Origin of the sequence: Pseudomonas sp. UBA6699, assembly GCF_002454615.1 — a bacterium.
Lineage (GTDB): Bacteria > Pseudomonadota > Gammaproteobacteria > Pseudomonadales > Pseudomonadaceae > Aquipseudomonas > Aquipseudomonas juntendi.
In genome coordinates, this window is the sequence record NZ_DKJF01000023.1 from 109,943 (window position 1) to 220,178 (window position 110,236).

General features: G+C 63.6%; 100 protein-coding genes and 7 pseudogenes (2 of these 107 cut by a window edge). 47 read left to right on the top strand and 60 right to left on the bottom strand.

Features of this window, described 5'->3' with window-relative positions:
• A protein-coding gene (locus B3361_RS05155; RefSeq protein WP_054903953.1) for a xanthine dehydrogenase family protein molybdopterin-binding subunit crosses the window boundary here: on the bottom strand, positions 1-642 show its 5' end (the start). The gene continues 1,608 nt to the left of window position 1, outside the view; the window shows 642 of its 2,250 coding nt (coding positions 1-642); the start codon lies at positions 640-642; its stop codon lies beyond the left edge, outside the window.
• A complete protein-coding gene (locus B3361_RS05160; RefSeq protein ID WP_009686563.1) occupies positions 642-1,097 on the bottom strand; it encodes a (2Fe-2S)-binding protein in 456 nt (151 codons plus the stop codon). The genes B3361_RS05155 and B3361_RS05160 overlap by 1 nt, the downstream gene beginning before the upstream one ends.
• A 244-nt stretch (positions 1,098-1,341) precedes the next feature.
• Here B3361_RS05160 and B3361_RS05165 point away from each other — a divergent pair, with 244 nt between their 5' ends.
• Positions 1,342-3,528 carry an OsmC domain/YcaO domain-containing protein gene (locus B3361_RS05165; protein WP_054903954.1) on the top strand — a complete coding sequence of 729 codons (2,187 nt, stop codon included), beginning with the start codon at positions 1,342-1,344 and terminating at the stop codon, positions 3,526-3,528.
• An 8-nt stretch (positions 3,529-3,536) separates the two neighbouring features.
• On the opposite strand, the gene B3361_RS05170 is transcribed toward B3361_RS05165, so the two are convergent.
• Entirely contained in the window at positions 3,537-5,258 is a 1,722-nt protein-coding gene (locus tag B3361_RS05170; protein WP_054904035.1) for an FAD-dependent oxidoreductase, read from the bottom strand.
• On the opposite strand from B3361_RS05170, the gene B3361_RS05175 reads away from it, so the two are divergent.
• Positions 5,167-5,931 (top strand): IclR family transcriptional regulator domain-containing protein, encoded by a 765-nt coding sequence (locus tag B3361_RS05175; RefSeq protein WP_054904036.1) that lies wholly within the window; start codon positions 5,167-5,169, stop codon positions 5,929-5,931. The genes B3361_RS05170 and B3361_RS05175 overlap by 92 nt on opposite strands.
• Positions 5,932-5,955: 24 nt before the next feature.
• On the opposite strand, the gene B3361_RS05180 is transcribed toward B3361_RS05175, so the two are convergent.
• Positions 5,956-7,806 carry an ABC transporter ATP-binding protein gene (locus B3361_RS05180; RefSeq protein ID WP_054903955.1) on the bottom strand — a complete coding sequence of 617 codons (1,851 nt, stop codon included), beginning with the start codon at positions 7,804-7,806 and terminating at the stop codon, positions 5,956-5,958.
• Between the two features lie 392 nt (positions 7,807-8,198).
• On the opposite strand from B3361_RS05180, the gene dapA reads away from it, so the two are divergent.
• Both dapA and B3361_RS05190 read left to right on the top strand, forming a co-directional pair.
• Positions 8,199-9,065, top strand: coding sequence for a 4-hydroxy-tetrahydrodipicolinate synthase (gene dapA / locus B3361_RS05185; RefSeq protein WP_054903956.1), 867 nt, complete (start codon positions 8,199-8,201; stop codon positions 9,063-9,065).
• Between the two features lie 129 nt (positions 9,066-9,194).
• Positions 9,195-10,088 carry a LysR substrate-binding domain-containing protein gene (locus B3361_RS05190; RefSeq protein ID WP_054903957.1) on the top strand — a complete coding sequence of 298 codons (894 nt, stop codon included), beginning with the start codon at positions 9,195-9,197 and terminating at the stop codon, positions 10,086-10,088.
• A gap of 10 nt (positions 10,089-10,098) precedes the next feature.
• Here the strand turns inward: B3361_RS05190 and B3361_RS05195 are convergent, their stop codons facing one another.
• Entirely contained in the window at positions 10,099-10,968 is an 870-nt protein-coding gene (locus B3361_RS05195; RefSeq protein WP_054904037.1) for a DMT family transporter, read from the bottom strand.
• A gap of 122 nt (positions 10,969-11,090) precedes the next feature.
• On the opposite strand from B3361_RS05195, the gene B3361_RS05200 reads away from it, so the two are divergent.
• From B3361_RS05200 to B3361_RS05215, 4 genes are all read left to right on the top strand, one after another.
• Positions 11,091-12,473, top strand: coding sequence for a PLP-dependent aminotransferase family protein (locus B3361_RS05200; RefSeq protein WP_054903958.1), 1,383 nt, complete (start codon positions 11,091-11,093; stop codon positions 12,471-12,473).
• Between the two features lie 159 nt (positions 12,474-12,632).
• On the top strand, positions 12,633-13,844 hold the full coding sequence (gene chrA / locus B3361_RS05205) for a chromate efflux transporter (protein ID WP_054903959.1): 1,212 nt from the start codon (positions 12,633-12,635) through the stop codon (positions 13,842-13,844).
• A gap of 122 nt (positions 13,845-13,966) precedes the next feature.
• Positions 13,967-14,536 (top strand): TetR/AcrR family transcriptional regulator, encoded by a 570-nt coding sequence (locus B3361_RS05210; RefSeq protein ID WP_054903960.1) that lies wholly within the window; start codon positions 13,967-13,969, stop codon positions 14,534-14,536.
• Between the two features lie 60 nt (positions 14,537-14,596).
• Entirely contained in the window at positions 14,597-15,073 is a 477-nt protein-coding gene (locus B3361_RS05215) for a DUF1348 family protein (protein ID WP_054904038.1), read from the top strand.
• Between the two features lie 55 nt (positions 15,074-15,128).
• On the opposite strand, the gene B3361_RS05220 is transcribed toward B3361_RS05215, so the two are convergent.
• Positions 15,129-16,619 carry a PLP-dependent aminotransferase family protein gene (locus tag B3361_RS05220; RefSeq protein ID WP_054903961.1) on the bottom strand — a complete coding sequence of 497 codons (1,491 nt, stop codon included), beginning with the start codon at positions 16,617-16,619 and terminating at the stop codon, positions 15,129-15,131.
• A gap of 91 nt (positions 16,620-16,710) precedes the next feature.
• Here B3361_RS05220 and B3361_RS05225 point away from each other — a divergent pair, with 91 nt between their 5' ends.
• The 3 genes and pseudogenes from B3361_RS05225 to B3361_RS05235 all read left to right on the top strand — a co-directional run.
• Positions 16,711-17,193, top strand: coding sequence for a GNAT family N-acetyltransferase (locus B3361_RS05225; RefSeq protein ID WP_054903962.1), 483 nt, complete (start codon positions 16,711-16,713; stop codon positions 17,191-17,193).
• Between the two features lie 31 nt (positions 17,194-17,224).
• Positions 17,225-17,899: an FMN-dependent NADH-azoreductase gene (locus B3361_RS05230; protein WP_154211011.1), complete on the top strand. Its 675-nt coding sequence runs from the start codon at positions 17,225-17,227 to the stop codon at positions 17,897-17,899.
• Positions 17,900-18,070, top strand: a pseudogene (locus B3361_RS05235) (carboxymuconolactone decarboxylase family protein); the annotation flags it as partial.
• A 52-nt stretch (positions 18,071-18,122) separates the two neighbouring features.
• On the opposite strand, the gene B3361_RS05240 reads toward B3361_RS05235, so the two are convergent.
• From B3361_RS05240 to B3361_RS05250, 3 genes are read right to left on the bottom strand one after another with little or no spacing between them, the layout of a single operon-like run.
• Positions 18,123-18,593, bottom strand: a complete 471-nt coding sequence (locus B3361_RS05240) for an arsenate reductase ArsC (protein ID WP_054903963.1) — start codon at positions 18,591-18,593, stop codon at positions 18,123-18,125.
• A 28-nt stretch (positions 18,594-18,621) separates the two neighbouring features.
• Complete coding sequence (locus B3361_RS05245) at positions 18,622-19,905, bottom strand: arsenic transporter (RefSeq protein ID WP_029885760.1); 1,284 nt, start codon at positions 19,903-19,905, stop codon at positions 18,622-18,624.
• Between the two features lie 21 nt (positions 19,906-19,926).
• Positions 19,927-20,274 carry a metalloregulator ArsR/SmtB family transcription factor gene (locus B3361_RS05250; RefSeq protein WP_154211013.1) on the bottom strand — a complete coding sequence of 116 codons (348 nt, stop codon included), beginning with the start codon at positions 20,272-20,274 and terminating at the stop codon, positions 19,927-19,929.
• A 154-nt stretch (positions 20,275-20,428) separates the two neighbouring features.
• Between B3361_RS05250 and B3361_RS05255 the strand changes: the two genes are divergently transcribed.
• Positions 20,429-21,562: an aminotransferase class V-fold PLP-dependent enzyme gene (locus B3361_RS05255; RefSeq protein WP_029885762.1), complete on the top strand. Its 1,134-nt coding sequence runs from the start codon at positions 20,429-20,431 to the stop codon at positions 21,560-21,562.
• A 35-nt stretch (positions 21,563-21,597) separates the two neighbouring features.
• Here B3361_RS05255 and B3361_RS05260 read toward each other — a convergent pair whose 3' ends face one another.
• Complete coding sequence (locus B3361_RS05260) at positions 21,598-22,842, bottom strand: DUF1835 domain-containing protein (RefSeq protein ID WP_054903965.1); 1,245 nt, start codon at positions 22,840-22,842, stop codon at positions 21,598-21,600.
• Positions 22,843-23,201: 359 nt separating this feature from the next.
• On the opposite strand from B3361_RS05260, the gene B3361_RS05265 reads away from it, so the two are divergent.
• The 5 genes from B3361_RS05265 (at position 23,202) to B3361_RS05285 (ending at position 29,294) form a co-directional block, all read left to right on the top strand.
• Positions 23,202-24,827: a methyl-accepting chemotaxis protein gene (locus B3361_RS05265; RefSeq protein WP_286920127.1), complete on the top strand. Its 1,626-nt coding sequence runs from the start codon at positions 23,202-23,204 to the stop codon at positions 24,825-24,827.
• 323 nt (positions 24,828-25,150) lie between these two features.
• Positions 25,151-27,223 carry a type VI secretion system Vgr family protein gene (locus B3361_RS05270; RefSeq protein WP_154211014.1) on the top strand — a complete coding sequence of 691 codons (2,073 nt, stop codon included), beginning with the start codon at positions 25,151-25,153 and terminating at the stop codon, positions 27,221-27,223.
• Entirely contained in the window at positions 27,223-28,047 is an 825-nt protein-coding gene (locus B3361_RS05275; protein WP_177331321.1) for a hypothetical protein, read from the top strand. Before B3361_RS05270 ends, B3361_RS05275 begins: the two co-directional genes overlap by 1 nt.
• 603 nt (positions 28,048-28,650) lie before the next feature.
• Complete coding sequence (locus B3361_RS05280; protein ID WP_312158186.1) at positions 28,651-29,040, top strand: DUF6708 domain-containing protein; 390 nt, start codon at positions 28,651-28,653, stop codon at positions 29,038-29,040.
• Positions 29,037-29,294 (top strand): PAAR domain-containing protein, encoded by a 258-nt coding sequence (locus tag B3361_RS05285; RefSeq protein ID WP_009686597.1) that lies wholly within the window; start codon positions 29,037-29,039, stop codon positions 29,292-29,294. The genes B3361_RS05280 and B3361_RS05285 overlap by 4 nt, the downstream gene beginning before the upstream one ends.
• Positions 29,295-29,327: 33 nt before the next feature.
• Here B3361_RS05285 and B3361_RS05290 read toward each other — a convergent pair whose 3' ends face one another.
• The 3 genes and pseudogenes from B3361_RS05290 to B3361_RS05300 form a co-directional block, all read right to left on the bottom strand.
• Positions 29,328-30,170: a TIGR03915 family putative DNA repair protein gene (locus B3361_RS05290; protein ID WP_054903970.1), complete on the bottom strand. Its 843-nt coding sequence runs from the start codon at positions 30,168-30,170 to the stop codon at positions 29,328-29,330.
• Positions 30,161-31,380 (bottom strand): annotated as a pseudogene (locus tag B3361_RS05295) (putative DNA modification/repair radical SAM protein). Before B3361_RS05295 ends, B3361_RS05290 begins: the two are co-directional and overlap by 10 nt.
• Positions 31,381-31,480: 100 nt before the next feature.
• Positions 31,481-32,401, bottom strand: coding sequence for a LysR family transcriptional regulator (locus B3361_RS05300; RefSeq protein ID WP_054903972.1), 921 nt, complete (start codon positions 32,399-32,401; stop codon positions 31,481-31,483).
• A 152-nt stretch (positions 32,402-32,553) separates the two neighbouring features.
• Here B3361_RS05300 and B3361_RS05305 point away from each other — a divergent pair, with 152 nt between their 5' ends.
• Positions 32,554-33,417: a type 1 glutamine amidotransferase domain-containing protein gene (locus B3361_RS05305; protein ID WP_054903973.1), complete on the top strand. Its 864-nt coding sequence runs from the start codon at positions 32,554-32,556 to the stop codon at positions 33,415-33,417.
• A gap of 61 nt (positions 33,418-33,478) precedes the next feature.
• Here the strand turns inward: B3361_RS05305 and B3361_RS05310 are convergent, their stop codons facing one another.
• The 6 genes from B3361_RS05310 to yghU form a co-directional block, all read right to left on the bottom strand.
• Positions 33,479-34,723, bottom strand: coding sequence for a saccharopine dehydrogenase family protein (locus B3361_RS05310; RefSeq protein WP_054903974.1), 1,245 nt, complete (start codon positions 34,721-34,723; stop codon positions 33,479-33,481).
• Positions 34,724-34,756: 33 nt separating this feature from the next.
• Positions 34,757-35,854 carry a carboxynorspermidine decarboxylase gene (locus B3361_RS05315; RefSeq protein WP_009686603.1) on the bottom strand — a complete coding sequence of 366 codons (1,098 nt, stop codon included), beginning with the start codon at positions 35,852-35,854 and terminating at the stop codon, positions 34,757-34,759.
• 177 nt (positions 35,855-36,031) lie between these two features.
• Positions 36,032-36,949, bottom strand: coding sequence for a pyridoxal-phosphate dependent enzyme (locus tag B3361_RS05320; protein WP_054903975.1), 918 nt, complete (start codon positions 36,947-36,949; stop codon positions 36,032-36,034).
• On the bottom strand, positions 36,946-37,614 hold the full coding sequence (locus tag B3361_RS05325; protein ID WP_050492191.1) for a helix-turn-helix transcriptional regulator: 669 nt from the start codon (positions 37,612-37,614) through the stop codon (positions 36,946-36,948). The genes B3361_RS05320 and B3361_RS05325 overlap by 4 nt, the downstream gene beginning before the upstream one ends.
• A gap of 93 nt (positions 37,615-37,707) precedes the next feature.
• Positions 37,708-39,411, bottom strand: coding sequence for an amidase (locus B3361_RS05330; protein WP_047149638.1), 1,704 nt, complete (start codon positions 39,409-39,411; stop codon positions 37,708-37,710).
• A 185-nt stretch (positions 39,412-39,596) separates the two neighbouring features.
• Positions 39,597-40,439, bottom strand: coding sequence for a glutathione-dependent disulfide-bond oxidoreductase (gene yghU, locus B3361_RS05335; RefSeq protein ID WP_054903976.1), 843 nt, complete (start codon positions 40,437-40,439; stop codon positions 39,597-39,599).
• Positions 40,440-40,640: 201 nt separating this feature from the next.
• Here yghU and B3361_RS05340 point away from each other — a divergent pair, with 201 nt between their 5' ends.
• Positions 40,641-41,678 carry an alpha/beta hydrolase family protein gene (locus B3361_RS05340; protein WP_054903977.1) on the top strand — a complete coding sequence of 346 codons (1,038 nt, stop codon included), beginning with the start codon at positions 40,641-40,643 and terminating at the stop codon, positions 41,676-41,678.
• On the opposite strand, the gene B3361_RS05345 is transcribed toward B3361_RS05340, so the two are convergent.
• The 3 genes and pseudogenes from B3361_RS05345 to B3361_RS05355 form a co-directional block, all read right to left on the bottom strand.
• Positions 41,649-42,842, bottom strand: coding sequence for an MFS transporter (locus B3361_RS05345; protein ID WP_054903978.1), 1,194 nt, complete (start codon positions 42,840-42,842; stop codon positions 41,649-41,651). The genes B3361_RS05340 and B3361_RS05345 overlap by 30 nt on opposite strands.
• A 148-nt stretch (positions 42,843-42,990) precedes the next feature.
• A complete protein-coding gene (locus tag B3361_RS05350; RefSeq protein WP_054903979.1) occupies positions 42,991-44,577 on the bottom strand; it encodes an ABC-F family ATPase in 1,587 nt (528 codons plus the stop codon).
• A 20-nt stretch (positions 44,578-44,597) separates the two neighbouring features.
• Positions 44,598-44,863: pseudogene (locus B3361_RS05355) on the bottom strand (site-specific integrase); the annotation flags it as partial.
• 28 nt (positions 44,864-44,891) lie between these two features.
• Here B3361_RS05355 and B3361_RS05360 point away from each other — a divergent pair.
• Positions 44,892-45,350 carry a VOC family protein gene (locus B3361_RS05360; protein WP_054904479.1) on the top strand — a complete coding sequence of 153 codons (459 nt, stop codon included), beginning with the start codon at positions 44,892-44,894 and terminating at the stop codon, positions 45,348-45,350.
• Positions 45,351-45,528: 178 nt separating this feature from the next.
• Here B3361_RS05360 and B3361_RS05365 read toward each other — a convergent pair whose 3' ends face one another.
• Positions 45,529-46,041, bottom strand: a complete 513-nt coding sequence (locus tag B3361_RS05365) for a GrpB family protein (protein ID WP_054904478.1) — start codon at positions 46,039-46,041, stop codon at positions 45,529-45,531.
• A 303-nt stretch (positions 46,042-46,344) separates the two neighbouring features.
• Positions 46,345-46,671 (bottom strand): annotated as a pseudogene (locus B3361_RS05370) (GNAT family N-acetyltransferase); the annotation flags it as partial.
• 132 nt (positions 46,672-46,803) lie between these two features.
• Between B3361_RS05370 and B3361_RS05375 the strand changes: the two are divergent.
• Positions 46,804-47,119, top strand: a pseudogene (locus B3361_RS05375) (AMP-binding protein); the annotation flags it as partial.
• Between the two features lie 71 nt (positions 47,120-47,190).
• Here B3361_RS05375 and B3361_RS05380 read toward each other — a convergent pair.
• The gene (locus B3361_RS05380) at positions 47,191-47,868 is read right to left on the bottom strand and encodes a DsbA family protein (protein WP_054904477.1); all 678 of its coding nucleotides are present in this window, start codon (positions 47,866-47,868) and stop codon (positions 47,191-47,193) included.
• A gap of 583 nt (positions 47,869-48,451) precedes the next feature.
• Here B3361_RS05380 and B3361_RS05385 point away from each other — a divergent pair.
• From B3361_RS05385 to B3361_RS05400, 4 genes are all read left to right on the top strand, one after another.
• Entirely contained in the window at positions 48,452-49,264 is an 813-nt protein-coding gene (locus B3361_RS05385; RefSeq protein WP_054904476.1) for an alpha/beta fold hydrolase, read from the top strand.
• A 10-nt stretch (positions 49,265-49,274) separates the two neighbouring features.
• Positions 49,275-50,438: a PAS domain-containing sensor histidine kinase gene (locus B3361_RS05390; RefSeq protein ID WP_054904475.1), complete on the top strand. Its 1,164-nt coding sequence runs from the start codon at positions 49,275-49,277 to the stop codon at positions 50,436-50,438.
• Between the two features lie 125 nt (positions 50,439-50,563).
• Positions 50,564-50,932, top strand: coding sequence for a hypothetical protein (locus B3361_RS05395; RefSeq protein WP_054904474.1), 369 nt, complete (start codon positions 50,564-50,566; stop codon positions 50,930-50,932).
• 168 nt (positions 50,933-51,100) lie between these two features.
• Positions 51,101-51,409, top strand: a complete 309-nt coding sequence (locus B3361_RS05400; protein ID WP_054904473.1) for a hypothetical protein — start codon at positions 51,101-51,103, stop codon at positions 51,407-51,409.
• Here B3361_RS05400 and B3361_RS05405 read toward each other — a convergent pair.
• Both B3361_RS05405 and B3361_RS05410 read right to left on the bottom strand, forming a co-directional pair.
• Entirely contained in the window at positions 51,396-51,647 is a 252-nt protein-coding gene (locus tag B3361_RS05405) for a hypothetical protein (protein ID WP_054904472.1), read from the bottom strand. The genes B3361_RS05400 and B3361_RS05405 overlap by 14 nt on opposite strands.
• Positions 51,648-51,709: 62 nt before the next feature.
• Positions 51,710-52,024: a hypothetical protein gene (locus tag B3361_RS05410; RefSeq protein WP_054904471.1), complete on the bottom strand. Its 315-nt coding sequence runs from the start codon at positions 52,022-52,024 to the stop codon at positions 51,710-51,712.
• Between the two features lie 211 nt (positions 52,025-52,235).
• On the opposite strand from B3361_RS05410, the gene B3361_RS05415 reads away from it, so the two are divergent.
• Positions 52,236-52,595 (top strand): hypothetical protein, encoded by a 360-nt coding sequence (locus B3361_RS05415; protein WP_054904470.1) that lies wholly within the window; start codon positions 52,236-52,238, stop codon positions 52,593-52,595.
• A 54-nt stretch (positions 52,596-52,649) separates the two neighbouring features.
• Here the strand turns inward: B3361_RS05415 and B3361_RS05420 are convergent, their stop codons facing one another.
• Positions 52,650-52,820, bottom strand: a complete 171-nt coding sequence (locus tag B3361_RS05420; protein WP_009686627.1) for a hypothetical protein — start codon at positions 52,818-52,820, stop codon at positions 52,650-52,652.
• Positions 52,821-53,042: 222 nt separating this feature from the next.
• Between B3361_RS05420 and B3361_RS05425 the strand changes: the two genes are divergently transcribed.
• The gene (locus B3361_RS05425) at positions 53,043-53,543 is read left to right on the top strand and encodes a methylated-DNA--[protein]-cysteine S-methyltransferase (protein WP_054904469.1); all 501 of its coding nucleotides are present in this window, start codon (positions 53,043-53,045) and stop codon (positions 53,541-53,543) included.
• A 4-nt stretch (positions 53,544-53,547) separates the two neighbouring features.
• On the opposite strand, the gene B3361_RS05430 is transcribed toward B3361_RS05425, so the two are convergent.
• Together B3361_RS05430 and B3361_RS05435 are read right to left on the bottom strand one after the other, a co-directional pair.
• Entirely contained in the window at positions 53,548-53,790 is a 243-nt protein-coding gene (locus B3361_RS05430) for a hypothetical protein (RefSeq protein ID WP_009686629.1), read from the bottom strand.
• A gap of 8 nt (positions 53,791-53,798) precedes the next feature.
• A pseudogene (locus tag B3361_RS05435) lies at positions 53,799-54,047 on the bottom strand (nitrilase-related carbon-nitrogen hydrolase); the annotation flags it as partial.
• 228 nt (positions 54,048-54,275) lie between these two features.
• On the opposite strand from B3361_RS05435, the gene B3361_RS05440 reads away from it, so the two are divergent.
• Positions 54,276-55,001, top strand: a complete 726-nt coding sequence (locus B3361_RS05440; RefSeq protein WP_054904467.1) for a metallophosphoesterase — start codon at positions 54,276-54,278, stop codon at positions 54,999-55,001.
• On the opposite strand, the gene B3361_RS05445 is transcribed toward B3361_RS05440, so the two are convergent.
• Positions 54,949-55,563, bottom strand: coding sequence for a LysE family translocator (locus B3361_RS05445; protein WP_054904466.1), 615 nt, complete (start codon positions 55,561-55,563; stop codon positions 54,949-54,951). The genes B3361_RS05440 and B3361_RS05445 overlap by 53 nt on opposite strands.
• 106 nt (positions 55,564-55,669) lie before the next feature.
• Positions 55,670-56,479 (bottom strand): helix-turn-helix transcriptional regulator, encoded by an 810-nt coding sequence (locus B3361_RS05450; protein WP_154211015.1) that lies wholly within the window; start codon positions 56,477-56,479, stop codon positions 55,670-55,672.
• Positions 56,480-56,610: 131 nt separating this feature from the next.
• On the opposite strand from B3361_RS05450, the gene B3361_RS05455 reads away from it, so the two are divergent.
• Positions 56,611-57,234, top strand: coding sequence for a LysE family translocator (locus B3361_RS05455; RefSeq protein WP_054904464.1), 624 nt, complete (start codon positions 56,611-56,613; stop codon positions 57,232-57,234).
• Positions 57,235-57,286: 52 nt separating this feature from the next.
• Here the strand turns inward: B3361_RS05455 and B3361_RS05460 are convergent, their stop codons facing one another.
• From B3361_RS05460 to mobA, 11 genes are all read right to left on the bottom strand, one after another.
• Complete coding sequence (locus B3361_RS05460) at positions 57,287-57,562, bottom strand: peptidylprolyl isomerase (protein WP_009686637.1); 276 nt, start codon at positions 57,560-57,562, stop codon at positions 57,287-57,289.
• Between the two features lie 178 nt (positions 57,563-57,740).
• On the bottom strand, positions 57,741-58,511 hold the full coding sequence (hbdH, locus tag B3361_RS05465) for a 3-hydroxybutyrate dehydrogenase (RefSeq protein WP_054904463.1): 771 nt from the start codon (positions 58,509-58,511) through the stop codon (positions 57,741-57,743).
• A 10-nt stretch (positions 58,512-58,521) separates the two neighbouring features.
• Complete coding sequence (locus B3361_RS05470) at positions 58,522-59,913, bottom strand: GntP family permease (RefSeq protein WP_054904462.1); 1,392 nt, start codon at positions 59,911-59,913, stop codon at positions 58,522-58,524.
• A gap of 232 nt (positions 59,914-60,145) precedes the next feature.
• Positions 60,146-61,528 carry a sigma-54 interaction domain-containing protein gene (locus B3361_RS05475; protein WP_054904461.1) on the bottom strand — a complete coding sequence of 461 codons (1,383 nt, stop codon included), beginning with the start codon at positions 61,526-61,528 and terminating at the stop codon, positions 60,146-60,148.
• A 52-nt stretch (positions 61,529-61,580) separates the two neighbouring features.
• On the bottom strand, positions 61,581-62,597 hold the full coding sequence (locus B3361_RS05480) for an ABC transporter permease (RefSeq protein ID WP_054904460.1): 1,017 nt from the start codon (positions 62,595-62,597) through the stop codon (positions 61,581-61,583).
• The gene (locus B3361_RS05485; RefSeq protein ID WP_054904459.1) at positions 62,597-63,655 is read right to left on the bottom strand and encodes a microcin C ABC transporter permease YejB; all 1,059 of its coding nucleotides are present in this window, start codon (positions 63,653-63,655) and stop codon (positions 62,597-62,599) included. The genes B3361_RS05480 and B3361_RS05485 overlap by 1 nt, the downstream gene beginning before the upstream one ends.
• Positions 63,652-65,580: an extracellular solute-binding protein gene (locus B3361_RS05490; RefSeq protein ID WP_414708838.1), complete on the bottom strand. Its 1,929-nt coding sequence runs from the start codon at positions 65,578-65,580 to the stop codon at positions 63,652-63,654. Before B3361_RS05490 ends, B3361_RS05485 begins: the two co-directional genes overlap by 4 nt.
• An 11-nt stretch (positions 65,581-65,591) precedes the next feature.
• Positions 65,592-65,873 (bottom strand): peptidylprolyl isomerase, encoded by a 282-nt coding sequence (locus B3361_RS05495; protein ID WP_009686645.1) that lies wholly within the window; start codon positions 65,871-65,873, stop codon positions 65,592-65,594.
• Between the two features lie 80 nt (positions 65,874-65,953).
• Positions 65,954-67,015, bottom strand: coding sequence for a 3-deoxy-7-phosphoheptulonate synthase (locus tag B3361_RS05500; protein WP_054904457.1), 1,062 nt, complete (start codon positions 67,013-67,015; stop codon positions 65,954-65,956).
• A gap of 568 nt (positions 67,016-67,583) precedes the next feature.
• On the bottom strand, positions 67,584-67,892 hold the full coding sequence (locus tag B3361_RS05505) for a hypothetical protein (RefSeq protein ID WP_029884859.1): 309 nt from the start codon (positions 67,890-67,892) through the stop codon (positions 67,584-67,586).
• Between the two features lie 122 nt (positions 67,893-68,014).
• Positions 68,015-68,605 (bottom strand): molybdenum cofactor guanylyltransferase MobA, encoded by a 591-nt coding sequence (gene mobA / locus B3361_RS05510; protein ID WP_054904455.1) that lies wholly within the window; start codon positions 68,603-68,605, stop codon positions 68,015-68,017.
• A 186-nt stretch (positions 68,606-68,791) separates the two neighbouring features.
• On the opposite strand from mobA, the gene B3361_RS05515 reads away from it, so the two are divergent.
• A complete protein-coding gene (locus B3361_RS05515) occupies positions 68,792-69,103 on the top strand; it encodes an HU family DNA-binding protein (protein WP_054904454.1) in 312 nt (103 codons plus the stop codon).
• A gap of 27 nt (positions 69,104-69,130) precedes the next feature.
• Here B3361_RS05515 and B3361_RS05520 read toward each other — a convergent pair whose 3' ends face one another.
• Both B3361_RS05520 and B3361_RS05525 read right to left on the bottom strand, forming a co-directional pair.
• Positions 69,131-72,256: an efflux RND transporter permease subunit gene (locus B3361_RS05520; protein WP_286920129.1), complete on the bottom strand. Its 3,126-nt coding sequence runs from the start codon at positions 72,254-72,256 to the stop codon at positions 69,131-69,133.
• An 11-nt stretch (positions 72,257-72,267) separates the two neighbouring features.
• Positions 72,268-73,443 carry an efflux RND transporter periplasmic adaptor subunit gene (locus tag B3361_RS05525; protein ID WP_054904452.1) on the bottom strand — a complete coding sequence of 392 codons (1,176 nt, stop codon included), beginning with the start codon at positions 73,441-73,443 and terminating at the stop codon, positions 72,268-72,270.
• A 271-nt stretch (positions 73,444-73,714) separates the two neighbouring features.
• Between B3361_RS05525 and B3361_RS05530 the strand changes: the two genes are divergently transcribed.
• From B3361_RS05530 to ilvA, 4 genes are all read left to right on the top strand, one after another.
• Complete coding sequence (locus B3361_RS05530) at positions 73,715-74,416, top strand: response regulator transcription factor (protein WP_009686653.1); 702 nt, start codon at positions 73,715-73,717, stop codon at positions 74,414-74,416.
• A 6-nt stretch (positions 74,417-74,422) separates the two neighbouring features.
• Positions 74,423-75,721: an ATP-binding protein gene (locus B3361_RS05535; RefSeq protein ID WP_029884853.1), complete on the top strand. Its 1,299-nt coding sequence runs from the start codon at positions 74,423-74,425 to the stop codon at positions 75,719-75,721.
• A gap of 79 nt (positions 75,722-75,800) precedes the next feature.
• Complete coding sequence (locus B3361_RS05540; RefSeq protein ID WP_054904450.1) at positions 75,801-76,232, top strand: PACE efflux transporter; 432 nt, start codon at positions 75,801-75,803, stop codon at positions 76,230-76,232.
• 180 nt (positions 76,233-76,412) lie between these two features.
• Positions 76,413-77,972 carry a threonine ammonia-lyase, biosynthetic gene (gene ilvA / locus B3361_RS05545; RefSeq protein ID WP_286920130.1) on the top strand — a complete coding sequence of 520 codons (1,560 nt, stop codon included), beginning with the start codon at positions 76,413-76,415 and terminating at the stop codon, positions 77,970-77,972.
• A gap of 44 nt (positions 77,973-78,016) precedes the next feature.
• On the opposite strand, the gene B3361_RS05550 is transcribed toward ilvA, so the two are convergent.
• From B3361_RS05550 to B3361_RS24000, 4 genes and pseudogenes are all read right to left on the bottom strand, one after another.
• On the bottom strand, positions 78,017-78,865 hold the full coding sequence (locus B3361_RS05550; protein ID WP_054904449.1) for an ABC transporter permease: 849 nt from the start codon (positions 78,863-78,865) through the stop codon (positions 78,017-78,019).
• On the bottom strand, positions 78,862-79,878 hold the full coding sequence (locus B3361_RS05555) for an ABC transporter substrate-binding protein (RefSeq protein WP_054904448.1): 1,017 nt from the start codon (positions 79,876-79,878) through the stop codon (positions 78,862-78,864). The genes B3361_RS05550 and B3361_RS05555 overlap by 4 nt, the downstream gene beginning before the upstream one ends.
• Positions 79,879-79,953: 75 nt before the next feature.
• Complete coding sequence (locus tag B3361_RS23995; RefSeq protein WP_370593759.1) at positions 79,954-80,709, bottom strand: methyl-accepting chemotaxis protein; 756 nt, start codon at positions 80,707-80,709, stop codon at positions 79,954-79,956.
• Positions 80,710-80,811: 102 nt separating this feature from the next.
• Positions 80,812-82,098 (bottom strand): annotated as a pseudogene (locus B3361_RS24000) (HAMP domain-containing protein); the annotation flags it as partial.
• A 237-nt stretch (positions 82,099-82,335) separates the two neighbouring features.
• On the opposite strand from B3361_RS24000, the gene B3361_RS05565 reads away from it, so the two are divergent.
• On the top strand, positions 82,336-83,655 hold the full coding sequence (locus B3361_RS05565; protein ID WP_054904446.1) for a Na+/H+ antiporter family protein: 1,320 nt from the start codon (positions 82,336-82,338) through the stop codon (positions 83,653-83,655).
• A 13-nt stretch (positions 83,656-83,668) separates the two neighbouring features.
• Here B3361_RS05565 and B3361_RS05570 read toward each other — a convergent pair whose 3' ends face one another.
• The 3 genes from B3361_RS05570 to B3361_RS05580 form a co-directional block, all read right to left on the bottom strand.
• Positions 83,669-84,676: a FecR family protein gene (locus B3361_RS05570; protein WP_054904445.1), complete on the bottom strand. Its 1,008-nt coding sequence runs from the start codon at positions 84,674-84,676 to the stop codon at positions 83,669-83,671.
• A 140-nt stretch (positions 84,677-84,816) separates the two neighbouring features.
• Positions 84,817-86,586 (bottom strand): acyl-CoA dehydrogenase C-terminal domain-containing protein, encoded by a 1,770-nt coding sequence (locus tag B3361_RS05575; RefSeq protein WP_054904444.1) that lies wholly within the window; start codon positions 86,584-86,586, stop codon positions 84,817-84,819.
• Positions 86,587-86,691: 105 nt separating this feature from the next.
• Complete coding sequence (locus B3361_RS05580; protein ID WP_009686666.1) at positions 86,692-88,314, bottom strand: acyl-CoA synthetase; 1,623 nt, start codon at positions 88,312-88,314, stop codon at positions 86,692-86,694.
• Between the two features lie 225 nt (positions 88,315-88,539).
• Between B3361_RS05580 and B3361_RS05585 the strand changes: the two genes are divergently transcribed.
• The 5 genes from B3361_RS05585 to B3361_RS05605 all read left to right on the top strand — a co-directional run bounded on the left by B3361_RS05585 (position 88,540) and on the right by B3361_RS05605 (position 93,951).
• Entirely contained in the window at positions 88,540-89,916 is a 1,377-nt protein-coding gene (locus B3361_RS05585) for a sensor histidine kinase (protein WP_154211045.1), read from the top strand.
• Between the two features lie 12 nt (positions 89,917-89,928).
• Complete coding sequence (locus B3361_RS05590) at positions 89,929-90,561, top strand: response regulator transcription factor (RefSeq protein ID WP_286920131.1); 633 nt, start codon at positions 89,929-89,931, stop codon at positions 90,559-90,561.
• Positions 90,562-90,722: 161 nt separating this feature from the next.
• Positions 90,723-91,196: a MarR family winged helix-turn-helix transcriptional regulator gene (locus tag B3361_RS05595; RefSeq protein WP_009686669.1), complete on the top strand. Its 474-nt coding sequence runs from the start codon at positions 90,723-90,725 to the stop codon at positions 91,194-91,196.
• Between the two features lie 29 nt (positions 91,197-91,225).
• Entirely contained in the window at positions 91,226-92,419 is a 1,194-nt protein-coding gene (locus tag B3361_RS05600; RefSeq protein WP_009686670.1) for an HlyD family efflux transporter periplasmic adaptor subunit, read from the top strand.
• Positions 92,416-93,951, top strand: coding sequence for a DHA2 family efflux MFS transporter permease subunit (locus B3361_RS05605; protein ID WP_009686671.1), 1,536 nt, complete (start codon positions 92,416-92,418; stop codon positions 93,949-93,951). The genes B3361_RS05600 and B3361_RS05605 overlap by 4 nt, the downstream gene beginning before the upstream one ends.
• Before the next feature lie 103 nt (positions 93,952-94,054).
• On the opposite strand, the gene B3361_RS05610 is transcribed toward B3361_RS05605, so the two are convergent.
• The 4 genes from B3361_RS05610 to B3361_RS05625 all read right to left on the bottom strand — a co-directional run bounded on the left by B3361_RS05610 (position 94,055) and on the right by B3361_RS05625 (position 99,388).
• Positions 94,055-95,677, bottom strand: coding sequence for a PAS domain-containing sensor histidine kinase (locus B3361_RS05610; protein WP_054904481.1), 1,623 nt, complete (start codon positions 95,675-95,677; stop codon positions 94,055-94,057).
• 487 nt (positions 95,678-96,164) lie between these two features.
• Positions 96,165-97,574, bottom strand: coding sequence for a GntR family transcriptional regulator MpaR (gene mapR / locus B3361_RS05615; protein WP_054904442.1), 1,410 nt, complete (start codon positions 97,572-97,574; stop codon positions 96,165-96,167).
• A gap of 50 nt (positions 97,575-97,624) precedes the next feature.
• Positions 97,625-99,028 (bottom strand): cytochrome c oxidase accessory protein CcoG, encoded by a 1,404-nt coding sequence (gene ccoG, locus B3361_RS05620; RefSeq protein WP_054904441.1) that lies wholly within the window; start codon positions 99,026-99,028, stop codon positions 97,625-97,627.
• Between the two features lie 120 nt (positions 99,029-99,148).
• Positions 99,149-99,388, bottom strand: coding sequence for a DUF3203 family protein (locus tag B3361_RS05625; RefSeq protein ID WP_054904440.1), 240 nt, complete (start codon positions 99,386-99,388; stop codon positions 99,149-99,151).
• 187 nt (positions 99,389-99,575) lie between these two features.
• Between B3361_RS05625 and B3361_RS05630 the strand changes: the two genes are divergently transcribed.
• The gene (locus B3361_RS05630) at positions 99,576-100,094 is read left to right on the top strand and encodes an MgtC/SapB family protein (protein WP_054904439.1); all 519 of its coding nucleotides are present in this window, start codon (positions 99,576-99,578) and stop codon (positions 100,092-100,094) included.
• Positions 100,095-100,630: 536 nt separating this feature from the next.
• On the opposite strand, the gene B3361_RS05635 is transcribed toward B3361_RS05630, so the two are convergent.
• The 3 genes from B3361_RS05635 to B3361_RS05645 form a co-directional block, all read right to left on the bottom strand.
• Positions 100,631-101,530 (bottom strand): hydroxymethylglutaryl-CoA lyase, encoded by a 900-nt coding sequence (locus B3361_RS05635; protein ID WP_029886492.1) that lies wholly within the window; start codon positions 101,528-101,530, stop codon positions 100,631-100,633.
• A gap of 19 nt (positions 101,531-101,549) precedes the next feature.
• Positions 101,550-101,948: a MerR family transcriptional regulator gene (locus B3361_RS05640; RefSeq protein ID WP_009686680.1), complete on the bottom strand. Its 399-nt coding sequence runs from the start codon at positions 101,946-101,948 to the stop codon at positions 101,550-101,552.
• A gap of 108 nt (positions 101,949-102,056) precedes the next feature.
• Positions 102,057-102,935, bottom strand: a complete 879-nt coding sequence (locus B3361_RS05645; protein WP_009686681.1) for a helix-turn-helix domain-containing protein — start codon at positions 102,933-102,935, stop codon at positions 102,057-102,059.
• A 172-nt stretch (positions 102,936-103,107) separates the two neighbouring features.
• On the opposite strand from B3361_RS05645, the gene pobA reads away from it, so the two are divergent.
• From pobA to sodC, 4 genes are all read left to right on the top strand, one after another.
• Positions 103,108-104,295, top strand: a complete 1,188-nt coding sequence (pobA, locus tag B3361_RS05650) for a 4-hydroxybenzoate 3-monooxygenase (RefSeq protein ID WP_054904438.1) — start codon at positions 103,108-103,110, stop codon at positions 104,293-104,295.
• 115 nt (positions 104,296-104,410) lie between these two features.
• Positions 104,411-106,201 carry a gamma-glutamyltransferase gene (ggt, locus tag B3361_RS05655; protein WP_054904437.1) on the top strand — a complete coding sequence of 597 codons (1,791 nt, stop codon included), beginning with the start codon at positions 104,411-104,413 and terminating at the stop codon, positions 106,199-106,201.
• 69 nt (positions 106,202-106,270) lie between these two features.
• Positions 106,271-107,152 carry a LysR substrate-binding domain-containing protein gene (locus B3361_RS05660; protein WP_009686685.1) on the top strand — a complete coding sequence of 294 codons (882 nt, stop codon included), beginning with the start codon at positions 106,271-106,273 and terminating at the stop codon, positions 107,150-107,152.
• A 113-nt stretch (positions 107,153-107,265) separates the two neighbouring features.
• Positions 107,266-107,781, top strand: coding sequence for a superoxide dismutase family protein (sodC, locus tag B3361_RS05665; RefSeq protein WP_054904436.1), 516 nt, complete (start codon positions 107,266-107,268; stop codon positions 107,779-107,781).
• 101 nt (positions 107,782-107,882) lie between these two features.
• On the opposite strand, the gene B3361_RS05670 is transcribed toward sodC, so the two are convergent.
• Positions 107,883-108,719: a bifunctional allantoicase/(S)-ureidoglycine aminohydrolase gene (locus B3361_RS05670; RefSeq protein WP_029886486.1), complete on the bottom strand. Its 837-nt coding sequence runs from the start codon at positions 108,717-108,719 to the stop codon at positions 107,883-107,885.
• Positions 108,720-108,957: 238 nt separating this feature from the next.
• On the opposite strand from B3361_RS05670, the gene B3361_RS05675 reads away from it, so the two are divergent.
• Together B3361_RS05675 and B3361_RS05680 are read left to right on the top strand one after the other, a co-directional pair.
• Positions 108,958-109,836, top strand: coding sequence for a hypothetical protein (locus B3361_RS05675; RefSeq protein ID WP_182336469.1), 879 nt, complete (start codon positions 108,958-108,960; stop codon positions 109,834-109,836).
• 77 nt (positions 109,837-109,913) lie between these two features.
• On the top strand, positions 109,914-110,236 hold the start of the coding sequence (locus tag B3361_RS05680) for a TetR/AcrR family transcriptional regulator (protein ID WP_054904434.1). It continues 361 nt past the right edge of the window; 323 of the gene's 684 nt are visible here — the first part of the coding sequence; the start codon lies at positions 109,914-109,916; the stop codon falls past the right edge of the window.

A 110,236-nucleotide genomic window follows, 5' to 3' on the forward strand; every position in this document is an offset into this window, starting at 1 on the left:
GATCCAGCGGAACTGGCCAGGGTCGCGCAGCTTGACGCTGGCCGGATCGGGTACCGGCAGGTCCATGGCCCGCCCGGCCAGTTCGCCGTAAGGCACCGAGCGGCCGCTCATGGTATGTACCACGTTACCCGGGGTGCTCGACAGTTCGGCCACCGGCACCCCCAGTTTTTCGGCGCCAGCCTGCAGCAACATGGCCCGGGCGAGGGCGCCCAGGCGGCGCATGGTGGGGTAGCTCATGCGTACCGACATGCTGCCGCCGGTAATCCGCATGCCGTTTTCCATCACCACATAGGCTTCGCCGGGTGGCGCGCTTTCGACCACGAAGTGCGCGGGGTCCACGTCCAGCTCTTCACCGACGATCTGGGCCATGGCGGTGAACGGGCCCTGGCCGCCTTCAATGAACGGGCTGAGCAGGCGCACCGTACCGTCTGGGCGAATTTCCAGAAACGCCGGCACTTGGGTGCCGCGTTCTGCTGTGGCCACGGCGGCGGCTTGCACCCGCGGCACGCCCACCGGCAGGCCGAAGCCCAGCACCAGTGCGCCCACGGCAGTGCCGGCGAGGAAGCGACGGCGTGACAGGTTGACCGTTTCGCCGTGCTGCAGGGCGAGCAGTTCGGCAGGGGTATCGACGGGTGTGTTCATCAGGCCTGCTCCCCTTGGGCCAAGTCGTGCATGGCGGCATGGATGGCGTTGTAGGTGCCGCAGCGACACAGGTTGACCATGGCTGCGTCGATCTGCTCGGCGCTGGGTTTGGGCGTGTGCTTGAGCAGCGCGGTGGCCGCCATCACCTGGCCGGACTGGCAGTAGCCGCACTGAGCCACCTGGTGGTCGACCCACGCCGTGACCACCCGTTGGCCGACCGGGTCGGCTTCGATCGCTTCGATGGTGGTGACCTCGCGGCCGACCACGCCGGCCACCGGGGTGACGCAGGCACGGACCACGTTGCCGTCGACCAGTACCGAACACGCGCCGCACTGGGCCAGGCCGCAGCCATACTTGGTGCCGGTCAGCCCCAGGTCATCGCGGATCACCCACAAGAGGGGCGTGTCGGCGTCCGCCTCGACCTGGTAGGTCTTCTGGTTGATGCGTAGTTCCATGGTTCACCTGCCAGTCATCGGTTGTTGTCGCGGGGTCATGTCGGGTGGGGAATACATTGTTCCCCGGTGGGGAAACGCTAGCACAGGCCAGCGGCCACCGGTTTGAACCGGGTGGCAGGTTCAGAGAATCAGGCAAGTAATCCGTTGGAATGCGCAACTGGGCAGCCAGGCAGGACGTGCGCGGTAAAAACCCGGATAATGCCGGCCAATTTCGTCTTGCACGCTTAAATCACGGTAATCCCGCATGGAAATCAAGGTTAACTTTCTCGACAATCTGCGCCTCGAAGCGAAGTTCGACGACTTCACGGTGATCGCCGACCAGCCGATCCGCTACAAAGGCGATGGTTCGGCCCCGGGCCCGTTCGACTACTTCCTGGCGTCTTCGGCCTTGTGTGCGGCTTACTTCGTCAAGCTTTACTGCCAGACCCGCGACATACCGACAGAAAACATCCGCCTGTCGCAGAACAACATTGTCGACCCGGAAAACCGCTACAACCAGATCTTCAAGATCCAGGTGGAACTGCCCGAGGACATTTCCGAAAAGGACCGCCAGGGTATCCTGCGTTCCATCGACCGCTGCACGGTGAAGAAAGTGGTGCAGACCGGCCCGGAGTTCGTCATCGAGGTGGTCGACAACCTCGACGCCGATGCGCAGGGCCTGCTGATGCCGGTGTCCGATACCAGCACCTGCATCCCCGGCAAGGACCTGCCGCTGGAGCAGACCATCGCCAACATGTCGGGCATTCTCGCCGGGCTGGGGATGAAGATCGAGATCGCCTCATGGCGCAATATCGTCCCCAATGTGTGGTCGCTGCACGTTCGCGACGCGCAGTCGCCCATGTGCTTCACCAACGGCAAGGGCGCTACCAAGGAGGCCGCACTGGCCTCGGCGCTGGGCGAGTTCATCGAACGGCTGAACTGCAACTTCTTCTACAACGACCAGTTCTGGGGCGAAGACCTGGCCAATGCCGCGTTCGTGCATTACCCCGACGAGCAGTGGTTCAAACCCGGCCCGCGCGACGCGCTGCCGGCCGAGATTCTCGATGCGCATTGCCTGGAAATCTACAACCCCGATGGCGAACTGCGCGGCTCTCACCTGTACGACACCAACTCGGGCAACACGGCGCGCGGGATCTGCTCGCTGCCGTTCGTGCGCCAGTCTGACCAGCAAGTGGTGTACTTCCCGTCCAACCTGATCGAAAACCTGTTCCTCAGCAACGGCATGAGCGCTGGCAACACCCTGGCCGAGGCGCAGGTGCAGTGCCTGTCGGAAATCTTCGAGCGGGCGGTGAAGCGTGAAATCCTCGAAGGCGAATTGTGCCTGCCGGATGTGCCGCACGAAGTCCTGGCCAAGTATCCGGCCATCCTTGCGGGTATCCAGGGTCTGGAAGCGCAGGGCTTCCCGGTACTGGTCAAGGATGCCTCGCTGGGGGGTGAGTTCCCGGTCATGTGCGTGACCCTGATGAACCCGCGCACCGGTGGCGTTTTCGCCTCGTTCGGTGCCCACCCAAGCCTGGAAGTGGCGCTGGAACGCAGCCTTACCGAACTGCTGCAGGGGCGCAGCTTCGAGGGCCTGAACGACCTGCCGCAACCGACCTTCGAAAGCCATGCGCTGACCGAACCGAACAACTTCGTCGAACACTTCATCGATTCCAGCGGGGTGGTGTCGTGGCGTTTCTTCAGCGCCAAGGCCGACTTCGAGTTCGTCGAGTGGGACTTCTCTGGCCACGGCGCAGACTCCAACCAGCAGGAGGCGGCCACGCTGTTCGGCATTCTGGAAGACATGGGCAAGGAAGTGTACATGGCGGTGTACGACAACCTGGGCGCCACAGCCTGCCGTATCCTGGTGCCGGGTTATTCCGAGATCTACCCGGTCGAAGACCTGATCTGGGACAACACCAACCGCGCCCTGGCGTTCCGTGCCGACATCCTCAACCTGCACAGCCTCGACAGCCGCTCGCTGAAACTGCTGCTCAAGCGCCTGGACAACTGCGATGTCGATGACTACACCACCATCACCACGCTGATCGGTGTGGAGTTCGACGAAAACACCGCCTGGGGCCAGCTGACCATTCTTGAACTCAAGCTGCTGATCTGCCTGGCCGTGCAACGTTTCGAGGAGGCCAAGGAACTGGTCGAGGCGTTCTTGCAGTTCAACGACAACACCGTCGAACGCGGCCTGTTCTACCAGGCGCTGAATGTGGTGCTGGAGGTGCAACTGGATGACGAACTGGAGCTGGGCGACTACGAGGCCAACTTCCGCCGCATGTTCGGCAATGCGCGCATGGACGCGGTGCTGGGCTCGGTTGACGGCAGCGTCCGCTTCCATGGCCTGACCCCGACCAGCATGAAGCTCGAAGGCCTCGACCGGCACCTGCGGTTGATCGAGAGCTACAAGAAGCTGCATGCGGCGCGGGCCCGCTTCGCCTGATAGCGGCTTTAGACAGCGCTGAATGGCGCTGGCAAGGCATGCAGCATGTCGGGCAAACCCGCCCCGGAACTGCTCAACGCCTTGCCAGCGATATAGCCAAAGGTCATGCCCGGCCCCAGGGTAATACCGCCGCTCGGGTAGTGCCCGCCCATCACGCTGTGCATATCGTTGCCCACCGCATACAGCCCGGGAATAGGCTGCGCCTGCTCGTTCAGCACCCGGGCCGCCGCGTCTGTTGCCAGGCCGGCAAACGTTCCAAGGCTGCCGGGCAACAGCTTGACCGCGTAGAACGGCCCGTTCAGCAGGGGCCGTAGCGAGGGGTTGGGCCCGTGCAACGGTTCCCCTTGGGCGCGGTTATAGGCTGACGCGCCTCGGCCGTAAACGGGGTCCAGGCCTTGGGCCGCATGCTGGTTGAACGCCGCCACCGTGCACTGCAACTGCGCCGCATCGATGCCACAGCGCTGCGCCAGTTGGGCCAGGCTGTCGCCCTTGTGCAAGTAGCCACAGCGTTGGTAGATGCGGGTGGAGAACGGAAAGGGTTTGGCCCAGCCAATGCCATAGCGCCGTTGCGCGGCATGGTCGCAGATCAGCCAGGCCTGCGCCGGCTCGCCCTGCGGCGTGGCGGCGAACAATGCATTCATGAAGTCGTGGTAGCAGTCGGCCTCGTTGGCGAAGCGCCGGCCATCGCTGCGTACCGCAATGAAACCGGGTTTGGCGCGGTCGACCAGGTGTGGAAAGTGGCCATGACTGCCATCGCGGCGTGGCACCTGCGACACGGGTGCCCAAGCCCCGGCATGGGCACCGCAGCTATGTACCTGGCCACCGGCCTGTTCGCCCAGGCGCAGGCCGTCCCCGGTGTTTTCCCGGGGCGCGGCAGAATAATGCTGGTGACCTTGCGGCGCATGCGGCACCAGTTGCGCAATACGCTGACGATCATGCGGGAAGCCCCCGCAAGCCAGCACCACGCCACGGCGCGCATGAATCACCTCGCCGTCGGCAAACTGTGCGCCGCCGACCCGGCCTGAGCCCAGCAGGCGCGTGGCCGCCTTGCCGGTCAGCACGGTCACGCCCAGATCGAGCGCACTGCGCAGCAGGCGTGCCACCAGCGCGTTGCCATTGACCAGCTGCTGGCCGCGACGGTGCAGCAGCAGATCGCGGCCATGGCGCAGCAGCCGCCTGCCGACATGCATGGCCGCCTTGGGCGAGCGGGTGGCGTTGAAGAAGGCGGCCATGTCGGCGCCCCCGGCAATGCCCATGCCGGCCAGGCTGAGAATGTCCAGCGGCGGGCGCAGCTTGCGCAGCCAAGGCCCCAGCCGGCGCCCGTCGTAGGGCAGTGCGCACAGCGAGCGGCCGCCGTGCGCACTGCCGTCACCTGCGTGCATGTCGGGCATGCGGCTGCCGCTTTGAAACTGCACGGCAGTGTGCCGCTGGAAAAACGCCACCATTTCCGGGCCGTGGTGCAGAAACGCCCGTTGGCGTGCATCCAGTTCACTGACATGGGTTTGCGCGCGCAGGTAGCGCTCCGGGGCGTCGCCCGTCTCGACGATGCCCTCGGCAACGGCCAGCGGGTTGCGGGGTATCCACAGCCAGCCGCCCGACCAGGCGCTGGTGCCACCCAGGTGGGTGGCCTTTTCGGCGATGATTACCTGCTGGCCATGGTGTGCCGCAGTCACGGCGGCCGCCAGGCCTGCCCTGATGCAGGTGTTCAGTGCCGAGCAGCCGCGCCTCAGTGTGCCGCAAGCCGCCCGCCTGTCAGGTCTCACCCCCAGCGCTGCGCGGCGTTTTCTGCTGACCTTGGTGCATGAGGGTTTCGCCCAGACCGACAGCCGTGAGTACTGGCTTACGCCCAAGGCCTTGCGCCTTGGGCAGGCCTATGTGGACTCGGCGCAATTGCCGCGCATGCTGCGGCCGATCATCGAGCAGGTGGCGCGGCATACCCAGGAGCATGTGTCGGTAGGCACCCGCGATGGGGACGAAATCATTCACCTGGTGCGCAGCCGCTACAGCCATGTGGCGTCGTTATCGATCCAGCCAGGTTCGCGGGTGCCGATGTATTGCACGGCCGGGGGGCGGGTGTGGCTGGCCTGGCTGGGGGAGGGCGCGCAGGCCGAATACTTTGCGCGTAACGCGCTGCAGGCGTTGACGCCGTATACGCAGACTGACCCTGTGCTGCTGCAGGCCGAGTTGCAGCGGGTGAAGGCGCAAGGGTTCTGCATCGTCGACCAGGAATATGAAATCGGCATGCGCGTGCTGGGTGTGCCGTTGCTGGACCGCGCCGGCCAGTTGCAGGCGACCCTGACCATTACCACCCATGCCTCACGCTTGAGCATGGATGAAATCCGCTTGCGCTATCTACCGGCACTGTACGAGGCCCAGGCATTGTTGCGGCCGGTGCTGGGTTGAGCCCAGCACCGCAGGCCGCCGGGTCTACAGGGCGTCGGCCATAACTTGGTCTTCGCCCAGGAAGCCGCCACTCTGGTGCTGCCACAGCCGGGCGTAGGTCCCTTGCTTGGCCAGCAGTTCGGCATGGGTGCCTTGCTCGATGATGCGGCCCTCATCCATCACGATCAGCCGGTCCATGGCCGCGATCGTCGACAAGCGGTGGGCAATGGCGATGACCGTCTTGCCCTGCATCATTTCATCCAGGCTCTCCTGAATCGCCACTTCCACTTCCGAGTCCAGCGCACTGGTGGCTTCGTCCAGCAGCAGGATCGGCGCGTTCTTCAACATCACCCGGGCAATGGCAATGCGCTGGCGCTGCCCCCCAGACAGCTTGATGCCGCGCTCGCCCACCAACGTGTCGTAACCACTGTTGCCCTGGCGGTCGCTGAGCTGGTCGATGAACCCATCGGCCTGGGCATTGGCGGCGGCGGCGCGGATCTGCGCGTCGGTCGCATCCGGGCGGCCATAGGCAATGTTGTCGCGAATCGAGCGGTGCAGCAGTGAGGTGTCCTGGGTGACCATGCCGATCGCACTGCGCAGGCTGTCCTGGGTGACCTTGGCAATGTTCTGCCCGTCGATGCGGATTTCACCTTGGTCCACGTCATAGAAGCGCAGCAACAGGTTGATCAAGGTGGACTTACCGGCACCCGAGCGCCCCACCAGGCCGACTTTCTCGCCGGGGCGTATGTGCAGGGTCAAGTCGTTGAGCACCTGGCGCTCGCCGTTGTAGTTGAAACTGACCTGGTCAAAACTGACCGCGCCACCTTTGCTCACCAGCGTGGTCGCATCCGCTGCATCCTGCACCTTGGGGCCGCGGGTCAGGGTGCCCATGCCGTCCTGTACGGTACCGATGTTCTCGAACAGCGAAGTGATCTCCCACATGATCCAGTGCGACATGCCGTTGATCCGCAGGGCCATGGCAGTGATCGCGGCTACCGCACCGGCGCCGACCTGGCCCTGGTGCCACAGCCACAGTGCATAACCGCCGGCGCCCATGATCAAGGCCACGACCAGCGCCTGGTTGACGATTTCGAACAGGCTGACCAGGCGCATCTGGCGAAAGCCGGTCTGCTTGAAATCCTCCATGGCGGCACGCGCGAAATGCGCTTCACGGTTTGAATGTGAGAACAGTTTCACCGTGGTGATGTTGGTGTAGGCGTCGGAAACCCGCCCGGTCATCGACGAGCGGGCGTTGGCCTGTTCCTGCCCGACCTTGCCCAGGCGGGGGACGAAATAGAGCATGGCCAGGCCGAACAACAGCACCCAGGCAATGAAGGGCAGCATCAGTTTCAGGGCAAAACCACCGGCCAGGGCGATGATCGCGATGAAGTACACGCCGATCCCGGGCAGGATCTCGATAAGGGTGAACAACACGTCGCGTACTGCCAGTGCTGTCTGCATCACCTTGGTGGTGACCCGGCCAGAAAATTCGTCGGAGAAGAACGACAAGCTCTGGCGCAGCATCAGCCGATGGAAGTCCCAGCGCAACCGTAGCGGCAAATTGATTGCCAGCACCTGGTGCTGCACCATGGTGCGCAAGGCCACAAGCCCGACGCTGACCACCAGCACGATACCGATGCCCCACAGCACGCGGCTTTCCTCGGGGCTGACGGTGCTGCCCGCCTGCCAGGCGGCCAGCAGGTCCACTACCTGGCCAAGGAAGGCGAACAGCCAGGCCTCATAGACCGATACCCCGGCACTGAGCAATGCCAGCACCAGGATGTAACCACGGGCGCCGCGCGTACAGGCCCACATGAAGCGCAACAGCCCCATGGGCGGCGGCGGCACCTCGTCGGGCGGGAAGGGGTCGAGCCTGCGCTCAAAAATACGAAGCATGCTTGTCTCCGGGCATCTGCTTTGGCGTAACCGATAACCATACAGCACTGGGCGCAATCCGCCTGCCAATAGACACCTGCGGCGCACATTCGATCAAGCCGGCGGGCTTGACAGGTGTCTGCTTCCCCTACCATTATCCAGCCATCTCCACGCAACGGGCTTGCCAGCATGTCCATGACCAACCACGCCATCTTCGCTTCGGGCTTCAATGCCCAGGCTGGTGCGTGCGTTGCCGTTGCCAAGAAATCCAAGAAACAGCCGCTCATCTGACCGAGGCGCGCTGTCTCGTCAGGTGGGCTGACGAGACAGAAGGCGCAAGGCAACCCCGCCCCGACTCCCTCCACTCTTCGCCCTGCTGACGCTGACTTTCGGTCAACATCAGGAGTTTTTGCATGTCGAATTTCCGTGGTATCTGGATCGCCCTCGTCACGCCCATGCGCGCGAATGAAATCGACTTCGCCGGGCTGGAAAAGCTGGTGAAGCATTTGCTCGAAGAGGGCGTGGCCGGTTTTGTGGTGTGCGGTACTACGGGTGAGGCTGCGGCGCTGTCCAAGGCCGAGCAACTGGCGGTGCTGGATGCCGTGCTGGGCTGGGTGGAGCCGGGCAGGGTGGTGATGGGGTTGTCGGGTTACAACCTGGATGAACTGCTGGCCTTCCAGGCGCAGGTCCAGCAGCGGCCGCTGGGCGGGCTGCTGGTTCCCGCACCGTGCTATATCCGCCCTTCGCAAGCGGGTATCGAAGCCTTCTTCCGCACCGTCGCCGATGCCGCCCGCGTGCCGGTGATCGTCTACGACATACCTTACCGTACCGGCGTACGCATCGAGCAGGAAACCCTGCTGCGTATCGTGCGCCACCCGCGCATTGCTGCGGTCAAGGACTGCAGTGGCGACCTGGAAACCACCCTGGCGCTGATCCAGGACGGTAACGCCCAGGTGCTGGCCGGTGAAGACCTGCAGATCTTCAACAACCTGTGCCTGGGGGGCGCGGGGGCCATTTCGGCTTCGGCGCATGTGCGGGCGGACCTTTACGTGCGCATGCTGCGCCAGGTGGACGCAGGTGACTGGGCGGCGGCACGCGGTACTTTCTACCAACTGCTGCCATGGCTGAAAATGGCCTTTGCCGAGCCCAACCCGGCTGTGGTCAAGGCGGCATTGATGCTGCAGAACCTGATTGGCGATGAGGTGCGCGCCCCTATGCAGGCGTGCACGGCGGCGACCCGGGGCAAGCTGCAAGAGGTGCTGGCCGCATTCGGCGCCTGAGCCAGGGTATCTTCACGGGGGCACGGGGAGTAGCATCGGCCCCATCCGCCTTCACCGCGTCCAGGTTTTCGACCTGGAGCTGTGTCAGAAGGCATCACGCCCCCTCGACCCGGTAGCCTTGCCACAGCCATGCCAGACGGTTTCCCAGCGTTGCCCTCGCTTAACGCGCTACGTGTTTTTGAAGTGGTCGCCCGCCACCTGAACTTTCGGCTGGCGGCCGAGGAGCTGGGCGTGACCCAGGCCGCTGTTGCGCAACAGGTACGCGGGCTGGAGGCGAGCCTTGGCCTGCGCCTGTTCGAGCGCCTGCCCCGCGGCCTGGCGCTGACCGATGCGGGCCTGGGCTACAGCGCCAGCATCCGCAACGCCCTGGCCATGATCGATGAGGCGACGCGCCTGCTCCGGCCACAGGCTGCCCACCTGACGGTCAGCGTGACCCCGACCTTTGCCTCGAAATGGCTGATACCCCGGCTCGGCGCGTTTGCCCAGCTCCACCCAGACATCGATTTGCGGGTGTTGGCGACCGATCGGTTGTCGCACTTCGGCACTGACAGCGTGGATGTTGCCGTGCGCTATGGCAACCCGGACGTCGGCGCGGGGCTGAACAGTGAACGGTTGATGGAGCAGCGGATTGTCGCGGTAGCCAGCCCGGCCCTGTTCAAGGGGGCCCACGCGCCCACTAGCTTCGCGCAATTGCAAGCGTTCGTCATGCTGCACGACGCCCACGATTTCTGGCCCAGGTTCCTGGCCGAGTTGTTCCCCCAGCACGGTCAACCCAGCGCCCGGAATCTGCGCTTCAACCAGACCTCGCTGGCTATCGACGCCGCCCTCAGCGGGCAGGGCATTGCCTTGGCCAGCCTGGCCTTCGTCAACGAGGACATCGCCGCTGGCAGGTTGAGGCAGGTGTTCGACCATGAATTGCGGCTCGACAAGTCGTTCTACCTGGTATGGCCACGCAAGCTGCAGCAACCCAAGGCGCTTGGTACCGTGCTGCAATGGCTCAAGGACCAGGCCGGCCCTCGCTGAGCCGGTTCGGCTAGTGTGCGTACTTCCTTGCCCCGGCCACACACATCACCGCCCCCAGCGTGACCACCAGCATCATCCAGCTGACGTGTTCGTGCAGCAACAAGGCTGCCAGGCCAAGCCCCATGAAGGGTTGCAGCAGTTGCAGTTGGCCCACGGCCGCAATGCCACCCTGCACCAGCCCCCGGTACCAGAACACGAAGCCGATCAGCATGCTGAACAGGGACACGTAGCCAAAGCTGAACCATGCAGGGGCGCCTGCCCTGGCCAACACATCCGCGGTCGGCAGGTTGGCGATGGTCAGCAGCAGCATCAGCGGCAGCGCCACGATCAAGGCCCAGCTGATCACCTGCCAGCCCCCCAGCCTTCTGGAAAGGCGCGCGCCCTCGGCGTAACCCAACCCGCAAACCAGCACCGCCGCCAACATCAGCAGGTCACCGCTTGCCGACGCTTCGGCGCCATTGAGCAATGCGTAGCCTGCGACCAGCCCGGCACCTGCAAACGAGAACAGCCAGAACAACGGCCGCGGCCGCTCCCCGCCACGCAGTACGGCAAACCCGGCGGTGCACAGGGGTAAAAGCCCCACGAACACGATGGAGTGGGCAGAACTGATGTGCTGCAGGGCCAATGCCGTGAGTAGCGGAAACCCGATCACCACGCCCAGTGCGGTCACGGCCAACGGCAGCAAGTCAGCACGTTGCGGGCGAGGCTGCCTCAGCAAGATCAGTACGAGCGCACCCAGCAGGCCGGCGATGGACGCCCTGGCGCAGGTCAGGAAGGTGGGCTCGAAAGCTGCCACAGCCACCCGCGTTGCCGGTAACGAGCCAGCAAAGATGGCGACGCCGATAAACCCGTTGATCCACCCGCTTGTTGTTTTTTCCATGGCCATACCCTTCGTTCATTCAGGCCCCAGTACAGCACCGACAACACGAGGAAGGCCATGTACAATCCAGTACAGTTGAACCGAACTGTTATGCCTATGAAACCAGTACAGTCGAGGGTGTGATGAGCCGGAACGGAACGCGGATTGATGCGGTGATGGGCGAAATCAAATCGCGGATAGCCTCGCGAACCTATACCCCTGGTGCCAGAATACCCTCGGTGCGGGCCATGGCGCGGGCCCTGCAGGTGTCGGTGTCTACCGTGCTGGAAGCCTATGAACGCTTGATGGCCGAGGGGCTGCTCAATTCCCGCCCGGGCTCTGGCTTTTACGTCGCCGGGCCGGTCGCGCCATTGGTGCTGACCGAACTGGCGCCCAGGCTCGACCGGGAAGTGGACCCGTTGTGGATCTCGCGCCAGTCCTTGGAAACTGCCAGCGACGCGATGAAACCGGGGTGTGGCTGGCTGCCTGCCGCCTGGATGTACGAGGCGGGCATGCGCAAAGCGTTGCGCACCCTGGCGCGTTCCGACACCGTGAAGCTGACCGACTACGCCTCACCGCTTGGGCATCCGCCGCTCAGGCAGTTCTTGTCGCGGCGTTTGGCGGGGACCGGGATCGAAGCCCTGGCAGACCACATCATGCTCACCGAGTCCGGCACCCATGCCATTGACCTGATTTGCCGCTTTCTGCTGCAGCCGGGTGACACGGTGCTGGTCGACGACCCGTGCTATTTCAATTTCCACGCCCTGCTCAAGGCACACAGGGTGAACATCGTCAGTGTGCCCTACACGCCGGCAGGCCCGGACATCGAGGCGTTCGGTGCTGCCTTGCGTGAGCATGCGCCACGGTTGTACATAACCAATGCCGGGATTCACAACCCGACCGGCGCCAGCCTGTCGCCGGTCACGGCACACCGGCTGCTGAAGTTGGCCGACAGCTCCAGCCTGGTGATCGTGGAAGACGAGATTTTCGCGGATTTCGAGGCCACACCGGCGCCTCGCCTGGCGGCCTTCGACGGGCTTTCGCGGGTCATCCAGATCGGCAGCTTTTCCAAGACCATCTCCGCCTCCATTCGCTGCGGCTACATTGCTGCGCGTGGTGAATGGATCGAGAGCCTGGTCGATCTGAAGATTGCCACCACCTTCGGCGGTGGCCGCCTCGGTGCAGACATCATTTACCAGGCCATTACCGACAGTGGCTACCGCAAACACATGGAGGGTGTTCGCCAACGCCTGGCCCAGGCAATGACCACAACGGTCGCCAGGCTGCGCGCCCTGGGCATCGAGCCTTGGATAACGCCCCAGGCAGGCATGTACGTGTGGTGCCAGTTGCCCCACGGTAAAGATGCCGCCACGCTGGCCAAGGCCTGCTTGAGCGAAGGCGTGGTGCTGGCCCCTGGCAATGCATTCAGCCAAGCCGGTACTGCCGGTGATTTCCTGCGTTTCAACGTGGCCCAATGTGCAGATGACAGAATCTGGGACGTGTTGGCGCGGGCGTTGCGCGGTTGAGAGGTCTAGGGCCCGGCGCCATCCCCGTTGCCCGGCCGGGCGGTGACCCGTAAGGTTCAGTGGCATCTGCTTCATCAGGTCGCAATGCCAGGTTCATGCTGTGGCGTTCGGATTTTGGATTATCGTTTGGCGCAATCGCCAGTCATGGATCAAACGAATATGAGCGATACCCTTCAGGCCGACCGTAGCCACTGGGCTGTTTTCCTGATTTTTTTGCGATTGGGCCTGACTTCGTTTGGCGGCCCCGTCGCACACTTGGCTTATTTCCGGGATGAATTCGTTGTGCGTCGACAATGGCTAAGCGAGCGCAGTTATGCGGATTTGGTCGCCCTTTGCCAGTTTCTGCCCGGGCCTGCAAGCAGTCAGGTCGGCATCGCGCTTGGGCTGAGCCGCTTGGGCTATGGCGGTGCACTGGTTGCCTGGATGGGCTTCACCCTACCGTCGGCGATTGCCTTGATCCTCTTCGCTCAGGGCCTGGCCAGCTATGGCGATGCGGTGCCCACTGGCGTGTTGCACGGTTTGAAGGTGGTGGCGGTGGCGGTAGTCGCACAGGCGGTATGGGGTATGGCGCGTAATGCGTGCACCGATGCACCGCGTATGGCCATCATGGCGGCAGCCACTTGTTTCGTGCTGCTGCTGCCGTCCGCTTTAGGGCAAGTGGGCGTCATTGGCGTTGCCGCACTCATCGGTCTATTGCTGTTCAAGCCCCAGCCAGGGGCATGCCATGATTCACTGCCCATCAGCATTCGCCGTCGCGCAGGCTTATGCTGGCTCGCCTTGTTCTTGACCTTGCTGCTGGGCCTGCCGCTCCTGGCAACGTTGTTCCCCGGTCAGATGCTGTCGATGCTGGACGCTTTCTACCGTTCGGGCTCGCTGGTCTTCGGTGGCGGGCATGTGGTGCTACCGCTATTGGAGGCGCAAGTCGTGCCATCTGGGTGGGTCGACAAAGACGCATTCCTGGCTGGCTATGGCGTGGCTCAAGCCGTCCCAGGGCCGCTTTTCACCTTCGCAGCCTACCTTGGCGCCTCGATGAACCAGGCGCCCAGCGGCTGGGTGGGGGGCCTGAGCTGCCTGGTGGCGATTTTCGCGCCTGCGTTCCTGCTCGTTGTGGGTGTCTTGCCGTTCTGGCAGCGGCTGTTGCGCAACAGCGGCACCCAAGCGGCACTGCTGGGCATCAATGCGGCAGTGGTAGGGCTATTGCTTGCCGCCTTGTATCAGCCCGTATGGACGAGCGCGATTCGCGCCCCACATGACGTTGGCCTGGCCCTTGTGGCGCTGGTTGCCTTGATGTTCTGGAAATTGCCGCCGTGGCTGGTTGTACTCGGCAGCGGTGGCCTGGGCTGGCTGTTGGATATCGCCCTGACAGGCTGATTGCTGATGTCTGCAATCGCGGGGGGATTGCCCGGAGCGTTGCGTCACTGCCCCGCTGGCCTGAAAACATAAATCACCGAAAGGTGCTTGACCGTAGAGAACGATCGTTCTACATTGGCCCCATGAGCAGACCAACGATAGATCACAGAGACCAGATCTTGGCGACCGCCGAGAAACTCATCTACGAAAACGGGATTCATGCAACGGGCATGGATTTACTGGTGAAAACTTCGGGCGTGTCGAGAAAGGGCATCTACAACCACTTCGCCACCAAAGATGATATTGCCGCTGCGGCCTTGGGTGCCCGCGACGTACGCTGGATGCAGTGGTTCAGGACTGAATGCGATAAAGCAGCCACGCCATACGCTCGCATACTGAACATGTTCACTGTGTTGAAAGGCTGGTTCGAGTCGGATGGTTTTCGCGGTTGTGCATTCATCAACACGGCAGGCGAGGTCGGGGACCCTGAAGACCCCATCCGCCAGATCGCTAAGTTGCACAAGCAGAAACTCCTGGACTACACGCTTGAACTGGCTGAGCAATTGAATGTTCGGCAACCGTTGGTCTTGGCCCGGCAGTTGTTTGTCCTGATCGAGGGCGCGATCACCACGGCGCGTGTCATGGGGGATTATCACGCTGCTGATGATGCCATGGAAGTTGCGCAACTTTTGCTGAAAGAGTTTGCGCCCTGACGTTTGAATGCCTGAAGTTGTAATCACACTTTGCTGCCCAACTCGACTGGAGACATGATCATGTCCAATGCCCAAGCTCGCCCGCCACTTCCACCTTTTACCCGTGAAACAGCCATCGAGAAAGTTCGACTCGCTGAAGATGGCTGGAACAGCCGTGACGCGGAGAAAGTCTCGCAGGCCTATACGCTGGATACCCAATGGCGTAACCGCGTTGAGTTCGCCACCAACCGCGAAGAAGCGAAAGGTTTCCTGACCCGCAAGTGGAAAAAAGAGCTGGATTACCGCCTGATCAAAGAGCTCTGGGCGTTTACCGATAACCGCATCGCCGTGCGTTACGCCTACGAGTGGCATGATGATTCCGGTAACTGGTTCCGCTCCTACGGTAACGAGAACTGGGAATTCGAAGCGGATGGCCTGATGCACCGTCGCTTCGCCTGCGTTAACGATATGCCTATCAAGGAAAGCGAGCGCAAGTTCCACTGGCCATTGGGCCGCCGCCCGGATGACCACCCTGGGCTGAGCGAGCTCGGGCTGTAAGTGATCTTCCGCCTGAGCGTCTTCGTTGGCGAGCTAGCCCTGCCCACAGAACGCATCAGGGCTCACGGTTGTTTGCCAGAAGATTTGCAGCCGGTGCGAGGGGCCGCGGCGAGTGGCTTAGCTTCTCGCTGATCAATGCGCCGAGCTGCTCAGCCTGGGCAGCGCTGGCGCAATTGGTGAAGCTCAGCAGCAGCCCTGAACGGCGGGGAAGCGCCAGATGCCAGCGCGACAGGGCCTGTACCGCGATCCCCTTGGCGAGCAATTGCTCCGCCAGGAGGGTGTCACTTACCCCCTGCGGCAGGCGCAGCAGCAAATGCATGCCGCCTGGAGACCGCTCGACATGCCAACCTTTGGGCAAGCTCCGCTCCAGTGCGCCGACGGTCAAGGCCCGGCGTTCGTTGTAGAGCCGGCGCATACGTTGGATATGACGGGTGAAGTGGCCCTCGGCAATGAACTGCGCCACCAGGGCCTGGGTCATCGAGGGTGAACCGCCGGAAAACAGTGCGTGGGCGACCCGCTCGAACGCTGCAACCTGAGCCAGGGGCACCACCAGGTAGGCCAGGCGGATACCGGGGAACAGCACTTTGCTGAAGGTGCCCGCATACAGCACCCGCCCATTGCGATCCAGGCTGGCAAGCGGCGGGAGCGGGCGGCTGACATAGCGGTACTCGCTGTCGTAGTCGTCCTCCACGATCCAGGCCCCGGTGCTGGCGGCCCAGTCCAGCAGCAGTTGCCGTCGCGGCAGCGACAAGGCCATGGACAGGGGGCTCTGATGGCCCGGTGTGACCATGGCGACCTGCGCCGCCCTGGCGTTGGCGATAGCCTGCTCGACATTCATGCCCTCGGCATCCACTGCCACCCCCTCCAGTTCAAGCCCGAATTGGTGCAGTACCTGGCGCGTGACGGGATAACCCGGGTCTTCAACCCAGGCACGCTCGCCGTTGCGCAACAACGTCTGCGCTACCAGCGACAGGCTGCTGCGCCAACCGCTGGTGATGAACACCTGCTGGGCCGTGCAAGCGATGCCCCGTGACATCTGCAGGTACGAGGCAATCGCGCTGCGCAGTGCTGGCAGCCCAAGGGGCGGCGGGTAGTCCAGGTCACCCGGCTGCACCCCGCGCAGGTAGCGAGCACCCAGGCGCGCCCAGATCTTGCGCGGGAAGGCATCCATCGCCGGCAAACCCATTTGAAATGGCAAAAGCTGTGGCGGGCGCCGCAGGGCGTCCGGGTCCTCGGGACCGTCACTGGCCGGGGGCTGCCCTGTCGCCGCGGCTGCGGGCGGGCGCAGCTCAGGGTTGACCACGGTGCCTTTCTGCTTCAGGCCCAGCAGGTAGCCCTCACTGGTGAGCAACGAATAGGCAAGCTCGACGGTGCCACGTGCCACCCCCAGCTCCTTGGCCATGGCCCGCGCAGACGGCAAGCGGTCACCCGGCGCCAAGGTGCCTGCTGCTATCGCGGCGAGCACACGGTTGTAGAGTTGCCGGTAGAGCGGCGCGGCGGAGCGCTCATCGAGCGGTGCGAAGGATGGAGAAGAAAACGTCATCATGGCCTAGTTCATATACCCTTTCTTGGCTCATTCAAATGGGTTGAACGTGGTTCATCATAGCCCCGTCACCCATCGAGCGAGCTTTGCCACCATGACGTTCACCCCGGCCCCCTCAGTACCGCGTGAGCCTGACCTGGCTGATTCGGACCTGCGCTATCTGGACGGCGAGAATGACCTGCATCTCGCGTTCCCGGTCATGCAGCAACTGCGCCCGCACCTGGCTGGCGAGGCCGACTTCATCGGCCGCGTCCAGCGTATGCGCGCTGAAGGCTATCGGCTGCTCGGGGGCTTCGACTCAGGCCAACTCGTGGCGCTGGCAGGTTACCGCCTTCAGGAAAACCTGGTCTACGGGCGGTTCCTGTATGTGGACGACCTGGTCACCGCCGAAACGCAGCGTGGCCAGCAGTGGGGCGCACGATTGCTGGCTGCCTTGCAGCGGTTGGCCCAGGCCACGGGGTGTGCGCGCCTCGTGCTCGATACCGGGTTGGCCAATACCCGCGCCCAACACTTCTATTCCCGTCAAGGCCTGCACAACAGTGCCACGCGCTTCCAAAAACAGTTCGCTGCGCCTTGAGCGGCAGCACGTCTCTCAACGAGGTAACTTCATGACGTCGTCAGAGCAGCCCAGGGCGCCTTTGCGCATTCTTCGCCTGATCGCCAGCCCGAACGGTCAGGCATCAGAAAGCTTCAAACTGTCCCAGCACATTCTGCTCGGCTTGGCCGTGCAGGCTGGCAGACGCGGTATCCAGGTCACCGATTTCGACCTCAATGACCTGGCGCCCGTCGACGCCGGGTATGCCCAGGCCCTGGCCAACCCAGGAGGGCCTGAAGCCGTAGCGCAAGACGGCACATTGAACCGTTCCGACGAACTGATTGGCCAGTTGCAGGCCTGCGACCTGCTGCTGATTGCCACGCCAATGCATAACTACAGTGTGCCAGCACCGCTCAAGGCCTGGATCGATCACGTGGTACGGGTCGGCATCACGTTCCTGAGCACTGCGGCAGGCAAGGTGGGCACGGTGGTGGATCGGCCGGTTTATGTGGCTGTAGCCTCCGGGGGCTACATCAGCGGGCCGAATGCCCGCCAACCCGACTTTCTCCGGCCATACCTGTCCGCCGTACTTGCCACGATTGGCCTAAAGCAGGTCAATTACTTCACCCTCGAGGGCACCGCCAGAGGGGCGGAGTTTCTGCAAGCGGCCAGGGCTGCTGCACAGGCTGAAGTGCAAGGGTTCTTCGCCGCGTCTTCCAAGCCGCTACCGCAGGGGCAACACGCATGAGAGGAAGTGACCCGGGTCAGTGAGACGCACGTATCGGACGATGCCTACGCCGCCGCGTCGGCCGCGTTCACAGAAAAAGATTTGGTCGAGCTCACCGCGGCCATTGCCGCGATAAACGCGTTCAACCGCATGGGTGTCAGCTTCCGCTTGCGACCGGCCGCAAAAGCGTGAGGGTTGGTGGCAGGGGTTCAGGCCTGTAGCGGCGACCTCCTGCCCGTGATGCTTAAAGCGTACCGATGCGAGCCAGCGCTTGCTGCAGCTGATCGCGTTGCAGCGTGTCGAAGGGCAGGGCGAAGAATGCTTCGCAACGGGCTGTTATCCGCGCCAACGTGGCGTGGAAAGCCGCGTCGACGGTCGCTGCATCGCCCTCTACATCGGACGGGTCCTCCAGGCCCCAGTGCGCCTTCAGTGCCGTGCCGAAGTACACCGGGCAGGCTTCGCCGGCGGCCTTGTCGCACACGGTGACCACGATGTCGGGCGGGCACCCCTCGAATGCCTCGTTACCCTTGCTGCTCAGGCCCTGGGTCGAAATGCCGGCCTGCTGCAGGGTGGTCAGGCTGCGAGGCAACACCTGGCCCTTGGGAAAACTGCCGGCACTGACGGCTTCAAAGCCGTCAGGCGCCAGGTGATTGAACACGGCCTCGGAAAGGATGCTGCGGCAGCTGTTGGCCGTGCACATGAACAGAACTCGCATAGGGGCTCCTCCGCTTGCTGGCGGACTATCAGAGGCTAAGGCGCAGTGCCAAAGCCGAAAGGGTGATCAACAGCACGGGCAGGGTCAGCAAAATGCCGACCTTGAAGTAGTAACCCCAGGTTATCCGCACGCCTTTGCGCGCCAGCACATGCAGCCAGAGCAGTGTTGCCAGGCTGCCGATAGGGGTAATTTTCGGGCCCAGGTCGCAGCCAATCACATTGGCGTAGATCATCGCCTCGCGCACCAGGCCTTGCGCTTCGCTGGCCTGGATCGACAACGCGCCGACCAGCACGCTGGGCATGTTGTTCATGACCGAAGACAGCAACGCTGCGATCAACCCGGTGCCCAGGGTGGCACTCCACAGCCCTTGTTGAGCCAGGCGGTCGAGCAGTTGGGTGAGCATGTCGGTCAGGCCGGCATTTTTCAGCCCGTAGACCACCAGGTACATGCCGAGCGAGAAAATCACCACCTGCCAGGGGGCCTCGCGCAGCACGCGGCGGGTCGCAATGCGCTGCCCGCGCGCGGCGACCGCGAACAGTAGGGCGGCACACACGGCTGCCACTGCACTGATCGGGATACCCAGTGGCTCAAGTGCGAACAGGCCCACCAGCAACGCCAGCAACACCCAACCCCCGACCGTGAAGGTGGCACGGTCGTGGATCGCTTCGCCGGGCGTTTTGAGGGCTGCAACGGTGTAGTGCTGCGGTATGTCACGGCGAAAGTACAGCGACAGTACCACCAGCGTCGCGGCGACGCTGGCCAGGTTCACCGGCACCATCACCGAAGCGTACTCGGCGAAGCCCAACCCGAAGTAATCGGCCGAAACGATGTTCACCAGGTTGGAGACAACCAGCGGCAGGCTGGCGGTATCGGCGATAAAGCCGGCGGCCATGACGAAAGCCAGCGTCGCAGCCGGCGAGAAACGCAGTGCCAGCAGCATCGACATTACGATGGGGGTGAGGATCAGCGCCGCACCGTCGTTGGCGAACAATGCCGACACGGCAGCACCGAGGAGTACGCAAAAGGCGAACAGGCGGTAGCCGCTGCCATTTGCCCAGCGCGCCACATGCAGGGCTGCCCATTCGAAAAACCCGGCTTCGTCGAGCAGCAGGCTGATGATGATGACGGCGATGAACGTGAACGTGGCGTTCCAGACGATGCCCCAGACCGCCGGGATGTCGTGCAGCGAAACGGCACCTGTGGCAAGGGCGATGACCGCGCCGAGCGCGGCGCTCCAGCCAACGCCAAGCCCTTTGGGCTGCCAGATGACCAGGGTAAGGGTGAAAACGAAGACTGCAATGGCGACCAGCATAGGGTTCTTTCTCGTTGTTGATCAGCAGCAGGCAGAGCCCCGGACAGGGCGGCCATCCATGTTCTGCAGGCGTTGGGTGTTGTGTGCCAACCATTGCTCGTTGGCCTGTAGCGTCGCCTGCAGAACCGCATTGACCCAAGTGGGCAGGTCCGGGTTGAGGCGGTAATACACCCATTGCCCCTGGCGTCGGTCCAGCAACAGGCCACTGCTGCGTAGCTGGGCCAGGTGGCGGCTTATCTTCGGCTGGCTGTCGTTCAGCGCGCACATCAACTCGCAGACGCAAAGTTCACCCAGCCTGGCGATCAGCAGGGTGACGCGGGCACGGGTTTCGTCGGCCAGGCATTTGAACACTTCAGGTGGGGTAATCATGGCAGGGTCTTTACATATGGAAATCCGAATATACGTATTTCCATATGTATTGTCCAAGCGGATTTGTGAGCTGCCGCCGCGGCCGCGCCTTGTCATTTGCCGGGGCTTGAGGCAGGGTCGAGGGCAATGACGTCTCTGCCAAAGGAGCCAGCCCATGTCAAAGCTTTATCCCAGTGTCGACCCCGAGGGTTTGATCGAGTACTCGGTGGTGTACACCGACCGCTCCCTCAACCATATGTCACAGGCATTTCAGGGCGTGATGAAGAACATCTCCGGCACCTTGAAACAGGTGTACAACGCCCAGGGCGTGGCCGTGGTGCCGGGCAGTGGCACGTTTGGCATGGAAGCAGTGGCGCGGCAGTTCGCCACTGGCCAGCAGTGCCTGGTGATCCGCAACGGCTGGTTCAGTTATCGCTGGAGCCAGATTCTCGAGATGGGCAACATTCCGGCGGCTACCACGGTGCTGAAAGCCAGGCCGGTGGAAACCGGGCGCCAGGCAGCCTATGCGCCACCGCCGCTGGATGAAGTGCTGGCGGCGATTGCGGCACACAAACCGCAGGTGGTCTTTGCCCCGCATGTCGAAACGTCATCCGGGATCATGCTGCCCGACGACTACCTGCGCGCGGTGGGTGAGGCCGTGCATGCAGTGGGCGGCTTGTTCGTGCTGGACTGCATCGCCTCCGGCGCGGTGTGGGTCGATATGCACACATGCGCCGTCGACCTGCTGCTCAGCGCCCCGCAGAAGGGCTGGAGTGCTTCCCCATGCTGCGCCTTGGTGATGTTCAGTGCCCTGGCCCTGCAACGCATCGAGCAGACACAGAGCAGCAGTTTTGCCTGCGACCTGAAAAAGTGGCTGCAGATCATGCAGGCTTATGAGCAGGGCGGGCATGCCTACCACGCGACCATGCCTAGCGATGCACTGGCAAGGTTCAACGGCGTGATGAACGAGATGCGCGCCTACGGCTTCGACGCACTGCGGGCCGAGCAACAGGCCCTCGGCAAGCGGGTGCGCGCCCTGTTGACCGGCAAAGGCATCAAGAGCGTGGCCGCCAGCGGTTTCCAGGCCCCGGGTGTAGTGGTGAGCTACACCGATGATGCCGCCATCAAGAACGGCAGCAAATTTGCCGACCACGGGCTGCAGATCGCCGCTGGGGTGCCGCTGCAGTGCGATGAGCCGGCAGATTTCCAGACTTTCCGCATTGGCCTGTTCGGGCTGGAAAAACTGCAGCATATCGAGCGCACCGTCAGCACGCTGGAGCAGGCGCTGGAGGAGGTGCTGGCGGAATAAGGCTTCCCGCCAACCCTTGCAGCCAAGCCGCGTCGCTATTGTCGTCGCCAGACCTCGCCTTGCTCGCTAACCACCCAAGGCTTGTCAGCCGGGTCGATGCATACCCCGCCTACCCAACGCTGAGCAGGGCGCTGGTCGAGCCAGTGGCGCTGGCCGGCCAGCACCTGTTCGGCGAGTGCGGTCAGCCGTAATGGCCGATGGGCCCAGGCGTCGCCCGGGCCTTCGCGCAGCAGCGGGTGGGGTGTATGGAGCAACGGCTGCAGGAGGGCATGGAACATCATGTCGCCCAGGTAAGGGAGCGGCTCATCCTGCTGCATCAGTTGGGTAAACACGCGTCCGGCTGGCAGCTCCCCATGCGATGCCAGAACGCGCAGCAGCAGGCGTTCGGTCAGGCTCAAGCCGTCGCTGGGGCCAGGCAGCTCTTGCAGCTGGCGCGCCAGTGCCCGGCCCAACAGCGGCAAAGGCCGGTGCTGGCGGCCAGCGAGGGCGGCCCAGGCTTGGGGTTCAGCGGCGGTGTAGGCAGCCCAAGCCTGGCGCGCCAAGGTCAGTGCATCCTCACCCAGCGCGCGACGTTGTGGCCATAGCCAGGCCAGCAGATCCGGGGCCAGTTGGCCGATACCGATGAAGCGCTCTACGCCAGGGACCTGGTCGATTTCGATCAGCTCCAGGCGTCGCGGCAAACAGGGCAGGCTGGCGAGCACGCGGATCAGGAACAACTGGTCGTAAGCGTCGGCTTCGCACCACAGCACCAGCTGACTGTCGCCGTTCAAACCGGCCAATGCGGCTTGCTGTGCAGCCTGGCGCGGGGCGACAGCCTCGGCGCTGAGGTTGAACGCTTGCTGTATGAACGCGCCGCGCACCGGCCAGTACCGATCTTCTGGCAGGGCCGGCACCGGCCCCATCACCATGGGGTCGTCGAACATCTGGAAAGCGCCGGCAAACCCCGCAACCCGCAAGCTGTGGGCAATATCGTTACCGCAGCGCCAATGCTGCACGGCGGCTTCGTCATCGGCAGCGAAGCCAGGCTGGCGTGCGGCGAACGCTACGGCATCGGCATGCGCCTTGAGCTTGGGCCAGCTGGCGAAGCCGGCTTCGCGGGCCACCAGCCATTGGGTATCGGCAAGGCGATAATGGGGGCCAGGCAGGCCAAGGGTGCGCAACTGTTCCCGGGCGTCGTCGGCCTGGTGGTGCTTCAGGGCGTTGAGCAAACGCTTGGCGCGTTTGCGCAAAGCGGCAAGATCGAGCAGGCCATGGTGGCGGGATGCATGGATGGTGGGCATGCCAACTCCTTTGAGGCTCGGTCCGCCGACAAGCCTGGAGCTGGTATGGAAACAGGTTATCGCATGGCTCGGGTAACCCCTTTGCGCGGACCGCAGGCGCAGCCAGCGCCAGGGCTCGACTTTAACCGCATCGCGGCTTGGCTGGCAAACCCAGGCTTTCCCTGCCAAGCCCGCCAACGCATGCGCTGCCAGGCACCGCGCGAGTTGCTTGGCGAGGCCCCGCATGCAGGCAACATCTGTGCGGTTACCGCCCACAAGCATGCCTGAGCCCCTCAAGCCGGCGCCGCGCCGCTCCGATAGCAGCACACCCACCGTCGAATCACCGATCAGAAGTGGTGCCAACCAGGAGTACTGCCCGCATGCTTGCCAACTTGAAGATCCGCACCGGAATGTTCTGGGTATTGTCGCTGTTCAGCCTGACCCTGCTGTTTTCCACCCTCAGTGCCTGGCGAGCGGCGGTTGGCAGTGACCAGCAGATCACCGAACTGGACCAGACTGCGCACCAGTCGGACCGCTTGAACAATGCCTTGCTGATGGCCATCCGTTCCAGCGCCAACGTGTCGTCGGGCTTCATCGAGCAACTCGGCGGCCACGACGACAGTGCTGCCAAGCGCATGGCACTGTCGCTCGAGTTGAACGAAAAAAGCCAGAAGCTGGTCGACGAATTCGTCGAAAACAGCCGCGAGCCGGCCCTGCGCACTTTGGCGACCGAGTTGCAGGCGACCTTCGCCGAATACGCCGCCGCGGTGGCCGGGCAGCGTGAGGCCACCCGCCAGCGCTCGCTGGAGCAATACTTCAAGGTCAACGTCGACGCCGGTAACGCCATGGGCCGGTTGCAGGCGCTACGTCAGCAACTGGTTGGCGAATTGGGCCAGCGTGGCCAGCAGATCATGCTCGAATCCGATCGCCGCCTGGCCCGTGCGCAGTTGCTCAGCCTCGGCCTGCTGGCGCTGACCTTGGCCCTGGCAGCCCTGTGCTGGGGCTTCATCGCCCAGCGCGTGCTGCACCCCCTGCGTGAGGCCGGCCAGCACTTTCAGCGTATTGCCGGGGGCGACCTGAGCATGCCAGTGCAGGCACAAGGCAGTAACGAGATCGGCCAGCTGTTCCACGAGTTGCAGCGTATGCAGCAAAGCCAGCGCGACACCCTGGGCCAGATCGGCCGCTGTGCCCGGCAACTGGACGAAGCCGCCACTGCGCTGGACGCGGTAACCGAGCAAAGCGCCAAAAACCTGCGCCAACAAGGCTTGGAGCTGGAACAGGCAGCCACTGCCGTGACCGAAATGACCACCGCCGTGGAGGAGGTTGCACGCAATGCGATCAGCACCTCGCAGACCACCAGCGAGTCCAACCAGCTAGCCACGCAAAGCCGCCACCAGGTCAGCGACAATATCGACGGCACCGAGGCCATGACCCGCGAGATCCAGACCAGCAGTACCCACCTGGAGCAGTTGGTGGGGCAGGTGCGCGATATCGGCAAGGTGCTGGAAGTGATCCGCTCGGTCTCCGAGCAAACCAACCTGCTGGCGCTGAACGCCGCCATCGAAGCGGCGCGTGCCGGGGAGGCGGGCCGCGGCTTTGCCGTGGTGGCCGATGAAGTGCGTACGCTGGCCTACCGCACGCAACAGTCGACCCAGGAAATCGAGCAGATGATCGGCCGAGTACAGGCCGGCACCGAAGCGGCAGTGGCGTCGATGCAGGCCAGCACCCACCGTGCGCAGTCGACCCTGGACGTCACCCTGGCCTCGGGGCAGGTGCTGGAGGGTATCTACAGTGCGATTGGCGAAATCAACGAACGCAACCTGGTCATCGCCAGCGCCGCCGAAGAGCAGGCGCAGGTTGCGCGCGAAGTGGATCGCAACCTGCTGAACATCCGTGAACTGTCCAACCATTCGGCGGCCGGGGCGCATCAGACCAGCGCTGCGAGCAAGGCACTGTCGGGCCTGGTGGGGGAGATGACGACCTTGGTCGGGCAGTTCAAGCTTTGAACGCCTTCGGCCCTGAACATTTACGAGCCTCGCAGAGATCGAGCGGCCCTCGCGCAGCGCTCGGTCTCTCGGCGCGCGCCTGTCATCGAAAACTCAGCCGACATTTCCTACGTTACGCCGGGAAGTGCTGGACTTCTCGCAGAATCGGTTCCCCGCTAGCGTTCATGTCTTCAGTTTGCCGGAAGACAAGGACCTCTTCATGCACCACCCACCTCAAGGCCGCGGGGCCTTCTGTTGCTACCGATTTCGCCTGAGCGCTGAGCAGCGCCGGAGTGCTGCAGTCGCTCGACAGCCTTGTCTCAAGGTGGTAGCCGGGAGTCCGCATGCCTAGCCAGTCCGATCTGCGGTTCAGCTTCGAGGCCTTGGCCGGCCGGGTTGAGTTCGAAGTGGTTTCATTCGAACTCGAAGAGGCCATCAGCGCGCCGTTCCAACTGCACCTGGAACTGATCAGTTTCGACGCGGATGTCGACTTCGGCCTGCTGCTCGACAAGCCTGGGCTGTTCACGGTCTGGCGTGGCGAGCAGCCGCTGCGCCATGTGCACGGCCTGGTCAGCAGTTTCAGCCAAGGCGAGACCGGCATGTTTCGTACCTACTACCACGCGTTGATCGAGCCGCAACTGGCCCGCGCCAGGCTGCGTTCGAACTGGCGCATCTTCCAGCACAAGACTGTGCCGCAGATTATTGAACTGATGTTGCAGCGCCAGGGCATCAACCGCTTCGAAATCAAGAGCCTCGGCGAGCATCAGGTTCGCGAGTTCTGCGTCCAGGCCGGTGAAACCGACCTCGACTTCATCGCCCGGCTGGCAGCCGAAGAAGGCTTTGTCTACCGCTTCGAGCACACGCCACAACAGCACCGCCTGGTCATTACCGATCGGCTGCTGGCGTTTGGCACTATCAGCCGCGGCGCGGTCCGGGCCGATGACCTGCAAGCGGTAGATGAGGGTGATATCGACCCCGACCACGTGCTGTATCACGCCAACAGCGGTGGTGATCAGGCCGTGCCGTGCCTGCGGCGCCTGCGTTACAGCGAGCAGGTCCGCAGCACCCGGCAGGTGCAGCGGGACTACACCTTCACCCACCCGCGCTACCGCCAGGAGCATCGGGCCGCTGACAGCAGCATCCCCCATCAAACGCTGGCCTACGAGCGTTTCGACTACCCTGGGCGCTACAAGCGGGACGCGGTCGGCGTACCGTTCACGGCCACGCGCCTCGCGGCGCTGCGCCACGACGCGCATGTTGCCGAGGTGCAGGGCGATGATGTACGCCTGCAACCAGGGCTGAGTTTCACGCTTGTCGGGCACCCGCGCGAAGACCTGAACGTGCATTGGCGGCCGATCCGCGTGCACCATGAAGGCGTGCAGTTCACCAGCCTGCAGGAAGAGGCAGGCAGCGCCGACCAGGGCACCCGCTACGTGCAGCGTGCCATGCTGGTGCCGGGCACCCGCGAATGGCGCCCGGCCCCCCTGGCCAAACCCCGTATCGATGGCCCGCACATGGCCACCGTGGTCGGCCCGCCCGGCGAAGAGATCTACTGTGACGAGTGGGGCCGGGTCAAGGTCAGTTTTCCCTGGGATCGGGAGAGCAAGGGCAATGAGTTCAGCTCTTGCTGGGTCCGGGTTTCGCAAAGCTGGGCAGGCGGCAGTTGGGGCTCGATGGCCATCCCGCGTATTGGCCAGGACGTGATCATCCAGTACGTCAATGCCGACCCCGACCAGCCGCTGATCATCGGGCGTACCTACTGCGGTGATCAGCTTCCGCCGTATGACCTGCCGGAGCACAAAACCCGCATGACCATCAAGAGCCAGACCCACAAGGGCAATGGCTTCAATGAGCTGCGCTTCGAGGATGAACTGGGCAGGGAGGAGGTGTTCATTCATGCCCAGCGCGACTACAACACGGTGGCCGGCAACGACGAAACCACGCGTGTCGGGCGCAATCGGCTGGAGCAGGTGGGCAATGATCAGCAACTTAGCATCGGTAACCACTATCGCCAGGAAACCGGGGGCAACCACAACCAGTTCATCGGGCAGAACTGCCAGGTCGAGATCAAGCATGACCTGACGCACCAGGTCGGTAACAACCGCAGTGAAGCGACCCTGGGCTGTCAGCAGGTTCTCGTCGGCAAGGACAGCGCCTTGGTGGTCAAAGGTGCGCAACGGGTCGAAGTCGGCAACGGCATGCAGCAGCGCACTACGGTGTATCAGCTGCATGCCAGTGAGCGCATAGAGTTGAAAACCCCAGGTGGCTGCATCGTGCTGGACCGGCGCGGTATCACCCTCAATGGCCAGACACTGAACCTGATGGGGCAAACCCAGGCGACTGCGCAGGGGGCAGGCAGCGCTACGTCGCTGACATTGACGCCGAACGCTGCCAGCACCTGTGAGGGAAAGCTCTGATGACGGCTGATGAACTGGCCCACGTGATCGAACAGCAGCATGCGCCCACCCTGTACAGCTATGTGTTGGTCGACCCCCTCGCGCCCGAGGACAAAGGCGATCCAGCCTTGCTCGCCCAGCTTCGCGAGGCATTGGGGGCGAGCGCTTTGATGCGTGTACCCAGGCCCGACCTGGTGCATGTGCCACACCTGCATCCTGTACTGGTATGCCTGGCTGTGCCCGGTGCGCTGCCCAGCCGCGCAATATTGGAATTGACCGCCCGGGGAGCCGTGCGTGGGTTGTTTCAGCCAAGGCGCTACGTATGCGGCTGGGTGTTCAGTGAACAGCCAGCGGCCGACATCGCAGCTCACCTCAGTTGCTTGTGCCGGTTACCCGACAACCCTCCTGAGGTATGGGTCAGTCGAAGCTTGTTTGGCAAGGGGGGCGAAGTTCCTAACGTTCGTTGGGATTCGGTCGAGTGGGCAGATATAGCCATAGCGGAGCTTAATGCTGAAACTCTTGGGCTTCAAATTGGACTGAATTTTGACTCGGTTTTGGTCAGCGATATCGCAATACGCAAAGTTGGTGGGTTGGCCGGCTTGGTTGTTGAGCAAAAACTAAAATTTCAAATTAGGTTGCCCCGGTATGATGAGGTCAATTCAGGGTGTGATTGGGCGTTACTAGTACATCGCGCAGGTGATGGTGAGTTTCCTGGCTGCCATAGTGGAGAGTTGGTAGCATCCGGCAGCTATGATTCTGATTGCCCGGAGCTTCTCAACCAAACAAAAAAGTTTTCAAATTGCTCTGCTCCACGTTTCCGGACTATCGGACCGATGTTTCTCTGATGTTAAGTATGCATACGCATCCAGAATACGCGCCGTCATTAGAATTGACTGGTGTGATAGCGCTAATGCCGACCGCTGGTGCGCACACCATTAAATCGGCCACACTGACGGTTGCGTATTGGCCAGATAAAAATATTTCAAGCGCACGCCTCGAAAGTCGGGTGCAGGCGGAGAATGCATGAGCGTCAAGCACAGACCATTAGCATATCGGCAATTGGGTTGGAGGTATGATCTCCCTCATGTTGGAGAAGAGCCCATGGTCAGTGGGTGTCTGGACAGGATCAAACCCCCACCCAACTATTACGATGCGATCTATCTGGAGTTGCCAAGGCAGTCAGTCAGCTTGCGAGGCGTTGTAGCATTATTGGGTGTGCCATCGATGCTGCTCTGCTTAGGCGTGGCGCTATGGTTGTATTGGGGGTTGCTGGTTGAAGGGTTTACCCATGATTGGGTCACCAATGTCTTGACTGTGATATTTCCTGTCCTACCGCTGTGGGTGATCCTTTGCTTTATCAAGTTGGATCTGGCTGTTCCAAGAGACGAGCCCATTCGCTTCAATCGGTTACGCCGAAAATCTACCTCTATCAATTCAGATTTCATTACATGTATTTATTCAGCCGCAGACACTGGGGCGTCAAACCCGTTGCCTACAACTGGGATGACGTTACCGCCGAGGTTTACCGAATCTACGCCCCCGGCCACGGCGGTCTGATCGAAAACGTCATGCTGTCGGTCCGTAACCCGGAAACCAACGAAGTCATTGACCGCGTGTTTTTCAGCCACGACCTCTACCACGGCGAGGGCTACTGGGCCATCGCCAGACTGTTCATGCAGCAAGGCCCCCAGGCCCTCCCGAAGTTCGTACACCCCGCCCGCGACTGGAATGATGATGATGGTCTGAGCCACATGCACTGCCTGGCGCCGAGGGTTCACTGGCCAGTGGCGATTGATCGCGAATCACGTACCGCACCGCACGCAGGCGAAGCGCGATGAAACCTGTTGTGCTTGTCGGTCATCGACATCTCTGCCCATTGCATGGCGCTAACCAGGTCGAGAGCGGGAGTGCTGGGTATACATTCAACGGCAGCGCAGTGGCCAGGGTGGGGGACCGGACTACCTGCGGTGCGGTAATCGAAAGCGGGGCCGAGCACTTCCTGATCGAGGGGGCTGCTGTCGCGCGCAAGGGGGACAGGACTGATCATGGCGGCGTGCTGGACGAAGGCGATGCAGGCTGGTTGCTGGAGTGAGGCGATTTGCGCGCACGGTATGGCTGGCGTGCATCACCGCCCAGTCTTGCTGATCTTTTTGCCGGCCTGCGCAGCCACTTCCAGCGCCTGGCCGTCCCGCTGCTTGCCTTGGCGTGCCAGGCCCTCGAGCTGGGGTATCAGCATGCCTTCCGGCAAGTGCCTCCAGAACCGCCCCGGCATGTGCAGGCGCAGGGCATCAGGGTTGAGGCGGGCAGGGTTGAACGTATGGCGGTAATAGGTACGCCACAGCTCGGCCCCTGGGTCTTCGGCACTGCGCGCCCACTGCCGCCATTGCGCCGGGCAGCGCCGTTGATAGTCGAACCCGGCACCGTCGAAGCGAATGCCATCCTGAGGCGTAGCGATCAGCCAGCGCAACTTGCCCAGGCGGTCGGCGAAGTGCGCACTGGCGCTCTGCAGAACGTCATGTGCCGGCTCGTGGTAAGCCACCAGGTCCAGTTGCAATTGCCCAGCCACCACTTCGGGTAGCGGCACGAAGCGGACAAAGGCATGCAAATGATGGGCTTCGCGCGTTACCTGCTTGATGCGCCGTTGCAACTCACTGCCCAGGCGGTCCCCCGCCAGCATTGCGGTGCGGTCGCCGTGGGCGACACGCCACAGCACTTCGTACAGCAGGTTCCAGCGTTGCTCGCCACGGTAGCGAGAGGCCAGTTCCAACTGACCCAACAATTGGGCCGGGACTTTGGCCCGGAAGGGGCCAGGGCCGGTAGGCAGCGCTGCGGGTACAGCCAGCAAATCCGACATGGGGCCCTGGTTCCAGGTGATTTCCGAAGGGTCGATGCCATGCCCCAGTAACACCCGCGCCTGTTCACGCCATGTGGCGAACAGGTCGTCGCAGTCGAGCGCAATCACCCCCACAACCCCATTTGCACCGGTGCCTGCGGTTCGCGCAGGCGTGCACGCAGCAAGCCGCTGCGCAGTTCGGCCTGTGCCGGGCGGTAATCGCTGGTGACGATGAACGGGCGCGCCTTGTCCAGCACGCAGCGCAGCTGAATCAGGTCGTCATAGCGGATACGCCGTTCCCGGCGCAAGGCCACCAGGCGCTGCACGCTGCGCAGGCCTATGCCGGGGATGCGTGCCAGCAGTGCCGGCTCGGCGCGGTTCACGTCCAAGGGGAATACCTCGCGGTTGGCCAGCGCCCAAGCCAGCTTGGGGTCGATGTCCAGTGCCAAGTACCGTGCTGGCCCAACAGTTCACCCGCCTTGTAGCCATAGCCCCGGAGCAGGAAGTCAGCCTGGTACAGGCGGTGCTCGCGCAACAGTGGGGGTGCGGCCAACGGCACGCTACCTGGGCTGTCGGGGATCGGGCTGAACGCGGAGTAGTACACCCGCTTGAGGCCGTAACCCTGGTAAAGCGATTCGGCATTGCGCAACAAGGTGCTGTCATCGGTGCTGTCGGCACCGACGATGACCTGGGTACTTTGCCCCGCCGGGGTAAAGCGCGGTGCCCTGGGCTCATTGGCTATGGCTAGCTGGCCCTGGTGAATGACGCCCATGGCCTGGCGAATGGTGTGTGCCTGCTTTTCGGGTGCCAGGCGCTTGAGGCTGTCGTCGGTCGGCAGCTCGATGTTGACGCTGAGCCGGTCGGCCAGGCGCCCGGCTTCTTCGATCAGCAGCGGGTCGGCGTCGGGGATGGTCTTCAGGTGGATGTAGCCGCGGAAGTTGTGTTCTTCGCGCAACAGTCGGGCCACGCGAATCAGCTGCTCCATGGTGTAGTCCGCCGAACGGATGATGCCAGAGCTGAGGAACAGGCCGCTGATGCAGTTGCGCCGATAGAAATCCAAGGTCAGGCGCACCACCTCTTCCGGGCTGAAACGTGCCCGAGGCACGTTGCTGGAGCGGCGGTTGACACAGTACTGGCAGTCGTACAGGCAAAAATTGGTCAGCAGCACCTTCAGCAGCGACACGCAGCGGCCGTCGGGCGTATAGCTGTGACAAATACCCATGCCGTTGGTAGCACCCAGGCCATCGCCACCGCGCGAATTGCGCTTGGGCGCGCCGCTGCTGGCGCAGGAAGCGTCGTACTTGGCAGCGTCGGCCAAAATACCGAGTTTGGCGATGAGTTGCATGGGGGCGTCTCGCTGTACTGAATATTCATACAGTATTTTGAGATCTTCCGGATTGCAAGAAGTTGTTCGCCATACCCGACTACTTTCGTCGGAAACATCCCTATTGCTGGGCCACGGCCCACAGCTGCTGGCGAAGCCAGCGCCGCAAGGGGTCGGCATGGGTACGCGCATGCCAGATCTGCATCACCTCCACGGGCGGCAGTTCCAGCGGTAGCGGGAACATGCGCAGGTCCTGGTCACGGTCGATAGCTTCGAGGGCCAGCGAGCGCAGGCAGGTCAGAAGCAGGTCGGTACCCCGCAGCAAGCGCATGGGTGCGATGAAGCTGGACAGGCCTGCCACCACCCGGCGTTGCTTGCCCTGGCTGTGCAGGGCGCGATCAACCAGCCCATCAAGGTCACCGGTCAGGGTGGTGAGCAGATGGTCGCTGGCCAGAAATGTGTCCAAGTCCAAGTCCGAGTCCAAGCCGCTGGCCAGGCCCGGATGGCTGCGCGAGGCAAGGACTACGAACTGCTCCCTGAGCAGCCGCTGCTGGTGGAAAGTATCGGGCAAGTCGGTGTAGAAGCCGGCGACAGCCAGGTCACAGGTGCCTTTTTCCAGCGCTTCTCGGGGTAGCATGCCGCGGGTGTTGTGTGTGATCAGCGTCAGGTTGGGCGCTTGGCTGCGCAGTATTGGTAACAGCCTGGGCAGCAGTGTCTGCTCCACATAATCGGTGCTGTACAGGTGTACGCGGGCAGGGCGGGAGAGAAAGTCTTGCCCCTCGCAGCGTTCATAGAAGCCTTCCAGGCCCGCTACCAGGCGTTCTACCTCCGGCGCCAGCTCATGGGCCCGTGGTGTGGGGGTAAGCCCCCTGGGCGCACGCACGAACAGGGGGTCGCCGAGCTGATCACGCAGTTTGCCGAGCTTGTGGCTGAGTGCGGGCTGGCTAAGCGCCATGCGTTGGGCGGCGAGTGTGGCGCTGCGCTCCTGGTAAAGCACATGGAACAGATAGAGCAGGTTCAAGTCCTTGTTGGCGATATTCATATTCCGAATGGCAGCCATGATCACTTTAGAATTATCGAATCATAGCCGCAGCGGTAGCATTCCCCCAGTGATGACTGACCCGGAGCTGCCAATTACACCCTGCGCTCCGCCACTTTGGTATTGCAGGCGCTTGCCTGATCAGGAGTTAACGCATGAAGAAGCCGACCACACTGGCGCTGGCAGTCACCGGCGCTTTGCTTGCCGGTGGTGCCCAATCGGCGCCCAAGGGCGAGGTACTGGTGCTGCTGTCCAGTGAACACCAGCTGCCGTTGCAGAACGGCGAACACTACGCCACCGGCTATTACCTCAATGAGTTCGGTGTGCCCGCCGACCAATTGCTCAAGGCTGACTACCGCCTGGTGCTGGTGACACCCAAGGGTAATGCCCCGCGTGTGGACCCACGCTCGGTCGACCCGCAGTATTTCGCCGGTGATGCCACAGAGATGCGCCGGATTGAAAAGGTGGTGCAGGGGCTGCCAGACATCGGCGATACCCTGTCGGTGAAAGAAGTGCTGGCTGGCGACCTCGACCGCTATGCCGGGCTGTTCATCCCCGGCGGCCACGCGCCTTTGATCGACTTGGCCAACAACCCGGATGTCGGCGCCTTGTTGCGGCATTTCCACCAGGCAGGCAAACCCACTGCGGCTATCTGCCACGGCCCAATCGCTTTGCTGTCGGCGCAGCAAGACCCGGTTGGCTACCAGGCCGCACTGGCGCGTGGCGAGCGGGCGGCAGCCAAAGACTGGGTGTACCAGGGCTACAAGATGACTATCTTCTCTGACCCGGAGGAGCAGGTGTTCGAGCGTTCGCTCAACGGCCAGCGCTTGTTGTTCTACCCGGCGAACGCGATGGCGATGGCCGGCGGCGACATGGGTTATGCCAAGCCCTGGCAACCGAATGTGGTGGTGGATCGCGAGTTGATTACCGGGCAGAACCCGTTCTCGGACAAGGCCCTGGCCAAGGCGTTGCTGAAAAAACTCGGTGAGCGCGCGAAGCTCACGGCCGAGGCCAACTGAAGCGTAAGCGGCCAGCCAAAGCAGAAGGGGCGCCACAGTGGCGCCCCTTCTTGTTTACCGCTTAGGCTTCAGCGTCCCAAGGACGATCACCTTTTTCATCCTTGACGCGGGTCGGCAGGCCCATCACGTCCAGCGCCTTGAGGAACGGCTCGGCTGGCAGCTCCTCGACGTTGACCATGCGTTTGGCATCCCACTCGCCACGGGCAACCAGCAGGGCGGCAGCCACTGGCGGTACGCCTGCGGTGTAGGAGATGCCCTGGCTGTCGGTTTCGGCGTAGGCCTCTTCGTGGTCGGCCACGTTGTAGATGAACACTTCGCGCGGTTGACCGTTCTTGGTGCCTTTGACCAGGTCGCCGATGCAGGTCTTGCCGGTGTAGCCCGGGGCCAGCGAGGCCGGGTCTGGCAGCACGGCCTTGACCACTTTCAGCGGCACCACTTCCAGGCCTTCGGCCGTTTTCACCGGCTGCTCGCTGAGCAGGCCAAGGTTTTTCAGCACCGTGAACACATTGATGTAGTGCTCGCCGAAGCTCATCCAGAAGCGCACATTCGGCACGTTGAGGTTCTTCGAAATCGAGTGAACTTCGTCATGGCCGGTAAGGTAGAGGTTTTGCGAGCCGACCACCGGCAGGTCGTCGGTACGCTTGACTTCGAACATGGTGTTGCTGGTCCACTGGCTGTTCTGCCAGCTCCACACTTGCCCGGTGAACTCGCGGAAGTTGATTTCCGGGTCGAAGTTGGTGGCGAAGTACTTGCCATGCGAACCGGCATTGACGTCGAGAATGTCGATCGAATCAATGCTGTCGAAATACTGTTGCTGCGCAAGTTTTGCGTAGCTGTTGACCACACCCGGGTCAAAGCCGACCCCGAGAATGGCGGTGATGTTCTTTTGTTGGCACTCTTCGAGGTGTTTCCACTCGTAGTTGCCGTACCACGGCGGGGTCTCGCAGATCTTGCCCGGCTCTTCGTGGATGGCGGTGTCCAGGTAGGCGACACCGGTATCGATGCAGGCACGCAGCACCGACATGTTGAGGAAGGCGGAACCGACGTTGATCACGATCTGCGACTCGGTCTCGCGGATCAGCGCCTTGGTCGCCTCGACATCGAGGGCGTTGAGCGAGAAGGCCTGGATGTCGGCGGGAACCTTGAGGCTACCCTTGGCCTTGACGCTGTCGATGATGGCCTGGCATTTGGAGATGTTCCGTGACGCGATAGCGATACGACCCAGTTCGTCGTTATGCTGCGCGCACTTGTGGGCCACCACCTTGGCGACACCTCCTGCACCAATGATAAGAACGTTCTTCTTCAATTTACCTGTTGCTCCTTACTTGGGAAGCCGGCCTTACGACAGGCTGGAAACGTAGTCTTCAAAACCGAACTCACGGACGACCTCGACGCTGCCGTCGAGTTGCTTGACCGCGATGGACGGCATTTTCAAACCGTTGAACCAGTTTTTCTTGACCATGGTGTAACCGGCCGTATCTACGAACGACAGGCGATCGCCAATGGCCAATGGGCGGTCGAACTGGTACTCACCGAAGATGTCACCGGCCAGGCACGATTTGCCGCAGACCATGTAGGTGTGCTCGCCGTCGTTGGGGGCCATCTTGGCGTTCAGGCGGTAGATCAGCAGGTCGAGCAGGTGCGCTTCGATCGAGCTGTCGACCACGGCCAGGTGCTTGCCGTTGTACAAGGTGTCGAGCACGGTCACTTCCAGCGAGGCACTGTTGGTGATGGCGGCTTCGCCAGGCTCCAGGTACACCTGCACCCCGTAGGTTTGCGCGAAGGCCTTGAGGCGCGCGCAGAAGGCGTCTACTGCGTAGTCTTCACCGGTGAAGTGGATGCCGCCGCCCAGGCTGACCCACTCGACCTGGTGCAGCAGGTGGCCGAAGCGCTCTTCGATGTGCGTGAGCATCTTGTCGAACAGGCCGAAGTCACCGTTCTCGCAGTTGTTGTGGAACATGAAGCCAGAGATCTGGCCGATCACCTGCTCGATCTTGGCCGGGTCCCATTCGCCCAGGCGGCTGAACGGCCGGGCCGGGTCGGCCAGCAAGTAGTCGGAGCTGCTGACCTGCGGGTTGACGCGCAGGCCGCGCACCTTGCCTTCGGACTGGTCGGCAAAGCGTTGCAGCTGGCCGATCGAGTTGAAGATGATCTTGTCGCAGTTCTCGAGCATTTCCTCGACCTCGTCGTCGGCCCAGGCCACGCTGTAGGCGTGGGTCTCGCCGGCAAACTTCTGGCGGCCGAGCTTGAGCTCGAACAGGGAAGACGAGGTGGTGCCGTCCATGTACTGCTGCATCAGGTCGAATACCGACCAGGTGGCAAAGCACTTGAGGGCGAGCAGTGCCTTGGCACCGGAGTGTTCGCGCACGTAGGCGATCTTCTCCATGTTGCTGAGCAGCTTGGTTTTATCGATGAGGTAGTACGGCGTCTTGATCATTTAAAGGCCCCCGGCCAGGCCGGCCAAAAAAAGGACACGCATTGTGCCTTCCCTTGCCGCAGATCGAAAGGGCGCAGGGCATTTTTCCTTTGCGTGGCTGCCACTGCCGGGCAGAGTCGCCGGCAGTGTCGGGTTCAGTGATACACGGCAAAGGAAACAGACAGATGACAGCCCGTATCAGTCGACCTGTCGCAACCACGCCTGTATCTGTTCCAAAGTGGCGGTAGCACCCCCGCATACCACCACCAGCACGTTCGGGTAACGCGCCATGGCGCTGGCGTCGTAGGCCAGCGCCAACGCGGCGCCACAGGCGGGCTCCACCAGTAGCCGATGGTCTTGCAGAAAGCGCTCGCAAGCCTGCAGCGCGGCACGGTCGCTGACCAGGTGGCTGTGTACCGGTTGCCGATGCGTACAGGCCAGCGCCTGTTCGGCCACCCGCTTGGCACCCAGCGAGCCGGCGATCGAGGCAATGCGCGGCAACGCCACGGTGTGCCCGGCTTGCATGGCCGCGTGCAGCGAGGCAGCGCCGGTCGTCTCCACGGCCAGCACCGGCACGTCCGCCCAGCCATTGCGTTGCAGCCCTTCGACCACGCCGCTGAGCAGCCCGCCACCCCCCACCGACAGCACGACCGCATCGGGCTTGAAGCCGGCCGCAACCACTTCGTCGACCAGGCTGGCATGCCCGGCCCACAGCAGCGGGTCGTCGAAGGGGTGAATGAAGGCATCGCCAGCGCCTATCAGGGTCAGTGCCAGTTCGTTGGCTTCCTGCCACGAGCTGCCGTGTACCAGTACCTTGGCATTTTCCAGGCGCAGCAGTTCCTTGGCCCGTTCGGTGGTGGTCTCGGGCACCACCACGGTCACCGGCACCCCCAGTTTGCGCCCGGCGTAGGCTACCGCCAGGCCGGCATTGCCCCCCGAGGACGACACCAGGTGCCTGGCACCCCGCGCGTAGTGAACCTCGCAGGCGTGGCCCACCCCGCGCAGCTTGAACGAGCCACAAGGCTGCAGGGCGTCAAGCTTGAGCCAGATGTTGCGCCCGGCAGCCAGCGACAGCGGGCGTGATTCGATCAGGGGCGTAGGGATGTGCAAGGTCATAGGCTGGCTCCGCGCAGTTGTTCGAGGTAGTTGTAGATGGTGTAGCGGGTCACGCCGAGCGCGCTGGCGGCCTTCTCGACGCCGCCCTTGACGATGAACAGGCCACGCTCCTGCATCACGCGCACAGCTTCGAGCTTGGCCTGCTTGTTCATTCGCCCTTGGCCGTTGCGCTGCAGTGCGCCCTGGATGATCTCGCTCATCAGCAGCGCCATGTCGGCAGGCTCGGTGGCGGTTGGCGTAGCGCCCAGGGGCTGGAAGTGCTGGAGGAACTGCATGGCCGCGTCCAGGCCGGTGACATCGGTGTTCACGCACAGGCTGGCAAACGGGTGCCCGCTGCTGTCGCGGAATATCGCGGTGGCGCTGCGCAGCGTGCGGCCCTTGAGGGTAGTGGGGTAGTCGGGCAGCACCACCGGCTCACAACCCTGCTGGTCGGCCGAGGCCTGCATCAGGGCCTTGAAACCCTGGTCCTGTTCCGGGGCGGCAAGGATCGGGCTGCCGATACTGCGACCGGAAAGGTGGCCATTGACGATAGCCACCACCGAGTGCTCGGGGTGGTCGAGGTCGTGCAGGAGGATTTCCATGTTGCGCGCGGCAACGCTGCCCAAGGCCTGGATGGCGGCCTTGAGCACGGTGAGGGTGAGCTGGCGCTCGGCAGTGGGTGTCATGGGCAACGAGCCGAAAAAATCAACGATTTGTGTATATTTACACGAATCGTTGATTTTAGCGACAGTTGCCTGAAGGTCGTTGCCGTGGGGGGCTCAACCCAGGGCGGGGGTGCGCGGCGGCACAATGCGGCGCGAACCGGTCGCTTCAAAGGCGGCCGCAAAGGTCAGCAGGGCATTGTCGCTGTAGGCCCGCCCGGCGAAGGTCAGGCCCACCGGCATGCCGATGTCGGCCATGACGCCCATCGGTACGGTCACGGTCGGTACGCCAAGGTGGCGGATCGCCAGGTTGCCATTGGCCACCCATACGCCGTTGCTCCAGGCGATGTCCGCCGATACCGGGTTGACGTCGGCATCGGCCGGGCCGACATCGGCCACGGTGGGGAACAGCACGGCGTCCAGGCCTTGGGCGTCCATCCAGTCTTCCAGGTCCAGCTTGCGGGTCCGCTCCAGGCCGCGCAGCCCATCGGGCAGGGTCTCGATCTGGTCCCAGGTTTTCAGGCCACGCTTGGCCATGTTGACGTATTCGTCCATGCCGGCTGCAAGGTCGTCTTCGCGGTTGGGCAGGGTGCCCGGGTCGTGCGGGAAAATCTGAGGCCCATCGACATCCGCCAGACGGTTGAGCTTGGGGTCGCCATTGGCGCGCAGGAAATCATCGAAGCCCCAGCCCGACAGCTCCCACAGCTCGTCGTGCAGGAATTCCTTGCTGACGATGCCGCGGTTGTACACCGTGGGTGCGCCGGGGCGGTCCCCTTCGCAGTTGGACACCAGCGGGAAATCGACGTCCACCACTTGCGCGCCGGCCGCTTCCAGGGCCTGACGGGCCTGTTGCCACAGGGCGATAACGCTGGCGCGGGTGTGGATGCGCTGGCCGGTAGGGCCCCCGATACCAGGCTTTTGCGAAGTGCCGGCTGCGTCGTCGGCATTGATGTACATGCGCGGCACGCCGAAGCGTTTGCCCTTGAGGGCGCCGGCATCGGCGGCCAGGTCCAGGTACGACGCTGGGCGCACCGCCGAGGCCGCGGGGATCGGCACCCAGGGCTGCAGGCGCCACAGGTCGCCACGCTTGTCGGGGTCATCGGCGACCACCACGTCGAGTACCTCCAGCAGGTCCGCCATGGTGCGCGCATAGGGCACCACCACATCCATGGTCGGGGTCAGCGGCCAGTTGCCGCGCACCGAAATCACCCCACGCGAGGGCGTGTAGGCGCACAGGCCATTGTTCGAGGCGGGGCCGCGGCCACTGGACCAGGTTTCTTCGGCCAGGCCGAAGGCGCTGAAACTGGCGGCGGTAGCCGTGCCGGCGCCGTTGGACGAGCCCGAGGCGAACGGCGCGGTCAGGTAATGGGCGTTGTACGGGCTTTCGGCGCGGCCATACACACCGCGCTGCATGCCCCCGTTGGCCATGGGCGGCATGTTGGTCTTGCCCAGGCATATGGCCCCGGCGGCGCGCAGGCGCTCGATGGTGAAAGCGTCGCGCTGGGCCACCAGGTCTTTGAAGGCCGGGCTGCCCGATGCCGCAGTCAGGCCTTTGACCAGGTAGCTGTCCTTGGCAGTGTAGGGAATGCCGTCCAGCGGGCTCAGCAGCTGGCCTTTGGCGCGGCGGGCATCGGAGGCCTCGGCTTCTTGCAGCGCCTGCGGGTTGCGCACCACTACGGCGTTCAGGGCGGTGGCCGTGTCGGCGCCGTCGTAGGCATCAATGCGGGCCAGGTAGGCCTTGACCAGCTCGACCGCCGTCGTGCGGCCCGATTCGAGCGCGTCGCGCAGCTCGGCAATGGAAACCTCGGTTACCTCGATCATGCGTTCACCAAACAATGTACAGGTGGGGGCTATTGCGGGGAGTGTACAAGAAGGGCTACGCGGACGCAGGTTTGCGCAGGGGCAAACGGTTTTGTGCAGGTGGGCATTGTCATGCCCGAGTACGCGGCAGGCATTGGCAGCGGCGGCCCTGTGTCACCACAGGGCCACCTTCGGCGCGCGTTGTATCAGTTGTCCAGATCCGCAGCCGAATGCCGTTCAGGCACCTGGCTGGCTTCGTCGCCCCAGGTGCGGTTCACCCGGGTGCCGCGTTGCACTGCCTTGCGCTGGGCAATCTCTTGGGCCCAGCGCTGTACGTTCGGGTACTCGTGCACCGCCAGGAACTCTGCTGCGCCGTACAGGTTGCCCAGTACCAACTGGCCGTACCAGGGCCATACGGCAATATCGGCGATGCTGTATGCCTCACCGCCCAGGTAGCGGCTTTCGGCCAGGCGCCGGTCTAGCACATCGAGCTGACGCTTGGCTTCCATGGTGAAGCGGTTGATGGCGTACTCGAACTTCTCCGGCGCGTACACATAGAAATGACCGAAGCCGCCACCCAGGTAGGGCGCCGCTCCCATCTGCCAGAACAGCCAGTTCAGGCACTCGGTGCGGGCAGCAGGCGCTGTCGGCAGCAGGGCGCCGAACTTTTCTGCCAGGTACAACAGGATCGAGCCGGACTCGAAGACTCGCACCGGTGGTTCCTGGCTGCAGTCGAGCAGTGCGGGGATCTTGGAGTTGGGGTTGACCTTGACGAAGCCGCTGGAAAACTGGTCGCCTTCGCCGATGCGGATCAGCCAGGCATCGTATTCCGCGCCAGCGTGGCCGAGTTCAAGCAGCTCTTCCAGGGCAATGGTGACCTTTACGCCGTTGGGCGTGGCCAGCGAATACAGCTGCAGCGGTTGCTCGCCCTTGGGCAGGTCCTTGTCGTGGGTAGGGCCGGCGACAGGGCGGTTGATGCTGGCGAACTGGCCCCCGGATGCAGCGTCAGGGCGCCAGACCTTGGGTGGCACGTAGGCAGGTTTGCTCATGCATGAAACTCCTTCAAGGGCGCTGAAGCGGTCAGATAAAACCGTTGACCGTCATCTATGCCACGGGTTCGCCGCCAGGTGCAAATGCAGGGTGCGCGTGCAGGCCTGGCATAACGCTGGTTTCATCCAGTTTTCATGCGGCGCCTGCGGGGCCAGGCCTATGCTGGGTTATCGCATTGCCACGCAAGGAGCCGCTGGCTGATGAATCTCCCCCGTTGCGTGTTGGCGCTGGCGCTGTGCGCCTGCCTGCTGGCCCATGCCGAGGCTGCGCAATGGGCAGCAGGGCTGCATCACATGACCCTGACCGACCCGGTCGATAACCGGCCCATGCAGGCGCTGGCGTTCTACCCAGCGCTGGGCCCGGCCCGCAGTAGCCGTATCGATGGCTACCCGCTCGACGTGGCCGAAGAGGCCCCCATCGCCATGGGGCGCTTCCCGCTGTTGGTGCTGTCGCACGGCAATACCGGCAGCCCGCTGGCGTTGCATTATCTGGCTACGGCGTTGGCGCGCGCAGGGTTCGTGGTGGTGGCGGTGGTCCACCCCGGGGACAACACCCGCGACCACAGCCGCCTGGGCACCCTGAGCAATCTGTATGGCCGGCCGTTGCAGCTCAGCGCCGCGATCACTGCGGCCCGCGCAGACGGCGTGGTGGGCCCGTACCTGACGGACGGCAAGGTGGGTGTGATCGGCTACTCGGCGGGTGGTGAAACGGCGTTGATCTTGTCTGGCGCGCATCCGGACCTGGAGCGCTTGCGCCAGTACTGCTTGGAACGCCCGAACGACGCCGACGCCTGCAAGACCCACGGCATATTGATAGCCGACCGCAGTGAGCTTGGCCCCAAGGCCGACCCGCGTGTCGGCGCGGTGATGTTGATGGCGCCGCTCAGCCTGCTGTTCGGGCGGCATGCCCTGGCCGGGGTGCAGGTGCCGGCATTGATCTACAGCGGCGACAGCGACCAGTTGGTGGCCGTGGACCGCAACGCCGCAGCGCTGGCCCGCAAGCTGCCAGTCACACCGGATTACCGGCTGTTGGCCGGTGCCGGGCATTTTGTGTTCATGGCCCGTTGCGATGCCGAGCAATACCAGCGCATGCCGGTGCTGTGCAAGGATGCCGAAGGCGTTGACCGTCGGCATATCCACCACTCACTGCAACGTGAAACCGCAGCGTTCTTCAGCGAGGCGCTGGGGGCGCCGCAATTGGCCGAGCGCTCAGCGGCCACGGCCACGCCGCGCCAGTAGCAGCGTCAGCCCAACGCCGGCCAATGCCAGCAGGGCGGCCACGCAGAAGATCGAGGCATAGCCCAAGTGCGCGGCAACCGCCCCCATTACCGGCCCGGCGAGGGCCAGGGCCATGTCGAAGAACACCGCGTAGGCGCTCAGCCCGGCACCCCGGCTGCTGCTGGGTACCTGCCTGATGGCTTCGACCCCCAGTGCCGGGTACACCAGCGACAGCCCAAAGCCGGTCAGCCCGGCACCCAGCAACGCCCACGGTGGTGAGGGCGCCAGCCACAGCAGGCCAAGGCCGAGCACTTCGGTGGCCATGCAGGCGACCGCGACGTTGTAGCCACCAAAGCGGTTGACCGCGTTGACGAACAGCAGCCGGGAGATGATGAAGCACACGCCAAACGCGCTCAGGCACCAGGCTGCTCCGGCCCAGCCACGCTCAAGGTAATACAGGGTGACAAAGGTGGTCAGGGTGCCGTACCCGATGGAAGCCAGGGTCAGGCCAACACCACACGGCGCCACCCGGCCGAACGCCGACCAGAAGGGCAGGCGCTCGCCGCGCGTCACCGCCACGTCGGGGCGTTTGCGCAGCACCAGCAGGGCAATGGCTGCCAACCCCAGCAGCGCCGGGCCCAGCACGCTGAAGCCCAGCCCGTCCACGGCCAGCACACCCACCGGCGCGCCGATGGCGATGGCACCGTAAGAGGCGATGCCGTTCCATGAAATGACCCGGGCGGTGTGTTCAGGGCCGACCTGGCTGATTCCCCAGCTCAGGGTCGCCACGCCGATCAACCCTTGGGCTATGCCCAGCAGCAGGCGCCCGGCAAGCAGTAGGCCCAGGCTGAGGATTGGCAGGTTCAGCGCCCAGGCGGACAGCAGGGTCAGCACACCGCAGCCGGCGATACCCAGCAGGCCATAGCGTATTGCCCGCTTGCCGCCCAGGGTATCGGCCACCCTGCCGGCTAATGGCCGGCTGAGCAGGGTGGCCAGGTATTGCAAGGCGATGGTCACGCCCGCTATCACGGCGCCGAAGCCCAGCTGATCGTGCACATGGCTGGGCAGTACCGCAATCGGCAGGCCGATGCAGAGGAAGGCAATGAAGGTGTAGAAGACGATCGACAGGATTTGCAGGGTTATGTGCAAGCTATCGCTGGGGGGAGCAGGTTGTTGCGCGGTCATGGGCTCGTTCGCGGGCGGGCGGTTGGGCGTGAACCCATCATGGCCGTTGCGCGAAGGAAATGAAAGCAGGCTAACGAATTTTTCGTGGAGAGGCCTGCGCTGTGGCGCAAGGCCTGGCCGCCGAAGGCGGCCAGGCCTTACCGCTCAATCAGACCAATACACCCTGGCTACGCAGGTAGTCGTCGTAGGTACCGCTGAAGTCCACCACGCCATCGGCCGAGAGCTCGATGATGCGGGTAGCCAGCGACGAAACGAATTCGCGGTCGTGGCTGACGAACAGCAGGGTGCCTGGGTAGTTTTCCAGCGCCAGGTTGAGTGCTTCGATCGACTCCATGTCCAGGTGGTTGGTCGGTTCGTCCATCACCAGCACGTTGGGTTTTTGCAGGATCAGCTTGCCGAACAGCATGCGGCCTTGTTCACCACCGGAAATCACCTTCACCGACTTGAGGATCTCGTCGTTGGAGAACAGCATGCGCCCCAGGGTGCCGCGGATCACCTGCTCGCCGGATGTCCACTGGCCCATCCAGTCGAACAGGGTCATGTCGTCTTCGAAGTCGTGGGCGTGGTCTTGCGCGTAGTAGCCGACTTCGGCGCTGTCGGTCCACTTCACCGAACCGGCATCCGGGGCCATTTCGCCGACCAGGGTGCGCAGCAGGGTGGTCTTGCCGATACCGTTCGGGCCGATGATCGCCACGCGCTCACCCGCTTCCACGGTAAGGTCGAAGTTCTTGAACAGCACCTTGTCATCGAAGGCTTTGGCCATTTTCTCGACGACCACGGCCTGGCGGTGCAGCTTCTTGGTCTGCTCGAAGCGAATGAACGGGCTGACGCGGCTGGACGGTTTCACCTCGGCCAGCTGGATCTTGTCGATCTGCTTGGCGCGCGAAGTGGCCTGCTTGGCTTTCGAAGCGTTGGCCGAGAAGCGGCTGACGAAGGTCTGCAGTTCGGCGATCTGGGCTTTCTTCTTGGCGTTGTCCGCCAACAATTGCTCGCGCGACTGGGTGGCGGCCGTCATGTACTCGTCGTAGTTGCCCGGGAACAGGCGCAGCTCGCCGTAGTCCAGGTCAGCCATGTGGGTGCACACGCTGTTGAGGAAGTGGCGGTCGTGGGAAATGATGATCATGGTGCTGTTACGCGCCGTGAGGATCGTTTCGAGCCAGCGGATGGTGTTGATGTCCAGGTGGTTGGTCGGTTCGTCGAGCAGCAGCACGTCCGGGTCCGAGAACAGCGCCTGGGCCAGCAGCACACGCAGCTTCCAGCCAGGGGCCACTTCGCTCATCGGGCCGAAGTGCTGCTCCAGCGGAATACCCAGGCCCAGCAGCAGTTCGCCGGCGCGCGACTCGGCGGTGTAGCCGTCCATTTCGGCGAATTCGGTTTCCAGTTCGGCGACGGCCATGCCGTCTTCCTCGGACATTTCCGGCAGCGAGTAGATACGGTCGCGCTCAGCCTTGACCTTCCACAGCTGGCCGTGGCCCATGATCACCGTGTCGATGACGGTGAATTCCTCGTAGGCGAACTGGTCCTGGCGCAGCTTGCCCAGGCGGGTGTTGGGTTCGAGCATGACCTGGCCACCCGAAGGCTCCAGGTCACCGCCGAGGATCTTCATGAAAGTCGACTTGCCGCAGCCGTTGGCGCCGATCAGGCCGTAGCGGTTGCCGTTGTTGAATTTGACAGAAACGTTTTCGAACAGCGGCTTGGAGCCGAACTGCATGGTGATGTTGGCGGTGGAGATCAAGGAGCTTACCTATCAATAACTTACGTGGCTTCTTCGCAGCTGCGGACCAATTTGGGACCAGTCTGGCGCTTTTCCAGTTCTGACCAGTGGTTGGACGAGTCAATCCAGCGCGCATAAGTCGATAAGAGCATCTGCACGCCATGCCCGAGCTGTTGGGCGATAAATGTGGGGTTGAGACCAGACATTGAGCGTATTGTCGCATAGGTGTGGCGGCAGTTATACGGGGGCGGTACCTGATCCCCAAACCTGCGAAGATCGGCCGCCATGGTTGATGCCGGTCCGACGTGACAGTTCCCCACTTGAAGGATGACTTGATGAATTCCAACCACAGCGTCTATGCCGTCGATCATATTGGCTTCGCCGTCAGCTCACTGGAAGAAGCCATTCGCTTCTGGACAATCGGGCTTGGTTTCACGCTCGAACGCCAGTCGGAAATGGGAGGACCATTCATTCTCGATGTAACCGGCACCGACGACCCGAAGGTGCGAACGGCGATAGTGAAAGGGCCGGATGGCAGCCGAGTGGAGTTGCTGGAATATTCGCAGGGTGCCCGCCACGGTGTCACTCCGCCTACGGCATCTGCGATTGGCTCAGCGCATCTGGCATTGGGCGTGCAAGACATGCACGCCGTACTCGGTCGCATCGAGCAAGCGGGCTGGCAGGCCAGGGGTACGCCTCAACCGATTCCCGCAGGCCCACGCAAGGGTACGCTGGTGGTGTATGTGACCGGGCCAGATAACATTACGCTGGAGCTGATGCAGGCGGCTGAGTAGCGGGCTGCGAACAGCCTCCCGTATCTCAGGCCATTGATCGTGATGATGGGCAACCTAGCCAACGGTAATGCCGCCATCGGGCATAAGCGTGCGCATTGGGCCGAGAAAGGCAATGGTGATCGGCTGCTCCCGATCCAATGCAGACACTTGATACCGGCGGCGCTTAGCAACCCATCGGTCATCCAGGTAGGATGCCGGCATGCACTAGTGCCGCGATAATAAACGGAGACTTTTTCTCCAGATACTCAGCCATCCCACCTGTATTGCTCGACTCAAGTTGGAGCTTCAGTGTTTCATACTGCTGGCGCATCGAGGCATCGCATCTAAGCAAATCTCTGAACCCCACCATCTGGGTGATCGCAAGGTGTCCACTGACACAAGCGTGGAGCTTGTGCGTGCGAATCCCATTCACATTACGTCGATAGAAATGATGCCCTTCCGATAAGTCGCTTCCTCGCACATATCCCAGGCCCATCAACACCTCGTCCCGCGCCGAGGCGTTGCTATGATCGTGAACCTCGATGAGCACATCGATCTCAGGCTTCGCCGCGAGCCCTGGAACGGAGGTACTTCCAATATGCTGTATGGCAATCAGTTCATCGCCAAAGGCCGAAGCGATGAGTGGCTTGTCTGCCAGAAAGCGGGTGGGCCAAGTGGGGTCATAGGGGATGATCTTGCTGGTCAGTGCCATTTCCGTTCCTTGGAGGCTAGTACCTGATACTCCGAATGTTCCCTCAATACTTGTGAATTCGCCAGCCACTGATAACGATACCCCGGCCATACGGCAATTTAGTAGATCCAATTCGAATCTGACCGAGGTTGGGTAGCCGTCCTGTCTAGCGTGTACTTCTGGCCGACGGCCGCCCCATGCGAAGGGCTGCAATGGGTCGATAGCGCCTGGTTGATGACGCTCGGAGCTCTTGGCCAAAACCGCTCAAGGCCTGGGTCGTTCAGGAATGCCTTCAATTCGGCGCAACCATGGCGAGAAACGCCCTCAGCCCAGCCGCTTCTCCATAACGATGGTGCGTTCCGCCCCATGAAACACGTCGCGGATTTTTTCATACCCCAACGCGGTATAAAACGCTTCAGCCGTAATTGACGATGGCACACGTACAGCCTCAACGCCTGCACTGGCAGCAGCTGTATGAATGACATCCATCAAATGCCGCCCGATACCGCGTTTCTGGCGGGCCGGGTCAACGAAAACACTCCTGACCACCTCGCCGTCAAGACCGGCAGTGCCAACAATGTCGTCGCCGAACAAAGCTACAAAAACCTTACGCTTCGTAAGCTCCCTGGAGATGGCTTCAGGGGAAAAGCTTACGAGCTGTCGGCGGCCACTCGCGGTACGCCAGCCAATAAAGGTATGGGCCACATCTGAATCTGGCATTTCATCTGCGCGCGCACAGCTGATTAGCATCGTCGATGTCTTTCTGTCGACGAGAACAATAACGTGAACCTTGGATCGATCATTACCCGAAGTGCCCGCTACTGGGCGGACCACATCGCCGTGGCGGTCAGCCAGACGCGCCTGACCTACGCGCAGTTGGAACGGCGCAGCAACCGCCTGGCGTGCGCGCTGGGTACGCTTGGCGTGGGCGTTGGCGAGCATGTGGCGATTCTTGCCGCCAAACGCGTGGAACTGGTCGAAGCGGAAGTGGCGCTGTACAAGGCGGCGATGGTCAGGGTGCCGATCAATGCGCGGCTGTCGGTGGATGAAGTGGTGCGGGTACTGGAAGGCTCCTGCACTGTCGCACTGATCACCCGATGCGCACTTTGCCGTTCAGCGTGGGCGCCAACTTCTAGTGCAGCCTGGCGGCAAACACCGTGCTCGGCGGCTTCAGACTGCAGCCTGCCTGAACTGCTCGATCGTAGCGATCAGGCGGTCTGGCTGGTTGTAGAGGTCTGGCCCGCTGAAGGCATGCATGCGCTGGTCGAGCTCGACCAGCAACAGCGGCACACCATTTGCGCCCGCTTTGCGCATCAGTGCCTGCGCTTCGGTGAAGCGGGCCGAGGTTTGGCTGGCCAGTCGCGCTTGCTGGGTAAGCGCCGCGAGCAGTGCCTGCGTATCGGCCGTGAAACCCACCTGGCCCAGGAAGTTGGCAGTGCAGGCCGCCACTACGTCGGGCGACGAGGTATCAAGGCCATCCACGTAGCGCGCTGTTTGCAGTGCCGCGTACAGCTTTGGCTCCAGCGTCTTGCCGTACCCTCGGGCGAGGGTAAGCGCACGGCTGACCGGCATTGAGTCGAACCGCAGCGAGCGGCCACCGAGAATCTGCTTGAAATACAACTCGCTGAAAGGCTGGCCGGTGAGTGAAGCGATTCGCAAGTCGTTGGCCCGGGCGAAGTGGGCAAACTCAGCGTTTATCTGCCGTGCACCTGGCCCTGCGAAAAGCCCTGTAGGGTGCATCTCCAGCTCACCGGCGAAGCGCTCTGCCAGGTGCCTCAGCGTGTCGGCGCTGGCATAGCACCAACCACAGAGCGGGTCGAACAGAAAGTGCAATTTCATAGCGGCCATCGTCAGGCTCCTTGAATGTGATGGCGCCAGGCTATTCGATTGGTATGCGCGGAAATAGGCGATTACAGCGCATAGATTATTGCGCAAACCGGGCAAATGCGGTTCGAAAACCTGCCTGTCGCAGCCGAGCCTTTTCCCGAAAACGGTGCACGGCTTCAGCCGCCCCAGCCCCCTGCTGGGCAGCGCCGCACCATGGCTGAACTTTTGCCGGCGTTGATGGCTCTGAGCCATTCCCACAGCGCATTGTGCGCTGCGGCGTCTCAGAGACCCTGTCATGTTTTCCGATGAATTCCTGGTTGCTTATGTCGTGGTCGAGGTGGTGCTGGTCGTGGCGGCTTTTGCTATCGGCGTTCACCTGACCGAGCGCTAAGGCATACAAAAAGCTGCGTGATCGATGGTTTTTTCGGAACTATCCATCTGCATCCTGTATGGTGCCGGTTTAAGGCTTCGAAAGTGGATCGGCTTCGCGCTCAATGTCGTTCAGCAAGCACTACAGGCAGCTTGATCTGCAGTCCACTATGCTCTCAGGCAGCATGGACTGGTTGGTTTTATCAGCGCAATGTCGACCGAAATCGGGATATGTATGACTGTACAGCAGCGTAACAATGTACATATCGAGGGTGACGGCCCGGCTACCCTGATTCTGTCTCACGGTTTTGGCTGCGACCAGTCGATGTGGAAGGCGTTGTCGCCGCATTTCATTCCACACATGCGTGTCATCACCTACGATCTGGTCGGTGCTGGGCAGTCCGATCTCGCTGCCTACGACAGAGCGAAATACTCGACCCTGTTGGGCTATGCCGATGACCTGAACGCAATCATCGATGATTTCGGCCAGGGCCCGGTCATTATTGCGGGGCATTCGGTCAGTGCCATGATCGGTGTGCTGGCCGAGCTACGGCAGCCAGGCAGAATCGCGGGGCTGGTGTTGATCGGGGGGTCGCCTTGTTACATCGACTCGGACGGTTACAACGGCGGCTTCAGCCAGGAGGATGTGCTGGGGCTGCTGTCGATGATCGATGAGAATTACCTGGGCTGGTCCAGCACCATGGCGCCTGTGCTGATGGGTGCGTCGGGTGAGCCCGCGATGCAGGAAGAATTGGCCAGCAGCTTCCGTCGCACCAACGCGGAGATCGCCCGGCATTTCGCCCGCGTGATCTTCTTGTCTGACCACCGCGAGGATGTGAAAGGCTTGAATGTGCCGACGCTGATCCTGCAGAGCAGAGTGGACCCGGTAGTTCCAGTGGCCGTGGGCGAGTACCTGGAAAGGGTGATGCCCAGCAGCCAGCTTGTACTGGTGGACAACATGGGCCATTACCCGCAGCTCAGCGCCTCCAGCGCCTGCGCCGCGGCCATGGACGGGTTTTTCGCCCGCCTGGGGCTGGGCCGTGAATGATCCGACCGTGATGTTCGACGCGTCTTACTTCGAGCATGCGCCTTGCGGCCTGGTCGTCATGGAGGCGGACGGCACACTGCTGCGCTGCAACGCCACCTTTGGCAACTGGCTGGGGTATGACGTAGCGCAGTTGAAACAGCGCAGTTTCGATCAGTTGCTGACCACCGTGGGCCGTACCTTCCAGCTTACCCACTGGGGGCCTTTGCTGAACTTGCAGGGCTCGATTTCAGAGGTGAAGGTCGGCCTGCGTCACCGCGATGGTCATGTGGTGGCCATGCTGCTCAATGCCGTGCGCCGTGAAACCGCTGAAGGGGTTCGCTTTCAGCTGGCCTTGTTTAGTACCAGCGAGCGTGATCGCAACGAGCACACGGTGTTTCAGGCCATGCAACGGGCCGAGGAACTGCTGGCGCAAAAAATCAGCGCCGAGCATGCCCTGCAGCGCGCACAGGACGACCTGGCCCTGGCCTACGCCGAGGCCCAGCGGCGTGCGCTACTGGCCGAGCAGATGGTGGCGGTTGCCAGCCATGATTTGAAAAACCCCATGACCGCTATCCGGATGGCCACCGAACTGCTGGGGCGTGATGCCCAGGGCGAGCGGGCCCGGCGCCTGTTGGGCAGCATCAACACATCGGCCGAGCGCGCGCAGCGCATGATCGTCGACCTGCTGGATTTCGCCTCGGTCAGGCTAGGCCAGGGCATCAGCATCAAGCGTCAGCGAGTCGACCTGTTGCGGGTGGTGGATCAATGTGTCAGCGAGCTGAGGATCACCTTCAGCCACGCCAGCATTCGTCATCTTTCCCGCGGGCAGGCCATGTTCGAAGTGGATCAGGACAGGCTGCAGCAAATGATCGGCAACCTGGTCGCCAATAGCGTTGCCTACGGTGACTTGCGCCAGCCGATTACGGTGACCACTGACTGTTTTGCGGACAGCGTGCTGATCAGTGTGCACAACCACGGCCCCGCCATCGCCGAAGCAGTGATACCCACGTTGTACGAGCCAATGACGCGCGGCAGCGACCGCCAGGGAGGGCTGCGGTCCATCGGCCTTGGTCTGTTCATTGTCAAGGAAGTTGCCCACGCCCACGGCGGGCACATCTCCATGACCTCCAATGCCGTGTACGGCACTACCTTCATGGTTCAGTTGTACAAGGAGCGACCGGCCACTGAGGCGTAGTCACTTCTGACCTGTCAGTTTTTCCGAGTGAGACTCGGTAGTATGATGGCGCAAAGACAATTAAAAAGGCGGCTTACCTGGTAGTACGTTCTCGGTTTCTCGTGGGGGTAACAGGAGCGTGTCGCATGATGAAATTCCAATCGCTGGCAGGCGCTGTGTTGATGGTTGGGGTAAGTACCCTGTTGTTGGCAGGCTGTGCCCATGATGGTGATGTGCGCGACAGTCATGACAACACTTACGGGACCACCGCGAAAAGCCCACCCACGTACCTGGGTTGCGTCAGAAGCGAACTTCCAGCCCAGGTGAAAACCTATGAAATCCAGAGTAGCGACTCGGTCAGGCTGTTCGTTGAAAGCACCGATCCTGACAAGGCCGATGGCCTTGTCGAGTTGAAGGGGCAAGGGCCCCAGCGCCAATACGCGGCCTACCAGCGTGACGCCTGGTACGACCACGGCAGGCTGCTTGATGCCGCTCTGCTGTGCTCGAAAGCTTGATTGCCCACGCGCTTTGAAACCACGAACCAGCGCCTGCGGTACCTGCGGGAGCTGGCTGACCTGCGATGGGCTGCCCAGCAGCCCCTTAACGGGTGATACAGCATTACGCACTATTAAAGCAGTTTGAATGGAGAGCAGCGGGTGGAAGCAAGAAGCGTTGTCGCCGAAATGTTCATTGGAATCCCGACGCATTTCTGGGTATTGCCGGTGGCCTGCCTGGTAGCCTATTACGGTTTGAAATGGTCGGTCAGGTTCGGCAGCCGGGCCGCCCTGTTGCAAGTATCGACTTACCTGTTGTTGCTGGCACTGGCAGTGCTGCCCAATGGTATCTATGCGCTGTTTCCGCCAGCGCCTGATCCTGATGTGCTGCTCAACAACGCGCCGTTGCCCAATTATGCAGGCCGTTTTTATCTGGACGCATTCTACGTTTTCAGCGGCTGGGCACTCAGTAAAGTCGTGAAGCTCAAGTTTCGCTAGGCTGGCGCTGCGGCCAGCTTTCACCTGCGCGCTCGCCGCCGTCCATTCTCGCAGCAACGGCGCGCAGTTGCTCCGCAACCCCATCAATAGCGCGCACGTGCGCGGTGACATCGATGTCGCCTGGCGAACTGCCGCGAGCCAGCATGAAGCGCACATGGCCACTCATGGCCTGGCTAAGCTGGTCCAGGTGCTCTGCTGTCCTGACCAGATCTGACTTGATGGTGCGAAGCGTTTCCATAATGCGGGGCCTGATTGTCTGATGCTGTTGCGCCTGGGGTCAGCAAAGGCCGGCCTGAGTGATCAGGCCTCATCCAGCAACAGTTCCGGATCGAAGAAGAACGAGGCCAGCAGCACCGCGGTGATTACGCCCGATGCGTCGGCAATGAACAATAGCAGGGCGCTGACGTCGCCCGGAGTGAGGTGGTTCCTCAGGGCGAAGTCCACGCCGTGCGGGAACGCGGCGATCATCAGCAGCATGGTGGCTAGCAAGCCAGAAAGCAACTTCAGATAGGCGCGTCCGAACGCCAGCCCAAAAGCCCAGAACACCAGGATGCAGAGGACAGCCAAGCCAGTGGCGGTTGCATATTGGGTGAGTAGTTCCAGCCACCAGAGCATGGCAATCTCCTGAACGAAGCGAGCACTGAGTCAAGGTAAGTGAACAGGGCCAGCCCGAATCTGCGCTGCCTGTTGCTCATCAGAAGCGGAGCGGATTCAATTCGTTCCGTTGTTAGACGCAAATAATCGCTGTGATGCGCTGCCGTTGAACAACAGGCTACTCAATGCAAGACCTTTGGTTGATTGGTCAGTCGGTATCGGTCTCGTTAGAATGCAGCATATCCATACGAGTCAATTGCAAATGCATACTTTTCGTATTTTTATCAGTTCATTGTTAATCGCCGGCCTCGCCGGTTGTGCGACGCCTGGCAAGCCGACGGCCAGCAAGCTCAGTTCGAAAAAGCCCCAGGAATATGCGGCCTGCGTGTTGCCGAAATGGCAGGCTGTGGCCCCGCAAGCCACGCAGAAATCGATTGCCCACGGCTATCGGCTGACGGCATCCAGTGCCGTGGCCAGTGACGATGTACTGGAGGTGATCGATTCAGGCGAAGGCAGCCGTGCTACGTTCTACAAAGGCAGTTTCTTGTCCGGGGACAAGTTGCGCCAGGCGGCCAAGGAATGCCTGGACTGAAACAGCGCCGAGCGCGGCTGGGTCCTTTCAGACCGCGCCAGGTTTCAACCGGGCTTACGATTGCTTGATCAGTTTGCGCCCGGCCCCTCGGCGTACCACACTGCATATCCAGCGCTTGCCGCAGCGATAGGGCGCACGGATGAAGGTAAGGTCCGCGATGCGCCGCGCCCCCTGAGCCTTGAGTGCCTGGGCGAGCTGGGCGAGCGTTTCTGCCACGATGGTCATGGTTCACCTCATGAATTGACTGCATTCATAATTCTCGACCCATCAGAAGAACGCGTGACTCAGTTCGATTAGGGTTAATCACAAAGTGATAGTGTGGACGCCTCAGTCCGCCCGTCCGGTGCGGATCAGTGCCGGCTGGGCAGTTACCCGAGCAAGAAAGCGGATGCGCCACAGACGGTAAAGACTTACAGTGGCGGCATCGCAATCTGCAGGAGCCCGCTGATGTCCAGCGCATTCACCATGATGCAATCGCCTGTCGGCACGCTTACCCTGGTAGCGCGCGGCGATCGCCTGGCAGCCGTGCTGTGGGAGAACGAGCGCGAAAACCGCGTGCGCCTGGGCGCACTGCACAGTGACGATCAATGCCCGGTGCTGCTGGAAACCGCTCGCCAACTAGGTGAGTACTTCAGCGGCAAGCGCCGACAGTTCGAGCTGCCGCTGGATTTTGCCGGTACCGGGTTCCAGCGCCAGGTGTGGGCCGCGTTGCTGGCCATACCCTTCGGTGAAACCCGCAGCTACGCCGAAATTGCCCGGCAGGTCGGCAACCCCGGTGCGGTGCGTGCGGTGGGCGCGGCCAATGGCCGCAATCCCATCTCGATCATCGCGCCTTGCCACCGGGTCATCGGTTCATCAGGCAACTTGACCGGGTTTGCCGGCGGGCTGGCGGCCAAGCAATACCTGCTGGCGCTGGAAGGGCGGCAGAGCCTGGCGCTGGACCTGTAGCGGTTCAACCGAACCAGCTGGCGATCAGGCAAGCCAGCACCGCCAGTACCGAACCTGCCATCAGGGTGTAGTGCCGGTGGGCCCGCCGCGCAGCCTGTTGCACTTCACGCAGGTAGGCGCCGGGTGTCGGCGCATCGGGCCGGTGACGCAAATGCTCGGCCACGTCGGCCATTTGCCCCCGGATGATCAGGCCGGTCAGGTAGTAGGCACACGCATAGCTGAGCAGGGCCAGTACGAAATAGGTCATACCGGGTCCAGTGGCAGGGCAATGGCATTGGCCTGGCGGGTATCGACGATGAGGCCTTCGCCGATGCAGTTTGCCAGCAGCGCCGGCATGGCCGCCTGGCGTACCACACTGGGCTCATAGCCGGTCAGCGACAACTCGGGAAACACCACCAGTTCGGCGCCAAGCGCTGCAGCCTGTTCGATGCAGGCCAGATGGCGCTGCAGGTTGGCTGAGACCTCGCCTTTGAGCGATGCCAGTTGGACGGCGCACAGCTTCATGTAAACCCTTCCCTGGTAAAGGTTGAAGCCGCCAGCATACTATCGGCCACGACGCCTGTACCAGTGAAGGGGCGTTCAGCGAGCACAAGGGGCGAAAGTGGCCCGCGACCTGCGCGCTTGGAGCAGGTTGTGCCATGCTGTTCATCAAGGGCGCGATGCGTGCGGGGGGAGGCCGGGTCCGTCAGCCTTTCATCCCTGCCTGGGCAGCGTCAGCAGAGGAACAGTGAGATGGGACGGTTACGGCGCATGATCGCCAACCTGCGGGGCCGCGACCTGGCAGTGGGCGATATTCACGGCCATTTCCAGCGCCTGCAGCAATGCCTGGATGCGGTGGGTTTCGACCCCGCCGTGGACCGCCTGTTCAGCGTGGGCGACCTGGTCGACCGCGGGCCAGACAACGAGGCGGCCCTGGAGTGGCTGGCCAAGCCTTGGTTTCATGCCGTGCAAGGCAATCATGAGGCCTTGGCCATTACCCGCGTGCGGGGTGGGAAACTGGACCTGGCCATGTACCGCGAAGCTGGCGGCGGTTGGTTCATCGACCTGCCGCGGGCCGAGCAACTGCGCTTCGTCGAACGTTTCGAGCAACTGCCGATTGCGATCGAGGTTGAAAGTGCGGCAGGCCTGGTCGGCCTGCTGCATGCCGACAGCCCGACTGCCGATTGGCTGCAATTGAGAACGTGGCTGGAGCTGCTGGATGACCCCAAAGTCAGGCAAGTATGCCAGTGGTCGCGGCGGCGACTCAGGGCTGGCGATACCGAGCCGGTGCAAGGCCTGCGCGCCTTGCTGGTGGGCCACACGCCGGTGCCGCAGGCCACGCTGCTGGGCAACGTCTGGCACCTGGACACCGGCGGCTGGGCCAGCGGCCACTTCACCTTGGTGGACATGCGCAGCCTGAAGCTGGTCAGCCCCAGGCCAGGTGTAACAGCACCGCCGCGCCCAAGAGCACCAGCATGATCCCGGAGCTGCGTTCCAGCCACGGCAGCCAGCGCGCGAAGCGCCGCAGTACCCGCTGGTTGCCGATGGCCACGGCGATCAGCAGGTCCCACAGCAGCACCACACCGAACATCCACAGCGCGCAAGCGGCTTTCCAGCCGACACTGGCGCTGCCCACCATACTGGCCAGGCTTGCGTAGAACAGTGCGTTCTTGGGGTTGAGAAGGGCAGACAGCAAACCCATGCCCAGCCCCTGCCACCACCCTGGCCCAGTGTGCTTGCCAACGGCCGCAGTCAGGCGGGTATGCCCTGCATGGCGCAGGAACAGCATACCGATGTACACCAGGTAGACGGCACCGACCAGCTGCAGGCTGGCAAACAATGGGCTGCCTTCCTGGAGCATCGACAAGCCGGTGAAGGCCACGGTGATGAACGCACCATTGGCCAGGGCGATACCCAGGCACACGCCGCTGGCGCTACGCCAGCCGCTGCTGACCGACGTGCGTGCGACCAGGAAGAAGTCCGGGCCTGGCGATAGCAGTGCAAGAAAATGGGCGAGGGCGACGATCAGGAATATTTGCATGGGCCGGGCTGCTCTGCGGGAAAAGCCGCAGTCTGCTGCCGGGCTGGCATGGCGTATTGAAGAATATTGCAGGGGCCCCATGGGTCATCCTCGCGGCTGTGCACCTTCAAGCGCCGCGATACTGCCCCGGTGTCACCCCCACATGAGCCTTGAACACCCGCTGGAAATGGCTCTGGTCGGCAAACCCCAACCGGTAGGCCACCTCTGCCAGTGCCTGCCCTTTGCCCAGCAGCTGCCGCCCAAGGTTGACCCTGGCGTTGAGCAGGTAAGCATGGGGGGTGAAACCCGTGGCTGCACGAAATGCCCGAATCAACTGATAGCGCCCAAGCCCGGCCTCCCGCGCCAGTACCGCCAGGCTCAACTGTGCCGGATCCTGGGCTTCGATCCGTGCGATCAAGCCGCTCAAGGCCGTCGCCGCCAATGCCGGTGCCGGTGCCAGAGGCGGCTGTGCGGCAAAGTCCAGGTCCCCGAGAAAGGCGACCAGCGCCGCGTCTTTCTCTGCATTGCTGGCGGTGGAGAACAGCAGGCCGTTCAGCTCGCAGAATTGTTGGTACAGCAGTGCCTCCCGGCAGATACGCGCAGGTGCACCAGCCCCGCCGTCACCCAGTTCCGACTCCAGGCGCAGTTGCGACAGCCAGCGGGCATCCACATGCAGCATCTGGTAGCTCCAGGCATAGCCGGGTGCGGGGTTGCAGGCATGCACGCGCTGGGGCGGTACCAGCACCAGGGTTCCAGGTGTCAACCGCGCCTGCCCGCCGGCAGCTCCGCTGAACAGGCTGAGGCCAGCATCCACTGCGCCGATGGAGAATGTCGGGTGGCTGTGGGCTTTGTAGCAGGCGCGGCTATGGCAGGCGCGCCGGCTTTCCACATGTGGCAGGTTCGGGTCGCGCCACAGTGCGGCGTGGGTACGGGGCATTATGCGCTCCTCGGGGTTGTCGGCAGGGTAACAGCTGCAAGGCACCTGTACAGTTTTTATCGCTGGCTGTCACTTGACTGAATGGCACCGGGCCCGCCGAAATAGGCGCCTGCTGCCAAAGGAAAACAACAATGGACTTATCGAGCCTGCTGCTCTTCATCCCCGCCTGCTTCGCCCTGAACATGGCCCCGGGGCCGAACAACCTGCTGTCGCTGCACAACGCCAGCCGCTACGGGCTGCGCACCGCCTGTGTGGCCGGTGCCGGGCGCATTCTGGCGTTCAGTGGCATGATTGCGCTGGCGGCCATGGGCCTGGCGGTGGTGCTGCATACCAGTGAATATCTGTTTCTGGCCATCAAAGTGGTGGGCGCGAGTTACCTGTTCTACATTGCCTGGCAACTGTGGCGGGCTCCGGTGGGCGTGGCTGCGAGCACCGGCGGTGAGCTGCGGGGCATGTGGCACCTGGCGCGGCAGGAATGCTTCGTAGCGGCCGGCAACCCGAAGGCGATCCTGATTTTCACTGCGTTCCTGCCGCAGTTCGTAACCGTCGACAGTCGTATGCCGGTCAGTGAGCAGTTCCTCTGGCTGGGAGCGCTGTTCCTGGTGCTGGAATGGGCAGCGATCGCCCTCTATGCAGGCCTTGGCGCCTACCTGCAGCGCTGGTTCAGCCAGCCAGGTCCGCGGCGCCTGTTCAACCGGGTCAGCGCCTCGCTGTTGGGTTGCGCTGGCCTCGGCCTACTGGTGGCGCGTCGCTAGCGTTCAACCCGGGTAGTAAGCTGTAAATGTCAGGTGGCACAGGGCCAGTGCGTTAGTCGCGGTAGAAGGTTTGCACCAGGTGATAGCCGAACTTGCTCTTGATCGGGCCGTGTACCACGCGCAGGGGCTTCTTGAAGATGACCTGGTCGATGGCGCCGACCATTTGCCCTGGGCGGACTTCACCCAAGTCGCCGCCCCGTTTGCCGGACGGGCAAGTCGAGAACTTTTTCGCCAGCACGTCGAACGCCTCGCCATTGGCGATACGCTGCTTGAGCTTTTCGGCTTCGTCAGCGGTCTTGACCAGAATATGGCGGGCTTGAGCTTTCATGGATTACCTGTGCTTCGGGGGGGGCGAAAAGCGCGCATTATGCCTGATTGCTGCGCGTTTGTGGCCTTTCACCCAGGCCCGTGGGCGGTGCTATCGCACCGCTGATAGCGCATCGGCCAGCAGCCGTTCGGCGGCAAACACCGGCAAAAACCGGTGCCAACCACCGCGGGAGCCTGCGTCACTGGGCCAACCAGCCCCCGTCAACGTTCCAGGCGGCACCACGCACCTGGCTACCCGCTTCGCTGCACAGGAAAAGCACAAGCTCGCCCAGGTGCTGCGGGGTAACGAAGGCCAGCGAAGGTTGCTTTTCCGCCAGCAGGTCATGCTGCGCCTGCAGCGCATCGCCACCGTTGGCGGCACGGTCATCGATCTGTTGCTGCACCAGCGGAGTCAGCACCCAGCCCGGGCAAATGGCGTTGCAGGTGACAGGGCTGGTGGCGGTTTCCAGGCCCACGACCTTGGTCAGGCCCACTACGCCATGCTTGGCGGCCACGTACGCCGCCTTGCCGGTCGAACCGACCAGGCCATGCACAGAGGCAATGTTGATGATGCGCCCCCAATTGCGCGTGCGCATGCCCGGCAGCGCCAGGCGTGTGCCATGGAAGACCGCCGACAGGTTGAGCGCGATGATCTTGTCCCAGCTTTGCACCGGAAACCGTTCGACCGGGGCCACATGCTGGATACCAGCGTTGTTGACCAGGATGTCGACGCCGCCGAACTCGCGCTCGGCCGCGGCGAACAATGCCTCGATCTGGGCCACCTCGGCCAGGTCGGCCGGGTGATGGATGGCTTTTACCCCATGCCGGGCAATTTCCGCCAGGGCGGGTGCCGGGTCGCCAAAACCGTTGAGGACGATGTTGGCACCGGCCCGGGCCAGTACCTGGGCGATACCCAGGCCGATGCCGCTGGTCGAGCCGGTCACGAGTGCAGTCTTGCCGTTGAGGGTCATGCAGTGCTCCTTAGACAATGCCAGTGGCGTAGAACGTGGCAATTACCACGAACACTGCCAGGGTCTTGATCAGGGTAATACCGAAAATGTCCTTGTAGGCTTCCCGGTGGGTCAGGCCGGTGACTGCCAGCAGGGTGATCACCGCGCCGTTGTGCGGCAGGGTGTCCATGCCGCCGCTGGCCATGGCCGCTACCCGGTGCAGCACCTCGAGCGGAATGTTGGCGGCATGGGCGGCGGCGATGAAGGTGTCACCCATGGCGGCCAGCGCAATACTCATGCCGCCCGAGGCAGAGCCGGTGATACCGGCCAACAGGGTGACGGTGATGGCTTCATTGACCAGGGGGTTGGGGATGCCGCGCAGGGCATCGGCCAGCACCAGGAAGCCAGGCAGCGAGGCGATCACTGCGCCAAAGCCATACTCCGAGGCCGTGTTCATGGCTGCCAGCAAGGCGCCGCCGACAGCACTTTTGGTGCCTTCGGCCAAACGGCTGCGGATGGCGCCGAAGGCACATGCCAGCACCATCAGGATGCCGACCAGCAATGCTGCCTGTACCGCCCAGATGGCGGTCAGCTTGGTCACGTCGCTGTTCACTGGGGCACTCATGCCGGGCAGTTGCAAGCTGTGGCTGGCGCCGTACCACTGCGGGATCCAGTGGGTGAACAGCAGGTTCATCACCCCCACCAGCATCAACGGGGATATCGCCAGCCAGGGGTTGGGCAACCTCAGGTCGGCAGCGGTTTCCGGTTCGTTGCGCAAGTCGGTGCCATACCCTTCACCGGCACGCTGGGCTTTGTTGCGCTGGCGCTGCAGGTAGGCCATGCCGGTGCAGAACACGAACAGTGTGCCGATCAGGCCCAGCCAGGGTGCGGCCCAGGCGGTGGTGTTGAAAAAGGTGCTGGGGATGATGTTCTGGATCTGCGGGGTACCGGGCAGGGCGTCCATGGTGAATGAAAACGCCCCCAAGGCAATGGTGGCCGGGATCAGCCGTTTGGGGATGTTGCTCTGGCGGAACATCTCGGCCGCAAACGGGTATACCGCAAATACCACCACGAACAGCGAGACGCCGCCGTAGGTCAGCAACGCACAGACCAGCACGATCACCAGCATGGCCTGGCGGGTGCCGAGCAGGCGGATGGCAGCGGCCACGATCGAGCGGGAAAAGCCGGACAGCTCGATCAGTTTGCCGAACACCGCACCCAGCAGGAACACCGGGAAATACAGCTTGATGAAGCCCACCATTTTTTCCATGAAAACCCCGGTGAAGGCGGGGGCAACGGCGGACGGGTCAGTGAGCAGAACGGCGCCGAGGGCCGCGATAGGGGCGAACAGTATGACGCTGTAGCCGCGGTAGGCGGCCAGCATCAGCAGGGCCAGCGCGGCAAGGGCGATGAGCACGGTCATCGTGTTTCTCCTGGGTGAGTCTTGTTGTTATCGATTTGCAGGAGAAAGCGGATATCGTGCCAATTTTTAACTTATTGATTTACATGAAGTTTTTATTATTTGCAGTGTTTCAGTCTCTGTTTTGAGATTTTGTTGTTCAAGCGCCCGCACCATCTCCTCCCAGATTTGCACGCTGCCTGTCTGCACAACCGAGCTTGTTAGGCTATCTCTAAAAAGAGACAAAAGTCTCTTCTTAGAGACCAAGCGCCACCATCTTCTTGTACAGGGTAGAGCGCCCCAGCTCCAGCGCCTTTGCCGCCTGCGGCACGTTGCCGGCATGGTCCGCCAACGCCCCGGCGATCAGTGAGCGCTCGAATGCCTCGCACGCCTCGCGGTAGGTCTGGCGCACCGGTGCCGCCGACAGCGGACTCAACGGCCCCAACGCCGCACGCAAGTCCGCCACCCCCAGGCGTGGTTGATCGGCCAGCAAGGTCGCCCGCTCCAGCACGTTGCGCAGTTCACGGATATTCCCCGGCCAGGCATGGCGTGCCAGCAGTTGCTGCGCCTCGGTTTCCAGCTCGTACTGGCTGCCCAGCTCTGCCAGCACGGCCTCGCATAACGCCGGCAGGTCCTCCAGCCGCTGCCGCAGCGGGGGTACTTCGATCGGTAACACGTTCAGCCGGTAGTACAGGTCGGCGCGGAAGGCGCCGCGGGCCATGGCCGCCTGCAGGTCGATGGACGTGGCCGCAATGATGCGCACGTCGCTGCGCAGCATCTGGTTCGACCCCACCGGCTCGTATTCCTTTTCCTGCAGCACCCGCAGCAGCTTGCTTTGCAAGGCCAGCGGCATGTCGCCGATTTCATCGAGGAACAATGTGCCGCCTTCGGCCAGTTGCAGCTTGCCGCTGCGGCCTTTGCGGTCCGCCCCGGTAAAGGCACCGGGCGCGGTGCCGAAGAACTCGGCCTCCAGCAGTGTTTCCGGGATGGCGGCGCTGTTGATGCTGACGAACGCTTTGTGGGCCCGGGCCGAGGCGGCGTGGATGGCGTGCGCCAGCAACTCCTTGCCCGTGCCCGTCTCGCCCAGCAACAGCACCGGCGAGTCACTGCCTGCACCGCGCCGCGCACGGCGCTTGGCTTCCAGGCTGGCAGCGCTGCTGCCAACGAACTGCGCAAAGCTGTACTTGGCCTGGCGGGCGCGCAGTTGCGAGCGGGTCGAGGCAAGTTCCTGCTGCATGCTCGAATAACGCTTGAGCAACGGCGACAGGCTACGCAACTGATCGAACAGGGCAAAACCGATGGCGCCGATCAGCGCGCCCTTGTCGTCGTGGATAGGCAGGCGCATGACCACCAACGGCTCGTTCGGCGTGTCCAGCATGTCCAGCAGGATAGGCCGGCCATTGCTCACCACCTCGCGCATCAGGCTACCGGGGATCACTGCTTCGCAGGGCTGGCCAATCGCACTGGCCGCGTCGGCCAGGCCAAAGCGCCGGGCATAGCGTTCGTTCATCCAGGCGATACGCGCCTGGCGGTCGACGATCACCGTACCCTCGCTGGACTGTTCGATGATCTCGAACAACGAGCGGATCGCCAGTTGCCGAACGTGGGGGTAGTCCTTGAGGCTGTCGCTGTCGTGCATGGAAAAAGTCCTGAATACGTTGTTTGCCCGCGCCGGCACCTTGCCTGAAACGTCAGCCCTTCGGGTCAAACGCCTGCCGCAAGGCATCGCCGATGAACACCAGCAGCGACAAGATCAGCGCCAGGGCAAAGAACGCGGTAAAGCCCAGCCACGGTGCCTCCAGGTGTTGCTTGCCCTGGGTCACCAACTCCCCCAGCGAGGCGCTGCCCGCGGGCATGCCGAAACCGAGGAAGTCCAGCGCGGTCAGCGTGGTGATGGCCCCGGTGAGCATGAACGGCACGTAGGTCAGTGTGGCATTCAAGGCATTGGGCAAGATATGCCGAAGCATGACCTGGCTGTCTGGCAAACCCAGCGCCCGGGCTGCCTTGACGTATTCCAGGTTGCGCCCCCGCAGGAACTCGGCCCGTACCACGTCGACCAGGGTCAGCCATGAAAACAGCGCCATGATCCCCAGCAGCCACCAGAAATCCGGCTCGACGAACCCGCTGAGGATGATCAGCAGGTACAACACCGGCAGCCCGGACCATACCTCCAGCAGGCGCTGGCCGAACAGGTCGACCCAGCCGCCGTGGTAGCCCTGCAGGGCGCCTGCCGTCACCCCGATGACCACGCTGATCACGGTCAGGGCAAAGGCAAACAGCAAAGACACCCGCGTGCCATACAGCACCCGGGCCAGCACATCACGGCCCTGGTCATCGGTACCCAGCCAGTTGCTGCTGCTCGGTGGGCTGGGCGTGGGGACCTGCAAGTCGTAGTTCGGGGTGTCGGCGCTGAACGGGATCGGTGCGAACAGCATCCAGCCGCCCTGGTCCTCGATCAGCTTGCGCACGTAGGCGCTGCGGTAGTCGGGCTGGAACGGCAACTGGCCGCCAAATTGCTGCTCGGTATAACGCTTGAGCGCCGGTACGTACAGTTCGCCCTGGTAGCCCAGCAGCAACGGCTTGTCGTTGGCCACCAGCTCGGCGCTCAGGCTCAGCGACAGCAGGGCGGCGAATACCCACAGCGAGACCCAGCCCAGGCGGTTGCGGCGAAAGCGTTGCAGGCGCCGGCGCGCCACAGGCGACAGCATCAGTGCGCCCTCGTGTCGAAGTCGATGCGTGGGTCCAGCAAGGTGTAGGCCAGGTCGCCGATCAGGCGGATCAGCAGCCCTGCCAAGGTGAAGATGAACAATGTGCCGAAGACGATAGGGTAGTCGCGGGACACGGCGGCGTCGTAGCTCATGCGGCCCAGGCCATCCAGTGAGAAAATCACCTCGATCAGCAGCGAGCCGGCAAAGAACACGCTGATCAGTGCCTGTGGCAGCCCGGCCACCACCAGCAGCATGGCGTTGCGCAATACATGGCCGTAGAGCACCCGCCGCTCACTCAGGCCCTTGGCGCGGGCGGTGACCACGTACTGGCGCGAAATTTCGTCGAGGAAGGCATTCTTGGTCAGCAAGGTGAGGGTGGCGAACCCGCCGATCACCAGGGCGCCGACGGGCAGTACCAGGTGCCAGAAGTAGTCGGCCACCTTGCCGAGCAGGGTCAGCTCGTCGAAGTTGTCGGAAACCAGGCCGCGCACCGGAAACCAGTTCAGCGAAGTGCCGCCGGCAAATACCACGATCAGCAACAGGGCGAACAGGAACGAGGGCAGGGCGTAGCCGACCACGATCAGTGCGCTGCTCCAGGCATCGAAGTGGCTACCGTGGCGCACCGCTTTGCGAATGCCCAGGGGGATGGACACCAGGTAGATGATCAGCGTGGCCCAGAAGCCCAGCGACAGGGTGACCGGCAGTTTGTCGAGGATCAGGTCGGTGACCTTGGCACCGCGGAAGAAGCTGTTGCCGAAGTCCAGCCGGGCATACTGGCCCAGCATCAGCCAAAGGCGCTCGGGCGCAGACTTGTCGAAGCCGTACTGGCGCTTGATCTCTTCGATCAGTCTGGGGTCGAGCCCGCGGGTGGCGCGTGATTCACCGTGCACAACCTCCGAGCGCGCACCGGGGGCGCCACCGCCGATGCCTTGCAGGCGCGCCACGGCTTGTTCCACCGGGCCGCCTGGCGCGGCCTGTACGATGAAGAAGTTGACCAGCAGAATCGCCAGCAAGGTCGGAATGATCAGCAGCAGGCGGCGCAACAGGTAGCGGGTCATGGGGCGGCCTTCCGGCGTATGGCCATCTGTTCATTGGTCAGCGCGGTTGGGCTGATCTCCCACCACGTGTCCAGGCCTTCATCGTAGGTGGCCTGAACCTTGGGCAAGCCGAAGCGGTTCCACCAGACGGTGGAGCTGCCTGGCGGGTAGTAGTTGGGGATCCAGTAGTAATTCCACTGCAGCACCCGGTCCAGGGCGTGAGCGTGGCGCAGCATGTCGGCCTCGCTGGCAGCGCGTACCAGGCCGTCGATCAGGTGGTCGACGGCCGGGTCCTGCAGCACCATCAGGTTGTTCGAACCGGGGTCGTGGGCAGCGGCCGAGCCGAAGTAGTTGTACAGCTCGGCACCCGGTGAAAGCGTCACCGGGTAGCCGGTCACGACCATATCGTAGTCACGGGCCATCAGCCGGTTGACGTACTGCGCCGAGTCGACGTTACGGATGTTCAGGGTAACGCCGATCTGTGCCAGGTTGCGCTTCCAGGGCAACAGCAGGCGCTCCATGCCGGCCTGGCCGTTGAGGAAGGTGAACGCCAGTGGCTCACCTTCGCGGTTGACCAGGCGGTCGCCATCGGCATGCCAGCCGGCCTGCTGCAGCAGGACCAGGGCTTGCAACTGCTGGGCGCGGATGATTCCCGAGCCATCAGTGACCGGTGCCGTGAACACGTGGTCGAAGACTTCCTGCGGCACCTGGCCACGCAGCGGTTCGAGCAGTTTCAGCTCGCCGGCATCGGGTAGCTGGCGGGCGGCCAGCGGTGTATTGGAAAACACGCTCTGCTGGCGGATGTACAGGTTGCGCATCATCTGCCGGTTGCTCCACTCGAAGTCCCAGAGCATGCCCAGTGCCTGACGTACACGGCGGTCCTTGAACTGCGGCCGGTCCAGGTTGAACACGAAGCCCTGGGCTACCTGCGGTTTGGCCGGGCCCAGGTGGGCCCGTTGCAGGCGACCGTCGTCCAGTGTGGCGCCGTTGTAACCCAGGGTGTAGGCGGTTGCGGAGAACTCGCGGTTGTAGTCGTAGCCCCCGCCCTTGAGCACCTGGCGCGCCACCTCGGTGTCGCCGAAGTACTCGATGCGCAGTTTGGCGAAATTGTAGCGGCCACGGCTGGCCGGCAGGTCACGGGCCCACCAGGTGGGGTCACGCTCGAAGGTGATGCTGCGGCCATTGTCGATCTGGCCGATGCGGTAGGGCCCACTGCCGACCGGTTTGTCGAAGCCGGCCCCGTTGGCGAAATCGCGTTGCTGCCAGTCGTGCTCGGGCAGCACGGGCAAGCTGGCCAGGTCCAGCGCCAGGGTACGGCCGTGCCCGGGCTTGAAGTCGAAGCGGATGCTGCGCGGGCCTTCCACGGTCACCGCGCTGACGTTGGCGAACTGGGTGCGGTAGGTCAGGCTGCCTTTGCTCATCAGCAGGTCGTAGGTGAAGCGCACGTCTTCGGCGCGCACCGGCTTGCCGTCGGCAAAGGTCGCCCGTGGGTCGATATCGAAACGCAGCCAGGCGTCATCCGGGCCACGCTCCATGCGCCGGGCGATCAGCCCATAGACGGTGTAGGGTTCGTCGAATGAGCGCACGGCCAGGGGTGCGAACAACAGGCCATCGACCTGGCTGACACCAATACCTTTGTCGATGTACGGCAGGATATGGTCGAACTGGCCAATCTCGATGGCCGAGCGGCGCAGCATGCCGCCCTTGGGGGCGCTGGGGTTCACATAGTCGAAATGCTGGAAACTGGCGCCGTAGCGGGGGGCTTCGCCGTACACCGTGAGGGCATGGGTGGGGGCGGCCAGGGTATCGAGGGCGAAACAAAGCAGCAACAGGCACCACAACCTATGCAGAAGCGGGTTACCCCGCGAATACGCCCGAGCATGCAGCCTCGTTGCCTGAGCTGACGTATTCGCGTGTGAACCCGCTGCCACCGGGGGCATGAACAGCTGTTGGCTGCTTAGTCCTGACGGCTGGTGACTTCCAGCAGGTGGTAGCCGAACTGGGTCTTTACCGGGCCTTGCACGGTATTCACAGGTGCGCTGAACACCACGGTGTCGAATTCCTTGACCATCTGGCCTGGGCCGAACGAACCCAGGTCACCGCCCTGGCGGCTGGACGGGCAGGTGGAGTTGGCTTTGGCGATTTCAGCGAAATCGGCACCGGCTTCGATCTGGGCTTTCAGTTCGTTGCACTTGTCTTCGCTGGCAACGAGGATGTGACGGGCGGTTGCACGGGCCATGGGTACTGCTCCTTGGGGTAAAAAGTGCAAGCCTAGCGCACTTGTCCGGGGTATGTCTCGCCAGGCTTGCAACCATCGGCTCACAGTTGTTGTGCGGCTTCGCGCAACAGCGTTTCGGTCGAGGCCCAACCCAGGCAGCCGTCGGTGATCGACACGCCGTACTTCAGGGCGCCCTTGCCCAGCGCCTGGCAACCGTCGAACAGGTGGCCTTCGATCATCACGCCGACCAGCGAGCGGTCGCCGCTCAGGCGTTGCGCCAGCACCTCATTGAACACCGCAGGCTGGCGCGCTGGGTCCTTGCCGCTGTTGGCATGGCTGCAATCGACCATGATCCGCGGCTGCAAGCCAGCCTTGGCCAGCGCCTGGCGGGCGAGGGCAATGCTAGGGGCATCGTAGTTGGGCCCTTTGTGGCCGCCGCGCAGTACCAGGTGGGTGTCGGGGTTGCCCAGGGTTTCGATGATCGCCGGGTGGCCTTGCGCGTCCAGGCCGAAGTGGCGGTGCGGGTGTGCGGCGCTGCGCATGGCGTCGCTGGCTACGGCAATACCCCCGTCGGTGCCGTTCTTGAAGCCCACCGGCAGCGCCAGGCCACTGACCATTTCGCGGTGGATCTGCGATTCGGTGGTACGCGCGCCGACCGCAGCCCAGGCCAGCAGGTCGTCGAAGTAGCCCGCGGCCAGCGGTTGCAGCAACTCGGTGGCGATGGGCAGGCCGCGCTCGATCATGCTAAGCATCAGCCCGCGAGACAGGGCGATGCCGGCATGCATGTCGTCGCTGCCATCCAGGTGCGGGTCATACGCCAGGCCTTTCCAGCCCACCGTGGTACGCGGTTTTTCGACGTAGGCGCGCATCACCAACAGCAGCTTGTCGTCGACGTCGCGGCTGAGGGCGGCCAGGCGGTCGGCGTATTCCAGCGCGGCGCGCGGGTCGTGGATCGAGCACGGGCCGACGATCACCAGCAGGCGCTGATCGTGGCCTTCGAGGATGTTGCGTATAGCCTGGCGGTGGGCATGTACTTGCTGGGCCAGGTCTGTGGCGAGCGGCATTTGCTGTTTAAGCAGGTGCGCACTGGGGAGGCGCTGGCTGACTGCGGTGTTGGCCGCTTGCGGCTGGGTCAGGGGCAGGGCGAGGCTGGAGGCGTGCATGGCATTTTTCCCTGGGCGGACGGCGGGGGCTGGCCCGCTCGGTCGGCCCTATCGAGGTGTTCGACAGATCGTTGAATTACTGTTGGCTGCTGCATTGCCACCTGTGCAAGACCGATCGGAGGCGGCTGGCTGGCCCGAGCGGGATTGGCTAAATCGCCAGGTGTAGGTGTCGGCGTAGTAATAGGTGGCGTAGTTCATGAAGCGGTCCTCAATGTGAATCAATGGTTTTTTCAAAGGCCTGAAACGCAAAACCCCCGGTCGGGGAGCCGACCGGGGGTTTGAGTATTCTCATGTTCGGCGGCCCCTCGAAGGTGGGCGCCGTGCAGGTATCGGCGCCTAGTGGCTAAACCAATACCCGAAGTAATAGCTTGCTGGAGCTACGCAGCCGGCAACGGCCAGCACAGGGCGCGGTTGGCGACCGGTGTGGTTGGCGAGGTGGCGGATGTGTGTTGGCATGTTGCTCTCCAGTGAATGAGCCCGAGCTTACTGCAGTTCGGCTGGGCCATTCAATGGATAAATACTATGTGTCCAATCATTTATTTGTGTACTGAATGGTTAAACGGCCCTGTCAACGGCTGTCCTGATCTTCAGCGGTACCACCGCTGGCGCCGGCACCCGAGCCCGTAGCCTCGCCGGTGCTGTTGGAGCCGCCCGTGGCGCCATCGGCGGCATCGGTGCTGCTGCCGGTGTCGCTGCTGTCATTGCTTTTGCCGCTGCCAGGGGTGTTGACGCTGCTGCCCTCACCGGCAGTCTTGCCGCCAGATTGGTCGGTTTGTGGGTGGCTGTCGGTGTTGGTGGCCGTGGCGGCGAAGCTGGTGCCAGCGAGTGGGGTCAGCGCCAGTGCCAGGCACAGGGAGAGCGGGCGAATGCGGATCATGGGATATCTCCATCGTGCGGATGATCTGTCATTCGTTTGGCCTGGTGAACCGGGCTGGGTGCCGTTCGGGCGACGAGCGGTAAGCGCAACGAGCGATGGGGGCCGCTGCGCCGGGCCGGCGATCAGCGAGGTTGCGCGTATTCCTGCAGCAGCTCGGGGCTGTTGAAGTTGCTCAAGCGGCGATCGTCTGCACTGCACTCAAGCGCTTGCACCTTGGCGCGCAACAGGGCCTTCTGCAAGCTCCGCTCACCCTCGGCCCAGGCTTGCTCCAGCACCGGCAGCAACCGGCGCGGCAGTACGCTGAACATCGGCTGCCAGTAGCCGCCCTGGTGCGCCATCGCGGCACTGTCATTGGCCGCAGCAACCCGCAGCAGGTCTTCGATCAGTGCGCGGTCGACCAGCGGTGCATCGCAGGCCAGCACCACCACCCATGCATGCCGCGCCACCTTGAGCCCGGCAATCACCCCCGCCAGAGGCCCGGGGAAGTCGTTGTCGGCATCGCCCACCAACTGGTCGGCATACACCCGGTAGGCCTGCTGGTTGCGGTTGCAGGAAATCACCAGGTCGTCAGTCAGGGGCCGCAGCACGCGATGGATTGCGGCCACCAGTGGCTCGCCCTGCCAGCTGATCAAGCCCTTGTCACGGCCGCCCATACGCTGCCCGCGGCCTCCCGCGAGGATCAGGGCAGAGCAGGTGAGCAATTGTTCAGTCATTGGCTAAAGTCCGAGGCAGGTACGCAGGCAACCCTCACACGCACGACAGCGGTTGTCCAGCGGACGTGAACGCGGGGCCAGGACACTGACATTTTTGCCAGTTGTGCCCGCCGCTGCTTATCCCTTGAATAGGGCTGCAGCCTTGCCCTCGCAATGAGGGCAAGCCAGATTCCCAGGAGAAGGCAATTGAACAAAGCGCAACTTATTGAACAGGTAGCAGCGCGCGCCGAACTCAGCCAGGCGATGGCCAAAAAGGCAGTCGATGCCTTCATCGACGGGATCAAGGCGTCGCTGAGCACACACACGCCTGTCGCTTTGGTGGGTTTCGGCAGGTTCGAGACTGCCCGAAGGCCAGCGCGGGTCGGCAGGGACCCGCGGTCTGGCAAACCGTTGAAGATTCCGGCGGCGATGACGGTCAAGTTTCGAGCTGGCAAGGCCCCCAAGGACGCCGTCAGATTAAACGGGGAGGCCGACGCCAAGACCAAACCCCGCAAGTGAACGCAGAGGGTCCCTGGGGACCCTCATTCAGGGGCTGTCGTGCAGCGCCTCGCCGGCCGTTGCGGTTTTGCGCGTGCCAGCCAGCCGCATCACGCTGACGAAGAACACCGGCACGAATACCACCGCCAACGTTGCGCTCAGCATGCCGCCGATAACCCCGGTGCCGATCGCCTGTTGGCTCGCCGAGCTGGCACCGCTGGCGATCGCCAAGGGCACCACGCCGAGGATGAACGCCAGCGATGTCATCACGATCGGCCGCAGGCGCAGGCGGGCGGCCTGTACGGCGGCATCGGCGGCGTCCACGCCTTGGTCGACCAGGTGCTTGGCGAACTCGATGATCAGAATGGCGTTCTTCGCCGACAGGCCAATCAAGGTGATCAGGCCGACCTTGAAGAACACGTCGTTGGGCATGCCCCGCAGGGTTACCGCCAGGACCGCACCCAGCACGCCGAGCGGCACTACCAGCAGCACTGCGGTGGGTATCGACCAGCTCTCGTACAGCGCAGCCAGGCACAGGAACACCACCAGCAGCGACAGCGCCATCAACATCGGCGCCTGGCTGCCGGACAGGCGTTCTTGCAGCGACAGGCCGGTCCATTCCAGGCCGGCACCGGCGGGCAGTTGCGCCACCAGGCGCTCGATTTCGGCCATGGCTTCGCCCGAGCTGTAGCCGGCGGCCGGTTCGCCGGAAATCGACACCGCCGGGTAGCCGTTATAACGCGTCAGTTGCACCGGGCCGCTGACCCATTTGGCCTGGACGAACGCGGCCAACGGCACCATCTTGCCGCTGCTGTTGCGCACATGCATGTTCAGCAGGTCTTGCACCTGGCTGCGCTGGTCGCCTTCGGCCTGCACCACCACGCGCTGCATGCGGCCCTGGTTCGGGAAGTCGTTGACGTAGCTGGAGCCCACTGCCACGTCGAGTACCGAGCCGATATCGGCAAACGTCACGCCCAGGGCATTGGCCTGGCGGCGGTCGATCTCCAGCTGCACCTGCGGGCTTTCCGCCAGCGAGGCTTCGCGCACGTTGCTCAGTACCTTGCTCTTGCCGGCCTGCTCGAGCAGCTGGTCACGCGCCGCCATCAGCGCGCGGTGGCCCATGCCATCCCGGTCCTGCAGGCGGAACTCGAAGCCGGTCGACTCGCCAAGCCCGTCGATGGGCGGCGGCAGCACGGCGTAGGCCACCGCATCCTTGAGTTGCGTGAAGGCCTGGTTGGCGCGCTCGGCAATCGACTGGGCAGTGTGTTCGGCACCGCGCTCGGACCAGTCCTTGAGGGTGGTGAAGGCCAGCGCAGCGTTCTGCCCGCTGCCCGAGAAGCTGAAACCCAGGATCAGTGTGGTGTTGCCGACCCCCGGTTCTTCACTGTTGTGCGCCTCGATCTGGGCGGCCACCTGTTCGGTGCGCATGCGGCTGGCGCCCGGCGGCAGCTGGATGTCCGTAATGGTGTAGCCCTGGTCTTCGGTGGGCAGGAACGCCGTGGGCAGCTGGCTCAAGCCATAGCCCAATACCCCCAGCAGCAGCGCATACAGCAACAGGTAGCGCCCGCTGCGTTGCAGCGCTTGCATGACCCAGCGCTGGTAGCCATCGCTCATGCCCTCGAAACGGCGGTTGAACCAGCCGAAGAAACCCTTGCGTGCATGCTGTTCGCCCTTGGCCACAGGCTTGAGCAGCGTGGCGCACAGTGCCGGGGTCAGGCTGAGGGCGAGGAAGGCCGAGAACAGGATCGATACCGCCATGGCGACCGAAAACTGTTGGTAGATCACACCCACCGAACCTTGCATGAAGGCCATGGGCAGGAACACCGCCACCAGTACCAGGGTGATGCCGATGATCGCGCCGCTGATCTGGCTCATGGCCTTGCGCGTGGCTTGCCGGGGCGGCAGGCCTTCTTCGGCCATGATGCGTTCGACGTTTTCCACCACCACGATGGCGTCATCGACCAGGATGCCGATGGCCAGCACCATGCCGAACAGGGTCAGCACGTTGATCGAGAAACCCAGCGCCAGTATTACGGCGAAGGTGCCCATCAGTGCCACCGGTACCACCAGGGTCGGGATCAGCGTGTAGCGCAGGTTCTGCAGGAACAGGAACATCACCGCGAACACCAGCAGCATGGCTTCGAACAGGGTACTGATGACCTGCTCGATCGACACCTTGACGAACGGCGAGGTGTCGTAGGGGATGTCGTACCTGACCCCCTCGGGGAAGTAGCGCGCCAGGTCCTGCAGTTTCGCCCGTACCAGGGTGGCGGTCTGCATGGCATTGGCGCCCGGTGCCAGTTGCACGCTGAAGGCCGTGGCCGGCTTGCCGTTCAAGCGGGTGCCGTACTGGTATTCCTGTGCGCCGACTTCCACCCTGGCGACATCGCCAAGGGTGACCACGGAGCCGTCGGGGTTGGCGCGCAGCACAATGGCGGCGAACGCTTCCGGCGTGCTCAGCTGGCCTTTGACCACCACGTTGGCCGTGATTTCCTGAGTGCTGCGGCTGGGCAGGTCGCCAATGCTGCCAGGGGCTACCTGGGCGTTCTGGCCGGCGATGGCGTCGGCCACGTCGTTGGGCGTGAGGTTGAAACCGACCAGTTTGCGCGGGTCGATCCAGATGCGCATGGCCCGTTCCGAGCCATACAGCTGGGCCTTGCCGACGCCTTTGAGGCGGCGTATTTCATCCATCACGTTACGCGCCAGAATGTCCGACAGGGCGGTTTCGTCGAGTTTGCCGTCTGTGGAGGTGAGGGTGGCCAGCAGCAGAAAGCCGGTGGACACCTTCTCGACCTGCAGGCCCTGCTGGGTGACCGGCCGCGGCAGGCGGGACTCGACCACCTTCAGGCGGTTCTGCACGTCGACCTGGGCCAGGTCCGGGTGGGTGCCCGGGGCGAAGGTGGCGGTAATGGTGGCGCTGCCCAGGCTGCTCTGGGATTCGAAGTACAGCAGGTTGTCGGCGCCGTTGAGTTCCTGTTCGATCAGGCTGACCACGCTTTCGTCCATGGTGGCTGCCGAGGCGCCGGGGTATACGGCGTAGATCTCGACCTGCGGCGGTGCCACGTTGGGGTATTGGGCCACCGGCAGTTGCGGGATGGCCAGCGCGCCGGCCAGCAGGATGAACAGCGCGACCACCCAGGCGAATACCGGGCGGTCGATGAAGAATTGTGGCATGGGTCAGGCCCTCACTGGCCGTTGTGCTGTACGATGGGCGGCGTTTCTGGGCTGGGGTCGACCTGCACCTGGTCGCCGGCCTTGACGTGCTGCAGGCCCTCGATGACCACGCGCTCACCAGCGGCCAGGCCGGCGCTGACGATCCAGCGGTCGCCCAGGGTATTGCCCAGCACCACCTCGCGCTCGCTCACCCGCGCCTGCGGGTCGACCACCAGTACCTTGGGCTCCCCGGCGCTGTCACGCAGAATGGCGCGCTGCGGCACACTCAGGCCATGGGGTTGCACGGCCTGCTCGAGGCGCACGCGCACGTAGCTGCCGGGCAACAGGTCCAGGTCCGGGTTGGGGAACTCGCTGCGCAGGGTGATCTGGTTGGTGCTGGGGTCGACGCTGATGTCGGAGAACAGCAATTTGCCCGGCAGTGGGTAGGCGCTGCCATCGTCCTGGATCAGCGTCGCCCGGGCCTGACCGTCGCCCACCTGCTGCAGCTCGCCCGCGCGCAAGGCGCGGCGCAGGGCATTGAGCTCGCGGGTGGATTGGGTGACATCGGCGTGGATCGGGTCCAGTTGCTGGATGGTCGCCAGCGGGGTGCTCTCGTTTTGCCCGACCAGCGCGCCTTCTGTGACCTGGGCACGGCCAATTCGCCCGGAGATGGGCGCGGTGACCGTGGCATAGCCGAGGTTGAGGCGTGCGCGCGCCAGTGCCGCCTTGGCTTCGGCTACGGCGGCATCGGCCTGCAGCAGGCTGGCCTTGGCATTGTCGTATTCCTGGCGGCTGACCGCCTTGTCGTCGACCAGCTGGCGGTAGCGCTGCTCTTGCAGGCGGGCCTGGTAGCGAGTGGCTTCCGCCTTGGCCAAGGTTGCGCGGGCACTGTCGTGGTCGGCTTTGAACGGCGCCGGGTCGATCAGGAACAGCACATCGCCTTGCCTGACGTCACTGCCTTCGCGGTACACCCGCTTGAGCACCACGCCGGCGACCCGCGCGCGCACTTCTGCGGTACGCGGGGCCAGGATGCGGCCACTGAGTTCGCTGCTGATGGCCAAGGGCTGCAGTTGCAGGGTTTCCACCCGTACTTGCGGGGTGGGCGCCTGTTCGTCTTGCTCGGCGCTGTTGCCGCAGCCGGCCAGGGACAGGCTCAGAAACGCCAGAAGCGCCACTGGGCGCAGGCGAAGGGAGAGGGTAGTAGGCATGCGGATCTTCCGATGATGACGGGGTATATGCTACGGCAGGCATTGCTGGGCGGCTGTTAATACCTGTAGGGCGAGTGTGAAAAAATGTAAAGAATAAGCCTGTGGTGTTGCAGTGTTCTATATCCTGAGTATTCCTGTGCCGGCTTCTTCGCGGGCTTGCCCGCTCCCACAAGGACCGCACAGTATCTGAAATCTGTGCTGTACCTGTGGGAGCGGGCAAGCCCGCGAAGAGGCCGGCAAGGCCCAACACAACCTAGATTCCCAAGCACCTATGCCGAATATTCTCCTGGTCGAAGACGACAGCGCCCTGTCCGAGTTGATCGCCAGCTACCTGCAACGCAACGACTTCCACGTCCAGGTGATCGCCCGCGGCGATCATGTGCTGGACGAGTACCGCCGGCAAAAGCCCGATCTGGTCATTCTCGACCTGATGCTGCCGGGCCTCGATGGCCTGCAGGTCTGCCGCCTGTTGCGCCAGGAATCGCAAGGCTTGCCGATCCTGATGCTGACCGCCCGTGACGACAGCCACGACCAGGTACTGGGCCTGGAAATGGGTGCCGACGACTATGTGAGCAAACCCTGCGAGCCCCGTGTGCTGCTGGCGCGGGTGCGTACCTTGCTGCGCCGCAGCAGTGTCAACGAGCCACGGCTGGACCACGACCTGATCGTGATCGGCGGCCTGCGCATCGACCTGGCCGAACGCACGGTCAGCTGGCGCGGCGACGAAGTGGAGTTGTCCAGCGGCGAGTACAACCTGTTGGTGGTGCTGGCGCGCAACGCCGGCGAAGTGCTGAACCGCGACCGCATCCTGCAGCAACTGCGGGGCATCGAATTCAATGGCACCGACCGCTCGGTGGACGTGGCCATTTCCAAGCTGCGGCGCAAGTTCGACGACAACGCCGGTGAAGCGCGCAAGATCAAGACCGTATGGGGCAAGGGCTATCTGTTCAGCCGCGTCGAGTGGGAGTGCTGACCGGCCATGCTCAAGATCCTGGTGCGGCTGTACCTGGTGATCATCATTGCCTATGCCGGTGCGCTGCTGCTTATCCCCGACAGTATCGTCGGCCTGTTCCATGACCGGTTCATGGCCTACAACCTGGACCAGGCCAAGGGTGTGCAGTCGATGGTCGTGCGCCAGTTCCGCCAGGCGCCGCGCGAGCAGTGGCCAGCGGTAGCGCAGGAGCTGGCCGGTGATTTCGCACCGCTGCAACTGCGGCTGTTGCCCATGGACCAGGCGGGCCTGAGCGACCAGGAGCAGGCGCGCCTGGCGCAGGGGCTGCACGCGGTACGCATTGGCGAGTGGGGCTATTACGAAACCGTGCTGGCCCCCTTGGACAAACAGTGGCTGGTAGAGCTGCATTCGCCGCCCGACCCGTTCGACATCAACGTATTGTCCTGGGGGGTGACCGTCTTGATCGGTGCCGCCATGCTCGGCTGCCTGCTGCTGTGGGTGTGGCCGCACTGGCGTGACCTGGAGCGCCTGAAGGAAACCGCACGGCGCCTGGGCCAGGGGCACATGGCCGAGCGTACGCACATCTCGCCGCACTCCAACATCGGTGAGCTGGCCGGGGTGTTCGATACCATGGCCAGCGACCTTGAGCGGCACGTCAACCAGCAACGCGAGCTGCTCAATGCGGTGTCGCACGAGCTGCGTACGCCGTTGACCCGGCTCGACTTCGGCCTGGTGCTGTTGTTCGACGAAGTGCCGCCAGCCAGCCGCAAGCGCTTGCTGGAACTGGTTGGCCATGTGCGCGAGCTGGATGAGCTGGTGCTGGAATTGTTGTCGTACAGCCGGCTGTACAACGCCGACCAGGCCCGCGAGCGGGTCGAGGTGTCGTTGCTGGAACTGGTCGACAGCGTGCTGGGGGGCTTCGCCGAGGAGCTCGATGGCCGTGGCATCCAGTGGGAAGTTCGCGCCGAAGGCGAGCTACCCCGCTTTGTGCTGGACCCGCGGCTTACCGCCCGGGCTGTGCAGAACCTGGTGCGCAATGCCATGCGTTACTGTGACCAGAGCCTGTTGCTGCGCTTGTGCCTGGACCAGGACGGCGCGTGCCTGTTGACGGTGGAAGACGACGGTATCGGCATTCCGGTAGCGGAGCGGGAGCGGATCTTCCAGCCGTTCTACCGGCTGGACCGCAGCCGTGACCGGAACACCGGTGGTTTTGGCCTGGGCTTGGCGATCAGCCGGCGTGCGATCGAGGGCCAGGGCGGTACGTTGACTGTCGCACAGTCGGCGCTGGGCGGGGCGCAGTTCCGCATCCGCTTGCCTGCCCGTTAGCAGGCGGCAGGGGCGTACAGGCTTTTTCTTCTCGGCCAGTTCTTGTAGGTTTACAGTTCTTCAAGCCAGGGAGCTGAACATGCAAGGCAAGGCACGCAAGATCGTTCAGGCCATTCTTTACGAGGCCTTCGCCGTCGCCTGCGTGGCCCCGGCACTGGCGTTGGCGTTCGGCGCCGGCATGGCGCAATCCACAGTGCTGTCGGTGCTGATGTCAGGCATCGCCATGAGCTGGAACATGGGTTACAACTGGGTGTTCGAGCGCTGGGAGGCGCGCCAGCAGCGGCGTGAACGTACGTTCACCCGGCGCCTGCTGCACGCTCTGGGTTTCGAGGGTGGGTTGGTGCTGATCCTGCTGCCGCTGGTGGCCTACTGGCTGAACGTCAGTCTGTGGGCGGCGCTGCTCACCAACCTGGCATTGTTCGTGTTCTTCTTCGTCTACGCCTTCGTGTTCCAGTGGGGCTTCGACAAAGTGTTCGATGTGCCGCTGTCGGCGCAGCAAGCCAAGTGTTGACGTGAGCCTGCGCGGCAGGCTAAGTTCCTGGCCTATGAACACCTACCTGCACGTGAACGCCATTATTATTACCGCCATTATCAGCTTGGCGGGCTAGCGCGTACGTGCACCGAACCCGCCCTGGAGGCGGGTTTTTTCTCTCTGACTCCTGGGCAACGTAAAAACGCCAAGGAGTCATCGATGACCAGCTTCAGCACCCACCGTACCCCAGCAACCCCCCAGCAACTGCTGTCGGAGCATGTGCGGCGCATTCTTGCCGCGCCGGTGTACGACCTGGCTATCGAAACGCCGCTGCAAGCTGCCCCGGCCTTGTCTGCCCGCCTGGGTAACCAGGTGTTGCTCAAGCGTGAAGACCTGCAGCCGACTTTCTCGTTCAAGATCCGCGGTGCCTACACCCGCCTGTCGCGGCTTGGCACCGCGCAACGCGAGCGCGGGGTCATCACGGCGTCGGCGGGCAACCATGCCCAGGGCGTGGCCCTGGCAGCTGCGCACCTGGGCATGCAGGCCACCATCGTCATGCCCACCACCACACCGTCGTTGAAGGTGGAGGGGGTGCGCTCGCGCGGTGGCCGTGTGGTGCTGCACGGCGAGAGCTTCCCGCATGCCCTGGCCCATGCCTTGAAACTGGCCGACCAGGCCGGCGCCACCTTCGTGCCGCCGTTCGATGACCCCGATGTCATCGCTGGCCAGGGTACGGTGGCCATGGAAATACTGCGCCAGCACCCGGGTGCGCTGGACGCCATCTTCGTGCCGGTGGGCGGCGGTGGCCTGATCGCCGGTATCGCCGCCTACGTGAAGTACCTGCGCCCCGAAGTGAAGGTGATTGGCGTCGAGCCGGCCGACTCCAATTGCCTGCAAGCGGCCATGGCTGCAGTGGAGCGGGTGGTCCTGCCGCAGGTGGGCAGCTTTGCCGATGGGGTGGCGGTGGCGCAGGTCGGCGCGCATTGTTTCGAGTTGTGCCGGCATTTCGTCGACGAGGTGCTGACGGTGAGCAGTGACGAGCTGTGCGCAGCGATCAAGGATATCTACGATGACACCCGTTCCATCACCGAGCCTTCCGGCGCATTGGCGGTGGCCGGGATCAAGCAGTATGTGGCGCAGCACGGTGCACAAGGGCAGACCCTGGTGGCGATCGATTCCGGCGCCAACGTCAACTTCGACCGTTTGCGCCATGTGGCCGAGCGCGCCGAACTGGGCGAGCAGCGCGAGGCAATCATTGCGGTGACCATCCCGGAGCAACCCGGCAGCTTCCGGGCGTTCTGCCAGGCACTGGGCAAACGCCAGATCACCGAGTTCAACTACCGCTACTACCCCGGCCAGCAGGCGCGCCTGTTCGTCGGGGTGCAGACCCACCCGGTGCACGACCCGCGCAAGCAACTGCTGGCCAGCCTGGCTGGGCAGGGTTACGCCGTACAGGACCTGACCGACAACGAGTTGGCCAAGTTGCATGTGCGCCATACCGTGGGCGGTCATGCCGCCTCAGGGGCTGCTGAGCGGGTGCTGCGCTTCGAGTTCCCGGAGCGGCCAGGGGCGTTGTTGGGCTTTCTGGAGCGCTTGGGCAAGCACTGGAACATCAGCCTGTTCCATTACCGCAACCATGGCGCGGACCTGGCCCGGGTGCTCGCCGCCCTGGAAGTGCCGGCGCAAGAGCTGGCGGGCTTGCCGACGGCGCTGGATGCCATGGGCTACCAGTACTGGGATGAGACCGACAACCCGGCCTACACACTGTTCCTGGGCTGAGCCGGGGTTGGCGGGTACGCGGTCAAGCGGCCCCGCCGCGCCGTTCAGCGCGCACCGCGCCCGTAGGCCTGGCTGATGCGGTCGATAACCATGGCCAGGGCGACGATCGCCAGCCCGGCTTCCACACCCTGGCCTACGTTCAAGGTCTGGATACCGGCCAGCACATCCTCACCCAAGCCGCGCGCGCCGATCATCGACGCCACCACCACCATCGACAAGGCCATCATCACCGACTGGTTCAGCCCGGCCATGATGCTGGGCAGCGCCAGCGGCAGGGCTATGCGCCGCAACCGCTGCCAGCGGCTGGCGCCCAGCCCATGGGCGGCCTTGAGCAACGACGGGTCGATCTGGCTCAGGCCCAGCTGGGTCAGGCGCACCAAGGGTGGCAGGGCATAGATCAGGGTGGCGAATACAGCCGGCACCTTGCCCAGCCCAAACAGCATCAGCACCGGGATCAGGTACACGAACGCCGGCAGTGTCTGCATCACATCCAGAACCGGCAGCAACAACCGCCTGGCCAGTGGCCGGGCGGCCAGCAGGATGCCCAGCGGTACGCCAACCAGTATGCACAAACCCGTACTCACCAGCACCAAGGCCAGGGTCTGCAGCAGTTTGTCCCACAGCCCGAGCATGCCGATCAGTGCCAGCAGGGCCACCAGCACCACGCTGCGCAGCAGGCTGCGGCTGGCGTGCCAGGCCAGCAGGCCGACCATCGCCAGCAGCAGCCACCAAGGCACCAGGCGCAGCAGGTTCTCCAGCCCGACCAGCACCTGCAGCAACTGGTCGGACACGTTGCGCAAGTGGTCGCCGTAGTGCAACACCAGCCAGTCGACCACGCGGTTGACGCTGTCAGCGATGGAAAACTGCAAGGCTTGAGGGAAACCGTCGCTCACAGGCTGGCCTCGACCTTGGCGGCGATATCGGCGGGCAGCCAGGCCTTCCATACCTCGCGGTTATCGCGCAGGAAGGCCAGCGCGGCTTCGCGCGGTGGCGTGCGCTTTTCACTCATGTTCGCCAGCGCCTGGTTCAGGCGCTGGATTGGCAAGTCGACCTGCTCGAAGACACGCACAAGGTCTGGATAGCCATCGCGAAACGCCTTGGACACCCCGATCGACAATTTCGCCGGAAGTGACTGGCTGCCTTGGGGGTTGGGGTTGCTTGCATCGGTGAGGGTGGCCCAGGCGTTGGCATCGAACGGGGGTTCTTGCAGGCGTACGAGCTTGTAACGGCCCATGAGGGGGGTAGGGTTCCAGTAGTAGAACAGCACGGGCTGGCCACGGCGGATGGCCGAGGTGATTTCAGCATCCATGGCGGCACCGGAGCCACTGCGGAAGTTGGTGTACAGCTCATTCAAACCGTAGGCCTTGAGCTTCTGGCTGTTCACGGTTTCGGAGGTCCAGCCGCTGGGGCTGTTGAGGAAGCGGCCTTTGTCGGGCGACTCGGGGTCGCGAAACACCTGCGGGTAGCGCTTGAGGTCCTGGACTTGGCGCAGGTCGGGGGCACTGGGCTTGATGCCACGGGCAGGATCGCCCTCGATCACATAGGCCGGCACCCACCAGCCTTCTTCGGCATTTTTTACCGTGTCGCCCAGGGCGAACACCTGGCCGGCCTGCTCGGCCTTGACCCAGGCGGGGCTGCGCCCGGCCCACTCCTCGGCGATGACCTGAAGGTCGTTACGTGCCAGCGCCACCTCCATGCTGACCGTGCTGCCGGGCAGGGTGTCGGTGGGGTAGCCGTAGCCGCGCTCGACAATCAGCCGCAATATCTCGGTGGTGAGTGCGCCGCTTTCCCAGCTGATGGCGCCGAAATGAATGGGGGCGGGCTGGTCGGCCGCTGCTGCGCTATCGGTGCTGGCCAGGCCAACCGTCAGCAGCAGCCCGGCCAGGAGCGCGGGGATTGTTTTCATGTGCACCTCGTCGTCGACAGTGCGGCAAGTGTAGACGACGAGGTTGCCCTGGGGGCCACTGGCGCCCCCAATGCTTCAGACGCGGAACTGGTCCATCAGCGCCTGCTGCTGGTTGGCCAGGCTGTTCAGCGACTGGCTGACCCGGGCTGACTCATTGGCCTGGCCGGACAGCGATTCGGTCACGTCACGAATGGTGGCCACGTTGCTGTTGATTTCCTCGGCCACCGCGCTTTGTTCCTCGGCGGCCGAGGCAATCTGCAGGTTCATGTCGGTGATCACCGTCACCGCCTGGCCGATGCGCTGCAGCGCGGTCACCGCCTGGCCGACCTGCTCGACACCGCCCTGCGCCTGGCGGTGGCTCTGGTCCATGGCGCCGACCACTTCGCGGGTGCCGTTCTGCAGCGCCTCGATCACCTGGCGGGTTTCTTCCACCGACTCCTGGGTGCGTTGGGCGAGGTTGCGCACCTCGTCCGCAACCACCGCAAAGCCCCGGCCGGCCTCGCCGGCGCGTGCTGCCTCGATGGCGGCGTTGAGCGCCAGCAGGTTGGTCTGTTCGGCAATCGAGCGGATCACTTCCAGCACCGAACCGATCTTCTCGCTGTTCTGTGCCAGGCCCTCGACCTCGGCCATGGCATCGCTCATGTTGGCGGCCAGGGCGTCGATGCTGCTGGTGGTCCGATCGATCACCGCCAGGCCTTCCCGGGTGGCCTGGTCGGCATCGCGTGCCGCCTGGGCGGCCTGGGCGGCGCTGCGTGCCACATCCTGGGCGGTGGCGCTCATTTCGTGCGAAGCGGTGGCTACCTGGTCGACCTGGCGGTACTGCTGCTCCATGCCGGCGCTGGTTTCAGTCGCGATCGCCGAAGACTGGTCGGCGGTACCCCGGGCGGCCTGCACCGAGCGTTTCACCTCGGCGATGGTCGGTTGCAGCTTGTCGAGAAAACGGTTGAACCAGCCGGCCAGTTCACCGAGTTCGTCCTGCTTCTGGTAAGCCAGGCGCCGGGTGAGGTCACCTTCGCCGCTGGCGATATCCTTGAGCATGGCGGCCACGCCAAGAATCGGCCGGGTGACCCCGCGCGCCATCAGCCATACCAACAGCAGGCCGGCGATCGCGGCAGCCAGGCCCAGGCCGAGTTCCAGCAAGGTTCCGCTGGTGTTCAGTGTGTCCAGTTCCTGCTTCAGTGCTTCAGCGGGGCCGGTCAGGGCATTTTCCGGCACATCCAGCAACACGCCCCAGGGCTGGGCATCAGGGATTGGCCGGAACGCGGCAAGCACTTTCAGGCGCTGCTGGTCATGCAGAATGCTCAGCTTGCCAGCGGCCAGCCTGCGCACCAGTTCGGCGCCATGGGCCGGGTCGACCTGGTCGACGCGCTGGGCCAGCTTGCTGGCGTCGGCGCTGTAGCCGGCCAGCAAGCCGACCGGGCTGAGAATGCCGACCCGGGTGCGGCCCTCGTACAGGTTGCGGCTGGCCTCTTCGCTGAGTGCCTGCAGGCTGTTGAGGTTGATGTCGATGGACAGCGTGGCGATGATCTTGCCATTGACCGTCAGCGGGAAAACGATACTGGTCATCAGCACTTGCTGGCCGTCGATGGCATAGAAGTACGGCTCCACCACGCACACCTTGCCGGTAGTGCGCGGGCATACCCACCAGGTGTTGGCCGGCTGGCCACTGGGGCCGATCTCGGTGTTGGCCATGTCATGTTCAGGCAGTGCCATGGCCGTCAGCTGGCCGGCACGCGGCTGCGACCAGTACAGGGCGAAGCGCCCGGTCTCGTTGCTGCCCAGTTCCGGTTTGTCGGCGAACAGGTTGTCCTTGTTGTCCAGTGCATTGGGCTCGAACACCAGCGACAGGCCAAGCAGGTCGGGGTTGGCCTGCAAGGCGGCGCGTACCTGGCGCGTCATGTCCTCGCGCAGGTCGAAGGCATCGAGAAAGCGCTTTTCGGCCTGTTCGCGCAGGAACAGCACCTGGCGGGCGAAACCGGCACCGTACTGGTAGGCGTCCATGAACTGGCGGCGAATGTTCAACGCCTGTACTTCACCTTGCGACTCGATGCGCGACTGCGCCGCCTCGGTCAACATCTGCATGCTGCTGGCCTTGACCAGGTCCGAGCTGTGGTCCATGCGGTACAGCGACAGGCCGACGAGCAGGGTGACGATGCTGGCCAGGCAAAGGCCGGCGAGCAGGGTGATCTTCCACTGGATGGAGAGTTGTCGCAAAGGCATGGGGCGGTTCCCTTTTTCAATGCAGTAAGGGTTATGGCTTTGGGCAGGGTGGGCAGGTCGTGGGGGCAGGCAAGTGGCCCCAACATCACCGTATCGGCGCTGTAGGATTTTTCTTTATTCAAACATTCAATTTAAATTTGTCCCCGGTGAAATCCGCCGCAACCTGGCAATTTTGACATCTGCCGCCCACTGCTTCAGAGTTCGCGCTTTTTTCTGTCGTAAAGAGGTAAGCCCACCATGAATGCAGTGATCGCCGCGGTCGGCATCATGCTGATACTCAGCCTGTCCCGCGTGCACGTGGTCATCGCCCTGATCATTGGCGCCCTCGTCGGCGGCCTGACCGGTGGCCTGGGAATGGAAGGCACGCTCAAGGCCTTCAACGGCGGCCTCGGTGGTGGCGCCACGGTGGCCTTGTCCTATGCATTGCTGGGCGCCTTTGCCGTGGCGATCGCCAAGTCCGGCCTGGCCCATGCCCTGGCCGACCGCGCCCTGGCCATGATCGACCGCCAGGGCCATGCCAATGCTGGCAAGCTCAAGTGGCTGATGATCGGCCTGATGCTGGCGGTGGCGGTGTCGTCGCAGAACATCCTGCCCATTCACATCGCCTTCATCCCGCTGCTGGTGCCGCCGCTGCTGTATGTGCTGACCCGCCTGCGCATCGACCGGCGGCTCATCGCCTGCGTGATCACCTTCGGCCTGATTACCCCCTACATGTTCCTGCCGGTGGGCTTTGGCAACATTTTCCTCAACGAAATCCTGTTGGCCAACGTGGCCCGCGCCGGTGTCGACGTGAGCGGCGTCAACGTCACCCACGCCATGGCGATCCCGGCTGCCGGCATGCTTGTCGGCCTGTTGCTGGCCGTGTTCGTCAGCTACCGCAAGAAACGCGACTACGACCTGGCACGCATTGCCCAGGTGGAGCAGGTGAGCGTGCAGTACAACCCGGTGACGCTGCTGGTGGCCGGGCTGGCGATTGCGGCCGCGTTCATCGTGCAACTGCTGCTCGATTCGATGATCATCGGCGCCATGGTCGGCTTTCTGATCTTCTCGTTGTCGGGCATCGTCAAGTGGCGCGACACCGACGACCTGTTCACCGAGGGCATGAAGATGATGGCCATGATCGGCTTCATCATGATCGCCGCCTCGGGCTTTGCCGAGGTGATGAAGGCCACGGGCGAGGTGAACAGCCTGGTGCAGGCTTCGGCGCAGTGGATCGACCACAGCAAGGGCGTAGGTGCCTTGCTGATGCTGTTGGTGGGGCTGCTGGTGACCATGGGCATCGGTTCGTCGTTTTCCACCGTGCCGATCCTGGCTGCGATCTTCGTACCACTGTGCGTCCAACTGGGCTTCGACCCGCTGGCCACGGTATGCATCGTCGGCACTGCCGGTGCCCTGGGTGATGCTGGCTCGCCGGCGTCGGACTCCACCCTGGGCCCGACCTCCGGGCTTAACGTGGATGGCCAGCACCACCACATCTGGGACACCGTGATCCCCACCTTCATCCATTACAACCTGCCGTTGCTGGCGTTCGGCTGGCTGGCGGCCATGACTTTGTAAGGCGGGGCGGGCGTCAGCCTTTGCCAGGCGGCGGCGAAATGCGGTTGAGCACGGTGCTGCCGTCCTTGCTGCGGGTCAGGTAGACCGGCAGCACCTTGGGCAGGTTGTTGACCAGGCGTTCCACCTCGCGGGTATTGTAGACACCGCTGATGCGGATGCGCCCGGTGCTGGCATCGGCCAGCCGCAACGGCGCGTCGAGGTAGCGGTTGATCACCGGTAGTGCCTGTTCCAGGCTGAGGTTGTCGAGCACCAGCTTGCCGCTGCGCCAGGCCAGGCTATTGCCAACGTCGCCGCTCTGTTCCAGTTGCGGTTCGAAGTCGCCCTTGTGGTAGCTGGCCTGCATGCCAGGGCCAAGGCGATAGCCGCCGGCGCTGCCGTCGCTGGAGACCAGCACCGAACCTTCCAGCAACGTGACCTTGACCTGATCACGATACTTCCACACGTTGAACTGGGTGCCGGTCACGCGCGTCTGGCCGCGGCCGGCGCGCACGATGAACGGATGGCTGCTGTCGTGCCAGACCTTGAAGAACGCTTCGCCACGCTTGAGTGTGACCTGGCGCTGGTCCTTGTAATTGAGGAAGGTCAGCTCGCTGTGCAGGTTGAGTTGCACCTGGCTGCCGTCGCTCAGGACCACGCTCTGCATGTGGTCAGTCGCTTCGAAGTGCTGGTAGCGATTGGGCAACCAACCCTGTTCCCAGCCGAACCAGCCCGCCAGTGGCAGCACGGCCAGGGCGATGGCGGCGGCAGAAGCCAGGGGGCGCCAGTTACGCCGGCGCCTGATGGCGATGGCCGCTGGGTTGACGTCCATGATCGTGGCGGTGCGCGGCAGCAGGTCGGCGGTTTGCCAGATTTCCAGCATGGCCTGGTACTCATCGGCATGCCTGGGGTCGGCCGCCTGCCAACGCAGGAATGCCTCGCGCTCGGCCGCCGTGCAATCCTCTGCATGCAAGCGCATGCACCAATGCGCGGCGGCGTCGGTGATCGCATCGTCAGGGGCGGGCTTGAGGCGGTCTTGGTTCATTGCGGCTCCGGGTTTTGCGCATTCTACCCTTGCGCATGGGCCCCGGAGAACCTGGGTAATGGCGAATGACTATCAGTTGTGCCGGTTTTCCGCTGGAATTGCAACGGTTTTGAGCGTTTGAGAACCTTTCGCGCCCGCCGTCAGAACTGCGCTGCTGCCAGCCCGTACAGGCTGGTACTGCCTGCGCGAATGCTGGCCTCCAGTGCCAACTCGCGCGGCAACACGCGCTGGAAGAAAAAGTCCGCACAGGCCAGCTTGGCGCCGTAAAACCCGCTGTCTTCATGCTGTTTGGCCAACGCCACCGCCGCCATGCGTGCCCACATATAGGCATACGCGGTAAGCCCGAACAGCTGCAGGTACTCCACCGCCACCGCACTGACCAGGTTCGCGTCTTCAGTGGCGCGTGCCTGCAACCACGCGCTGGTGGCCTCCAGCCGCGTCAGGCTTGCCTGCAAGGCTGCCCGGTGCAGTGGGGCTTCCAGGCTGAACGCCCGTACCTCGGCGGCGAAGCTGGCCAGTGCCTGGCCGCCGTCCGCCAGCACCTTGCGCCCCAGCAAGTCGAGGGCCTGGATGCCATTGGTGCCTTCATAGATCTGCGCGATGCGCACATCCCGTACCCGTTGCTCCTGGCCCCATTCGCGAATGTAGCCGTGGCCACCGTACACCTGCTGGCCGAGCACGCAGCTTTCCAGGCCGTTGTCGGTGAAGAACGCCTTGGCCACCGGGGTCAACAGCGCCACCATGCGCTGGGCCTGCTCGCGTTCACTGGCAGCTTCGGCATAGCGCGCCAGGTCGAGCTGCTGGCCCACATAGGCGGCGAACGCCCGGCCCCCTTCGGTGAGGGTGCGCATGGTCAGCAGCATGCGCCGCACATCGCCGTGGTGGATGATCGGGTCGGCGGCCTTGTCCTGCAGCTGCGGGCCCACGGCGGCGCGGCTCTGCAGGCGCTCGTTGGCGTAGCGGGCAGCAGCCTGGTACGACGCCTCGGCACAGCCGATGCCCTGGATGCCGATCGACAGGCGTTCATAGTTCATCATGGTGAACATGGCCGCCAGGCCCTTGTTCGGGTCGCCCACCAGATAACCCGTGGCAGCGTCGAAATTCATCACGCAGGTGGCCGACGCCTTGATACCCATCTTGTGCTCGATCGAGCCGCAGTGGGCAGCATTGCGCTCGCCCAGCCGGCCATCGGCGTCAACCAGGTACTTGGGCACCAGGAACAACGAGATGCCCTTGGCACCGGCGGGCGCATCGGGCAGCTTGGCCAGCACCAGGTGGATGATGTTCTCGGTCAGGTCCTGCTCGCCGCCGGTGATGAAAATCTTGCTGCCGGTGATGCGGTAGCTGCCGTCGGCCTGGGCTTCGGCGCGGCTGCGGATCAACCCCAGGTCGGTGCCGGCATGCGGCTCGGTCAGGCACATGGTGCCGGCCCAGCGGCCCTGGTACAGGGGCGGCAGGTAAGTGGCCTTGAGCGCCTCGCTGGCGTGCGCATCGATCGCCAGGCAACTGCCAGCGCTCAGCGCCGAATACAAGCTGAAGCTGCAGTCGGCCGCGTAGAGCATCTCTTCGAACAGCACCCCCAGCATTTTCGGCATGCCCATGCCGCCATAGGCCGGGTTGCCGCCCAGGCCGACCCAGCCGCCCTCGCGGTAGGTGTTCCACGCCTCGCGGAAGCCATCGGGCGTGGTGACGCTGCCGGCGTCGAAACGCACGCCTTGCTCGTCACCCTGGCGGCTGAGCGGGGCGACCAGCTGGCTGCTGACCTTGGCCGCTTCTTCCAGAATGGCGTCGGCGGTGTCGGCGTCTATGTGCTCGGCCAGGGCCGGCAGGCGCGCCCACAGGGCCGGGGCATTGAATACATCGTGCAGTACGAAGCGCATGTCGCGCAGGGGGGCAGAGTAGGTGGTCATCGGCGGCTCTGGAAAAATGGCAGATCAGGGTTGGCCCTTCGCGGCTGATCCCGCTTGCGCAACAGCGGGCGCAGGTGGGTCAAGCCGCGAACAGGCCCCATGGGGTCAGAGGGTTCTGGCGCGGTCGCGTAGCAAGTACTTCTGGATCTTGCCGGTGGAGGTCTTGGGCAGCTCACCGAACACCACCGTCTTCGGCACCTTGAACCCGGCCAGGTGCTCGCGGCACCAGCTGCTGATGTCGGCTTCGCGCGTGTCTTCGCGGCCGGGCTTGAGGGCGACGAAGGCGCACGGGGTTTCGCCCCACTTTTCGTCCGGGCGGGCTACCACGGCGGCCTCCAGCACTGCCGGGTGCTTGTACAGTGCGTCCTCGACTTCGATGGTGGAGATGTTCTCGCCGCCGGAAATGATGATGTCCTTGAGCCGGTCCTTGATCTCCACATAGCCATCGGCGTGCCACACGGCCAGGTCGCCGGTATGGAACCAGCCCCCACGGAAGGCTTCAGCGGTAGCTTCCGGGTTTTTCAGGTAGCCCTTCATCACGGTATTGCCGCGCATGAAGATCTCGCCCAGGGTGTTGCCATCGCGCGGCACAGGTTCGAGGCTTTGCGGGTCCGCGACCATCAGCCCGTCGAGGGTGGGGTAGCGTACCCCCTGGCGGGCCTTGATTTGCGCACGCTCTTCCAGCGTCAGCGCATCCCATTCCTCGTGCCAGGCGCACACGGTCACCGGGCCGTAGACCTCGGTCAGGCCATAGGTGTGGGTCACCTTGATGCCCATTTGCTCGACGGCACCAATGACCTTGGCCGGGGGCGCTGCGCCGGCCACCATCGCCTGCACCGGGTGCTCGATGGCAGCCTTGGCTGCCTCGGGCATGTTGACCAGGGCATTGAGCACGATCGGCGCACCGCACAGGTGGCTGACCCGGTGTTCGCGGATCAGGTTCAGGACCTTTTGCGGGTCGACCCGGCGCAGGAACACGTGGGTGCCGGCCAGGGCGGTGATGGTCCAGGGGTAGCACCAGCCGTTGCAGTGGAACATCGGCAAGGTCCACAAGTACACCGGGCGATGGCCCATGGCCCAGGTCATCTGGTTGCCAATGGCGTTCAGGTACGCGCCACGGTGGTGATAGACCACGCCCTTGGGGTTGCCGGTAGTGCCGGAGGTGTAGTTGAGCGAAATGGCCTGCCACTCGTCATCCGGCCAGTCCCAGGCAAACGCCGGGTCGCCCTCGGCAAGCAGGGCTTCATAGTCCAACGTGCTGACTGCTCGGCCCTCACCGTATTCCGGGTCATCCACATCCACCACCAGTGGCGGGTGCTCGAGCAGGGCCAGGGCGGCTGCGATGACCGTGTGGAATTCGCGGTCGGTGATCAGCACCTTGGCCTCGCCATGCTGCAGCATGAAGGCAATGGCCTCGGCGTCCAGGCGCACATTCAGGGTATTGAGTACGGCACCGGTCATCGGCACGCCGAAATGCGCTTCGAGCATGGCCGGGATATTCGGCAGCATGACCGCTACCGTGTCGCCACGGCCAATGCCGCGGCCGACCAGGGCGCTGGCCAGGCGTCGGCAGCGTTGGTAGGTTTCCTGCCAGTTACGGCGGATGGCACCGTGAATGACCGCGGGGTAGTCGCCGTACACGGCGGCGGTGCGCTCGATGAAACTCAGCGGGGTGAGGGCGACATGGTTGACGGCAGCGGGCTGCAGGCCCTGGGCATAGATCGACATGCGGTAGTCCTGTAAGGGAGGCAGGCGCAGCGGCTGCTGCCTGGCCCCCGGTGGCTGATTGTTAGCTCTGTTCAGGGTGCACAGGGAGGCGCACGGTGGGGCGCTCCCTCTGTCGCATTTTTACGCGAATGGCTATGGTAATAGGAATATCGACCATAGCAATATAGTAGAAATACTAGATAGGAGCCCTTCAACGTGGATCAACCTGCCGCCTGCTTGCTGGCCATGGACCCACAACCGAGCCTGCTGCTGGCCGCCGATGCCAGCGTGGTGGCGCTGAACCCGGCCTTGCAGGCCTGGGTTGCCGAGGGGCCTACGTTGCTTGCTTGGCTGCCGGCCAACTATGCGGCGCTGGTCCGCGCCTGCCTGCGCCAGCACCGCGCAATCAGCGACGTGGAGGTACAGGTCGGCGCGCGCACCGTGCTCTGGACATTCATGCCGGACGACCAGGGCCAGCAGGTGCTGGGCCGCTGCCGTGACGCCAGCGAAGAGCGCCAGGGCGCACGCGAAGCCAGCCGCGCCAGGCGCCTGTACCGGTTGATCATCGAGAACACCACCGACCTGATTTCGCGGCACAGCCCCGATGGCCGTTTTCTCGATGCCTCACCGGCCGCCCATCGTCTGTTGGGCCTTTGGCCTGAGCAACTGCGTGGCAGGCTGGTGCATGGCCTGCTGCACCCGCGTGAGCGCCGCCAGGTGCTGCGCCAGGCCGGCGCTGCACTGGACCAGGACGGCTACCACACCATGACCTGCCGGGTGCGCCAGGCCAGCGGGGGCTACCGTTGGTTCGAGATCGCCAGCCGGGCGATCCGCGAAACCTACACGGGCGCGGTAGTGGAGGTGGTCAGCGTGTCTCGCGACATCACCTTGCGAATCGAAGCCCAGGAGAACCTGGCGCACAGCGCGCGGCTGGCCACCCTGGGTGAACTGGCTTCAGGCATTGCCCACGAGCTCAACCAGCCGCTGGCTGCCGTGGTCAACTATGCCAACGCCAGTCAGCGCTACCTGCACAGCCTGGGGCGTGACCCGCAGGCCCTGGAGCGGGTGGGGCAGGGCCTGCAGCGTATCAGCGAGCAGGCTACCCATGCCGCCGAAGTGATCCGCCGCCTGCGCGCGTTCCTGCGCAAGGGGCCGCGGCGCCTGCAGGCGCTGGACGTGGCTGAAGTGGCTGGCGAAGCCATGCGCCTGTGCGCCTGGGAGGCCGCCCGTGACCAGGTGCAGATCGAGCTACGCGTCAGCGCGCAACTGCCTTCGGTGTACGCCGACCGGGTGCTGTTGGAGCAGGTGCTGCTCAACTTGCTGCGCAATGCCATAGAGGCCAACCGTGAACACCACGGCGAGCGGCCATCGCATATCCTGCTTGGCGCAACGCGGGATGGCGACGGCGTGCTGGTCGAAGTCGCCGACCAGGGCACAGGGGTCGCGCCTGAACACCTGGACGCAATTTTTACGCCGTTCACCACCAGCAAGGCGGATGGCCTGGGCCTGGGATTGAGCATGAGCCGCAGCCTGATCGAAGGCTTCGGCGGCAGCCTGTGGGCGCGGGTGGGAGACAACGGTGGTCTGGTATTGTGCTGCCGGCTGGTAGTCAGCAGGCGCTAAGGGGAAGCTGCGGTGCAAGCAAAAGTCTATGTGGTCGATGACGACCAGGGAATGCGCGATTCGACTGTCTGGTTGCTGCAGTCGGTAGGCCTGCAGGCGTTGCCATTTGCCACCGGGCAGGCGTTTCTGGAGGCGTGCGTCGACGACGGGCCTGCCTGCGTGCTCCTGGATGTGCGCATGCCGGGGCTCGGTGGCCTTGCCGTGCAGCAGGCCATGCACGCGCATGGGCTGGCCCTGCCGGTGGTGTTCGTCAGCGGGCATGCCGACGTGCCCATCGTGGTACGGGCGTTCAAGGCGGGTGCCTGTGACTTCATCGAAAAGCCCTACAACGATCAGTTGCTGCTCGACAGTGTGCAGGCCGCACTGGAGCGCGCGGGGCGGGTACGCCAGGGCGATCAGGCGCTGGCGCAGGTGCAGGCGCGTATCGACAGCCTCACGCCGCGAGAGCGTGACGTGTTCGTGCCGTTGGCCCAAGGGCTGAGCAACCGTGAAATCGCCGAACGCCTGGGCATCAGTGTGAAAACCGTCGACCTTTACCGCGGCCGGGTAATGAAGCGGCTCCAGGCGACCAGCCTGGCAGAGCTGGTGGGCATGGCCATAGCCTGCGGGGCGGTCGAAGCGTTGGGGCTGCGAGCTCGGCAGTAGCAACGCGGGTGGCGCCCTGGCCAAGGGCGGGGCTTGCGCAGGCCATGACCGTGGGTACCGAACGCACTGAATGATGAAATTTTGCATAGCAAGCTAATCAAAGCTTTGACATTCACTGCCTAGGCAGTAATATTTTCACACAACTCCCCGAGCGGTCATCGATGGCCCATTTTTCCCCCGAAAACTTCCAGAGCTGCGCCATTGGCATGCTGCTGGGGCGCGCGGCGATCCTCAAGGACCGCATCCTCGACTGGCACCTGGAGTCGGAGGGCGTGACCGCCGCCCAGTTCAAGGTGTTGATCATCGTCACCCAGTACCAGGTGGATACGCCGGCCGAACTGTGTCGCTACCTCGGGCTGGACAGCGGTTCGATGACCCGCATGCTCGACCGCCTCGAGCAGAAGGAGCTGATCGTGCGTAACCGCTGCGCCGACGACCGGCGCCAGGTGCGCCTGGCGCTGACGGCCGATGGCCAGCGCCTGGCCGACCGCCTGCCGGAAATCGGCGCTGCCGCCATGAACGAACTGTGCGGCGTGCTGGCCCCAGAAGAGTTGCAGACCCTGGAAGGCCTGTTGGCCAAGGTCCTGCTCAATGCCGGCGACCCCTTGACGGTGCGCCGCTTCGGCGACCGTTGAACCCTGTCACGAATTTTCAAGGTATTGTCATGGCCACTTCCACAGACACCCCGACACCCTCCGCAGCGCCCGAGCCGTCGCGCAAGCGCAAGGCCTGGCTGCTTGGCCTGCTGTTGCTGCTGGTGCTTGCCGGCATCGGCACCTGGGCCTGGTACAGCCTGGTCGGCCGCTGGTATGAAAGCACCGACGACGCCTACGTCAACGGCAACGTGGTGGAGATCACCCCCTTGATCACCGGCACTGTGACCAGCATTGGCGCCGATGACGGCGACCTGGTGCATGCCGGCCAGGTGCTGCTGCAGTTCGACCCGGCCGACAGCCAGGTGGCCCTGCAGTCGGCCGAAGCCAACCTGGCGCGCACCGTGCGCCAGGTGCGCGGACTGTACAGCAATGTCGACTCGCTCAAGGCCCAGCTGGCGACCCGCCAGGCCGAACTGCGCAAGGCGCAGCAGGACTTCAACCGGCGCAAGGTGCTGGCCGACAGCGGTGCCATCGCTGCCGAGGAGCTGTCCCACGCCCGCGATGACCTGAGCGTGGCCCAGGCCGCGGTCAACAGCGCCCGCCAGCAACTGAGCACCAGCAGTGCCCTGGTCGACGACACCGTGGTGTCTTCGCACCCTGAGGTCATGGCGGCTGCAGCCGACCTGCGCCAGGCTTACCTCGACCACGCGCGCACTACCTTGGTGGCGCCGGTCACCGGGTATGTTGCCAAGCGGACCGTGCAGCTGGGCCAGCGCTTGCAACCGGGCACCGCGACCATGGCGGTGATCCCGCTGGACCAGGTTTGGATCGACGCCAACTTCAAGGAAACCCAGTTGCGCGACATGCGGATTGGCCAGCCGGTAGAGATCAGTGCTGACCTTTACGGCAGCGCAGTGACGTACAGCGGTACCGTCGACAGCCTCGGCGCAGGCACCGGCAGCGCCTTCGCCCTGCTACCGGCGCAGAACGCCACGGGCAACTGGATCAAGATCGTGCAGCGGGTGCCCGTGCGTATTCACCTGAACCCCGAGCAACTCAAGGACCACCCGCTGCGTATCGGCCTGTCCACCGTGGTCGAGGTCAACCTGCACGACCAGAGCGGCCCGACCCTTGCCCAGCAACCGCCGCAGAAGGCCAGCTATACCACTGAGGTTTATGACCGCCAGCTGGGCGAAGCCGATACCCTGATTGCCAAGCTGATCCACGAAAACAGCGCCCCTGGCAAGACGGCGCAGCGATGAGCGATAACGCCGCAGCGCAGTTCACCCCGCCGAGCCTGCTGCTGACCACCATCGGCCTGTCGCTGGCCACGTTCATGCAGGTGCTCGACACCACCATTGCCAACGTGGCCTTGCCGACCATTTCCGGCAACCTGGGCGTCAGCTACGAGCAGGGCACCTGGGTCATCACGTCGTTCGCGGTGAGCAATGCCATTGCCTTGCCGCTCACCGGCTGGCTGAGCCGGCGTTTTGGTGAGGTGAAGCTGTTCATCTGGGCCACGTTGCTGTTCGTGCTGGCGTCGTTCCTGTGTGGTATCGCCCAGTCCATGCCGGAGCTGGTCGGCTTCCGCGTGCTGCAGGGCGTGGTGGCCGGGCCGCTGTATCCCATGACCCAGACCCTGCTGATTGCCGTCTACCCGCCGGCGAAACGGGGGATGGCCCTGGCGCTGCTGGCGATGGTCACGGTGGTGGCGCCGATTGCCGGGCCGATTTTGGGTGGCTGGATCACCGACAGCTACAGCTGGCCATGGATCTTCTTCATCAACGTGCCGATCGGCCTGTTCGCTGCTGCAGTGGTGCGCCAGCAAATGCGCACCCGGCCGGTGGTGACCAGCCGCCAGCCGATGGACTACATCGGCCTGCTGACACTGATCATTGGCGTGGGTGCGTTGCAGGTGGTGCTGGACAAGGGTAACGACCTGGACTGGTTCGAGTCGTCGTTCATCATCGCCGGTAGTCTGATATCGGTGGTGTTCCTGGCGGTGTTCGTGATCTGGGAGCTGACCGACCGCCACCCGGTGGTGAACCTGCGGCTGTTCGTGCACCGCAATTTTCGCGTAGGCACGCTGGTGCTGGTCGGGGGGTATGCCGGGTTCTTCGGTATCAACCTGATCCTGCCGCAGTGGTTGCAGACGCAAATGGGCTACACCGCCACCTGGGCGGGCCTGGCGGTGGCGCCGATCGGCTTGCTGCCGGTGATCATGTCACCGTTCGTGGGCAAGTACGCGCACCGCTTCGACCTGCGCGTGCTGGCGGGGCTGGCGTTCCTGGCAATCGGGGGCAGCTGCTACATGCGCGCCGGGTTCACCAGCGAGGTGGATTTCCAGCATGTGGCACTGGTGCAGTTGTTCATGGGGATCGGGGTCGCGTTGTTCTTCATGCCGACCTTGAGCATCCTGCTGTCCGACCTGCCGCCGCAGCAGATCGCCGACGGCTCGGGGCTGGCCACCTTCCTGCGGACCTTGGGCGGCAGCTTTGCGGCGTCGTTGACCACCTGGATCTGGATTCGCCGGGCGGACCAGCATCATGCTTACCTGAGCGAGAACATCAGCCAGTTCGACCCGACCACGCGGCATACCCTCGAACAGCTGGGCGGGGCCAACCCGCAGAGTTATGCGCAGCTTGAGCAGATACTCAACGGGCAGGCCTACATGATGTCCACGGTTGACTACTTCACCCTGATGACCTGGGTGTTCGCCGGGTTGATCCTGTTGGTGTGGTTCGCCAAGCCGCCGTTCACCGCCAAGGCGGGGCCGGCATCGGCGGGGCATTGATGCCGTTGTGCAGGTTGGCACGCGGTGTCGGCTGCCACTTGCGCCTCCCTCTTATGCCACCGGCAGGTTCATCGACCTGGGCGGCGGCGCTGAGCCGTGCCGCTCAGCGTGACAACGGCGTGCCGGCCAGCATCCGCGCCACCAGGTCGCTGAGCTGTGCCAGCTCGAAGGGCTTGTGCAGGACCGCGAAACGACGTGCTGAGGGCAGCTCCGGTTGCTCGCTGGTATAGCCGGTGATGAACACCACCGGCGTGGTGTCCGGCAGGCTGTTGCCCAGTGGCTGACCAACCAGCCCTCCAGGCAGGCCGATATCGGTGATCAACAAGTCCGGCTGCAGGCCGCCGTGCAGCGCGGCCACGGCGTGTTGACCATCGCCGAATGCATGCACGTCGTGGCCTTGCTCCTGCAGAATTTCGCTGATGACCAGGCGCATGGTTTCCTGGTTCTCCACCAGCATGATCAGGTTGGCCGTTCTGGCAGGCATGGGCGGTGGGGGTTGGGGCAACGCCGGTGGGGCCGCCACCGGGGTGTCGTCCCTGGGCAGGTAGATATCGATGCAGGTTCCTTTACCCGGCACACTGTCGATTTGCAGCTGGCCCCTGGATTGCCGGATGAAGCCGTAGACAATTGACAGCCCCAGCCCAGAACCCTGGCCAAGCGGCTTGGTGGTGAAAAACGGTTCCGATGCTCGCTGCATCACGTTGGCTGGCATGCCGATGCCCGAGTCGCTGACGCTGATCCGTACATAGTCGCCACACGGCACGTCCAGGCTGAGGGCCTGCTCGTGGGTCAGTGTCTGGTTGGCACTGCCAATGCACAGCGTGCCGCCGGAGGGCATGGCATCGCGGGCATTGATGCACAGGTTGAGCAAGGAGCTCTCCAGCTGCGAGAGGTCGACGCGAACCGGCCACGCACCCGGCTGGGTCTGGTCGTTGAAATGAATGCCCGCATGCAGCGAGTTGATGAGCAGTTCGCGCATGCCAGCCAGCAACTGATGCACGTCCACCGCCTGGGGCGTCAGTACCTGTTGGCGGGCAAATGCCAATAGCCGCTGTACCACCGCCGCGGCCCGTTGGGCGTCCTGGCGGGCCGCGCCAAGCAACCGCGCGGCTTCGGGGTAGCGCTGTTCATCCTGGCGTTGAATGGCGCTTTCCAGGGCAGCCAGGATGCTGCCCAGGAAATTGTTGAAGTCGTGGGCAATACCCCCGGTCAACTGACCGACCGCTTCCATCTTCTGCGACTGGACCAGGGCAGTTTCAATCTTGCGCAGGCGCTGCTGTTCGTTGATGCGCTCGGTGATGTCGTAGGCGAACAGGTAGCCACCCTGAACCATCAAGCGGTTATCACGCAACGGGTTGTAGCGGATTTCGTAGTGCCGCAGTGCTTCAGGCGGCCCTAAGGCAATGTTGTCGACGAAGGCCTCGCCCGCCACTATGCGCGGCCAGACCGGTGCCAGCTGGCTCATGATATCGGGCTGGCGCGCCAGCAACTGCGGAATGTGGTCGCCGACCTGGGGGACGAACCCGCGCAAGCGCAGGAACGTTTCCTGTGCTGTGCGATTGATGGCCAGCAGCCTGAGGTTGCAGTCGGCAGCAAATACATTGGCCAGGCTGTGGTCGACCAATTCCCCCAGCAGTTTGTTGTTTGCGTCTGCCTGGTCTACACGCTCGGCCAGTTGCTGATTGATTGCCTGCAGCCGGTGCACGCTGACTTGCGCGGTTGGCATACCGGTAAAGATCACGGCTACGCGTTTATCGCTGGCAGGCTCCAGCCGGTGCACCGACAGGCTCAACCAGCGATCGGTCGCGGCCAGCCGTTCTTCGAACTGCAACGCACGGCCGCTGCGCGCCACTTCGGCGAAGCGGGGCAGCCAGGTATCGACTTCGTTCGGGATCAGTTCACGGGCGGTCTGGCCCATCTGTTTGGCATGGCCAGTGTGACGAAGGCAGGCCTCATTGCTGAGGATGTAGCGGTAGTCATAGAGCTGCCCGTTATCATCCTCCAGCAGCTCCAATACACAAAACCCCTCTTCCATGTGCTGGAGCAAAACATCCTGGCAGTCCGCTTTCAGTTGCATCTCAGCAACTTGGGCCTCCAGTTCGAGCACTTTGTCGTGAAGTGCCTGTGTGCGAGAAGCGGCATCGTCCTGAACCATGCTGAGCTCCCTGGGCAATGGATCGCACTACTATAGTTACCCTGATTGCCATTTGCCTTCAAAATGACCGAATGATCCGCCCCAGGGTTTCCATGGCTTGTTCGGCGGCGGCGTTCCAGGGGCTGCCGTAGTTCAGGCGAATGCAGTTGCCGAAACGTCGGGTGGGCGAAAAGATCGGGCCGGGGGCAATGCTGATTCCTTGAGCCAGGGCCATGTGGAACAGTTTGAGGGCGTCCATTTGCTCGGGCAGCTCCAGCCACAGAAAGTAACCCCCGGAGGGCTGGCTGACCCGCGTCTGGGCCGGGAAGTACCGGGCGATAGCGGCGAGCATGTTGGCCTGTTGGCCTTCCAGTGCGTAGCGCAGCTTGCGCAGGTGGCGGTCGTAGCCGCCGTGCTGCAGGTAGTCGGCGATGGCGGCCTGGGCAGGCATTGAGGCACACAGGGACGTCATCAACTTCAGCCGCTCGATTTTCTGCGCGTAACGCCCGGCCGCGACCCAGCCTATGCGGTAGCCAGGGGCCAGGCTCTTGGCGAACGAGCCGCAGTGCATCACCAGCCCCTGGGTGTCGAATGCCTTGGCCGGCTTGGGTGCCTGCTGCGCGTAGTACAGCTCGGCGTAAACGTCGTCCTCTATCAGGGGCACCTGGTGCCGTGCCAGCAGTTGTACCAGCGCCTGCTTGTTTGCCTCTGGCATGCTGGCGCCGACCGGGTTCTGGAAGTTGGTCATGCACCACACGGCTTTGACCGGGTGCTTGTCCAGGGTTTGCGCGAGCACGTCCAGGTCCATGCCCTGGCGCGGGTGCACCGGGATTTCCACTGCCTTGAGCTTGAGCCGCTCCAGCACCTGCAGGCAGGCATAGAACGCGGGCGCTTCGATGGCGACCAGGTCGCCCGGCTGGGTGACCGCCTGCAGGCACAGGTTCAACGCCTCCAGGGCGCCGTTGGTGATCAGCAGTTCCTCCATGGGCAGCATCAGCCCGCCAACCATGTAGCGCAGCGCGATCTGGCGGCGCAGCTGCGGGTTACCGGGTGACAGGTCGGTCACCACCATGCGCGGGTCCATGCTGCGGCTGGCGCTGGCCAGCGAGCGTGACAGGCGTTGCAGCGGGAACAGCTCGGGGCTGGGGAAGGCGGAGCCGAACGCCACGGTGTTGGGGTCCTTGATCGAGTCGAGGATGGAGAACACCAGGGCACTGACGTCGACATCGGTGGACTCGCTGGCCGGCTGTAGCGGCTGCGGCTCGCTGAACTGGCGCGGCGCGTGGGCGTTCACGAAGTACCCCGAGCGTGGCCTGGCGCGGATCAGCCCGCGCCGTTCCAGCAGGTAATAGGCCTGGAACACCGTGGACGGGCTGACCCCGTGCGTCTGGCTGGCGTAGCGCACCGAGGGCACCCGCTGGCCGGGGCCGAGCACCCCGGAGCGGATCAGTTCGGCAATATCGTCGGCGAAGCGTTCGTAGCGTTTCATTCTGGCCTTCTGTCGAAGCCTGGCAGGCAAGGTGGTTGCAGTGTAAGGGATCAGCGGTTCATGGGTGCGACGAAGCGGCTGTGGGCCACGCTGCGTATGGCGGGGTCGTCACGTTCGCTGATGACAAAACTGAGTGTCTGCGAACTGCTGGTCGGCCGCTCGGCGAGCATTGCCACCGACACCGGCAGTTCGCTCATTTCGCCTGCGGGGATGACCAGCGCGGTGTCGCCCTGCAAGGTGAAGCCGTCGGCATCCTGCAGGCGCAGCACGTAGTGTTGGGTGCGCTCGGTCTTGTTGATGACCTTGAGCAGGTAGATGTTCTCGATCTGGCCCTGGGCGTTTTCGCGGAACAGGCCGCGGTCCTTGATCACGTCCAGCGACACCATCGGGCGCAGCTGCAAGGCCAGCACCAGCGCTGCCAGCATGACCACCAGCGCAGTGGCATAGCCCAGCAGGCGTGGCCGCAGCCAGTGGGTGGAGCCGCCTTGCAGGCTGTGTTCGGACTTGTAGCCAATCAGCCCGCGGGCATAGCCCATTTTGTCCATGACCCCGTCGCAGGCATCGATGCACGCCGCGCAACCGATGCAGGCCATCTGCAAACCGTCGCGGATATCGATACCGGTGGGGCAGACCTGCACACACAGGGTACAGTCGATGCAGTCGCCCAAACCTTGGGCGCGAGCATTGCTGCCTTTTCTGCGCGGGCCACGGGCCTCGCCACGGCGTGGGTCGTAGGCAACTGCCAGGGTGTCCTTGTCGAACATCACGCTCTGGAACCGCGCATACGGGCACATGTGCAGGCACACTGCCTCGCGCAGCAGGCCGGCATTGATGTAGGTGGCCGCGGTGAAGAACAGTACCCAGAACAACGCTACGCCGCCCAATTGCAAGGTCAGCAGTTCTGCAGCCAGCGAGCGGATCGGGGTGAAATAGCCCACGAAGGTCAGCCCTGTGGCCACGCCAATGGCCAGCCACAGGCAGTGCTTGGCCGTGCGCCGGGCCAGTTTGTTCAGGCCCCAGGGGGCGGCGGCCAGCCTGATGCGCTTATTGCGGTCGCCCTCGGTGACTTTTTCGCACCACATGAACAGCCACGTCCAGGTACTTTGCGGGCAGCTGTAGCCACACCACACCCGGCCGGCGTAAACGGTCGCGGCGAACAGGCCGAAAGCACAGATGATCAGCAGCGCCGACAGCAGAATGAAATCCTGGGGCCAGAAGGTCGCGCCAAAGATGTGGAACTTGCTGTTGGCCAGGTCCCACAGCACCGCCTGGCGGCCGTTCCAGTCGAGCCAGGCGGTGCCGAAGAACAGCAAGAAAAGCGCGCCAGCGAAACCCACGCGCAGGTTACGGTACCGCCCGGTGAAGCTGCGGGTGTAAATGCCGCTGTCGGTGCGGCGCGTTTTGACGCTGGCTGCGGTGGTGTCGATCTCTGTGCAAAGAATTCTGTCAGTCATGGGCGGGTGCTCATCATGCCTCGATCAGGCATGAGCACTATGGCGCCGAAACTGTTAGCAGCACAGGTTCAGATTTTGCACCAAAAACCATATCAGATACCGCGCAGGCGTCGCCGGCCCCTAGATCACCGAGCCTGGAGCGCTGGCCTTGAGGTGCCTGCGGCTATCCACCGCACCTGCTACCGTCAAGGCGTCGGCCTCGGCTTCGGTGATGGGCACGCGTTTGTCGTCGTGCAGCGCCACCGACATGCGCAACTGTTCGTCGGTAATGATTTCGATATCCGGGCCAGCACACGCGATACGCAGGTTTTCACCCGTCAAGGTGCAACGGCGGGTGGCTTCATCGATTTCAACGGGCATGGTCAGGCCTCCTGGGTGGGTTACAGGGTGGACCGCGAGGGGGGCCGGGTCGTTGCATCGACAGGCTGAGTGGCACTTTGCACGGCGGCTGGCGGTCTGTGTCTATACACAGCAGGCTCGGCTGCTTGCAGGCACACCCTGCGCACTGCCGGGCAGGTAGCACAATGCTCAGCATGGGAACCAGGCAATGGAGCTGATCTGGCAGGTAATACAGGCAGAATTCGCCGATGTGACCGACGCGAGTGAGGTCACGCGCATTCTTCTACGGCTGTTGATGGCAGCGGTGCTCGGTGCAGTACTGGGGTTCGAGCGCGAACACAGGGGCAAGTCGGCGGGCGTACGCACGCACATGCTGGTGTCGCTGGGGGCCGCGCTGTTCGTGCTGGCACCGAGCATGGCCGGGGCCGATGCACAAGCCCTGAGCCGGGTGATACAGGGTATCGTCGCCGGTATCGGCTTTCTGGGTGCGGGCACCATCCTCAAAGGCAACGGCAAGGACACCAGCCATGTGAAGGGGCTGACCACGGCCGCAGGTTTGTGGATGACCGCTGCCATTGGTACGGCCGCTGGCATGGGCCGCGAAGCCACGGCGCTGATCAGCACGGTGCTGGCCCTGCTGGTGCTGGCCACGATGCCGGTGCTGGTGGACAAATTCGAGGGGGAAAACGAGGATAAACAGAGGGAGGAAGAGGGCAGGAAGCACTGAGGGGAGCCGAAGCTCCCCTCAAAGCGTTGTTGCCTGCTCTTTTTTTATTATTGGGACTGGCCTGTTGTTGTTTTTGTCGGCGTGTCCTGGTGTTGCGGGCGACCCCCATGCGGGGTCAAGAGCAAACGTATTTTTTTGAGCGCTGACCTGCTTTCATCATTGCTGATCCGAACCTGGCTGCTGCTACCTCGAGGTAGTTTTGTTGTTCTGTGCCAGACCGCGGGGCGGGCCCCTGGAAAGACTGCCTACTCCAAAAAAATCTGCTTGCTGCGCCTCTGCCGTGTTGTTCTTGTTATGTCAGAGTCGTTATCTGTTGTTTTTATTGGGTGTCGCATTTTTTTTGTTGTTGTACGAAAGATATAGCAGGCAGCGTGCCAACTTTTAAAATCCCTTTATAATCAATGACTTATCAAAATTCGGGAAAATTGCCTGGCCCGAATTTTTGTCGATTTGTTTCCCTGTTACCCGGTTTTCCCCTGCAAAATGGGGGGCGGTAACACTCACCCACACCCACACCCATGTGACGCCTGTATGACTCACTGCGCCATGCGCGCCCGCGCCACCCGTGAACCGTTGCTGCGGCCCAGTACCTGGCTGATGCGCTGCCCAGCGGCAATCAGCCGGTCCAGGTCGATGCCGGTTTCGATGCCCAGCCCCTGCAACAGGTAAAGCACATCCTCGCTGGCGATATTGCCGGTGGCGCCCTTGGCATACGGGCAACCGCCCAGGCCGGCGACCGAGCTGTCGAACACATTGATGCCTTCGAGCAGGCTGGCGTAGACATTGGCCAGGGCCTGGCCATACGTGTCATGGAAGTGCCCGGCCAGTTGCTCGCGTGGCACCTGCGCCGACACCACTTCGAACAGGCGCCGGGTGTCGCCGGCGGTGCCAGTGCCGATGGTGTCGCCCAGCGATACCTCGTAGCAGCCCATGTCGCGCAGCTCGCGGGCAATCGGTGCCACCTGCTCGGCGCTGACCTTGCCTTCGTAGGGGCAGCCCAGCACGCACGACACATAGCCACGCACCCGCACACCGTGGCTGCGGGCAGCTGCCATGATCGGTTCGAAGCGCTTGAGGCTGTCGCTGACCGAGCAGTTGATGTTGCGCTGCGAGAACGCTTCGGTGGCCGCTGCGAACACCGCCACTTCCTTTACGCCTGCGGCCAGTGCGTCTTCAAAACCGCGCAGGTTCGGTGCCAGCGCTGCATAGGTAACGCCTGGGCGCTGCTGGATGCCGGCAAACACTTCGGCCGAGCCGGCCATTTGCGGCACCCACTTGGGCGACACGAAACTGCCCACTTCAATGTAGGCCAGGCCCGCTTCGGTGAGGTCGTCTACCAGGCGCACCTTGGCGCTGACGCTGATGGGTTGGGCTTCGTTCTGCAGGCCGTCGCGGGGGCCGACTTCGACCAGGCGCACGTGGTTGGGCAGGGACATGGTGGTTTTCCTGTGGCGTTCAGCGGTTGTCTGTGTTGTTGAGGGTGGCGGCCAGTGCTTGCTCGCAGCGTTCCTGGGCCGTGTCCAGCTCCAGTTGCATCTGGTGAATGTCGAGCAGTTGCTGCTCCAGCTGGGCGCGGCGTTCGGCGATTTTCGCCAGCATGCTGTTGAGCTGTTTGAGGTTGCCGCTGGTGGGGTCGTACAGCTCGATCAGCTCGCGGCACTCGGCCAGGGAAAAGCCGATGCGCTTGCCACGCAATATGAGCTTCAGGCTGACCTTGTCGCGCGCCGAATAGATACGTTCCAGGCCCCGGCGCTCCGGGCTCAACAGGCCCTGTTCCTCGTAGAAGCGGATGGCGCGGGTGGTGATGTCCAGTTCGCGGGACAGGTCGGAGATGCTGTAGGTCTGCGTGCTCATGCTGGGGCTCGGGCGGAAGTATCCGGGTATCCTGAGGCCAGCTTGACGTAAACGTCAAGCAAGCGCGAGCGTGGGCATGGCCTGCGGACCTGGGGCCAGGCAGGCCGGTCATTCAGGCTGCACTGCCCGCCGATACGCATTGGGCGTTTGCCCACTCAGGCGCTTGAACCAGCGGGCAAAGTAGGTGGGGTCGCTGAACCCCAGGCTATCGGACAACTGGCCGATGCTCATGCGTGTGTAAACCAGGCTGCGCCGCGCCTCGAGCAACAGGCGCTGGTGCACCACTTGCAACGCCGTCTGCCCGCTCAGCGCCCGGCACAGCTGGTTCAACTGCAGGCTCTGCACATTCAGCCGTGCGGCGAATGCCTCTATCGACAAGTGCTCGCGGTAGTGCGCTTCGACCAGGCGCAAATACTGCCCCAGCAACTGGCGGTCGCGTTCATCGCGCGTGCGCGGGGCCTGCCCAAGCTGCTGACGGCGGCTGATCCACACCATCAGGGCGGTCACCAACGCCTCCAGCATGGCGGCCCGCGATGGGGCGTTGCCCTGGTATTCCTGCTGCAAGGTCTCGATCAGGCTGCGCAGGTGCGCGCGATCCCGGCCCAGCGGGTAGCTTACCGGCTTGGACAACACCGCCAGCGGTGCGCCCAGGCGCTGCTCAAGGTTGGCCACCAGCGCGGCGCCAAAAGTGAGCACGTGGCCCTGGATGTCGGCACTGAAGCGAAAGCCATGCACGGTCAGGGGGGGCACCACCTGGATCGCGGCTTCGCTTATGGCAGTGCGGGTGCCCTCGATTTCCACCTGGGCCTGCCCGCGTTGCACGTACAGCAATTGAAACAGCTCGGCATGTTGGTGGGGCTTGATCTCCCAGTGGTGCAGGCGGCTGCGTGCCGGGATCGGCTCACAGTGCAGCAGGTCGGTACCAGGCCAGGCCTGGTTTTCCCCATACAACTTGAACAGCGGAACGCCGGGTAGGGTGGATTTCATCAGCTTTGGCCTGTCCGTTAATCGAACGTTTTTTGTAAAAGTGCAGGTTTTGCATGGAATAGCACAGCTCAGTTGCGGGTTTTGCCCGTAAAAATGCAAAGGCAAACCCTAACAGCAGATGCCGCGCCACCGCCAGTGCAGGGCCGGTATCGTTCCAACAGAGACAACAACAATGAAAACTCAGGTTGCAATCATTGGCGCGGGCCCGTCGGGCCTGCTGCTGGGTCAACTGCTGCATAACGCCGGTATCGACACGGTGATCGTCGAGCGCCAGACCGCCGAGTACGTGCTGGGCCGCATCCGCGCCGGTGTGCTGGAGCAGGGCACGGTCGACCTGTTGCGCGAGGCCGGTGTGGCCGAACGTATGGACCGCGAAGGCCTGGTGCACGAAGGTGTCGAGCTGCTGGTTGGCGGGCGCCGCCAGCGCCTGGATCTCAAGGCCCTGACCGGCGGCAAGACGGTGATGGTCTATGGCCAGACCGAAGTTACCCGTGACCTGATGCAGGCCCGTGCAGCCAACGGGGCCCCCATCTTCTATTCGGCCAGCAATGTTCAGCCGCATGAGCTCAAGGGCGAGAAGCCCTACCTGACCTTTGAAAAAGACGGTCAGGTCCAGCGCCTGGATTGCGATTACATTGCTGGCTGTGACGGCTTCCATGGGGTTTCCCGGCAGAGCATTCCCGAGGGTGTGCTCAAACAATACGAACGGGTATACCCCTTCGGCTGGCTGGGCCTGCTGGCGGATACACCGCCGGTCAACCATGAACTGATCTATGCCCACCACGCCCGCGGTTTCGCGCTGTGCAGCCAACGTTCGCAAACCCGCAGCCGCTACTACCTGCAAGTGCCGCTGCAAGACCGTGTCGAGGAGTGGCCCGACGAGCGCTTCTGGGCCGAACTGAAAGCGCGTTTGCCTGCCGAGGTGGCAGCGGACCTGGTCACAGGCCCGGCCCTGGAGAAGAGCATCGCGCCGCTGCGCAGCCTGGTGGTGGAACCGATGCAGTATGGCCACCTGTTCCTGGTCGGCGATGCCGCGCATATCGTGCCGCCAACCGGGGCCAAGGGGTTGAACCTGGCAGCCTCGGACGTCAACTACCTGTACCGGATTCTGCTCAAGGTGTACCGCGAGGGGCGTACCGAGCTGTTGCAGCAGTATTCGCCCCTGGCCCTGCGCCGGGTATGGAAGGGCGAGCGTTTCAGCTGGTTCATGACCCAACTGCTGCACGACTTCGGCAGCCACAAGGACGCCTGGGACCAGAAGATGCAAGAGGCTGATCGCGAGTACTTCCTGACCTCGCCGGCAGGTTTGCTGAACATTGCCGAAAACTATGTGGGCCTGCCGTTCGAAGAGGTGGTTTGAGGCTGCCGCCTCCCGCTGACGAGGCCGGGAGCCAGGAAAATCGCGCAAAAGCTTGAACTCGGGTTTGGCCATGACCCACAGTGGCGGGCTGAATGGGTGAAGCAGGAAGCACGCGATGACATTTTCCAAGCCACTGCTCGTGGCCCTGTGGCTGCTGGCCGCCAGCGGGGCGGCGAAGGCCGACCAGGCGCTGCCAGTTGCACCGGAACTGGCTTCCGGGTACCGCACCGGCCTGCAGCCGGTGCACGCCAGCCGGCACATGGTGGCCGCTGCCAACCCGCTGGCCAGCGAAGCGGGGCGGGCGATACTGCGGGCCGGTGGCAGCGCCATCGACGCTGCCATCGCCATGCAAATGGTGCTGACCCTGGTCGAGCCGCAGTCCAGTGGCATTGGCGGTGGGGCTTTCATCCTGTATTGGGATGGCGAGCGCGTGCAGGCGTTCGACGGCCGCGAGGCAGCCCCGGCGGGGGTCACGGAACAACTGTTCCTGCAGGCCGATGGTGAGCCGATGCCGTTCCGCCAGGCGCAGATCGGTGGCCGCTCGGTGGGGGTGCCGGGTGTGCTGCGGGCGTTGCAGATGGCCCACCAGCGCTATGGCAAGCTGCCCTGGCGCGACCTGTTTGCACCGGCCATCGCCTTGGCCCGCAGCGGCTTTGCAGTTTCCCCGCGCTTGCACACGTTGATAGCCGGTGACCCGTTCATTGCCCAGTCACCGGCCATGGCGCGTTACTTTCTGGATGAACAGGGCAGACCCTTGCCTGTGGGGGCGACCCTGCGCAATCCGGCGCTTGCCCAAACCCTGGAGCTGATCGCTGCGCACGGCGCCGATGTGTTCTACAGCGGCGAGATTGCCCAGGCCATCGTGACCCAAGTGCGCAGCCATGCCAATCCCGGTTACCTGTCACTGCAGGACTTGCAGCTGTACCAGGCCAGGCAGCGCGAGCCGGTATGCGGCCCCTACAAGGCCTGGCAAATTTGCGGCGTGCCGCCGCCGTCTTCCGGCGGGGTAACGGTGTTGCAGACCCTGGGCATCCTTGAAGCCGCTCAACGGGCCATGCCTGCGCATGACCTGGCTGGGTTACGGCCGCAGCCCACTTCATCCCCGGCCGGCATTGAAGCAGCGCCAATGGCCGTGCACCTGGTCGCCGAGGCCGAGCGCCTGGCGTATGCCGACCGCGCCCAGTACCTGGCAGACAGCGATTATGTGCCCGTGCCGGTCAAGGCCCTCACCCACCCGGCCTACCTGGCCAGCCGCGCCGCCTTGATCGGGGCACACAGCATGAGGCGTGCGCGCCCAGGCCAGCCGCCTGGTGTCGACCTGGCCCTGGCACCGGACCGCTCGCCCCTGCGCATTTCTACCTCGCACCTGAGCGCAGTGGATGACAGCGGTCATGCCCTGGCCATGACCACCTCGGTCGAGGCCGCGTTCGGCGCGCACGTGATGGTCAGAGGCTTCCTGCTCAACAACACCCTGACCGACTTTTCGTTCATCGCGCAGGAGCGTGGCCGGCCTGTGGCCAACCGGGTACAACCTGGCAAGCGGCCGCTGTCGGCCATGGCGCCGACCCTGGTATTTTCCCGCGCTGGCGGGGAGCTGGTGGCCAGCCTGGGTTCGCCGGGGGGCTCACAGATCATCGGTTACGTGAACAAGGCACTGCTCGGCCTGCTGGATTGGCAACTGGACCCGCAGCAGGCTGCCGGCCTGCCCAATTTCGGCAGCCGCAATGCCGGCACGGAAGTGGAAGCAGGGCTGGCCAGCCCGGCACTGGTCCGCCAGTTGGCGGCCTGGGGCCACGAGGTCACGCCAATGACCATGACCAGCGGCATGCAGATCATCCAGCGCACGGCTGACGGCTGGGCCGGAGGGGCCGATCCGCGGCGCGAAGGGGTCGCCCTCGGCGACTGAGCGGGGCGTTGCAGGGCCTGGGATAGCGTGATAGAAGTCTGTCTTGTCATTCATTAGTTGAATACCAAGATGTCCAATAGCGCGAAATCGAATAGGGCCCTGTTCGACCTTGACCTGTTGCGCGCCACGGTGGTGGTGGCCGACTGCGGCAGTTTCACCACCGCGGCCGCGCGCCTGCATTCCACCCAGTCCACCATCAGCCAGAAGGTTCGCCGCCTGGAGGACATGGTTGGCCACCGGTTACTGGTACGCGGCAACCGCGACGTGCTGCCAACCGACGCCGGGCAGACCCTGCTGGGCTATGCCCGGCATATGCTGGCGCTGAACGACCAGATGCTCGAAGCCTTGGCCGGGGCCATGGTCGGCACCACCGTGCGCCTGGGTGTGCCGGAAGACTTCGTCGGCGGGCGGACCACCAATGCGCTGGCGGCGTTCAGCCGCCTGCACCCGCAGGTAAAGCTGGAGGTGACCAGCGGCCTGTGCCGCGACCTCAGCCAGGCCTACGACAACGGTGAGCTCGACCTGGTGCTGCTCAAGCAGCGGCGCAACACCCGCGAGGGCGTGGCATGCTGGCCAGAGCGCCTGCAGTGGATCGACAGTGCCCGCGCGCCGGCGTTCGAGCTGGACCCGATTCCGCTGGTGACCTTTCCGCCACGCGGCCTGTACCGCGAAGACATGATCAATGCCATCGAGGGCATGGGCCGGCGCTGGCGTATCAGCTTCACCAGTTCCAGCCTCAGTGGCATCCAGGCGGCCGTGGCCGATGGCATGGGCGTCAGTTTGCTCCCGCCGCGCGCGGCGACAGGCGAGCACCGGGTGCTGGGCGAGGGGCAGGGGCTGCCGGAGATCGATAGCTATGAAATCGTCATTGTTCACCGGCCGACCGCTGACATCATGGTCAAGGCCTTGGCCGAGGTCATGACTCAATTGCTGGCCGGGGGCGGCATCTAGCCCAACAAGAAAAGTGTTTCAGGCTGTGGCGCGATGGAATGTCTGGCAGGGCCGTGCAGTCCCACCGTTAACGTGGGCAGTACGCCCAGCAACCCAAGCCATGGAGACGCACTATGAAAACAGCTGCATTTGTCGCTTTACTGGCCAGCGCCGGGTTGGCCCAGGCGGCCGAAACGGTCGAACTCAAGCTGGCCGGGCCCGACGGCCCTGGCACGTCCATTGGCACTATCAGCATCGAGCAGAACAAATATGGCACGTTGCTCATCCCCGACCTGAAGGACCTGCCGCCAGGTGTGCACGGCTTCCACCTCCACCAGAACGCCTCGTGCGCACCGGCGCAAGAAGGCGGCAAGCCTGTGCCAGCGGGCGCTGCGGGCGGGCATTGGGACCCGGATTCCAGCAACGCCCACAAAGGCCCCTATGATGACAGCGGTCATCGTGGCGACTTGCCGGCTCTGTATGTGGGGGCCGATGGCAAGGCCACCTATCCGGTCCTCGCGCCGCGGCTGAAGGCCACCGATTTCAAAGGCCATGCACTGATGGTGCACGCCGGCGGTGACAACCACAGCGACCACCCCGAGAAGCTGGGTGGCGGTGGAGCCCGGGTGGCCTGCGGGGTCGTGCAGTAAACGCTTGCCCGTGCGCCTGAAACAAGGCCGCCCCTGCAGGTTCACGCAAACCTGCGGGGGCGGCCTTGTGTCGGGAGCAGGGCGCCCTGCGCCCCGGTGCCTCAGCGCTTGGGGTTCAGCGTCAGGTGCACGTGACGGTTCACGTCCTTGTACAGCAGGTAGCTGAACTTGCCTGGGCCACCTGCGTAGCAGGCTTGCGGGCAGAAGGCGCGCAGCCACATGAAGTCGCCGGCTTCCACTTCGACCCAGTCCTGGTTCAGGCGGTACACCGCCTTGCCTTCCAGCACGTACAGGCCATGCTCCATCACGTGGGTTTCGGCGAACGGGATCACGCCGCCGGGCTGGAAGGTGACGATGTTCACATGCATGTCGTGACGCATGTCGGCCATGTCGACGAAGCGGGTAGTGACCCAGCGGCCTTCGGTGCCCGGCATTTCAATGACGGTGGCGTTGTCACGGTGGGTCACGAACGACTCAGGTGCGTCCAGGCCCTCGACTTTCTGGTAGTGCTTGCGCAGCCAGTGGAAGGTGACATTGGCTTTGCTGTTGTTGCGCAGGCTCCACTCGGCGCCTGGCGCCAGGAACGCGTAGCCGCCTGGCACCAGGGTGTGGTGCTTGCCTTCGACGGTGATGTCCAGTTCGCCTTCGACGATGAACACCACGGCCTCGGCATCAGGGTCCAGCTCAGGGCGTTCGCTGCCGCCTTCCGGGGCCACTTCGACGATGTACTGCGAGAAAGTCTCGGCAAAACCGGTTAACGGGCGGGCGATGACCCACATGCGCATCTTGTCCCAGAATGGCAAGTGGCTGGTGACGATGTCACGCATCACGCCTTTGGGGATGACGGCGTAGGCTTCGGTGAACATGGCACGGTCAGTCAGCAGCTCGGTTTGAGCCGGGTGCCCACCGTGGGGGGCGAAGTACGAATGGTTCGACATGGACAATCTCGACTTGTTGTTCTCTCCCCGTGCCGTGAACCGCACCGGCCGGTGCGGCGCAGGGGATGTGGCGACAGAATAGGGTCGAGCGCGCGCCATGCACAAATTAAATGTTGGAATACCCAGGATTCGATCGCTGAATGCGCGTTCGCACGCAGGGGCTGCCGAGCAGATAATTCCGACATATTTTTCACATTCCCTTGTTAGGATCCCCCGGCATTTCCAAGGAGCCCCCCTTATGCCGTCTATCCTGCGCAAGCGCAGCACCCGAATCGCCTTCACCGCCACCACTGGCCTGCTCGTGGCCACATTGGGCTTTTTCGCCTGGCAAAGCTTCTATCCGGTGCAGGCCGCGGCAGGTTGGAAAGTCGGTGTGCTGCACAGTGACGTGACCAAGGCCGCGTCACTGCTGCCGCAAGCCGATGGCAGCCTGCTGGTCAGCCGCGAGCTGGACGACGGCCGCGGCAGCATCCTCAAGATCGCCGCCGACGGCGCCCGGGTGGTAGTCATCGATAACCTGTCCAAACCCGACGGCATGGTCGCGGCCCAGGGCGGTTGGGTATTCAGCCAGGAGGGCGGTGCCGCGCCCGTCAGCCTGGCCCGCGATGGCAAGGTCACGCGGTTGTTCGAGGGCGACAGCGTGCAAGGGCTGTGGAACGACGGCAAGCACCTGTATGCCATCGAAGACCGCAAAGGTAACGGCCGCCTGATGCGCTACGACTGGCAGAGCGGGCAACTGGACGTGCTGCGTTCCGGCCTGACAGAAACCGAAGGGCTGACACGCTGTCGGGGCGACCTGTTGTACACCGAAAAAGCCAAGGGCATCGTGCGCGCCCTGGCCGCCGATGGCAACGACCCGGTGGTGGTCGACGGTTTGCGCAACCCCACGTTCCTGTACTGTGACCAGCGTGGCCTGTGGATCAGCGAGGACAACACGCACCGCGCCCGGCTGCTGCGCATCGCTGCCGACGGCAGCCAGCACACGGTGCTGACGTTTCTCAAGGCGCCCCAGGCCATCATCGCCGACGGCAAAGGCGGTTATCTGCTGGCCGAGGGCGGACGCGACCGTGTCTTGCACCTGACGCCGCCAGCAGAGCCGGTCACGGCCCAGCGCTAGTCGCAACAGCGTGCTTCCCTGCACGGCCGTGCTCACGGATAATCCCCCACATTCCAATAAACAGCCTGTGAGTGGGTATGAGTGATTCCGTAGTCGGCCTTGGCCAGCCTGAAACCGAAGGGGGGCGCAGAACGCGCAAGAACAACCCCGAGAAAACCCGCGAGGATATCCTCCAGGCCGCCATCCACGAATTCGTTCAGCAAGGGCTGGCCGGGGCTCGAGTAGACGCCATCGCTGAACGCACGGCTACGTCCAAGCGCATGATCTACTACTACTTCGGCAGCAAGGAGCAGTTGTATTGCGAGTGCCTGGTCAAGCTATACGGCGATATTCGCAAGACCGAGCAAAGCCTGGACCTGGAGTCGCTGCCGGCGGACCAGGCGATCCGCAGGCTGGTGGA

What these genes read in the sequence shown, in the direction of transcription:
- B3361_RS05160 (WP_009686563.1), bottom strand. Translation starts at nt 1,097, where the DNA reads ATGGAACTACGCATCAACCAGAAGACCTACCAGGTCGAGGCGGACGCC.
- B3361_RS05165 (WP_054903954.1), top strand. Translation starts at nt 1,342, where the DNA reads ATGGAAATCAAGGTTAACTTTCTCGACAATCTGCGCCTCGAAGCGAAG.
- B3361_RS05175 (WP_054904036.1), top strand. Translation starts at nt 5,167, where the DNA reads ATGATTACCTGCTGGCCATGGTGTGCCGCAGTCACGGCGGCCGCCAGG.
- B3361_RS05180 (WP_054903955.1), bottom strand. Translation starts at nt 7,806, where the DNA reads ATGCTTCGTATTTTTGAGCGCAGGCTCGACCCCTTCCCGCCCGACGAG.
- dapA (WP_054903956.1), top strand. Translation starts at nt 8,199, where the DNA reads ATGTCGAATTTCCGTGGTATCTGGATCGCCCTCGTCACGCCCATGCGC.
- B3361_RS05190 (WP_054903957.1), top strand. Translation starts at nt 9,195, where the DNA reads ATGCCAGACGGTTTCCCAGCGTTGCCCTCGCTTAACGCGCTACGTGTT.
- B3361_RS05195 (WP_054904037.1), bottom strand. Translation starts at nt 10,968, where the DNA reads ATGGAAAAAACAACAAGCGGGTGGATCAACGGGTTTATCGGCGTCGCC.
- B3361_RS05200 (WP_054903958.1), top strand. Translation starts at nt 11,091, where the DNA reads ATGAGCCGGAACGGAACGCGGATTGATGCGGTGATGGGCGAAATCAAA.
- chrA (WP_054903959.1), top strand. Translation starts at nt 12,633, where the DNA reads ATGAGCGATACCCTTCAGGCCGACCGTAGCCACTGGGCTGTTTTCCTG.
- B3361_RS05210 (WP_054903960.1), top strand. Translation starts at nt 13,967, where the DNA reads ATGAGCAGACCAACGATAGATCACAGAGACCAGATCTTGGCGACCGCC.
- B3361_RS05215 (WP_054904038.1), top strand. Translation starts at nt 14,597, where the DNA reads ATGTCCAATGCCCAAGCTCGCCCGCCACTTCCACCTTTTACCCGTGAA.
- B3361_RS05220 (WP_054903961.1), bottom strand. Translation starts at nt 16,619, where the DNA reads ATGATGACGTTTTCTTCTCCATCCTTCGCACCGCTCGATGAGCGCTCC.
- B3361_RS05225 (WP_054903962.1), top strand. Translation starts at nt 16,711, where the DNA reads ATGACGTTCACCCCGGCCCCCTCAGTACCGCGTGAGCCTGACCTGGCT.
- B3361_RS05230 (WP_154211011.1), top strand. Translation starts at nt 17,225, where the DNA reads ATGACGTCGTCAGAGCAGCCCAGGGCGCCTTTGCGCATTCTTCGCCTG.
- B3361_RS05240 (WP_054903963.1), bottom strand. Translation starts at nt 18,593, where the DNA reads ATGCGAGTTCTGTTCATGTGCACGGCCAACAGCTGCCGCAGCATCCTT.
- B3361_RS05245 (WP_029885760.1), bottom strand. Translation starts at nt 19,905, where the DNA reads ATGCTGGTCGCCATTGCAGTCTTCGTTTTCACCCTTACCCTGGTCATC.
- B3361_RS05250 (WP_154211013.1), bottom strand. Translation starts at nt 20,274, where the DNA reads ATGATTACCCCACCTGAAGTGTTCAAATGCCTGGCCGACGAAACCCGT.
- B3361_RS05255 (WP_029885762.1), top strand. Translation starts at nt 20,429, where the DNA reads ATGTCAAAGCTTTATCCCAGTGTCGACCCCGAGGGTTTGATCGAGTAC.
- B3361_RS05260 (WP_054903965.1), bottom strand. Translation starts at nt 22,842, where the DNA reads ATGCCCACCATCCATGCATCCCGCCACCATGGCCTGCTCGATCTTGCC.
- B3361_RS05265 (WP_286920127.1), top strand. Translation starts at nt 23,202, where the DNA reads ATGCTTGCCAACTTGAAGATCCGCACCGGAATGTTCTGGGTATTGTCG.
- B3361_RS05270 (WP_154211014.1), top strand. Translation starts at nt 25,151, where the DNA reads ATGCCTAGCCAGTCCGATCTGCGGTTCAGCTTCGAGGCCTTGGCCGGC.
- B3361_RS05275 (WP_177331321.1), top strand. Translation starts at nt 27,223, where the DNA reads ATGACGGCTGATGAACTGGCCCACGTGATCGAACAGCAGCATGCGCCC.
- B3361_RS05280 (WP_312158186.1), top strand. Translation starts at nt 28,651, where the DNA reads ATGTATTTATTCAGCCGCAGACACTGGGGCGTCAAACCCGTTGCCTAC.
- B3361_RS05285 (WP_009686597.1), top strand. Translation starts at nt 29,037, where the DNA reads ATGAAACCTGTTGTGCTTGTCGGTCATCGACATCTCTGCCCATTGCAT.
- B3361_RS05300 (WP_054903972.1), bottom strand. Translation starts at nt 32,401, where the DNA reads ATGAATATCGCCAACAAGGACTTGAACCTGCTCTATCTGTTCCATGTG.
- B3361_RS05305 (WP_054903973.1), top strand. Translation starts at nt 32,554, where the DNA reads ATGAAGAAGCCGACCACACTGGCGCTGGCAGTCACCGGCGCTTTGCTT.
- B3361_RS05315 (WP_009686603.1), bottom strand. Translation starts at nt 35,854, where the DNA reads ATGATCAAGACGCCGTACTACCTCATCGATAAAACCAAGCTGCTCAGC.
- B3361_RS05320 (WP_054903975.1), bottom strand. Translation starts at nt 36,949, where the DNA reads ATGACCTTGCACATCCCTACGCCCCTGATCGAATCACGCCCGCTGTCG.
- B3361_RS05325 (WP_050492191.1), bottom strand. Translation starts at nt 37,614, where the DNA reads ATGACACCCACTGCCGAGCGCCAGCTCACCCTCACCGTGCTCAAGGCC.
- B3361_RS05330 (WP_047149638.1), bottom strand. Translation starts at nt 39,411, where the DNA reads ATGATCGAGGTAACCGAGGTTTCCATTGCCGAGCTGCGCGACGCGCTC.
- yghU (WP_054903976.1), bottom strand. Translation starts at nt 40,439, where the DNA reads ATGAGCAAACCTGCCTACGTGCCACCCAAGGTCTGGCGCCCTGACGCT.
- B3361_RS05340 (WP_054903977.1), top strand. Translation starts at nt 40,641, where the DNA reads ATGAATCTCCCCCGTTGCGTGTTGGCGCTGGCGCTGTGCGCCTGCCTG.
- B3361_RS05345 (WP_054903978.1), bottom strand. Translation starts at nt 42,842, where the DNA reads ATGACCGCGCAACAACCTGCTCCCCCCAGCGATAGCTTGCACATAACC.
- B3361_RS05360 (WP_054904479.1), top strand. Translation starts at nt 44,892, where the DNA reads ATGAATTCCAACCACAGCGTCTATGCCGTCGATCATATTGGCTTCGCC.
- B3361_RS05365 (WP_054904478.1), bottom strand. Translation starts at nt 46,041, where the DNA reads ATGGCACTGACCAGCAAGATCATCCCCTATGACCCCACTTGGCCCACC.
- B3361_RS05380 (WP_054904477.1), bottom strand. Translation starts at nt 47,868, where the DNA reads ATGGCCGCTATGAAATTGCACTTTCTGTTCGACCCGCTCTGTGGTTGG.
- B3361_RS05385 (WP_054904476.1), top strand. Translation starts at nt 48,452, where the DNA reads ATGACTGTACAGCAGCGTAACAATGTACATATCGAGGGTGACGGCCCG.
- B3361_RS05390 (WP_054904475.1), top strand. Translation starts at nt 49,275, where the DNA reads ATGTTCGACGCGTCTTACTTCGAGCATGCGCCTTGCGGCCTGGTCGTC.
- B3361_RS05395 (WP_054904474.1), top strand. Translation starts at nt 50,564, where the DNA reads ATGATGAAATTCCAATCGCTGGCAGGCGCTGTGTTGATGGTTGGGGTA.
- B3361_RS05400 (WP_054904473.1), top strand. Translation starts at nt 51,101, where the DNA reads ATGTTCATTGGAATCCCGACGCATTTCTGGGTATTGCCGGTGGCCTGC.
- B3361_RS05405 (WP_054904472.1), bottom strand. Translation starts at nt 51,647, where the DNA reads ATGGAAACGCTTCGCACCATCAAGTCAGATCTGGTCAGGACAGCAGAG.
- B3361_RS05410 (WP_054904471.1), bottom strand. Translation starts at nt 52,024, where the DNA reads ATGCTCTGGTGGCTGGAACTACTCACCCAATATGCAACCGCCACTGGC.
- B3361_RS05415 (WP_054904470.1), top strand. Translation starts at nt 52,236, where the DNA reads ATGCAGCATATCCATACGAGTCAATTGCAAATGCATACTTTTCGTATT.
- B3361_RS05420 (WP_009686627.1), bottom strand. Translation starts at nt 52,820, where the DNA reads ATGACCATCGTGGCAGAAACGCTCGCCCAGCTCGCCCAGGCACTCAAG.
- B3361_RS05425 (WP_054904469.1), top strand. Translation starts at nt 53,043, where the DNA reads ATGTCCAGCGCATTCACCATGATGCAATCGCCTGTCGGCACGCTTACC.
- B3361_RS05430 (WP_009686629.1), bottom strand. Translation starts at nt 53,790, where the DNA reads ATGACCTATTTCGTACTGGCCCTGCTCAGCTATGCGTGTGCCTACTAC.
- B3361_RS05440 (WP_054904467.1), top strand. Translation starts at nt 54,276, where the DNA reads ATGGGACGGTTACGGCGCATGATCGCCAACCTGCGGGGCCGCGACCTG.
- B3361_RS05445 (WP_054904466.1), bottom strand. Translation starts at nt 55,563, where the DNA reads ATGCAAATATTCCTGATCGTCGCCCTCGCCCATTTTCTTGCACTGCTA.
- B3361_RS05450 (WP_154211015.1), bottom strand. Translation starts at nt 56,479, where the DNA reads ATGCCCCGTACCCACGCCGCACTGTGGCGCGACCCGAACCTGCCACAT.
- B3361_RS05455 (WP_054904464.1), top strand. Translation starts at nt 56,611, where the DNA reads ATGGACTTATCGAGCCTGCTGCTCTTCATCCCCGCCTGCTTCGCCCTG.
- B3361_RS05460 (WP_009686637.1), bottom strand. Translation starts at nt 57,562, where the DNA reads ATGAAAGCTCAAGCCCGCCATATTCTGGTCAAGACCGCTGACGAAGCC.
- hbdH (WP_054904463.1), bottom strand. Translation starts at nt 58,511, where the DNA reads ATGACCCTCAACGGCAAGACTGCACTCGTGACCGGCTCGACCAGCGGC.
- B3361_RS05470 (WP_054904462.1), bottom strand. Translation starts at nt 59,913, where the DNA reads ATGACCGTGCTCATCGCCCTTGCCGCGCTGGCCCTGCTGATGCTGGCC.
- B3361_RS05475 (WP_054904461.1), bottom strand. Translation starts at nt 61,528, where the DNA reads ATGCACGACAGCGACAGCCTCAAGGACTACCCCCACGTTCGGCAACTG.
- B3361_RS05480 (WP_054904460.1), bottom strand. Translation starts at nt 62,597, where the DNA reads ATGCTGTCGCCTGTGGCGCGCCGGCGCCTGCAACGCTTTCGCCGCAAC.
- B3361_RS05485 (WP_054904459.1), bottom strand. Translation starts at nt 63,655, where the DNA reads ATGACCCGCTACCTGTTGCGCCGCCTGCTGCTGATCATTCCGACCTTG.
- B3361_RS05495 (WP_009686645.1), bottom strand. Translation starts at nt 65,873, where the DNA reads ATGGCCCGTGCAACCGCCCGTCACATCCTCGTTGCCAGCGAAGACAAG.
- B3361_RS05500 (WP_054904457.1), bottom strand. Translation starts at nt 67,015, where the DNA reads ATGCACGCCTCCAGCCTCGCCCTGCCCCTGACCCAGCCGCAAGCGGCC.
- B3361_RS05505 (WP_029884859.1), bottom strand. Translation starts at nt 67,892, where the DNA reads ATGATCCGCATTCGCCCGCTCTCCCTGTGCCTGGCACTGGCGCTGACC.
- mobA (WP_054904455.1), bottom strand. Translation starts at nt 68,605, where the DNA reads ATGACTGAACAATTGCTCACCTGCTCTGCCCTGATCCTCGCGGGAGGC.
- B3361_RS05520 (WP_286920129.1), bottom strand. Translation starts at nt 72,256, where the DNA reads ATGCCACAATTCTTCATCGACCGCCCGGTATTCGCCTGGGTGGTCGCG.
- B3361_RS05525 (WP_054904452.1), bottom strand. Translation starts at nt 73,443, where the DNA reads ATGCCTACTACCCTCTCCCTTCGCCTGCGCCCAGTGGCGCTTCTGGCG.
- B3361_RS05530 (WP_009686653.1), top strand. Translation starts at nt 73,715, where the DNA reads ATGCCGAATATTCTCCTGGTCGAAGACGACAGCGCCCTGTCCGAGTTG.
- B3361_RS05535 (WP_029884853.1), top strand. Translation starts at nt 74,423, where the DNA reads ATGCTCAAGATCCTGGTGCGGCTGTACCTGGTGATCATCATTGCCTAT.
- B3361_RS05540 (WP_054904450.1), top strand. Translation starts at nt 75,801, where the DNA reads ATGCAAGGCAAGGCACGCAAGATCGTTCAGGCCATTCTTTACGAGGCC.
- ilvA (WP_286920130.1), top strand. Translation starts at nt 76,413, where the DNA reads ATGACCAGCTTCAGCACCCACCGTACCCCAGCAACCCCCCAGCAACTG.
- B3361_RS05555 (WP_054904448.1), bottom strand. Translation starts at nt 79,878, where the DNA reads ATGAAAACAATCCCCGCGCTCCTGGCCGGGCTGCTGCTGACGGTTGGC.
- B3361_RS23995 (WP_370593759.1), bottom strand. Translation starts at nt 80,709, where the DNA reads ATGGAGCAGCAGTACCGCCAGGTCGACCAGGTAGCCACCGCTTCGCAC.
- B3361_RS05565 (WP_054904446.1), top strand. Translation starts at nt 82,336, where the DNA reads ATGAATGCAGTGATCGCCGCGGTCGGCATCATGCTGATACTCAGCCTG.
- B3361_RS05570 (WP_054904445.1), bottom strand. Translation starts at nt 84,676, where the DNA reads ATGAACCAAGACCGCCTCAAGCCCGCCCCTGACGATGCGATCACCGAC.
- B3361_RS05575 (WP_054904444.1), bottom strand. Translation starts at nt 86,586, where the DNA reads ATGACCACCTACTCTGCCCCCCTGCGCGACATGCGCTTCGTACTGCAC.
- B3361_RS05580 (WP_009686666.1), bottom strand. Translation starts at nt 88,314, where the DNA reads ATGTCGATCTATGCCCAGGGCCTGCAGCCCGCTGCCGTCAACCATGTC.
- B3361_RS05585 (WP_154211045.1), top strand. Translation starts at nt 88,540, where the DNA reads ATGGACCCACAACCGAGCCTGCTGCTGGCCGCCGATGCCAGCGTGGTG.
- B3361_RS05595 (WP_009686669.1), top strand. Translation starts at nt 90,723, where the DNA reads ATGGCCCATTTTTCCCCCGAAAACTTCCAGAGCTGCGCCATTGGCATG.
- B3361_RS05600 (WP_009686670.1), top strand. Translation starts at nt 91,226, where the DNA reads ATGGCCACTTCCACAGACACCCCGACACCCTCCGCAGCGCCCGAGCCG.
- B3361_RS05605 (WP_009686671.1), top strand. Translation starts at nt 92,416, where the DNA reads ATGAGCGATAACGCCGCAGCGCAGTTCACCCCGCCGAGCCTGCTGCTG.
- B3361_RS05610 (WP_054904481.1), bottom strand. Translation starts at nt 95,677, where the DNA reads ATGCCAACCGCGCAAGTCAGCGTGCACCGGCTGCAGGCAATCAATCAG.
- mapR (WP_054904442.1), bottom strand. Translation starts at nt 97,574, where the DNA reads ATGAAACGCTACGAACGCTTCGCCGACGATATTGCCGAACTGATCCGC.
- ccoG (WP_054904441.1), bottom strand. Translation starts at nt 99,028, where the DNA reads ATGACTGACAGAATTCTTTGCACAGAGATCGACACCACCGCAGCCAGC.
- B3361_RS05625 (WP_054904440.1), bottom strand. Translation starts at nt 99,388, where the DNA reads ATGCCCGTTGAAATCGATGAAGCCACCCGCCGTTGCACCTTGACGGGT.
- B3361_RS05630 (WP_054904439.1), top strand. Translation starts at nt 99,576, where the DNA reads ATGGAGCTGATCTGGCAGGTAATACAGGCAGAATTCGCCGATGTGACC.
- B3361_RS05635 (WP_029886492.1), bottom strand. Translation starts at nt 101,530, where the DNA reads ATGTCCCTGCCCAACCACGTGCGCCTGGTCGAAGTCGGCCCCCGCGAC.
- B3361_RS05640 (WP_009686680.1), bottom strand. Translation starts at nt 101,948, where the DNA reads ATGAGCACGCAGACCTACAGCATCTCCGACCTGTCCCGCGAACTGGAC.
- B3361_RS05645 (WP_009686681.1), bottom strand. Translation starts at nt 102,935, where the DNA reads ATGAAATCCACCCTACCCGGCGTTCCGCTGTTCAAGTTGTATGGGGAA.
- pobA (WP_054904438.1), top strand. Translation starts at nt 103,108, where the DNA reads ATGAAAACTCAGGTTGCAATCATTGGCGCGGGCCCGTCGGGCCTGCTG.
- ggt (WP_054904437.1), top strand. Translation starts at nt 104,411, where the DNA reads ATGACATTTTCCAAGCCACTGCTCGTGGCCCTGTGGCTGCTGGCCGCC.
- B3361_RS05660 (WP_009686685.1), top strand. Translation starts at nt 106,271, where the DNA reads ATGTCCAATAGCGCGAAATCGAATAGGGCCCTGTTCGACCTTGACCTG.
- sodC (WP_054904436.1), top strand. Translation starts at nt 107,266, where the DNA reads ATGAAAACAGCTGCATTTGTCGCTTTACTGGCCAGCGCCGGGTTGGCC.
- B3361_RS05670 (WP_029886486.1), bottom strand. Translation starts at nt 108,719, where the DNA reads ATGTCGAACCATTCGTACTTCGCCCCCCACGGTGGGCACCCGGCTCAA.
- B3361_RS05675 (WP_182336469.1), top strand. Translation starts at nt 108,958, where the DNA reads ATGCCGTCTATCCTGCGCAAGCGCAGCACCCGAATCGCCTTCACCGCC.